Here is a 115,343-nt window from a genome sequence, read left to right as displayed (position 1 = left end):
CGTCCCTACATTCAGAAGTCCCACACGCGGCTTAGCAATACCATGAACCTTGCTCCGGTAAATGCTGCCCATCAGCGCATATTGTACCAGATGTTCAGGCTTCGCATCCATGTTAGCACCAAGATCAAGAGCCAGTACGCCAACATCGTCAAGCGTTGGAATCATAGGCGCCAGTGCAGGACGTTCAATTCCCTGCATCCGGCCAACTACGAGGAGTCCTGTGGTCATTAGCGCACCCGTGTTACCCGACGAAATCATAGCATCTGCTTCACCTTCACGCACCATTCGTCCAGCTACAACCATGGATGAATCTTTTTTACGACGAACTGCCTTAACCGGCTCTTCATCAGAACCAATGACGTCTCCTGCATGACGTATTGTCAGATTAGATGGCTTGTCTTTGAGTAGTGGCTCTAATCTGGCTTCGTCACCAACGAGCACAATCTGCGTATCTTTCCATTCCGCGGCCGCGGACAACGCCCCCTCGACATTACATTCAGGAGCGTTGTCCCCGCCCATGGCATCAATGGCGATCAGCACTATGGTTACCCCCTTCACTGTGTTCATCATTTGCGGACCGATACACTATAAAATGGCCCTGAAACACTAGTTCTTCTCCGACATAGGTGAATACGTCCACCTCTGCTTTGCCACCCCTACCGGCGAGTGACCGCACCTGTGCTTTGGCAATACACTTCTCACCTAGCTGAACTGTGCGTACAAAACGTATATCGGCTGAAGCGGTCAGAGCAATTTCATCGTTGATAACGGCAACCGCAAGCGAGTTCGCTTGAGCAAACACATAGTGACCACGAGCGATCCCATTTCTAGAGAACACATGGTCTTCGCGAATCTCAAATATCGAAATCCCACTCTTGTCCAATTGTAAATCCACAATATCTCCGATGACTTCATCCGCAGGCAAAGAGCGCACCTGATCATAGGAGTGCTCTGCCATTTGCTTCATTCGTTCACGCAGTTCCGGTATCCCCAGCTCCATTCGGTCTAACCGAATCGTCTGAATGCTAACTTTTAGCTGACGAGTCAACTCCCGATCCGTTACAAAAGGATTACCTGCGATTATATGTAGCAGCTGTTGCTGACGTTCTTTCTTGGACATCCGCTCGATTGCGGCTCACCTCCTGGCACGTGCCAAGCATAAACGCCTTCGGTGTCCTTATGGACGATAAGCGTTTAAGCGAGAAATATAAGACATCAAGTATAGGTGCATAACTTATACTTTCTTATATTTTAAAGAAAGCATTCGGCCGCTTGAATGGCCGCTGTTATATTAGGTCAAATAACCTTAAACATTATTTAGAACCAGGTACTAATATGTAGTATAAAGCATGCCGCACCAAAAATAAAGCATTGACTTCTGGGCGGCTTATGTTTGGATAAGCATAAACGCCTCAGCGTCCCTAATAGACGGTAAGCGTTTGTGCAAAAAATATAAGGATAATGTATAGCGTGAAACTTATATATTCTTATATTTCAAAAAAAATAGTACTTCACCGATAGTGAAGTACTATTTATTCCGAAACTATTGTTTGATGATTTCTCTTGCTTTGTAAGTTCCGCAAACTTTACATACGTGGTGAGCCAATTTCAACTCTCCGCATTGTTCGCATTTCACCATGCCCGGCACAACCAACTTAAAGTGGGTGCGACGTTTGTCACGGCGTGTTTTAGACGTTCTACGTTGTGGTACTGCCATGTGTTCCACCTCCTTGTGATATTTCTGTCAGCCTGCTCCTCAGAGCAGAATGTGTTTTGTTGTAATGTTTCATTTGAAAAAGTCTTTCAACCCAGCGAGTCGAGGATCGATCACTGTGTTGTCGCAACTGCAGGTGCCTTCGTTCAAGTTCTGTCCGCATTTCTGACAAAGACCAAGACAGTCTGCCTTGCACAATACCGAATCCGGTAAGTGCAGTACGAAATTTTCTTCCACATAAGGAATAAGATCCACAACCTCATCCTTGACGTAAATGAGTTCCTCATCTTCGTCATCATCTGGAAGAACTGGCTGCTTAAGCCACTTGAAAGTCTCAGCAAAAGGAATGTTCAAATCACTTTTGACCTCCGTGAGACAACGTGAACATAACATGTCCACATCTCCACTCAGTTTTCCCACCACGTTCACACAATCGGTTCCCGCGGGCAGCGCTTTAAGGTCCACTGAGAGCGGAGCAACAGCTAGAATATCCTTGCGCCCTTTGACTACCTCGCTGACATCCACAACATCGTGAATATGTAACGGTTCGTCGGCATTCGCTAATTTGCGAAAGTGAATCTGCATAACTTATCACTCCCAAACAAACAAAATTTATTATACCTAGTATTATATACCTTTGTCAACCATTTTCCCTTTATATTGTTTCAGGAATTGGAGAGAATTATGATATAACTATTAGTGTAAATCAAAATGACAGCATATGCGAACTGAGTTTCTAAATATTAATCTTACTAATCTCTACTTATATTTTAAATAATGGTTACATACGGAGGGAAGCAGCAGTGACAACAGTTGGAATAATAGCAGAATACAATCCATTACATAACGGACATGTCCATCACTTCACCGAAGCCAAAAGACTATCTGGCGCTGAGCGCGCCATTGTCGTCATGAGCGGTCCCTTCACTCAGCGCGGCGAGCCGGCGGCAGTGAGCAAGCAGGCCCGGACAGAGATGGCGCTACGAATGGGCGCCGACCTCGTCATTGAGCTGCCGGTGGCCTATGCTGTACAGCCGGCAGAATGGTTCGCCTTCGGAGCAGTTGCACTGCTGGAAGCGACCGGGGTCGTGGACAGCTTGTGCTTCGGCTCCGAAGCCGGTACTTTGGGTTCGCTGCTTCCTCTGGCCAAGTATCTAGCAGAGGAAAGCAGCGAACTTCAGAGCGAGATCCGCCGCCGCATGGCGCTCGGAGCGAGCTTCCCCGCCGCATACAGCGCAGCGGCGGCGGTGGCCTTTGAAGGGACTCTCCATGAAGAGGAGAGTCCCGGCGATGCTGGCGAGCTGCTGCGCCAGCCGAATAACAGCCTTGGCTTGCATTATCTCATCGCCTTGCAGCGGCTAAATAGCAAGATTGAGCCGCTAACCGTTCCGCGAACGGCAGCCGGATTCCATGATCCTTTGCAAGTTGGCTCATCGATCGCAAGCGCCACTGCTATTCGCAAGCTGCTGCAAGAAGGCGGCTCTCCAGCAGCATACATGCCGGAATATAGCGTGTCCATATTAGAAAGAGAGCATGCAGCAGGTAGAGGTCCTCTGGCATTGGAGCATTTCCGAGGTCCCCTCCGTCACCTGCTCTCTACACGTACCACTGCCGAGCTACGAACCATCCAAGACATGAATGAAGGCTTGGAGAATAGAATCCTTCGTCTTATGCCCGATCTTGAGCAATTCTCTATCTCGGGTTTGCTTCAAGCCCTTAAGAGCAAGCGTTATACGCATACACGACTGCAACGTCTACTGCTACACATTTTGCTGAATCATACAAAGGAAGAAATGACCCCTTCTGTACTAGCGGAGGGGCCCGGGTATATTCGAATCCTTGGTTTTAGAGAAAGTGGACGAGCTCTCCTTAAAGAGATGAAACAAAAAGCAACCTTACCCATCGTCATGCGGCCTTCACTGTGCTCCCATCCACAACTTGAACGAGACCTTCAAGCCGCGTCTGCTTTCGCAGGAGCTTTTCGAGAACCTTACAGAACCGATATGTATCGCGATTATTTGGAACCTCCGGTCATGGTTTGACCGGTAGTTCCTCCATATACTTCAGTGCTTCATCCAGTGTCGATACGGGTACCAGCTTCATAGATGTGCCGATTTTATCAGCTTTCGTTTTGGCTTCGTCGTAATTCTTAACAGGAACGAAAAAAATCTCCGCCCCTTCTCGATCTGCAGCAACAATCTTATGCTTCACTCCACCGATAGCACCAACCACACCCTCAGCGTCGATCGTGCCCGTTCCTGCAACCCTATGACCTTTGGTTAAATCACCAGGCGTAAGCCGGTTGTAAATCTCCATAGTGAACATCAGTCCTGCAGAAGGTCCGCCAACATTCGTATCCACAAAGCTGACCGCTTTGCCTTGTTCTTTAGGTTTTACCTTTTGAACTGCGGCTATAGTGACTCCAAAACCAGGTCGAACTGCAGTAACATCTTTATCTTTGATCTCGACAAGTGTCACTTGTTCCTTTACTTCCTTACCGTTTCTTTGTAAAACAACAGCGACCTGATCACCGATTTTTTTTGTTGAAAGTAAAGCAGAAAGTGCTTCTGGATCGGGTACCTTCTGGCCTTCTACACTTATGATTCTGTCACCCGGCTGGAATTGTCCTTTATTACTGGCAACCGGAACTGAAAAAACATACAAATAATCCACAACATCCTCATACGGAATTCCTGCAGCATGATAGGCCGCCTGAACGGAGTAAGATTGCGAGCTGTTCATATAAAAAACCTGCTCCGCAGCATACTCATCTTCAGACTTATCTCCTAACCGTGTTTCTTTCCGCACAACCTCTGAATTGGAGTTAAAAACAGAGGCGACCAGCAACGCCACATTAGCGTAACTAGCAGATACTGTAGTCATCATGAAGGTTCCTTCTTCAGCTGGATCAGCATTTTCCACTTTAATCATAGGGGCAACTTCAGATGCACTACCCGGTTGATATACAATGTACGGGGTGTTCATAAATACAAATACATACACGATAACTACAAACGTAAAGAGGTAAGCTGTGGCACGGAATCCCGGCCGATGCTTCAACTGCTTCACTACTCTTCCCTTCTTTCCCACGGCACATTTAGGATATGAATGTTTGAACTTCATTACCGCTTCGACTAGTGGTTTGGCATGATGGTTGTCTACTCTGCATAAATTGATAACACATCCGCTATGCCTTAAGTTATGAAGAGGTGATTCTAGAAATGAACAATATTAAAATACGCCGGCTAGCTAGTCGCTCCACACCTTTTTTATCTGGGGTGATCGCAATCCTGTTAGCCATTGCCATCATCATCTCACCAGAAAGCTCTTTCGAGGCTTCTCTCCAAGGGTTAAAGCTCTGGTGGACACTCGTATTCCCTGCACTTCTACCCTTCTTGATGCTGTCTGAGATGCTAACCGCTTCGGGCTTCGTGCATGGTTTCGGAGTTCTCCTGGAACCATTGATGAAAAAGGTCTTTCGACTGCCTGGCGCGAGTGGTTGGACTTTGGCGCTTGGAATCACCGCTGGATTCCCCGGCGGGGCTGGAGGTGTAATGCAGCTTCATAAGCAGGGCAGCATTTCGGACAAGGAAGCCGCTCGTCTTGCTTCACTTACGCATTTCGCCAGTCCAGTAACCCTGCTCATTGTGATTGGTGTAGCTTTCCTACATAGTCCTACAGCAGGTTACTTTCTACTTGCTATCCACTGGGTTTCAGGACTTTTGGCCAGTTATACAGACGCTCTTTTAAATGGCCGGCTAGACAATCTGCAGCCTTCTTTAAAAGAAAGCACGAATATCAAACGACCTTCTTTATATAGTCGTGTCCAACTTGCAGCCACTGAAGCCAGATCAAGAGATGGCCGAAGCTTCGGTAGACTTCTTGGGGAGTCAGTAGCTACAGCGGTACAAAATTTGATGGTTGTGGGCGGTTACATGATTATGTTCGCCGTGGTCATCAATATCATTACTACGGTACTTCCTGCATTGCCAGCCGCTCTGCCAGCGAGCTTGCTCGAGATTCATTTAGGAGCCGACGCTATAAGCAAAGGACTCTCGAGCATCGGAGCCGGAGCATCAGGTGTACTAGGCTTGGCCATGCTCTCTGCTGCGCTAGGCTGGAGCGGGCTCTGCGCACAGCTACAGGTATTGACGTTGCTTAAACAAGCAAATGTCCGATTCCTCCCCTATGCTGTCGTTCGCCTGATGCATGGCGTTTATGCTTTTTTATTAACACTGCTACTATGGAAACCACTTTTAGTAATAAGTGAGGCTGCTTTGCCTGCGCTCGCTGATTCACAATCCATACCAAACAGAACCATTAATGTAACTGCCATATGGAGCTCTTTTCCACAGTTGCTTAGTTTGCAATCGCTTCTGCTAATCATCCTCCTGGCATTATCCGCAACGATATATCTCGTTAGCGCTTTTCGCCATCGGCTCGATTAAATTTAAGCTTCATCGCCTGTTCCACCTCAGGCGTCACGAAGTCAGACACATTCCCACCAAAATGGGCAATTTCTTTTACAACGCTGGAGCTTAAATAGGAATATTTCGGATTAGTCATCATAAAGATCGTTTCCGCATCCGGATCCAGACTATGGTTGATGGATGCGTTTTGCAGTTCATATTCAAAGTCAGTTACGGTACGAATACCACGTACAATGACTTGAGCATCTTTTTGACGAACATAATTGACTAATAGATCCCTAAAGCTGTCGATTTCCACATTGGGAATATCAGCTGTCGCCTGTCTTAAAAGCTCTGTCCGCTCTTCTACAGTAAACAGCGGGTTCTTACTCAAATTATTAAGCACCGTTACGATTAAACGGTCGAATTGCTTGGATGCGCGCCGAATAATATCCATATGTCCCATAGTCACGGGATCAAAGGTGCCTGGATAGATGGCAACACGTTCTTTTCTAATTTGCTGACTCATTCTCTACCTCCTCACCAGTCTCGCTTTCCACAGAAGGATTAGCTTCATACTGATAAATAGAAATTGTCGTTTCTCCGTATACGGCCTGACGCAGCCTATAAAATCCTGGGATATCCTCAGGATAGGCATAACTTGATTCATGCTCCAGAACAATGATTGCGTCCTCTTGCAGCATTCCTTTTTCTACCATAGATAGCATCAGCTCATCTCCGTGCTTCAATCGGTAGGGAGGATCTAGAAAGACTAAATCAAAAACACGTCCCCGCTTCTCTAATGCACTGAGTGCTCTTCCTGCTTCATTTCGGTACACTTGCGCACTCGCTTCAAGATTAGTCGCCTTCAAATTGGCACGAATGGTGTCAATACTCTTGGGATCCATATCTACAAATACGGCACTTTCCATCCCTCTGCTTAAAGCTTCGATACCCAAACCACCTGTACCTGCGAACAAGTCCAGTACCGCTCCACCTTCAAAATATGGACCGATCATACTGAATACAGCTTCCTTCACCTTATCGGTTGTAGGCCTTGTTCCACTTCCCGGCACACTTTTTAGTGGTCTTCCTTTTGCACTTCCCGATACCACTCTCACCGTCAATCACCCGCTCTATGTCTCTGTTTGTTATACCCAAAAGGGCATAAGTCCACGCCTATCGTAACACATTTGCGCAATGAAATAAAAAATTTGTCTAGATATGAAAAATGGAAAGATCAAGACTATTCCGATAAATAAGTCTTCCTTATGTATAAGACTGGGCTTCCAGGGACATCATGTAATTATCGACACCACAAATGTCGTAGACAACCGCGGAGCAGGCTTACGTTTCCCCATAAGCTCTTCGTCCGGTTTCTCCTCTCCCATGAAAGGAGCCCTAGAGATAGGGCTCCGAATTTATGTTTAAAGACATTAAAAGTTATTATTATATATGTAATAATCAATACAAAATTACTAGTTTCGGACAATGAGAAAGAAGAACTCACACAGTGGCTTGCGAATGCTGCCGCCTTAGGAATACCCAAATTTCTGCAATTGCCTCTTGGCTCAAAGATCACGGTCATAGGGAAATATGGGCTCTCGTGCTCATCCTTTCGGAGATCTGCGACGTGCCATATTTTCAGCAGCGTATTCAACTCCCTCTGATAAAATTAAAGCTCATTCATATTGAATTGGATATGGAAAACGACCTACGTTTATATGAGCGTGGCAAGATAGATGAGGATGAAACATCCGCGCATTTCATTCAACTGTATCATCACTACCTAATTCATCATCGATTTGCTGTTGTCTTTTTTTATTTATATTCCGTAACACTAGCTGTGTAAGAAAATAAACAATTATAAAAGATACAAAGATTAAAATAATGCTCCAAACATTTCTTTCTCCCGCCAAAACTATAAGCAACGAAACACAAATTCCGCCTGAAATAATGCTGTTTATGAGCAGCTTTTTGTTTGTGTGTCTTTGGGAATCCCAAATATCAACACCAACAGACAAGTGCCGGATCGTTATATATATTCCACTACCAATCAAACAGAAAAACTCGACTGCAAATTGCTCAAACGGAGCATTCATTATGAATTGTTGAATCAGTACTGAAATCAGCAAACAATATACTAATATTTGATAAGCATCACTTTGAATCTTTCTTCTTTGAGATACAACTCGTTCATCATTCATTTTACTTTTTTTCATTATTATCCCTCCCTATAACCAGAATTATAATATATTTATTACATAATGCAATTTATATATTGCATTTAAATGTGAATAAAAAGCAAACTCACACAATAAATTCGCTAAAGAGTATATACATCACAAAAGGACCACCTTTCGGCAGCCCTTTGTTAGACAGTCACGGTAGGGGTTACATGATAGAAATAAAAGCTTCCCACCGTTACGACAATGATTAATAGTACAATAATGGAAGAAATCCCGATCAGCATTTTTTATGTACTTCAATACGAGAGTAGAATCCTAACGACTTTTGCTTAGCATCGCATAAATTGAAATAGTACCATAAAGAAAGTCTGCTTCCAGCACGTATGCCAGAAGCAGACTTTTTTATATCTTTAGAATATGCATGCGCTCGTAATAATAACTAACAAGATGAACAACACTAAGATTGCGCCTGTATTAGTAAAAGCACCACCAACATGACCAAATTCTGCACCCATGAGAAGACCTCCTCCGTATTTTAGAATACATCATAAGATATGTAATCATCTTCTTAGAAGATTGGGCGAACGGTTAAAAATAAAACCCCGCCAACTGCGCGAGGTTAGTGTAAAAATGTTTAATCAGAAACTAAAATACCGTCAAAGCTTTCTGGACCCACACGTACTGTTCCAAGAAGACTAGAAGAAACAAATGCTGTATAAGTGAGTTGAGGTGTGATTGCAGGTAAGAAGTCTGCTGCCGAGAAGGTTATCACTTGCGGTGCCAGTATACTAAGGCCAAAAGTTGAAGTAGCAGAATACACTTTCGGATCCGTAGGCAAAGTTCCTCTTACAATCGTAACTGTAATACCCACCAATGACAGCGGTAGAGTAACAGATATCGTCCCTTTTAGCAGCACACGCGGGTTCGTAGTCACTCCTGCAGTTATCAAACCAATTTGTCCAAACAACTGTGGCGTGTTAATTGCTGTAATCGGGATAGCTATCGAATTGGCGAGACTGGCATTTTGTGATGTTCTAGCGTCAAGATAGGTTCCCATAGTTACACCTCCTTTTTCTTTTCATACCATAATATATTAGTCATCTTGATAGAATGCGTAGTCATTTTACCAGTGAGAAAGGATTGATTTTAAAAAAATGAATACGACAGAATCATTTATCGTCTGTTTTAGTTCCATCCCTTTTGTTAAAAGCAAGCTCGAATAACCCCGTCGCCGAAAGTCCTGCTAGCCCTCCAGCCCATAGCCGCAGGATCAGATTCATATCAGTGAACGGATAGGCCACTGCTCCAACCAGCAAGCCAATAGCTAATCCAACAACCGGTACAATATTCCGCGGAAGTTGCACGCTATTCTTCACAAGTTGTACAAGCGCCATTACAAAAACAGCCAGCACGGAAGCAAAGGCAAGCACACTGTTGAGAGCATCATTATACATGGTGTTTAATCCTCCTTATTTCATTTTCCACTACCAGGAGCAAATAAGCCTGCACGGTTCAGCACTGTTATTATGCGATAGAAGTCATAACTGCCACCTGACGGTGTATCCAGCAGCCCTGCAGCACTCGCGGCTTTTACTGCCGCTTCAGCCCATGGGGGTACATTCATCACTGCTCGGCCTTCGATTAATGTCACACGATCTGAAAGCTTAGTAATCGACTGGCCTTGTTCCTGCATACCTGTTTTTAGCGTATCCTTGCTATCCGTAAGGCTCACAATAACAGCACGCAATTCCTTTATTTCCATTTCCAGACTAGCCAGCCTTTGTTTATCCTCTGCCGACATTTCGTCATCACCTTCCTTGGCTTCATCATCATATTTATACAGATTGTAGGTATTCATGATTTGGATTAGCTTTGCTGCATAGTTTGGGTCGGTAGCATAACCAGCGGCAGCAATCTCTTGTGCAGCTACCTTGCCACTAGCACCAAGCACCTTGCTGTAAAGATTACGATTCCACGAAACACCATTCACAATCAACGCGGAATGATCCGCAACAGATTCTCCCCAGTTGTTATAGGCCCGAAAAAGAGCTTCTACTTTAACAGCTTTACCATTAACATATTCAGTAGTTTGCACAGTAATACTACCGGCTGGTCCGCTACCTTTAATCCCAAACAAATTGTTGGCCTTAACAGTCAATCCGCTGCTACCAAAGCCCGATTCCAGCGCCGCTTGAGCTATCGTTAGCGATGCCGGAACCTTGCTGATCTGCATGTCCTTCACAGCAAAATTTGCGATCTTCGCAATAAACTCAGTCTCCGTCATTTCATCACTTCCTCTCCTTTTATTAAATGCTGAGCATAATGAAATGCTTGTGCATATCCCTACTAATAGAGCGTCATTGCTAGATTCCATTCAAAATAAACGTCAAAACACGCGCCCAAAGAGCGCGTGTTAGTATTTGATAATACAGATGTGACATAAGTAGCTGAAAAGAATTAAATGAAGCATGCAACTAACATAGGGCTATTGGTCCTGCTCACATGAGCAATTTACTTCTCGTAGATTCATAATATGTAATTATAAGTAAAATTGTCTTGAAGTTTCATTAAAACTAGCGTAACATATAGTATTAATTGACTATATAGGAGGGTCTAATAGACTATGCCTTCATATTACTTTAGAGAACTATGGACACCCTTACGCTGGGTAGGTATTAAATTTTTCCGTGATGACGAAGGTTTTCTTTGGATTAAATGGTGGGCCAAACCCAGAAAAAGACTGCGTTAACCGTTAAGCAAGCAAATATACATAAGAAGTTTCATACAATGTGCATATGTATTTCTTGATAACAATCTAAAGGGGCATCAACCGCTAAACATTAGCAGCTGATGCCCCTTTTCCTAGTTTCCTACCTTAGCCCCAAAAGAGCGCGCTAACAGTACAGCCTGATCTATATCCATACGAACACCTTGCAGATCCAAACTTTTCAAATCAATTCCTTCAACTATAGCATCCCGTAGGTCAGCCCCCTTAAGCTTGCATTGAGACAGCTGTACACGGCTCAGATCAGCCCCTCGAAGATCACTTTTTTGCAAATTACAACCCATGAGATCGGCCTCAGTAAATCGAATCCCACGCAGATCCTGTCTGCTAAGATTGGTATGTCTCAGGTTCGTGTAAGACCAGTCCCCGCCGATAAGTGTGATCCCGTCCAAATAAGCATTTGAGAAATCAGAGCCTACCATTTTACAATCTTCAAATTTCGATACGAACAGATTCGCACCCGTGAACTTACAGTTAGTAAAAGCCGTGCCTTTATGATGTGATGCATTGAGCATGGCTCCAGTAAAATCGCAATCTATAAATCGGCAGCCGATGGAAGTCATCTCTTCCATAGAGCTTCCCTTGAAGGAACACTGCTCAAATGTACAGTTATTTAGTTCCCCGTCCTGTAGACTTCCTTGGTCAAAATTGTGTTTTTGGAACGTTTCATTAAGGTATTGGTACATGTTAAGTCTCATCACCTTCATTAGGATTAAATAAATTTATTCTTATTAAAAATAGCACTTTAGTAGATTGTTCTCAACAATCTCTTTCGATATAATTGCAAATAAACGATATGGAGGGAAATTATGGATGTGTCCAGCAGGAAAGAACCATTTCGCTATGTAATGAACCAGCCGCTTGAATGCTGGATTGAAGTTCCAATAAGTAGTAGCGGTCCGGGTGCCGGAAAGCTAACAGAAGCTGTGTTGCTCGATCTTAGCCGATCTGGCTGCAAAGTGCGTACCCCCCTGAATCTTCGATTCACGGCGGGCGATACAAAGCTAGTGATTCATCTTCAATTAAACGAAGAAAAGCTTCAACTCGTGGGCAGCGTCCGCTGGGGCTGGATGTTCGGACTCGGCCAATACCAATATGGAGTTAAACTTAAATTGAACGAGGACGAAGAAGAACAGCTACATAGAGAACTCGATATATGGACAGCCTCTCTAAATGTAGAGGGCCTGTAGAATTCTACATAACAGATGCCCTTCTCATGGAAAGGCGTCTTTTTTTTGCATAAAAACGAAGACAAAGCTAATCGCTCTGCCTCCGTTCTAAAAATCGTTATTTCAGGTGTACCTAGGACTCCACTCTTTTTTTAACGAGCTTAACAATAGCAAATACTAGAATCGCAATAATCACAGCTTCGAACAGGGTAGGAAGTAAGCCAAGAACATACTGAGAGATCTCAATATCATTTAATTTAGCGGCCTCATCCGTCACTTCAAATCGAAAAGCTCTTTCCAAAGTGATATTTTCATGATCGAACATCGATGTTTCTAATGAAGAAATTATATACTGTATTACAAAAAAAACGGCTATCCCAATCCATACTCTTCCTTTCACTCTCACACTCATTGCAACGGTCATGGAGAACATCACGAGCAACATAGAGTAGGCGGAAGCCCAAAAGACTATTAGTACTGTATATGCGGAGATCAGCCAAAATTTTTCCGGTAAAAACAAAGTTGAATACATCATAATATCTACTGCTAAATGAATATAAGCAACTAGAAATAAACCGAGTAACGACCCTAAAAACAGCATTACCGGTGAGAGAACGGTATGCAGGACTGGTACTGGCACAAGCCTCCGATTGAATAATCTCAGGTTCTGACCGAAGGTGCGCAGACTAAAAAAGAGAAGCACTACACCTGCTACGGCATAGGAAGTGATGTTCATCATGAACATATCTTGATCTGATTGAACAGTAAATCCTATCACAAACTGCACAAGAATGGTGATTACAAAAACAGCAAGAAACTTATCCCTATCTCGTCTAAAATCATACTTCACTAGCTTTAGCATTCTGCGTACACCTCTCTGAACAGTTCGTCTATGCTTTTACCTTGGCGCAGCCGGATATCTTCTACCGCCGTATGCATCACAATTTCTCCCTCTTTTATAAAAATCACATCATCAAAGATCCGCTCGATATCCGATACTAAATGAGTAGAAAGGAGAATGGTGCTGTCCTCTTCATAAAACTCTACTAACGCGTTAAGAATTTTAGTTCTAGCTACTGGATCTACACCACCGATTGGCTCATCCAGTAAATACAGGCTAGCTCGACGTGATAAAGCAAGTGTAAGCTGTAGACGCTCATTCATCCCTTTGGACAAATCCTTCACCTTATCTTGAGCACTTAGCTTCATAAACTCCAACATTCGAGAAGCCTTAGTCTGATCAAAATCCGGATAGAAATCACTTTGGAACTTTAGAGCATCCTTAACATTCATCCAGGATTCTGTAAGCGGCTTATCGGGCATAAATGACACTACTGCTTTACTATCTATGCCTACAGCCCCTCCAATAATGGATACACGACCGGAAGTAGGCTGTGTCAGCCCGGCGATGATTTTCATAAGTGTACTTTTACCGCTGCCGTTACTGCCCAGCAGTCCCGTGATTTTACCCGCACTCAGATTAAAGGATACTCCGCGGAGGGCGTGCTTGGATCTATATTTTTTTGTAACGTCATGAACCTCAAGTATATTTTCCAACTTGCTTATCCCCCTATTCTCCATCCTTGTTTCGGATACTCTCTGCTACTGCCGCTAAAATATCTTCACCTTGAAAACCAAGGTCCTGCATGCCACGAATGAAACGATCCAGTACATCCTTTGCCATTTCTTTTTTGATGGTCAAAATAGTACCTTCATTACTAGTGACGTATCTTCCCATTCCACGCCGGGTCTCCACGATTTCTTCACGCTCCAGTTCCTGAAAGGTTCTTTGTACTGTATTCGGATTAATCTGCAGTTCATTGGCAAGCTCTCGTACCGAGAGAATTTTATCTCCTGGTTTTAACTTACCTGTGACGATTTCTCCTTTGATATAATTCATGATCTGAATATAAATCGGCAGGTTGTTATCGAATTCGATTGTCATGATTAAGCAACATCCCTTCGTCTAAAGACGGAGAAGCCTATGAGTAGAAAGACAGCTGTGTATAAAACTAGCATTACTATGGAAAAGGTCAGCGTCATTCCAGGCATAGGTGCTCCTCCACCTTCATAAGCAGCTAAATTTAGGTTGGGGAATAATACATATTTATAAAATTCACGAAAAATAACCAATTTGTCTATCATCAGCATAAACATTGTAGCACCAATTGTAACACCCGTAGATGTTGTCAAAATACCGATCATTAAAGCAAGTGTTGTATATACAACTGTACTAACTGAGTTATACATTAAACTGGTTAACATCTCACGAATACCAGCCTCACCACCACTCAAGCCAAACCATAAAGCTCCTGATGCAAAAACCGCCAACATGCCGACAACTGCCACTGAGAACGCGTAAATCAACACAACAGCATATTTGGACGCAAGTATTGCTGTACGACTTCTCGCACGGATTAGAAGGAATTTGATGGTGCCCTGACTATATTCTTTTGAGACAATACCCGCTGTTCCGATGATTGCGAGAATGGTAATCACTTGCCCAATCCCTTGTGAAAGCAGCATCATTGCTGAAAAGTCATAAGCTGATCCAAACATATCAGGTGAGGCAGAATGAACAATATAACCTAATAGCAGGGATAATAGAATTAATATCAGGTAAGGTACAAAAAACGTACGTTTCTTCGAGAGCTTGAGCCATTCATTAACAACCAAATTATTAAAGCTACGCAATTCGGTTCCCTCCTGTCCATTTCAAGAAATCTTCCTCTAAGCTTTGTTTATTCTCTGCAATCCGGTAAATACCTACCCCTTTATTACTAAAAGTCGACACTAGTTCCGGCACTTTACTGTCATGCAGATTTATTGTCACCTCAGAACGAGCACTATCCATAGACAATAACTCTGCGTATTCTAGCCCTTCCAAGATGTTAATTGCTGATTCTACTGAGCCTACACGAATGGTTAGTTTCACATCTGAAGCTGTCTCCTGCTCCCCACCAATCGCTGTAACGGTCACCAATTTTCCGTTCTGAATCACGATGGCCCGGTGACAAATTTGTTCAATTTCAGTTAGTAAGTGACTGGATATTAGAATAGAAATCCCTTCAACCTCAGCAATCCTACGCATATAATCACGCATTTCTCGTATGCCTGCTGGGTCAAGGCCGTTCGTAGGTTCATCTAGAATCAATAACTTTGGTCGGTTCAGTAATGCCTGAGCAATCCCAAGACGTTGACGCATACCCAGCGAATAGGCCTTCACTTTCTTATTCATCGCTTCCTGAAGTCCTACCAATTCAACAACCTCATCAATTCTGCCAGCCTCAATATTATCTGTCATTCTCTGGTATTGCTTTAGATTATCAAGCCCTGTCATATACGGATAGAACTCTGGATTTTCAATAATCGCTCCAATATGTCCAATAGCTTTATTAAAATCACTCTTAACACTGTGACCTTGAACGATCACATCGCCTTCACTCATCCGTATAAGACCCGTCATCATCCGGATCGTTGTTGTCTTCCCTGCACCATTGGGTCCCAATAACCCAACAATTTCTCCCTTACGGATATCAAATGTCAGCTTATCCACAATGGATTTCCCTTTAATGATCTTGCTTACCCCATTCATTTGCAGCACGATTGAATCCTGCATGCGTTCATCACTTCCCTGCTTCATGGTAATCCTCCCTGCCATCTTTTTATTATTGATGAGTTTGTTTTAACGTGTCGGTGTTATAGTTGAATAGTACACTAATGCATTGTTTATGTAAAGCCCGAATAATTGAATGACGTAAAATAAGGGCTTTCTATTAGACTATCTGCCAAACCAAAAAATGAAATGAACATAGATTAGATTACAAAGGAGGAATGACAAATGAAAAAAGAAGTTCATGTATCACAGACTTATCCACGCTTAACTGTTTACGATGAAGAAAACTTTAGGGGTAACAGTAGAATCTATACTGGCAACCTAGGCATTCGTAATACGGACAACATCCTCGATGGTATTGAGAGTCTTCGTTTCTTCTCTACCAGCAGCAACGCAACACTGGTACTGTTCACAAGAACTAGGTTTAGAGGGAACTTCCGCGTACTCCGTGGTAACCGCAGCATCCGTGATTTGGACGATTTCATTTCCGGCAATGATGTGGAATCCATTATTTCAACCAATCAGAGATTAACTCTCGAACAGATTCGCAATATCCGCAGCAGCGGCACTTTGCCTGCGGGATATCGCCTGATATAACATTTCCATTCAACAAGAAAGGAGCAATCTGGTGCTAGAGCCCAGGTTACTCCTTTTTCCCAAGTGATCTTCTAAGGTCAAATAGTTATTAGATTTACCTGCTAAGTCAATCCAACAAGGAGAGATGAAATATGGTAACCATAAAAGCAGCGTCCGTAATCTATCCCAGATTAAGAGTATATAGTGAGGAGAACTTTCGTGGGCTCCGCAGAACCTATCGCGGCAACCTAGGCATTGCAGATATTGATGCAGTCCTTACTGGAATAGAAAGCTTACGATTTTTCTCCACGAATCCGAACGCTACGCTTGTGTTGTTCGATCGTTCTCGCTTCCGTGACAATTTCGTAATTCTGCGTGGTAACCGCAGCATTCGCGAACTAGATGACTTTCTCCGTAGAGGAGATGTCGAATCGCTCATTTCAAGCAATCAGCGTCTGACTCCGGCGCAGGTTCGCGCCATACAGCGTACTGGTAGCTTGCCTTCAGGATATCGTTTGATCTAATCACCTGAGGACGCAGTTTAAGCTATAAGCTTAAGGTGCGTCCTCATTTATTTTCCGCTATAATGACTCCATACATATTAATAGAAAGAAGGTATCTTTATGGAACCAATCGTTTCTACCCGATGGCTGCTTGCTCGGTTATACGAACCTGAACTGGTTATAGTCGATTGCCGTTTTTTACTCACCGATCCGGAAGCTGGACGTAAAGCCTATACAGAAGATCATATTCCCGGCGCAATCTATTTTCATCTAGAAGAACAACTCTCCGCTCCAGTAAGCGCACACGGTGGACGCCACCCACTGCCTGAGATCTCGAAGCTAACCACCGTTCTTAGCAAGGTTGGTATTAACAGAGATAGTATTGTCGTTGCTTATGATGATCAAGGTGGTGCCTACGCTTCCCGTCTGTGGTGGATGCTTAAATATTTGGGACATGAACGTGTGTTTGTAATGGATGAAGGCTACTCTGCTTGGAAAAAAGCATCCTTCCCCGTCAGTGATCATCAAGCGGTTAGGATTCCTAGCCAGTATGAAGCAGATGTTCAGAAGAAGATGCTTGCTAGCATGGAAGATGTGCAAAATGTAGTTAACGACGGTCGCGCACTATTGATTGATTCCCGCGAGTCCCGTCGCTATGAAGGGCTGGAAGAACCGATTGATCCGAAGGCAGGTCATATTCCTGGGGCGATCAATAAGTTCTGGAAAGAAGTGCTGGATGAGCAAGGACGCTGGAAATCAACTGAGGTGCTGAAAGAGCATTATGAGGGAATTGATCCTGAGCAAGAAATTATCGTGTACTGTGGTTCAGGTGTAAGTGCCTGCCCGAATGTGCTCGCGCTCGGAAAAGCTGGGTATAGGAATGTGAAATTGTATGCGGGTAGTTGGAGTGATTGGATTTCTTATGAGGAGAATCCGGTGGCGATAGGAGAAGAATAGAATAAAGAACCTGCGGCGCGGATTCTTATGATTCCCTGGAAATCAGAGGCCTGATTTACCCGACTGGAAAAATATCGTATTCGATTTTTCGTGTATATTTGGCTCGTTCATGGTTCGGTGGCACATGTATGCGATTTTTCGCATACATTTGGCTCGTTTACCTACTGTCGGCACATTGTGTTCGGTTTTTCGCATACACATGCCTCCTTCAACTTGCCGACGGCACATTGTATTCGATTTTTTCACGTTTCTTTGGCTCGTTCAGCTTGCCGGCGGCACATTGTATTCACTTTTCCGCATACATTTGGCTCGTTTACCTACCGTCGGCACATTGTGTTCGGTTTTTCGCATACATTGGCTCGTTCAGCTTGCCGGTGGCACATTGTATTCGATTTTTCGCATAAATTTGCTCAATTACGTTACCGACGGCACATTGTATTCGATTTTTCGCATATATTTGGCTCGTTCAGCTTGCCGGTGGCACAATGTATTCACTTTTTCGCATACATTTGGCTCATTTATGTTACCTTTGGCACTTAGTGTTCGGTTTTTCGCATACATTTGGCTCATTTACGTAACCGGCGGCACATTGTATTCACTTTTTCGCATACATTTGGCTCGTTTACCTACCGTCGGCACATTGTGTTCGGTTTTTCGCATACATTTGGCTCGTTCAACTTGCCGGCGGCACATTGTATTCGGTTTTTCGCATACACATGCCTCCTTCAACTTGCCGACGGCACATTGTATTCGATTTTTCGCATACATTTGGATCGTTTACCTACCGTCGGCACATTGTGTTCGGTTTTTCGCATACATTTGGCTCGTTCAGCTTGCCGGTGGCAAATTGTATTCGATTTTCCGCATACATTTGGCTCGTTTACCTACCGTCGGCACATTGTGTTCGGTTTTTCGCATACATTTGGCTCGTTCTACTTGCAGGCGGCACATTGTATTCGGTTTTTCGCATACATTTGACTCGTTCAACTTGCCGGAGGCACATTGTATTCGATTTTTCATTCACATTCTCACGACGGACTTCATCTTCAAACCAAATCTGGACTTTGTAGCGTACCAATATATTCATAGTAAATGATCCGCTGAGATGAACCTCTTGCCACCGGGCGAAATTTTCCTTTATCCACCAGCTGACGGCAGTATTTAATGATCGTCATCGTGTGCAATTCCAGTTCTCTCGCGGCATCAGCCGGGCGAAGGACTCGATGGTGCCGGATGGCTGCCCGCATCAGATCGCGCTCGATTCTGGAATAGGCTCTCTCAACGGTTGTCTTCGCAGACTTTTCTGCTAACAAATAAGAAAAGAGAATGTTCCGCAGCGCGGAGAGAATGAAGGATGGATTTTCTTTTAGCTCATCCAGCGAGATATAGAGCACCGTGCAGTCTTGAGACTGTAGAAAAAGCCCGCGGTTCAAGTCCATGCGGTATTTGCTACGATCCGTTCCATGTGAGCCATAGTCCATGATCTCAAATGCAATACGCGAGGCTCCGATCTCCCACAAAATATCCACAAAATAGGATCTGCCGCGCCAGTCCTTAACTTCATATTCTGGGTGTAATCCGTGAAAATGTCCGGCTAGAGGCCACCACACCCGCTCGACAAACAAGCGATTTCCGTAATCATGACCGCGTTTAAGTGCATCGAGCCGCTCTCCCTTCCTTTGTTTAAGATGATTACATAACCATTCATTATGCTCCCTCTCGAAACCCATTACCTATCCCCTCGCTCTGCAACGAAATATGTTTTTAATCATACAAAACCCCGCCTCTATTCCAAAAGGAAAGGAGACGGGGCATTCTTTGCCTCGTTTGGTTTTATCTATACATAGTGTGCCACATTATCATTAGAATGCACAATAGGAAATCGGCAGGATCATTCAAAATAAATAAGCCCAGTAAAATCCCCCAAAAATTCTATCACCCTCTATTCCATTTATTTTTATATTTATATCCTCTTTTCTTTTAATATTTTCACTAATAATACATTTTCACATGGCATATTTTTTCTTTTCTATTTTTGGGTTTACTTTCCATTTCAATCAACTGCCCGCCCGGGGTAATATCGCTGGAGAAGGCCGGATATACGAATATACAACGGTATGTAGTAAGTTAGAGTGATTGGGTTTTGTATGGGGATTACGATCGTTCTTGAGGAAGATTAAAGTTAAAAGCGCGTGCTTGATATCTGGTTAAACGATTATATGAAAGAGAAGCAACTGTCAGCATACCGGAGTATCCGGCCGCACTTCTGCGAAACGGTCCGCTGAGGACTCCCGTTCCATTCTGAGTAGTGCTCACCCTATCTGAGGACGGTTGGTCCGCGTTGGGTTCGACCAGGATTTTCTGTATAATGGTAAACGTTACGTCGGATGTGATGTTAAACGCACGAAATGACAAGTAAACAAAGTCCATCCGGCGTTTGAAACCACGAACCGGAAAGGATGAAGTAAATTGAGTTATACGGAACTGCTGGAACGGAAGAGCGAAATCTTGAAGAAAACGGTCGAGAACTGGGTTTTGAAAGAAAATCGCGACGGACTGAACCTTCAAGAGGCTCATATTTACCAGAATATACTCAAGGAATTTCATCAGAACGAACATGAATTGAATGGGGTACGAGACGAGAAAGCAGTTAAGCGTCAGGACAACTGATCCACGGAAAAAGAAGACACTGTAACAGCTCGCAAACATGCGTCGCAAACGGCTTGATCTCAGAAGACGTACGCGTAAGAATATGAGAGGCTGCCCGGGAAGTTTGGGCAGCTTTTTACGTACAATCATTTCGCTGCCCGCCTCCGAAGCAAACGCTCTAAAATCCAGACGTTCGGATAATCCAGCAACCTGAGGATATCGCTCTATGACGTTAACCTTTTCTGTGCCAAGTATAAATTAGAGTACAGAGCTAGCTCCTGTGCGTCACGACTGCCAGTATGTGCTGGCGGTGCTGGAGGTGGCCCGTATACCTCACACTGGAGTTTCTCAGATGTATTCGATATCAACGTTTTATATTTGTAAATATTTTCATGATAGATGGAAGACCAATACAGAAGTTTGTACTGTTAAGGTAACAGTTCAGCACATAATTTTCTATCCTATTAGGTATTAACGCCTGATGAAACTATCAACCTTCTGGACAATCCTTCCTCTAGTTGTATATAGTGTATAACGAAAGTGGCACTTAGTGAGCAAGGTACCAGGAGGAGAAATACAAAATGGCAAATATATTAGTAGTAGAAGATGAACGAGCGATTAATGATTTAATTACAATGAATCTCAAGCTGGTTGGACATACATATAGCAAGGCATACCGTGGACCGGAGGTTTTCGAAATTCTGGAGCGTGAAAAGACTGATTTGATTCTGCTGGATGTTATGCTTCCGGAATTGGATGGTTTTGAGGTGATGCAGCGGATTGCACATTTGCAGGTTCCAGTGATTTTGATCACCGCCAAGAATTCTTTGGCTGACCGCATTAAAGGCTTCGAGCTGGGCGCGGATGATTATATCATTAAACCCTTTGAAATTCTTGAATTACTGGCAAGAATCAATGTAGTCCTGCGCAGGGGTGAAAAAGGCTCTTCCAGCTTCATTTGCGATAATGTTGAGGTGCGTTACCTGGAACGGCAAGTTTTAGTAGATCAGACACCGGTTGATTTGACCGTTAGAGAATTCGAGCTGCTTGAGGTGTTAATTCGTAACCGGAATATTGCATTGTCGAGGGAAAAGCTGCTGGAATTGGCGTGGGGCTATGATTTTGAGGGCGACACCCGCACCGTGGATGTTCACATCCGGCAGCTACGTAAAAAGCTGGGCTGGGAAGAACGGATCAAAACCATTTTCAAGCTAGGCTACCGCCTGGAAGTTCAGAGCTAATCATGAGATTCTGGCATAAGATTCTGCTGTCGGTACTTGCTCTCTTTATTGCTGCTCTGGATGTAAGTGTCATTATGGTGATGAAAAAAAGCTGGCAGCTAAACATGGACAGTGAAATGCAGAGAGCATCCAGTGAGCAATTGTTAATCGCCAACAATATTTATGAGAACCTTAATTCTATTCAAGCACGTGGAACGGCATTGACCCCTATTCTACTGGCCAGCGTCTCTGAGTCCTATGGAGATTACTACCGTAAGCAGGGAATCTATTTACAGCTATGGGAGAACGACCGAATGATTTACCCTCCCCAAAAAGGACAATTCGGGAAATCTAATTTAGGAAAAGGCGATCAGCCTGTATCCTCAGACGAACGCTCTATTCAGCTCTCCACTCAGCTTCCTGCTCCTTACCAGCATTTGCTGCTTGTCTATCAGCGTGATATCAGTGAGCTCTTCAACAAGCAACAGGAACTGAACCGCTTTTTTGTAATGATTAACTGGATCGTGGGACCCGTTCTGCTGTTACTTCTTTATCTTCTAATCCGGCATCTAAGCAAGCCGCTAAAGCTCCTGTCAGAGACCAGCAAAACGATCGCCGAAGGCGACTATACGAAACGGGTGCAGCTGCGCAGCAAAGATGAATTTGGCGAACTGGCCTTGAACTTCAACCGGATGGCGGAGGCCGTGGAACAGAGGGTTACCGAACTCTCGGACATGGCTGAAGAGAAACAAAGGATGGTGGATAATTTGGCCCACGAGTTGCGCACGCCTTTGACCAGCATGCAGGGGTTCGCCGAGTTTCTGACCACGGCCAATATTGGACAGGAAGAACAGCAAACTGCAGGTGGCTATATTCTTAGTGAAACCCTTCGTCTCAAGAATCTGGCCTTTAAGCTGCTGGATTTGTCTGTCCTCCGGCATCAGCCGTTGGCACTTCAACAGGTGGATATTTCGGAACTATTTCAAGCTATCCAACAGACGGAGCGCCCAAAATTGACGGATGCTGGCATAAGATTTCATGTCCAACATAAGATTTCAAATGTCTGGGGAGATCCCGATTTACTAGCTTCATTATTGGTAAATCTGGTTGAGAATGCGATTCATGCCTCCAAGCAAGGCAGCGAAATCCACATGCTGGCCTATGAGCTGGATGGAGAAGCTGTGCTAGAAATCCGTGATACAGGAACCGGAATCACCACAGAGATGGCTAAACGTGTGTTTGAACCGTTCTATCGGGGAGACCAAGCTCGTTCACGTGAATATGGCGGCGCTGGCCTAGGATTATCATTATGTCGGCAAATTGCTGAAGCGCATAAGGCCAGACTATCCTTAAACTCTGTCCTCGGCGAGGGAACTAGCATCAGACTCTTTTTACAACTCTATAACAACTGCCCTCCTACTCTATAACATCTTTGGATTAAGGTTAGGAAGATTCATCATCATCCGATCCCAATGGAGGTTAAGTTAAATGAAGAACAACAAGATTTCCGCTACACTCGCTGTACTCTTGTTCTCTGGAAGCGTGCTGGCGGTGAGCGCAATGATTGTCCCAGGATTTGTGAACACCACCGCCGCCAAGAGCATTTCTGCAGTACAAGACTCGGGCAATCTAACCTTGAACAGCAGCAAGGCACCCGTACTAAAAGTAGAAGCAGAAGCTCCGGTGTCTACTGTGAACAGAGATCTAGAGCAGCTGATGACCCAAGAAGAAATGCAGCAAATTTATGATTTTGCGGACAAGCCCAATAACGAAATTATCACCATCGGAAGGGAGATGACCGAGGATGAAATAAACCGGAGGCTGATATTTGAAGACCAGTATGTGTATGACGGCCTTCGTCCCAAGCAGCTGTTCCCGTTAAAATCGGGACAAGCGGAGTTTTATTTTGACTTGGAGAAAAACACGCTCAAGTATCCGAATCGGACATTGACTGACGAGGAACTGTTACAATATATTGACTGGTTCTACCGGGAGGCCTATGCCTTGTCCAAACGGAATATTGTAACCCCTCCAGAAACAGGAAATTTGAGCCAGACCGACGCCGTTGCCATGGCCGCTTCAAGTGTGCGAAAAATATTCGGAGCTGACGTCTCCAAGCTTGAAGTAAAAGCAAGCCAAGGAGAATCCATGCTATCAAAGAAAAAGACCTGGATGGTAATATTCACCCCTTATAAAACCAACACCTTAAGAGGACAAGGTAAGGAATTTTGGCAATATACCGTAATTATTGATCCCTCCACCCGCACGGTAGTAGATACGACCGCAGCTAATTTTTCACTCACAAGAACCCCAATCAATGCTGAAGCTGCCATCGCTATCCAAAAGGATGCAACCTGGATTAACGAGGCTACAAAAATAGTTACAGACAGACAAGGAGAAACCCGGAGAATCGCCACGGCTTCCCTTACAGACACTGACGTAAATAATAAGCGCGGTATGGTAGCGGTCAAAATGTTGCTCGAAGACGGCAGCAGTTATACAGCAGAGTTACGCTACCCAGATCAGACTCTTCGGTGCCTCATCTATGAAGAAGCAGAAGCTGCTAAATAGGGATACTAAGGATGAACAAAGGGGAAATTGTTTTTCAAATCGGTATAACCAGTTCTTGAAAAAGTTAAGGAGGCTACTGAATAAGAGTAAGAATTGCGAGGCATTTGGATAAGTGGTTTGTGGACTGAACTAGGTGATGAGTAAGATCCCTGTTCAGTCCTTTTTGGGTTCTTTTGCAAACAATCTGTAAACAAGAAGTCGAAGATGATAGTTGTAGTGTACCTAGAAGCATCCACGCTTTAATAGTCTCTATCCTTTGTCCAAATTGCATTTAATAGAATATTTTGGTAGATTGAATCCAGGAACTTGTTAACCGACTGATCAGCGCAAATATTGTTCAAAACTAAGCGTATTTCTACCGAGGGGAGATCAGATTTCTATGAATATAGCCGTCAAATTGATGCAAAAATTCAAAGACCGCGATACCCAGAATAAGCTGAAAGTTTATCAGGACAAAGTGGAGCTCATCAGAAAACGGAATTTGGAAGCATGGGAAGATGGGCAGCTTCAAGCGGAATCCCTCCGGCTACAAAAGGAAGCAAAATCAGGTACACCTTTGGATGAGCTGCTTATCGCTGCTTATGCGTTAGTATGCGAGGCAGCGAAGAGAAAGCTTGGATTAAATCCTTACGATGTCCAGATCATGGCTGCCATCGCTCTGCACGAGAGATTCTTGATCGAGCAGCATACCGGTGAAGGAAAAACACTTTCTGCTGTTATGCCTGCATATCTAAATGCACTGACTGGCAAAGGCATTCATGTGCTGACTTTTAACGATTATTTAGCCAAACGGGATGCGGAATGGATGGGCCCGATCTATCGTTTTCTCGGATTAACGGTAAACTCGGTTCAAGCGGGCATGAGCCTGTCCGAGAAACAGGAAGCATACGCCAAGGATATAACCTATGTTACGGCCAAAGAAGCGGGATTCGATTACTTGCGCGATACAATTGCACTAAACGAAGCCGATACCGTGCATCGTCCTTTCCACTACGTCATCGTCGACGAAGCGGATTCGCTGCTTCTCGACGAAGCTCGGGTGCCGCTAGTCATAAGCGGTGATTCTCCCTCTTCCAGGAGCGACGGCTTTCGTTTCGCAGAAGTAGCTCGGCAGCTCAAGCGAGATGAGCATTACGACTTCGACGAGTTCCAGCGGAACGTTTACTTAAATGAAACAGGCGCTGCGCAAGCGGAATCACTGCTGGGATGCGGCAATTTGTACGATAGCCATAACAGTCACTTGCTGACATCATTAAATTGCGCGCTGCATGCAGAATCGTTATTAAAGAAAGACGTCGATTACATCGTCCGGGACGGAAAAATCGAGCTGATCGAAGAATATACCGGCCGAGTGGCGGAGAACAGGTATTTGCCGGACGGGCTTCAAGCCGCGCTTACGGCAAAAGAAGGGCTGTACTCTATAGCCGGCGGGAAAATCCTCGGGACGATCACCATTCAACACTTCATCAGCCTGTACCCGCAGATTTGCGGAATGACGGCTACCGCTCATGCATCCGCAATGGACTTCGAAGATATTTATGCGCTGCAGGTGCTGCAAATTCCGCCGAACCGGCCAAACATCCGAATCGACCATCTGCACCGGATTTATACCCATAAAGAAGCCAAACTTAAGGCACTCGTACAAGAAATCTCATCCGTCCATAGGACGGGACGTCCAATTCTCATTGGTACGTCAAGCGTCGAAGAGTCTGCCATGCTGGCAGAGGCGCTAGCGGTTGCCGGCGTACCTTGCCATGTTTTAAATGCGAAAAACGATGCGGAAGAGGCAAACATCGTCGCCAAAGCGGGAGAAACCGGTGCAGTGACGGTGTCTACAAATATGGCGGGACGCGGGGTCGACATCCGGCTCGGCGGCGTCGACCCCGCGCAAGCGGAGGTAATCGCAAAGCTAGGCGGGTTGTACGTAATTGCCACCCATGTGAACGAAAGCGTGCGGATCGACGACCAGTTGCGCGGGCGATCCGGTCGCCAAGGCGACCCGGGAGCTTCCGTTTTTTATGTAAGCTTGGAGGACGAGTTACTGCTTCGCTTCGGCATCCATAAAGCAGTTCGCGCTCCCAGGCAGGAAGATGCTCTTGAAGAGACGGGGCTCAGCAGCAAGATCACAAGTATTCAGCGGATTGTTATGGGCCAAAACTTTGATATCCACAAGGAACTGAACTGTTATTCGGATATGGTGGAGGATCAGAGGCGAATTCTATACGCGGAGCGGCTGCGAATTTTGAAAGGCGTGCAGCCGTTGAGCCCAGCGGAGCAGCGGGTACGGCTTTTTTATATCGACGAATTCTGGGCTGACCATCTTGCATACGTTTCTTACCTTCGTGAAGGCATTCACTTAGAGAGCCTTGCCAGCCGCAATCCAATCGACGAATTTCATGCGCAAATCACTGAAGCCTACGAGCAAATTCCTTCTAAAATAAATATCGCGTCACAAAATATGCTTGAAAAGCTCGGAGGTTCAAATGATCCGGCCGAGTGGGAAAAGTTCGGTCTGAAAAGTCCTGCTTCCACCCGGACTTATATTATCAACGATCAATACCTACAGAGTAAGCGAACCTCATGGACCGGAACGACCGTATTTGCTTATTGGCTTCGCACGGTTGCGAGGCCGATATTCAAGCTGTCAAAATATTGATGCAACGATGGGGCGGTTAGCCCCTACTCCTCTAGCTCATCCAGCTTCGCTTCCAATTCAGTCAACTTGCGATTCGCTTGATCCAATATCTCCTGTTGTTCTGCGGTTTTTGCTCGTTTTATTTCTTTTTTGATGGCCATAATCTGCTGTTCCAAATAGAGAATTTCAGCTTCATTTCCTGCGTTGTTCCACATCTGTGAATAAGTCATTGTCGGTCTCCTATTTTCTAATTAAGAAAAGCCTTCCATAAAGTTCAATCGAACTTTAGGAGAGCTTCTTTTTTTATCTACACAAGGGTTTCAAGTTCTCGCTTCTCGCAAAATTCTACTCTTGTGATGCTTCCTGTATTAAAGGCATCCCAGCTTCAACTAAACGTTTGTTTCGAATGAAGATAATGGACAGTATTACAGTTAACACCCCTGTTCCAACAAGGAGCCATTCAATCTCAATTACATCCGCGAGCGGACCGAATATCAGCATTCCGATTGGCATCATGGAAGTCGATATCATACCAAAGACTCCGAATATGCGTCCCAAGTAATCCGGATCTACCTTCTCTTGTAGCATTACGGTTGTCGGTGTATTAAAGACGGGCATAGCTACGCCGAAAATAGCCATCATAACTAAGTAGATCCAAAAAACAGGTACAATACCCAAAGCGAACGTACATACACCCATAATTAAGCTAGCAAAAGTCATTGTATATACTTTGTTTCGAAAGCCGCCCCATGAAGCAATAATTGCTCCGCCAGCCATCATACCGATAGAAAAAGCAATTTCAATAGCTGTTAATCGCCAATAATCATCTCCGAAGCTGCGTGTCACTTGTAGCGGTGTTAAAAATGCAGCCGGTGCCATCAATACGAAGAAAAAGGCGAAAAAAATGAAAAAAGTTTTGAGAAAGCTGTGGTTTTTAATATAGCTTAAACCCTGTTTAAAATCGTCCAAATAGCTTGTCGTTTGTTTATCAGTCGCTTTTTTATGCAACGGTATTTTCAAAAAGAAAGATAATGTAAAGATCGCTATCGCCGCTGTGATAACATCGATAAAGAAAATGACCTCAATTGTTGCCAATGAAAGCAATGACGCGCTAACGATAGGTGCAACAAACATCATTAGTGCTTGAAGACTTCCGTTAATCCCATTTACTTTCGTCAGCTTATCCTCTGGTACAATTTGAGGTAATATTGCCCCAACCGCAGGTGATTGAACCCCAGCTCCGAGCGCACGAACTGCAGCAATGGCGAACAACAACCATATCTCATCATAACCAAGCAAAAATGTAATGGCTAAAATCAGTGTAACAAAGGCAATCAGGGCATCTGCTATCATAATAAGATATTTCCGGTTGAAACGGTCCGCCCATACACCTGCAAACGGTGATAATAAAAAGGTAGGAATGAATCCACAAATAATAAATAATGTCATCATCATACCTGATTTTGTTGTAAGCGTAACGTACCACATAATAGCATATTGAACTAAAGCAGAACCGAATAACGAAAATGTTTGACTGCTTAGAAAGATAATTATATCCCGTTTCCAATGTTTTTTGTTTTGTGCTTCGTTTGGTATCACTATAACTTACTCCCCCATTTTTAAAAAATATCATTCATTCCCCATTCGCCTATTAAAATTAATTACCAAATCCGGTACTTCTAATTCTATGTACAAAAATTTTATATAAATCACATTTCTAGAATAGCACAGAAATATTCACCCCACCATTCAGCCAGCATCTTAAAATTAGCCTGTGCACACAAAGAGCCGGTATCCCCCTCTTTCGAGAAGCCACCGGCTCTTTTTTACGTCTATTTCATTCTCCGTTTATACACTCGCATTGCGGAAGCCCAGAAAAACGCAAGTATTGCTAAACTCCATAATACCGCCACAAGCGTAGTTTTATCTGCCGTTCCTCCGAGTAAAAGAGAACGAATACTCTCGATAAGCGGTGTCATGGGCTGATATTCTGCGAATACGCGTATAGCCGAAGGCATGCTGTCGGTCGGCGCAAAGGCAGAACTAACGAATAAAAGTAACATCAAAATGTAAGAAAATACTCCTGCTCCTTCGAATGATTTAGCAAGTAAGCCGAAGGTGACGGCAATCCAAGTAAACGCAAGTACGCTAAGCAACAAAATACCAATGGCTAATACCCAACCGAGCACATCCGCTTTCGGCCGAAATCCCATTCCGAAGGCAACAAGGAAAATGGCAAGCAATGAAATGACGTTAAAAACTAATGAAGCAACCACATGACCGCCTAGAATAGAGGCTTTTGCGATCGGCATGGAGTGGAAACGCTCGAATATGCCTTTCGTGAGATCGTTATTGATACGAAGAGAAGAATAAGCCACGCCACTAGCAATGCAAAAGAGCAATATTCCGGGCACAATATAATTGATATAGCTTACATCACCGGTGTTCATCGCTCCGCCAAAGATGTAAACAAAGAGCAGCATGATCATGATCGGCATGGCGATGACGGTAATAATCGTGTCGATGCTACGTGTGGAATGGCGAATGACACGCCCACTCATGACGGCGGTATCGCCTAGAAAATGAATGAATTTCATCGGGAGTCCTCCTTTTTGCTAGTGACGATCGCGAGAAAAACATCCTCAAGCGAGGGCAGTTTCTGCGCAAACTCGGCAATTTCTATGTCAGCTTCCGCTGCTTTCGTTAGCAGTCGCATCATCTGTCTCGTACTTCCGTCTGTAATGACGGAGAGCGTGAGATTGTTCGAATCTGCAGTCGCGTTAAATTCCTTCAACAGATCTTGTGCTTGATTTAGCGTTGTTTCATTGTCGAATCGAAGCTCGATATGACCCTTAGGCAATCTATTTTTTAGCTCCGCGGGACTGCCGCTTGCCACGATATGACCTTCATGTAAGATCGCGATTTGATCAGCTAGATGGTCAGCTTCCTCTAAATACTGCGTAGTTAAAAAAACAGTGACACCTGATCTCGCTAAATCCTTGATCATATCCCACATAGCAAGACGCGCTTGCGGGTCAAGTCCGGTGGTCGGCTCATCGAGAAAAATGACCGAAGGGTTACCCAATAAGCTCATGGCCAAATCCAAGCGCCGACACATCCCTCCGGAATACGTGGAGATTCGGCGATCGGCGGCATCGAGCAAGTCAAAACGACGTAATAACTCCTCGGCTTGTTTGTCAGGATCGGGCAAATGGCGGAGTTTGGCCATCATTCGCAGATTCTCGCGTCCGGTCAGGATATAGTCAGCGGTGACGCTTTGTCCTGTCAGGCTGATCTCCTTACGTACTTGCTCTGGTTGCTTAGTTACGTCGGCTCCATTAATCTTTGCGCTTCCGTTGTCGGGCTGGAGCAGGGTGGCAAGAATTTTGATCATAGTGGTTTTACCCGCGCCGTTGGACCCTAGAAGAGCAAAAGTTGAACCCTTCTGAACAGTGAAGTCCACCCCCCGCAACACTTCCACGTTCTTATAGGATTTTTTGAGGCCTATTACTTCAATCGCCCAATTGTTCGATGTCATCCTAATCCCCCCTATCTTCCAAGTTTTTTGTGAATGGACTCGTTCATTTTGGCTCGCATTTTCCCTGTCCAAGTCTGAGCGGAAACGTCCTCGAGCAGCCCGTCACAGAACGCCATTACGTCATTCCCTACGATCTCCAGAACATCTCGACCTTCAGCAGCTCCCATCTCAAACATGTCAAGCATTTCGGGAAACAGGTTGATGACGCTAGAATCGTTTGTTGAGAAATTCAGCATGTAGCGCGATGCGATATTGTAAACTTCTCGGTAATCGTTCGGAAGCGCTTTTGAACGTTTTACGCACTCTTTATAAGCCTTTTTTTGTTCACGTAAATCTTTAAATTTATCGAGCATGTTCTTATACACGGCTATCCTCCTTCAGTTGGGTAAGTCTTGACGAAACATATCCCCATTTCTCCCAAAACATGGATAGTTCCCGTAATCCCTCTTCATTTAAACTATAAAATTTCCTTGGTGGTCCTATTTCGGACGGTTTTTTCTCGATATCGACGAGTTTATTTTTTTCTAACCGTATCAAGATGGTGTAGACCGTTCCTTCAACAACATCTTCGAAACCGAGCGCATTTAGCGTTTTTACGATTTCATACCCATAGGTTTCTTTCCGGCTGATGATTTCAAGTACACAGCCTTCCAAAACTCCTTTCAGCATTTCTGTTAGGTTATCCATTTAAATCCTCCAATGCTACTCTGTATTGCTTAGTACCACTATATAGTAACACCGAGTAGTGGAATTGTAAATAGGAGGAAAAGCGGATTGCTGAAAATAAATACGACAGTAGTAGGGACTGGATTTGGTATGAGTGGAAAGCATTTGCTTTAAGTCAGTAACAATAAAGAAAGCCCGCGCTGGGCACGGGCTTTCTTTATTGTTACGAGGTACTTCGACATCGACATAACTATTTATACGGGTCAGCAATTTCTTCCCATTGACCGGTGAAGACATCCACTTTTATCGTCAACTCCCTGCCGCCTTGCCTAACATTACTGAACAAATAACCATCTCCAATAAAGCCGGAAATCCAATCCTCATCTATTGGCTCGAAGCCTTCTGTATCAAAGATTGGCTGAAGTAACTTATACAGCTCCTTCTTGTATTCTGTACCGTTAGATATGTCCCACAGATCTATCGCTTCTCGATTCACAAGGCTTCTCACTGGACTGCCAGAAGTTGTATCATGAACCGTACCGGTAAGCGGATTAATTTTATAGCTAAGGCCTTCCCCTACGCCATTCGGTGGATCCATAAAATCAATCGTGTATTGATCGCCTTTTTTACCAAAGGTCCAGCCGCTAGCTGGAAGCTTTTTTTCCAGCAAGGACTTAATATCCCGTTCACTGAGCGGAGGAGAAATAAACGAGCCATAGTACATCTGTACACTCTCAATGGTCAATTCCTTGCCGTAAACGACAATAACTTCAAGCGGAAACTCAGAGATGGATGCTGCACCTGCCAAACGAGCTACAATACGGTCCCCATCAAGCTCATACGAAACTACGGCGCCAAATCCAATCTTCTCGCCCCAATCCCCCTCAGTGTAATCATACACTTTAGTCAAATGCTTTCCGTCTAGTTCAGCGGATACGTAAGTGTGGTTATTCCGGTGTGAAATGGAGGATTTCAGCCTCCGATTTAGCGTCTCGACCGGTTCCTCTACCACAAGCTCTTCCAGAGTGACAGGCTGGAGCACATGAATCTCACTCATTGAGAGCCCTGTTCCAGTGCCGGTAGTAATACGAATAAAGATTTCTTTAGTACCATCCCCGTTAAGATCGGCTTCTTCAATGGAAGGTGGCCGCGTTTCATCTTCACCGGCATTCCACAAAAACGTTCTGTTAACCTCACCGCGCACATCTACCGTGACTTCATGCAAAAGTGCATGCTCAGCCGTGGGCTTTGCAGTTACAGTAATTCCGTTCTTCTCCACTAATAGGGTTCCTTTGGGATCGATTGCAGTTGAATCTTTAGTCTGAGAAGCTGACGGGATAACAACACTCTTCTCCGGGGCTGACGTAGAACTCAGCTTTGCCCCAGTCAAGGTACAGCCACTTAAGACCATAATTACTGTTAACCCCAACACCGTATTTTGTGCTGTGATTTTTTTATGCCTGGTGATCATGGTTATCCTTCTTTTCATTTCCTTCTTGTTGCTTGAAATGCCGGCTGCACCAGCCACTCGGATTGGATCGGTCAATGTTTCCAATAGTTTAAGAAGAGTCCGTGCGTAGTCTTTGTGGTGCTCCGATGCAAGATGCTTTAAAGCCAGCGCATCACATGCGACCTCTTGATCCCTTTTCATTTGGCTAACGGCATACCAAAGCAACGGATTGAACCAATGCAGGGCCAGCAGCAGTCCTGTCAGCAGATTCAGCGAAATATCACGACGTTTCACATGCGCCAGCTCATGCAGAAATATATGACGCAGTTCGTTTGCCTCCAGCGTGTGCAACATGGATGTCGGCAGCAGCAGCTTGGGGCGCATCACACCAAGCAGTGTGAGCACGGCAGTCTGCTTCGTCTCAACCAGCTTCACTGGGCGCCTTACCTTCATCTCTCGTTGACACGTTTCGAACAACCACAGGATATCTGCGGAACGGATCTCCGGTTCCCGTCGAACCCGTGCCGTGAATCGCAGCTGCTCACGAACCGACAGACTTATCATTACCACTGCTCCGCTAAGCCAGATCAGAACCAGCAAATGCATCGGCGTCCAGCCTGTATTGAATGTCTCATAAGGATCGTAGATTTCCGGAGTCACCAGTGTCATACTATCTGGTCTCTCGGCTTGCTTTGAAGTTCCTGTTCCTGTTATTTCAGCGACCTTGGTCGAGTCCACCTCTTGAATGTTCATCCCGGACACAGGCAAATCACCTACATCCGGCTGCGCAGAAGGAATATTGAAAGTCAGAGCTGATTCTGTCTCCAGCGGAAACAAATTAAAAATGCTGAACGCACTTTCCGGTGTCCAAGGGACGGCTAACCTCACGATCAGCGGTATCCACAGAAGATACGTCCAGGTCGGTTTTAATCTATTCTTGATCAAGAAACGGGTTGCCAGGATCAGCAAAGCCAGCACGCTCGCCATAGCGGATAGTGACAATATCTTAACGAACAGATTGTATGCAGCTTCCAGCAAGCGACTCAGTCCTTTCGCTCATCCAAAATTCTCTTCAATTCTTCAATATCTTCTCGGGACAGCTTCTCATTCTGTAAAAAGTTGACTAACATCGGGCGCAGCGTTCCACCGTAGATCCGCTTCAGAAAAGATTGTGTCTCCGATTGGATGCATTCCTCTTCCCGCACCAGTGGGTAATACGAATACACCCTTCCTGTCTGGTTGTAACCGATAGCCCCTTTCTCCGTCAGACGCTTAATCAGCGTCCGCACCGTTTTTGGGTTCCAGTCCCGGCTGCCCTCCAGAGCTTCAACAATCTCTCCTGCCGTGCGCGGGGCTCCAGTCCACAGCACCTTCATTACTTCCCACTCGGCATCCGAGATTTTTGGAATTTCCGTAGACATAATCCTATCCGCCTTTCTTTCTACTGAATGACTACACTTGTAATCCAATGTAAAAAATATACAAGTAAGTCTCGTTTATGTCAACCTTAAGTAACAATACGAATCACTATTAACAATGAATGCAGATGTGGGGTTAGTGCAGAACACTATATTTGGGGAGATAATTGTGAATATCCTCTTTTTATAGTTTAAATTAAGGTTGGCCCCTTCACTGACCCGGTGTATGGACAATGTACAAGAAGAATTATGATTACGTACATTAAAAATATTAATACAACTCTCCAAAGAGGTGGAACGTGTGCCTATTAAAAATGGTAATCAATACATCGAACGAATCGACCGGCAAAATATCAATATTTGGTACAACGGGACGCGTATCGAAGGACCATTATCCAAACATCCTGCATTTCAAGGCCTCATACAAACACAAGCCGAAATGTACAACATGCAGTGTGACGAACGTTATTTAGCGCAGATGACCTACCCTTCGCCTGATACTGGAGAGCTTGTTGGTCTATCTTTTCTCCCACCCAAAAGTGTTGAAGATTTAGAAAGTCGAAGAAAAATGATTGAACTCTGGTCAAACAGACATCACGGTTTTTTAGGACGCTCCCCAGATTATATGAATACGGCAATCATGTCTCTGTTTACAGCTGCCGATATCCTTGAGGACCTTCATCCGAAATATGCTGAGAACCTCAGGAAATACTATGCCTACTGCCGAGATCATGACATTACTTTATCCCATGCATTCATCCAGCCTCAAGCAAGTAAAATATCCGGTCAGGTTGATGCCACAGAGGATTCTATCGCTGCTAAAGTCGTAGAAATCAAGGACGAAGGGATGGTTGTGACCGGTGCTTTTATGATGGCAACACAAGGGGCTACATGCGATGAAATGCTAGTATTCCCTACGCCTTCACCATCCCTTGTAGATGATGATAATCCCTTCGCATTTGCCTTTGCAGTACCTAATGATCTGCCTGGGATGACTTTTTTTTGCCGTGAAAGTTACTCAGCCCCATCTGCTTACGACCATCCCTTAAGTTCTAGATATGAAGAAATGGATACGCTTATTATATTTGACCGCGTACTCATCCCACATGATCGAATATTTTATTACGGAGATGAGATCTACTGTGCCCGATTGTTCGGTGAGAGTCACTTTCATACCCATATGGGTCACCAAATCATCACCCGCTATATTGCTAAGACTGAGTTCTTTCTCGGTGTGCTAGAATCTTTGGCAGAAGAACAAAATGTTGAGCTCGAGCCCTTCACCATTCTACCGATTTCAAGAATACTGACGTTTCTAGAAACATTCAAAGCGTTAAGACTCGCTTCTGAAGTAGGAGCATCCCACGATAAATTTGGATTTCTTGTTCCTGATAAAGGCCCCCTTCTAGCATCAACCATTCACTTTTCAGAGTTTTATCCGAAGATGGTTGAAATGGTTCAAAATCTCAGTTCAAGCGGGCTTATCATGATCATCTCTGAATCGGACTTCAGTTCAAGTGCCGGTTCATACCTCCATCAGTATTTGAAGGGTAATGTCTCGGATGCTTGGTACCGAAATGCCTTATTCCGGGTCGCATGGGAACTGGGAGCGGGTGCATTCGGTGGCCGCCAAACCCAATTTGAGCGGTTATTTTTTGGGAATTCAGAAACAATGGCCTGGCGTATGTACAATAGCTATGATAATCACGAATACTTCCGTCAAATCATTCACGAATTTATTTCACCTGAAGACCCCCTCCCTAATTTAACAACAGATGTAGTTTCTAATTGAGATTTTTGTTTATTTTCCATGTTGAATTGAACTTTTCGAATTGCTCCCACGGCCAGGTGACATGAAAAACTATAGCCCTGGCTGGAGCGTTAAGACTTAGAAATCGCACCTAATTATACGAGATAAGTGCAGTTACTCCTTTGTTAATAACCAAAAAAGAAGAGCCAGAGCACTCACAATTGCACCTAACAAACTCACTCCGTTCCAGCCAAAGTAAACATAGACACTGGTAGATGCGATCGACCCAGTGGCGCTGCCAATGGAATAAAAAATCATGTAACCGGCAGTAAGCCTACTGCGTGCCTCAGGTCGCAAAGTAAGGATCATGCTCTGATTGGTGACATGTACGGCTTGTACTGCAAGATCAAGAAGGATAATACCAACGATTAATGCAATAAGCGAATGTTGAACATAACTTATTGGCAACCATGATATGAGCAAAAGAATCAAGGCTACACCTGTGGTCTTCTGACCTAAACCTCGATCGGCGAGGCGACCTGCTCGCGCTGCTGCTAACGCGCCTGCAACACCTGCGAGACCAAATGCTCCAATCGCTGTATGTGAAAGAGAAAACGGTGGGGCGCTGAGAGGTAATACTAGAGACGTCCATAATATACTGAAAGCGGTAAAAATCATCATGCCTAGTGAAGCACGGATTCTAAGAGTTCGTTCCTGAGCAAACAACGTGAACATTGAACGAATCAACTGTAGGTAAGATAATGATTCTCTTTTGTGCTCATAATGTGGCAACACCCGAAACAATACACATGCCATGATTAGTGTTAATACCGCGGAAACAAGGTAAACAGAACGCCAACCTGCTAGATCCATTAATACGCCAGCGAAAGTTCGCGCCAGTAGAATACCAATTACAATTCCACTTGTCACAACACCAACGACACGCCCACGTTCGGCTGGAGCAGCCAAAGTTGCCGCGAATGCAACGAGCGTCTGTGTCACTACGGCAAGAAACCCAACCGCTGCTATACCTACGAATAACACTATACTGCTGGTGGCAGTACCAACGACAATTAAAGCCAAAACGGATAGGAGCATCTGTCCAGCGATCAGCCAACGCCGATTTAATAGATCGCCCAGAGGCACTAGTAATAACAGTCCAAGTGCATAAAAAATTTGAGTGATTGTAATAACAAGTCCAACGAATGAATGAGAAATACCAAACTCGTTCGAAATAGCGTCCAGTAAAGGTTGCGCATAATATATGTTAGCAACAACTATTCCGCAGGCGACGGAAAATAAAAGTGCCACATTACGAGATATTATTGATACAGGCACTGGTTCCGACGCTCTAAACCCTCCTTGTACTTTTTCAGCTTTTTTGACTGTTTGATCCGCTATAATAGCTTTCGATTCCTCAACAGATCCCCCCAAAAATAACGCCTCCTGATTAACTTTTATCAAATTCATAAATTACATACCGATCAGTACGTAAATACGTTTGACAAATATAACTCTAAAAAAAGATAACTGTCAAGAGATTAACTTATAGAACAAGCAAAAATTAGAATCCAACTATTTATACGTTCATTTCTTATTGACATAATAATATTCAAACCATAAAATAATATCATACCGTTCGATATGAAAAGAGGGAGTTACTATGGCTCGACCACGTGAATTTGATGAGGAAAAAGCATTGGATGCAGCTATGCAAGTATTTTGGGAAAAAGGGTTCGAGGCTACCTCTTTAAGCGACCTGACATCAAGAATGGGTATTCAGCGGCCTAGCATCTACTCTACCTTCGGAGATAAAAAAGGACTATTTGAAGCTGCGTTGCGGAAATATACGAGTTCTCATGCTGCCTATGTTCGTAACAAGCTTCAAAACAATTCTTCTGTTAAAGAGGCATTCCGTGACTTTTTCGAAAATATAGTGGCAAAAGAATATGGACAACATCCGAACTGGGGATGCTTTTGCATTAATTCGATGGTTGAACTTTCACCCCACGATGAGAAATTTGAGCTCCTGACAAGAGAACACCAGATGTATCTCTCGGTAATATTTCAAGAAACGATTGATCGGGGTTTGCGCTCAGGTGAGCTTGATCCCGCTATTAACGCAAAAAGTTTAGCGCAGACACTAGTCATAGCATTAATTGGACTTACTGTGATCATGAAATCCCGTCCTGAAAGATCATTTGTAGATAATTCTGTAAAAGAAATACTTACATTGTTACGATAGAATCAAAAATTAGGTATGCAGCTTTTGTAATTTCGAAACTTTAATATGTTTAATAACTCTTCACTAATCCTGTTTTCCTGTCGATAATTTATAGTAGATGGAAAAGTATGGAGGAGCATATGAACACTAATCGCAGAACTGAACCTTTTCGATATACCCTTAAAGAACCTGTAACCCTTGATCTTCATATTCTTAGTATTAACGGAATCCAGGTTCCTTCTAAGCCTGTAAGAGCTGTACTGTTCAACATCAGTCGAACAGGCTGCCACTTATCGTTACCCCTCAACATCAATCCAGAAAATAACCTAGTACGGATTGGTATGGAAATGAATCTTACGGATGAATCTATTTACTTAGAAGGAATTCTAAAATGGAATAGAGAACAGCAGGACTGTTTCCATTACGGTATTCAATTAGACATTCCTGAAGCAGACATTGAGTGTCTTCCGAGGGTGCTACGCAGGCTCGCTGGAGAAGGTAAAATATTGGTTCGTTGAGATGTTAACAAAAGAATAGTACTCCATTAATAAAAAACAAACCCGCGTGTAGACGCGGGTTTGTTACAGTTTTTGCTGCTGTTATTGAAAATCAAGATAATTCCTAACACTTCTACCTTTGTTCTTGAGGTATATCTCGTTCAGGGGTTACTGGTATAACTTGCTCTTTCTCCAGCACCTCTTTTAAATCATCCTGAATTCTTCGATCCCAATGAGGAACACCGGAGCGATATGCCGCCCTACCTGTTAGGTGGGCGGATAAAGGTGCAGTTATAAATACAAAGACAATTCCTAGTAATAGCTTTGCACTAATATGATTCTGAAAAAATGCAAAATATAGAAATGCCCCAACTAAGACACATAACACACCGAGAGTGGCACTCTTCGCGGCAGCATGTGATCTTAGATAAACATCAGGTAGCCGTATCAAACCAATAGCACTAACGGCGCTAAGCAATGCCCCTATAAGAATTAACAAGGCAAACAGCAACTCACCTGTAGTCTTGATCATTTCCATTTTCTAGCACCACTCCCTTTTCGATATATCTGGCAAAGGCTGTCGTTCCAATAAAGGAAAGAATTCCAATCAATAAAATAATTTCTATAAAAGCCTGCGTTTGGAGAAAGACAGATAACACGGCCACCATTGCTAGCAGATTAATTCCAATCGTATCTAGTGCAGCGACTCGGTCAGGTAAAGAAGGTCCTTTCACCAAACGCCAAGCACATACGCCTATAGCTAAAGCCATGATCGTAATGGATAGCATAAGAATAAAATGAATCATTAGCGGGTCACCTCCAGTATCGCTCGCTCAAAGGTATCACGGATATTTGCTCTGAACTGTGCAGGGTCATCAACATCCATAGCGTGAATATACAATGTCCGATTATCATCCGACACTTCAAGCACCACCGATCCAGGAGTGAGGCAGAGCATCGTGATTAACGTTGCCACTTCCCAATCTGATTTCAGCTCTGTAGTATATTTGAGGATAGCTGGACGTATATTAAGCTCCGGTCTTAGAACGGCTTTTACCACTACATAACTAGAAACGACCAGCTCCCGCAGCAGCAACAGGATTAGCTTAAGGATCGCCCACACTTTTCCAAGATATAATCTGGGCCAAAAGCGTCGCATTCCGAGCAGAATGAGTATACCGAGCAGGAAACCAATGACGAAACGTGGCCCAGTCCAATCATTGTGCAGAAACATCCACAGGAATGCTATCATGAAATTCAATAATAGTTGAAAAGCCATAGTATCTACTCCTTCATGACAGCGTTAATGTATAATGCTGGATCGGCCAGTACGGCTCCGGCTTGGCTGACATATCCGTTTACCGTCTCAGCACCTACACCCATCAGAATTACAATCGCGAACAGAACAGCTGCCGGTGCCATCATAGCTTTATAATGAAGCGGTTTGACTTGTTCTTCCCTTTTCTCGCCACCCCAGAATACCTGCTGGAATACCTTGATCAAGGAATATAACACTATGAAGCTTGATGCAAGTGCAATTAGAGCCAGAGCCACATGATTCTGTCCAAATCCGCTACGCACCATCATCACTTTTCCAGCGAAACCACTAAGTGGTGGAACACCAACCAACGCCAAAGTCAGTACGAAGAACATCCAGCCGGTCCACGGATAGCGTCGAATTAAACCACCCATTTCTTTTAAGCGGTCGGTGCCCGATGCTGAGATAATCATCCCGCCCAGGAAAAATAATAATGCTTTGGCAACCATGTCATGCATTAAATAAAACACTACACCATTTAACGAATCCTGAGTCGCGACAGAAATCCCAAAAGCAATAAATCCAACACTGATGATGATATTATAATTAAAAATCCGCCCCAGATCGTTGTAAGCCAGTGCACCGATTGCACCAAGGATCATCGTCGCTCCCGCCATCCAGGCAATCAGTGAATGGGTGAGTCCCGGTTCTTGAATAAAAATCAATGTAAAGGTACGTGTAATGGCATACAATCCCACTTTCGTTAACAATGCTCCAAACAGTGCTCTAACAGCCACAGGTGGCGCACTATAAGAATCCGGAAGCCAGAAAAAGAGCAACAAACCTGCCTTTATCGAAAATACGATCAGCAGCAGGACCGCAATGACGTTCATTACACCGCCTTGTCCCGCCTCTGCTACACGCATAGATAGATGTGCCATATTCAGTGTTCCTGTCGCGGCATATAAATAAGCAAGCGTTGCTACAAACAAGGAAGAGGAAATCACGTTAACTAATACATATTTTAACGTCTCTCTCAGTTGACCTTTGGAGCCACCAAGTACAATTAAAGCGTACGAGGCAACTAACAGGACCTCAAAGCAGACGAACAAATTAAACAAATCTCCGGTGAGAAAGGAGCCAAATACCCCAGTTAATAGAAAATGGAAAAACGGATAGTAATAAAACCTTTCTCTTTCTTCCCCAATGCTGGCGAAGGAAAAAAATAGACATGCCGCACCAACAATAGCACCGACTAGCACAAGTAAGGCCGCAAACATATCGGCAACAAACACAATGCCATAAGGTGGAAGCCATCCACCCATATATAGGGTCTGGATGCCCTTTGTACTTACCTGGTACACAATGATTCCAGAAACCAAGATATTTAAAAACACACTGACGGCACTGATAATACGTTGCAGATCCACTCGTTCTTTTAGAAAAATCAGTATAACTGCCGTAAAGGCCGGAATCAGCAGAGGCAGCACTAGCAAGTTGTTCATTGTTGTCTCTCCTCCTTGGTTCCTTCCACATCATCCGTGCCCGTCGAACGGTAAGTCCGGTATGCCAAAACAATGAAGAATGCTGTTACTCCAAAACTAATTACAATAGAGGTCAAAATGAGCGCCTGCGGTAACGGATCTACATACGCCTCCGCTTTTTCACCTAGCAAAGGTGGAGCACCTGTCTTGAGACCCGACATTGTCAGTAGCAGTAAATGAACACCATGGGTAATTAAATTAGTACCCAGCAGGATGCGTAGCAAGCTTTTGGAAAGGACTAGATAAACACCTACGGTAAACAATACGCCGATCGCCAAGGCAACAACAAGCTCCATTAGCTATCCCTCCCGATCGTAAGTATGATATTCATAGTGACACCAATAACAGCTAGATAAACACCAAGATCAAAGAACATTGCAGTGGTTAATTCTGTTTTGCCCATCAGCGGCAATTGGAAATACCCAAAATTTTGGCTCAGGAAGGGTACGTCGAATATAAATGAGCCAACCCCGGTAAGAAAAGCAATCGAAATCCCGATCGCAATTAACTTACGATAATTAATAGGCAGCACTTTCTCAACCATATCCATCCCAAAAGTAATAGCAAGTAGCACCAAACCTGCAGAAGCCATCAAAGCCCCAATAAATCCGCCTCCCGGATTATTATGACCGGCAAAAAACAAAAACAACGAAAATATCAGAATGATAACGAATGCTACTTTAGCTACCGCTTGCAGTAACACATCATCACTTCGGGAATAACGAGGCTTATTATAGGGAACAACCCTCTTCAGTTGGTCTGCTGTACCCTCTCCATCCAACTGCAGCTTGATCATGGAATAAATAGCAAGTGAGGCAAGGCCTAGTACTGTTATTTCAAACATGGTATCAAAGCCGCGGAAATCAACGAGCAGAACATTGACAATATTTTTACCGCCACCCAAAGTATAGCTATTCTCCACATAATATTTCGAGATGGATTCGAACGGACTACTGCCTAGAGCAGCAAGTGCAACCAATGTCATCGTTACGCCCATCCCGATGGAAATAGTTAGTTTCAGGAAATGCGCACGAGGTTTGAGCTTCTCTTTTTCCAGCCTAGGCAAATGCCTGAAACATAATAGGAACAATGTAACAGATACCACTTCAACAATCATTTGCGTAAGCGCCAGATCAGGAGCTCTGAACAGAACAAAGAGCAAAGTAACCATATAACCAACCATTCCTGTTAACAAAATGGCTGTTATTCTGGAACGCACAAACGGAATAGCTAAAGCACCTAGAAGCAAAACCATTACAGCAATAACCTCAAACAAAGAAAAAGGAGTATACTCAGTCGTACCAAGTGTAATTCCATCTGAATACCAGACGACACCGCAAATCGTTACGATCAAGAAGGAAAAAATATACATTAAATAATGTCTCATGGAACCAGTCATATAAGAACTAGTCACCCATCTAGACAATTTCTCAACCAGCCGGATTACTCCGTCATAGACTTGATTTAAAGTGTAGCCACTGCCCCATTCTTTATCGACCAGACTTAAGCGGCCATAGATTCGGTATACAGTAATACCAAGAATCACAACACCAAGTGTCATCCATACTTCTGGTGTAAAGCCGTGCCAGAAATGGATATTCACAACAAAAGGTTCCCCGGTCTGCAAGATAGGGTGAATAGCATTCATTGCAGGGATAATAAGTGTATTAGATAATATATTCGGGAAAAAACCGATAAATATAGACAGCACTGCTAGCAGGCACGGGGCAAGCAGAAGTCCAAATGGGGCTTCATGCGGTTTTTTGTCCAGCTTCTCAGGCTGATATTTTCCGAAAAAGGTGTGGAATACCAAAATCATACTGTATGCAAAAGTAAACACGCTGGCAATCCAGGCCAAAACCGGGAAGAGCGTAAACAACGAGGGAATAGAGAATATATCCAAGTTTCGGATATTCAGGACAGCTGTAAAAAACATCTCTTTACTTAAAAATCCTGAAAATGGCGGCAAACCAGCCATGGAGAAACTGCCGATCATCGCTACCGTAAAGGTAACCGGCATAATGGAAATCAGTCCGCCCAGCTTTCGCAGATCGCGGGTACCCGTCTCATGGTCAACTATACCGACCATCATAAACAAAGAGCCTTTAAAGATGGCATGGTTAATAAGGTGAAAGATAGCCGCTGTTGTTGCAGCAGTGTAAAAGACTGAATCTTCCCCTGCATAAAATGCCGCTGCCGATCCCATTCCTAGCAATCCCATAATCAGTCCAAGTTGACTAATCGTTGAATAGGCTAATAGAGCCTTCAGGTCCGTCTGCTTCATCGCCTGGATAGAGCCATAAATCAAGGTGATCAAACCGACGCCTGACACAACCCAGAACCACTCATATTGCCCCGCAAAAATAGGGCTGAAACGGGCGACAAGATACAATCCAGCTTTAACCATCGTCGCCGAGTGAAGATATGCGCTGACGGGTGTCGGTGCCTCCATGGCATCCGGCAGCCAGATATGAAACGGGAACTGAGCTGATTTGGTGAAGGCGCCTAAGAGAATTAGTAGCATCGCCGGAATAAATAAAGCATGCCCGCTAATATCGCCAACCTCACTCCAAATTTCCCTGATACTAAAGGTGCCTGTCATTACATAAAGCATTAAAAAGCCGGCAAACATCGCTAAACCACCAAATACGGTAATCAACATAGATTTAAGAGCACCATACCGCGATTTTTGCCGCCGATGCCAGAAAGCAATCAACAGAAATGACGAGACACTTGTTAATTCCCAAAAACCGTATAGCACCATCAAGTTATCCGAGAGTACAACGCCAAGCATCGCTCCCATAAACAACATTAAATAAATATAAAAAGGGGTCAACGCTTCTTTTCGCTTGTCTAGATAATAAATCGAATAGATAATTACAAGACTACCCATTCCAGTGATTAACAAAGCGAACAGTAAACTTAATCCATCCAGATGGAAAACCAAATCAATGCCTAGGGAAGGAATCCATGAAACGGTTTCATATCCCAAATCCCCTCCCTTAATAACGGGAATCCGGGTTAAAAAATATACAAACAAAGCGAGTGAACCGGGGAAAACAAGCCATCCTCTATGAAGGTTGGATGCTCTCTTGGTCAAAAGTGCGATTACTAAGGCCATTAGAAACGGAACAAGTATGATTACATGCAGCAAAGGCAGTCCTCCTTTTCCACTTGAGCTTATCAAGTTGTGAACTTTAGTACTTACTTTTTTACCAAAAGCCAAAGATCATATGATTGGAAGGGCCCTTAATAATAGGCCCTCATGAAGATAAGGGCACGCCGATTATAAAGAATCGGTCAATGTGCCATCACAAATATGCAAATATCTAGCCTTTCCATCTTCTTGCTCAATTCTGAATAAACCGTTCTCAAATTCTGTGTGTAATTCGTGAAAGAACTTTCCTTTAAGTGAATACTCACCCTTAGGTTCATCACTGAGCTGATACTCATCCCCGATTTTGATCAGGTAGGCGATTACGCCTTCCTCATGGGTTTCTTCCAGCCCGGCGCGCATCCGTTGAACGGCAACTACATGCAGATCCATCATTTTCATTTTACCAATGAGTTCATTGATGAAATTGCGTTTGGTAAGCTCCTGCCATCGAGTCTGAGCAGATTGTCCAATTACGATCTGTGTAACCTCATTCTTTTCAGCTACTTCTACAATAATATCAGTTGTTTTTCGGCCTTCACGTTTCCGAATGATAAATTCTGCGCCAGCTTCATCGGCAAGACGTTTCCAAACCGTCATATACATTTCTTTGCTCTGATTATATTCATCATTGTCCGAACTATCGACATTTAATACAAACAATGGGGCCCCTATTATTTCAGATAGTTGCACACCACGCCGGATTAAACGCTCCCCATGCGGACCATAATGAACACAAACCATAATCTTTTCATTGTGTATGACCTTCACCCTCCTGTAACATGGCCAAGAAATACAAAAGGAGCCTACTGGCGTTAGGCCCCTTGCGTAAATCTAAAACCGATAAGTTATACTTAATTATATCTATTCCTATGTTTTTTGTAAAGTTTAATGGTTATCATGGAACATATTTCTACGTAATGATTGTACTATGCCCTTCTTTTGAAGTTATCATACAATGAAAATTTTAAATATCCCTTTACAGGAATATTCACTTAATGGTATATTGTAAATGCAAACAGGAAATACAAGGAAGTAGGCCTGTTGAGTCGCTCCATCATGGCCCGTCATATGAAATCCGAATCAAATCAATGAATCGAAGTGATGATTGTTTATGAATACTAACGTAATGAGTGCTTTAGCAGAGCCTAATCGTATGCAGATCGTTGAATTATTACGCGAGAATCCCCTAACCGTTGGAGAGATCGCAGAAAGTCTTCAGTTGCGTCAGCCTCAAGCGTCCAAGCATTTGCGTGTTCTCAGTGAAGCAGGCCTTATTGAAGTTCAAGCTGTTGCTAATCGGCGCATTTGCAAGCTCCGCCCTGACCCTTTTAAGGAATTAGACACTTGGTTAGAATCCTACCGTCATATGTGGGAGGAACGCTACGATCGACTGGATGATTATTTGCAGAAGCTTCAAAACAAGGAATTAGATAATGAAAAGTAAACGAGGAGGATTTATCCAATGACAAATTCTAACCAAACCAACCAACTAGTATCCAAAGTTGAAGGCAGCACTCTAATATTAGAGCGTATTTTTAAAGCTCCACGTGAGCTAGTTTTTAAAGCTTTTTCTGAGGCTGAGCATTTGAAGCATTGGTGGGGGCCAAAAGGCTGGACACTTCCCGTATGCCATGTCGATTTTCGGCCAGGAGGTACTTGGCATTATTGCATGAAGTGCGAGGATAAGAGTCAGGGAGATTTCTACGGTATGGAGTCTTGGGGTAAGGCGATTTATCGGGAAATTTCGATTCCAGAGCAAATTATTTACACGGACGGGTTCTCAGATGCAGAAGGTAATATTTCAAAAGATCTGCCCGAGACACTAGTCCAACTAGATTTTATCGAGCTGGATGGTCAAACGAAGCTGGTTAACACCGGTAAATACGCTTCTCCAGAAGCGTTACAACAAGTGATTGATATGGGGATGCTACCGGGTATTTCACAAACCTTTGATAATTTGGACGTACATCTTGAGAATATACAGAAGCATAGCTAAGAGAAGATAAGATAAAAAGGACGATGCAAGGATACTCTCTCCTGCTCGTCCTTTTATTCATTTTGCGGGAAATAAGAACCTGAGGCTACTCGGAAAATATTGCAGAAAAAACGTGTCATTATGCGTGCCTAATGGATCTGTCTCAAACATCACCCGCTGATCAGCTCCATCTACCTTCTCTTTTAAAATATCAAAAGCACGTTTACTATTAGGCACCATGTCCTTCTGTGCATTAGTCTTCTGGATACCTTCCTGTTCACCTACATACATATAGACTTTGCATTCCCTATCTAACTTTGAAGTCTCCATATAATGTATAAAATCTTCAAACCACACAGACGCGGATATGAAAATAAAATTATCAAAAACAGACTCCGTCTTGTACATCGCATACAGACTTATTAACCCACCTAGTGATACACCGCCTAATGCCAATTTGTCCGGCTCATGAGAGATGCGAAAAGAACGAATTATATGCGGGACCAGTTTCTTATATACGTAATCCAAATATTCATCACCCTTGCCCCCAAAGGACCAATCCTTAAAAAGAGCAGGCATTTCCCAAGGTGTATATTCATCATTGCGTCGCTGAGAATCAATCCCGATAAAAATAACCGGTTCTGTAATCCCCGCCTCCACATCCCTTTCTATATCAGCAATCGACTCTTTGAACAAGAAATCGCCATCCTGTAAGAAAACCGCCGGGAAGCTTCGCTCAGTAAACAAATGATATGCTTTAGGGAGATACACGATAATTTGTCGCCCCATATGTTCAAAAGTAGTAAGTTCTCCTAACATCATCCTGCATCATATCCCCTTCCTTAACAATTCAACATACGGAACGCTCTGCTCATGATGGTCGGTACTACTGACGCGTGGTTTTCATCTGGCGCTATGTAATGCTCAACCTGCAAATCAGGCAAAGAATACTCACACAATTTTGAAAATAATCCTTTAGCATCATCGACCATAAACGCCTCTTCACTGCCCACTGTGATCAATAGCTTTCGTTTCTCGGATCTTATCGTTTGACCCTTCTTATAAAACTCCTCCGCATACGCCAAGATTTCATGATCATTCCACCAAATCGAGGGGCTAGAGGCCAAATAATACTGGAATAGCTCGGCACGAGTAAACAGCGTCCAGAGGACAAACAACCCGCTTAATGAGTGACCAAACAAAACTTGCTTATGCTGATCGATATTATATTTTTCAGAGATCAGGGGCATTAATTCCAACTCTAAAAAAGATAGGAACTTTTCAGCACCACCATGTGGTCCTATGTCAGCATTTTTCAATCGATCCGGATATACATACTGCTTCGCAGGAGGCGTGAAATCATAAAATCTTCTTTTGGACACCTCATCATCTGAACCATAATGCCCAATGCCAATCACGATAGCTGGTGCAATCAAAGTTTTCGGCGCATTTCTTGACTGCAATTTCACGACATCCCGGCCCAATTGAAAATATGAATTACCATCGAGCATGTAATAGACGGGAAATCCATTCTCAGGGGCCTCTTCTCTCGGAATTGAGACCTTTATATCATACGTGTAGCCCATATACTGAGATTCTAGCTTCCATGATTCTGTGCGTTCGAGTTCAACTTGTGTTGACATATGTGCTGCTCACTCTCCCCTACACTCTTGACTTGGCTAATAAATATAAGAAATAGGGAATGCCAATAATCGAAACGACTATTCCCACTGGCAACTCTGCTGGCTGAAATAATGTTTTGGCAAAATAATCCGAGATCACCAGCAAGAACATCCCAACCACTGCACTGGATAACATAATATAGCGGTGATTAATCCCTACTAATCTTCTGGCGATGTGAGGAGCCATCAATCCTATAAAACCTATAGAACCGGATACAGATACACAGACACTTACAATCCCCACACTGCATAACAGAAAGATCAGCTTTTCTTTTTCTACGGAGATCCCCAAGCTTTTTGTGCTGGAATCCTCCAATTGAAAATAATTGAGCAAATAGCTTTTTCGATACATCACAAATCCTAAAATCAGTACCCAAGGTGTGATCATTATGATATAAGTCCAATTCGCGCTGTAAATACTTCCGACACTCCATACCGCAGCCATTTCATAATCACTTGCATTCATTTTTAGAGATAGATACAACGACAACGCCCCAAAACCACTGCTTATCGCGATCCCTGTCAATATCAAACGTTGCATATCAAGTGCACCATTCCGCCAAGAGAAAATAAAGATAACCACAACTGCGGCAAGCCCCCCCACAAAACCAAAGAGTGGCATGGCTAGTATCGAAAACCAGCTTTCTTTAAAAAAAGTAACCCCTGACATCTGAAAGAAAAACATAAATGCAACGATGGCAGCTCCGGCACCGGCATTAATCCCAAGGATACCTGGATCAGCCAGCCCGTTTCGGGTAATGCCTTGAATGACCGTTCCAGCCATCCCCAGACCTATGCCTACTAATGACGCAATAATGATCCGTGGTAGTCGAAATTGAAAAATAACCAGGTCAAATTTAGGATTGGGATCTATTCGCAGCAGCGTTTTTATCACATCCATGACAGACATATCAAAAGCGCCATTCGTTAGATGAAAATACCCCGCCACAAGTGTTAGCAGGATAAAAGCTAGTAGCGTCAATATATAGCGACTAAACTGTATTCTGCCTCTATCCACGTTGCTCTCCCCCTTTAACCCGAATTAAATAAAGGAAGAACGGGATTCCAATAAAGGCTGTCACAACGCCAATTGGCGTCTCAAACGGAAAGTTAATATACCGGCTTAAGACATCACAAAATGCTAAAAAAACAGCCCCAATGACTGCTGAGCAAGGAATGATGAAACGATAGTCGATACCAACGATAAAACGTGTAATATGAGGAATGATTAGACCTACAAAGGCAATCTTACCTACTAAGGCCACTGCTGTCCCGGTCAGACACACAACAGATAAAATACTGATGATTTTCACCCATTTTGTCCGTTGACCCAAGCTAATTGCCGTTTCATCCCCTAGAGAGGCAACCATTACAGATTTAGAAATACTAACTGCCAAGAGCAGACCAACGATTATAAAAGGAATGGACAATATTAGCATATTTGGATTTACAGTATGTATTTTAGAGCTATACCAAACGCTAACATTTTGTGAGACTTGAAAAAACATCGCTACTGCTGAGGCAATACTACTTAAAAATGTACCAATTACAGTACCAATAATGGCTAGTCTGACTGGAGATAAGCCGTTTTTGACCAATGAGCCAAATCCGAAAACCAAACCCGCTCCGATAGCAGAACCCACCATGGATAAAAGAATCATATGAACATTCGATAATCCAGGATAAAACACCATAGCCAACGTAATAACAAATGCCGATCCGTCATTTACTCCCATAATCGATGGTGATGCAAGATAATTCCGTGTAACTCCTTGCATTAAGGCCCCTGAAACAGCCAGTGCCGCTCCAACTAATAAAGCGGCGATTACACGCGGTAATCTAGATGTCATAATAATGTTGTGGTCCACATTATTTGCATCGAAGTGTGTAATCGCCTGCCAGATTGTTACTATTCCAATATCCTTAACACCATATAAGACGGATACAACCATTGCTAATACGATGAATAATGGAGAAGTTGATAGGATCAATATAACTTTCCAATTTTTTGTATTCATCTTATTCATCGCACCTTCGGTTTTACTTCAAGAGATTTTCAATTGCAGCTTCCAGGAATCTTACTTTAGACCAAGCTGTACCACCTTGCGCCAACGGATCAATTGCATTTACAAAGACATGATTGTTTTTGACTGCATTTACGCTTTTGAAGATCGGATTCTTAAGTAAATCATCAAGTGCCGTTGCATTATCCGTATTCTCGCTGGTCTCAAACTGTAAGAAAATATAGTCCGGATTAATTTCCGCTAAAGCTTCTAGTGAAAGCTCAGCTTGAGCTTTAGTAGTTGTTATTACTTCGGGAATGGTAGCACCTAAATCTTCGTAAATAACCGGATTCAGGTAAACACCCGCTGGATACACACACATACTACCCTCACGAATACGAATAACTAGAATTGATTTATCTTTCAACTTTTCTCCAACGTCAGCCTTTGCACTAGCAGCTTTTGATTCATAATCGCTAATAATCTTTTCTGCTTCTGAGGTCTTTCCGGATAATTGACCTAGTAAAAGCAGATTATCTTTCCAATTCGTTGAGATATGTGAATAAGGAATCATCGTTTGAATTTTATTAAGCGCACCCGACACATCTTCACCAAACTTGGAAGACCCTAAAATAACATCTGGATCTAGCTGCAAGATCGCCTCATTACTTGGAGCAAATTTATCCCCCACTAAAGATGCACCAGCTAATTCCGTTGACAGATAACCTGGAATGGCATTTGCTATAGCAAGTACGCCTACAGGCTTCACTCCTAGGATTGCAGCATCTTCCATAGATTCAAGACTTGCAGCTACGATATTGTGAATCTCTGCAGGTACTACATAATCCTTGCCTAGATATGTAATGGTTTGTTCAGTGGCTACCGCCTCCTGAGCCGTATTTCCTTTGTTGTTTGCATTTCCCTCTGCTGCTACGGCGGAATTATTTGCACTTTTTGAAGCTGCGTTATCCTTTTCATTGTTACCGCAAGCCGCCAAACTCAAAGCTAAAACCGCTGATACCCCTGCTAATAAAACTTTTTTCTGATTCATTATCTATCTCCCCATCTATATTTTTTTATCATTCCTTAAAATAAAGTAATGATAATGAGAATCGTTATCATATTAAATCATATGAGAATAATTATCAATAGATTTCTTTAAATATATGAAATTTTGTAAATTGTCAGATCATTATAAAGGGAGAAATTTCCGCAGATGACGTAATTGTTAAAAAAGGAAATGGAGCTGGCGGTGCATCCGTGTCACATGTACTGCATCTAATGCAGGTTGGTCTTCAAGAGGCGTACGCTCTGGCAGAGCTTGTCGAGCTAGATGCACTCTCTGTCGTAGTTCGGAATAAGTTTCGTAAACAATTGGGTCTGCCAATGGCCTAGACTCTACCGTCCTATTAAGAACACCGAAGGCGTTTATGCTTGCTATAATAGAATTTTTAAAACTTCTAGATTGCGGAGAAATGTGAAATGAACTCAAGGGATGGGCCTATATTCAACTGTTGGCCATGGGGAGCCCTGTTTTTAATTAAGCACACGCCTCTTTAGGATGACGGACCGAGCGGACCTTAAATCCTTAGAATACATGTTTTAGTCGAGCTTACGGACAACTGTATGCGAAAAACCGAATACAATGTGCCGAAGGTAACCTAAACGAGCCAGCGCCGATACACATGCTGAAGAACATGCAGAAGAACCCGCACCAATTGCGGGTTCTTCTGCGCTTAAATATAAATTCAACTTTTTCATCAACGTATAAATTACGGCATATATTTCTCAGCAATGCTGGTGACATATCCGTCTTTTTTAGTAATCACACACGGGGGCACAAAATCAGTATATCGCTTGAAATATTCAATAAACTCCTGCTTGCTTACTTCTTTTAGAGCACCCGCATTAGCATCAACTATAGAATATCTCGTATCCTCTGTAACCTCTAATGGATCGGTATACGTATATTTGTTGAGGATATAAAATCCATTGGGCATATCCTCATCTGGATTAATATTCAACCCTTTAAAGCGAGCGGAATCCTCCATTGTTAGCCATTCAATGTTATCAAAATCAAAGGAATGATTCTCCAGGCTAAGATTAAAAACATAGCCCATTAATATACTCTCGGGCGTGATCGCAAAATCATCAGCTGTAGCCTCATTGTCCACCACAAGCTGATCCAGCTTAACATGCTGACCCATTCCAATATCATTGCTTATATAATTCATGGCGACCTGCAAAGGATCAAGTAGTGCTGGCTCCTCACCCTGATCAGCTAATGTCTGCAGACGGGCATAATATTCAGCTATCGTAACATCGGTTTGAGGTATTGTAATATTCATTTCCATTCGAATCCTTCCAGCGTTCTACGCTCCAAATTCCTGAATCTCCTTGAATAACAGGTTGGGATAACAACAGTTGGCTTGTTTCGCCTGTCGTTAAGGGGAATTTCACTAGAATATGCTTCCCACTATAAGTTTCATGCGGAAGGTGATGGTTTGCTTCTAGAAACACACGCACTGCCATTTCCTGACCGGCTGGTGTGGATATGTCATTCTCTCCACTCCTGATTACGCCCAAATATTGTGGTGTTGAATTCATAATGGAAAAAATAAGTATCGGTTTTCCCATGCTTCCTTCTTCGGTGATAAATCCATCAACCACATTTTCCGTCATCTTCAGCTTAGCTGGATCATCCGGTTTCAAGCGATATTCTAAACTCCAAATTTCCAAGGGTGTTGCAAACAGATCGTCGAATGACGCTATTTTTTCAAGCTTAGTAATTTTACTGTCAACCATCTTAACATTTGTACTATTCTCATAGCTCGTGATGTTCTGCTCCATAAATTGCTCGGCATAATCCTTTACGGTTAATGGATCATTTTTCGGATTACTTATGAGTCCGACACACAGCGCAGCCACGACTAAGATTGCGACTAAAACAACCCAAAAGGCTGGTTTTTTGTAATTCAGAATATTTTTGATTCGTCCTTTTGTATTGCTCTCGCCAAAGGCAAGCGGTGAACCACCCATAAATCGTCTTCCAGTAGATAAGGACAAGAGTGAGGTCGAGTATTCCTTTTTGATTCCACTGCCCATCTGTCTTATGACGCTTTCGTCACAGGACTGCTCCATATCATCACTCATCAAATAAAAAGCAAGCCAAACCACTGGATTAAACCAATGTATACACAGAACAACGAACGCGAGAAGTTTTATGATGTGGTCGCATCTGTGTATGTGCACTTGCTCGTGTTTGATGATATAAGCTTTTTCATGATCGGAAAGACCGTTTGGAAGGTATATTCTAGGCTTAAGGAAGCCGAATACAAAAGGTGTGGAGATGCCGTTATGTTCATATACATTTTCGAAAAGAGGGGTTGCGGCTCTTAAGTCTCGTGAAAGTCGAACAGTGGCAACAATGCTGTAGATGAGCAGCAGCCCAATCCCGATCAACCATATATATTGGCCTATGTTAATCCACGCGTCTGAAGGATTTGAAGGGATTATACCACTTGGTGCAGCAGGTGTAGAGGGGATAGGTACGGGTGATATATTATTTACAGCTTGCTCGGATGTGTTGATTACATTTTGGATTTGAGGCGTTTGTGTGTATAGCTTATTTAGAGGTGAGTTCTGTACTTCAGATGGGATAACACTAAATATACTCTCAATCGAGAACGGACACAGGAGTCGGATCAAAACCACAGACCATAAGGCATAGGAGAATATTTTGGGAACTTTTCTTAAGAACAGCCGTGCCACGATGATAAACACAATCACATAACTTCCCGTAATGCTCATGTTTAAAAGTTGTTCAAACAGCTGATCCACCGTTACTCCTCCTTATGCTCATGGATTAGTCTTAGAACATCATCAATTTCGCTGTCACTTAATTTCCGGCTCTTTGTAAAAGCAGCCAAAAATTTGGGTAACGAACCGCCGAAGGTTTCCTTCACAAACGCCTTGCTCTGCTCCGCATAAAAGTCATCCTTTTTGATAAGAGAACCTACCACACCATTATCATTGATAAAAATCTCTTTAGCTTCAAGTCGTTTTAACATCGTATACGTCGTAGATTTCTTCCAGTTGAGCTCGGATTCACATAACTTCACCAGATTCCCTGACGGAATCGGTTCATGATCCCATATTAATTCCGCAAATCTCCCTTCCATTTCGGTCAGTCTGAGATCCTTCAACCTTGCGCCTCCCGTTGGTCTACAATTCCTAGACCTTCCATTTGAATTAGAGTTTACAACTTGTAGACCATTTTGTCTACAAAAATTTCCAGTACAAAAAAAGAGACTATGTCTTTGCAAACATCGCCTCATTGTTATCTTTATTAAGGATAAAACACAGATAAGTCACGAAACAATAGTCCGCTCTCTTCTAGTCTGTTAAGCTCCTCTTCTACATCAGTTACAATATGGCTTTCTCGCTCATGAGCTGTATTGATTAACCACGGTCGCCCCTGTCTTAAAAAACAAAGATCATCGGGCACTCTAGTCTGCATCCATGAGTACAAGCTCGTAGAATAGGATAGTAGGATATCGACCGCATCCGGTGAACATCTAAAATAATAAACATCTGCATAATGCCCCATAAGCCGAGTCCCCGGCCAATAATCATCTTTGACGATCTCTTTGAGAAAAGGCTGTAACCGTTCCAATAGTTCATATCCTTCTGGCTCTAACTCCATCTGATCCCGTTTGACCAAAATAAATTCATCACACACTTCCATAGCTACCTGTATCAGCATCTTATAGGCCTGACCCGTTGGGTCCTGCAAAATAGTATTTATAATAATGTCCGCCCCTTACTTATTTGTATTATTTAAATACTCCTGATGCATCCTTCCCCAGCCACACATGCTATCCAAAACAGTAATTAGTGATTTGCCATGTTCTGAAATACTATATTCCACCCTCAATGGAAGCTCATGAAAAATCACACGATCGATAAGTTGATCCTCTTCAAGCTCCCGTAGTTGCTTAGTTAATGTCCCTTGAGAGACATCTGGAATAATCCGTCGAAGTTCGCCAAATCGTTTGGTACCATCTATCAATAAAATAAATAAAATGAGCGGCTTCCACTTTCCACCGATCTTATCAAGCGTTGTAAGCACTCCGGCCAATCTCGGCTCCAGTAAATCCATGTGATCATCTCTTTCGAAAGTTATTCTATTTCACAGCTAGTATGAACAATCGTACCTAGTACGAAAAAAGTGCGTACTGTGCAGAATTTCTTTTATACCTAATAATAAAAAACAGAACTTAAAAGTCCATTTAACTATGAACGGAGTAGATAAAAATGTCCAGTATTTCATTAAAAAACCAGCGAATCGTCATTATCGGAGGAAGCTCCGGAATAGGGCTCGCGACTGCCAAACAAGCGGTTGAACAAGGCGCATATGTCATAATCGCTGGGCGTTCACAAGATAAATTAGAAAAAGCTCAACAAATTCTAGGGTCCGAATCTACCGAAACTCATTCGCTTGATAATCAAAATGAAGAAGACTTAAAGTCTTTTTTTGAAAAAATCGGCAACTTCGATCATTTGTTCACTCCCGGCGCCTCTTATGTTAGAGGACCGATTACTTCAAGCTTAGAGATTGCTCATAGCTGCTTTAATGCAAAGTTCTGGCCTCAATATAATGCTGTGAAATGCGCGATCCCATATATAAGTCCAACTGGCTCTATTGTTCTGATGTCTGGCGCATTCGGCCAACGACCTCTTGCAGACGGTGCCTCCTATGCAGCTTGTAACGGCGCGATTGAGAGTCTAGGAAAAGCATTGGCTGTTGAGTTAGCTCCGATTCGAGTAAATGTCATCTCCCCAGGCACCATTCATACCAACTTTAATTGGGTAGGAGCAGAACAAGAAACTAGAGACAAGTCTTACGATGAATATACGAATATGAATATCCTTGGCAGAGTAGGACATGCCGATGAAGCAGCACATACAACCATTTATTTGATGACTAATAACTATACTACGGGAAGCACCCTATTTCCTGATGGGGGTTATATTTTGCGATGAAAAATAAAAAAGCCCATATATTTGTGGGCTTTTTTTAATCAACTTACTTCTTATTAAAGACTATAAGTATTGAATCCTCCTGAACTTCCTTAATTTTATAGATACCCATATTTTCTGCGGATTCTAGCAGTTGTGTGAAATACTTCGTTGTTGTTTTCAATTTTTCAGCGGAAGACTTCAGGTGGATTAGGATCCCATCCCCTTGCTCCTCTGTTACCATAGATTTCAGATAGTATTTCAACAATTTTACATAATACTCATAGTTTACTTGATGCTCTACAGTGACACCTTCAAAGATAACATTTACATTCAATGATTCCGGCTTTATGAAGCTCACCCTACCGGTCTTATCTACCTGCCCCACTTCAGCATTAAGCACTTGATATTCAACACCTTCAAAAACTGTATAATCCATACCATTATCCATCGTTATTACTGAATTCAGACGAATATTGGCAGCATCTGGACTGAATAAGTTCAGATAGTCACTTATTTCAAGCTTTGTCGGTTGTCCTGCCTCTTTCCCTGCGAACATGAGTAACGGACTATGTACGCGTCTGTTCCAGGATTTCTCATCATGTGTACCTAGAGGATCCATCTGAAAAAATAAGTCTTTCCCAAGTACAAATCCCTTCGATTGCAATATATCCAGAAGTGGATCGATAGGCATACCTTCGGCAACACCCATGTCGATCCAGATTTTCATTACAGGTTTTCCGGTCACGCTTACCAAAGTTCTAAATAGAAGACCATTTCCTACTATCGTGGTAGGAGATAAAACCCCAATTGATGAAAATACCTCAGGATGCTTATATCCCATCCATAACGCTTGTATTGCACCATATGATGATCCCATGATCATACGATGATCTCGATCAGGAATGGTCCGGTATGTACTATCAGCATAGGGAATAACCGTATTAATAAAATAATGAATAAATTCCTCTGCAGTCGAACCATCCGTAGGAATGGACTCTTCCGGAAATGGAACATACTCCTTTCCTCGTTCTGAGCCGTTACTTGATGCGACAGCCACTACAATAACCTTCTCCATTTTCTTATCCGCAACTAGCTGGTCAATATTCTCCTCTACTAACCATTCTTTGCCGAAGGAGCTGGTATTTGTATTGAAAACATTCTGCCCGTCATGCATGTACACTACTGAATAACGTTCATCGTCGGTTTCATACCCTGCAGGCAAATAAACAAATATTCTCCGCTCACCTAGTTTATCTATGTGCACAGTACCTTTTGCCACAACCCCAATGTTTGGGCTATCCGATGCCTGAGGTGTATTGCTTATCGTTGGATTAGGGGTTGATGAAGCAACAATTTCATTTACATTTCCTTTCTTGCTGCATCCCGAAAGCGCTAACAATATTAATGCAACAATTCCCCAAAATCTCCATTTAAATATTCCACTTGAATGCATAGAACCCCTCCTGACCTATGGTTCAAATTTCAAAAGTGAACTTCAAATTAGGAATAGTATACTTTTTCCACTTTATATAATGTATGCTCGATAGTTGGGCAGAGATCGGCATCTACTTTATAAAATTTAACTCGAAAGTATAAACTTTTCAGAAAGTTCTTTATATTATTTTTTTGCCTGAAGGCAGGAAGAAACTCTGAATTTTTCTCCACATCACCAAAACTTTGAATCCATTGCTCTACATAAGTCTGACTAAGTATTTTTCTATTTAAAACACTAATTATGGGTCTTACCATTCTCTCATCTTCCCCATCGGAGTAAATTCGATCTGTTATGATCATCTTTTCATAAACCAAATGGAGAATCGTTATGAGGTCATTGTTATCCAGTTCGGAACATTGAGCTAAATCGTCTAAAGCATCTGCTGCATGGGCTATGGCATGAGCCCAGCCTTTTTCTTCATCATACCCGCGGTAATCTCGCTCTTCTTGTACATTGTAAAATACTTTCTCTTTTATCTGATGAATTTGCTCTCTTGAGAGAAATGGTGATTCTCTATGTCTCTCTAAAACGAGTGGTATGACTAGCATTGAGAAAGATCGAGTAAAGACAGCGTCTGTATTAGTTTCACCAAGCTTAAAATGCAAATGGTTATGATCCAAAATAACTGTAAGAAGTTGTTCTAGTTCATTTGCAGTTAGAGAATTACCAGGAATCCAATGTGATAAGATTGTATAAATCAGGTCATCACGCAGCTCGGCATCCACAGAACCGATGTTATGTATCATTTCTTGTATCAACTGGTATGTATCGGGAGGTGCTTGGTAGCCATTATCTTTTATTACTATCAACTTTTCTTTTAAATTCATTTTACACACTCCTACTAGAATTTTTCCGTATACAGCGCAATAACGCGACAATTAACAGAGGTATTAGTTTGGAAAATGTCACACTATCCTTTCGGGTTGTCGGCATTTATCATGGTACTATATATAGTATTAAGGGCAAACTTTTATGGTTAAGCGACACCCTTTCTACATTCTAGAATAGCCTATTCAATAACCAACCAAAGGTGGTACGAAAATGAACCAGAAACTAGAAACAACAGATTCTAAGCGTCGTGTTCTCCCCTTTAAAGGGGTCCTCAATTTCCGAGATATGGGCGGATACACCACCGCAGATGGCCGTAGAGTCAAATACGGTTTGTTTTTTCGATCAGCCGAATTAACAGGAATGACCGATCAAGATATAAAGCTCTTTAAATCACTTGGAATTAAGACCATATTTGATTATCGGGGAATAGAAGAAATTCGTTTAAAACCAGATCCAGTCATTCCAGGAGTTAATAACATTTGTGTACCTGCGCTAAAGCAAGAGGTGCCTGGAGACATGAGAGATGTGGTTCGTTCTGGATTCCTTGAACATTTTACGACAGACTTCTTGGTTAATATGTATTTGGATATGGCCTTTAATAACCCTTCCTTTAAGCGACTTATGGCAACCATTATGCTTCCAGATGAATTCAGTATCCTGCATCATTGTGCCGGCGGAAGAGACCGCACTGGCGTAGGATCAGCATTCATCTTCCTAGCACTTGGGGTTCCAAGAGAGACGATTATAGAAGACTATTTGCTCTCCAATCAGACACTTGGTCCTTTGAATGAGCAAATAAAAAAGCAAGCCTCACAGCATCTGTCACCGAAGGAAGTCGATACTGTTATGGCTGCGCTTATATTACGCAGAGAATTCATGGAAGCCATTTTCTCTGCCATTGACGCGCGTTATAAAAGTGTAGAGATTTTCCTCGAACAGGAATTCGGCATGACTGCTGATAAGCGCAAGCAGCTACAAGCCTACTGTTTAGAAGCTTAACAACTTATTGAGCTATGGACTAATTCATTAAGATAGCGATAAAAGTATAAGAAGCGTAGCTCTTTAAGAGCTACGCTTCTTTCCATTTAATACTGACGTTCTTCCTCGTAGGATACAAACAACATTCTACGCTGTACATCCATCAACGACTTAATCACCCAAGTTGCGATCACGGCAACGACGAGTCCCGCTACAACATAAGAAATGTATTGCTGAGATAATGTCCAGTCGATATTAAATAAAGCAAACACACTATTCTCCAAAATGTTCAAATCCATCGTTTGCAGGAAAATCTGATGAAGTACGGGTAGTGTAATCAGACCTAACGCAGCTGCTACCACAGTTATCGTTAGTGAAAAGAAGATAATACTGGATACGAATCGTCCCATAATCAGCATGATGTTACGTGCAAACTTTGCACCATCAAAACCTAACTTCATTCGTTGCAGGAAGCCTGCTCCCTCTTGCTTCATATCTGTTCTACGCTCTTCACTCGGTCTAGGGATATCCAGCAGTGATCTCACTAGGTCTTGCTCAAATTTCACAATGTAATCTAACCCTTTAGCTACTGCGAAAAATAAGGGTATACCGATGAAAATTGGTGTTAAAGCAATCGATAATGCTAATCCTGTCACCATAAACACGAAATATATAATCGTAATCGGCAAAGAGATTATAAAATACAACATACTCCGATAGGTCTTGGGACTTGATCGACGTTTGCCTGGTTTAGATTGTGATTTCGATTCTACGGGAATCTGCATGGAATCTACCGCTCCGATCGGCATTGTATACAACTTATCGTTCATTTCTTATGTCCTTCCTCTCACGTTATCAATTAATCTCATTATACGTGAGAAAGAGAAGGCTCAAAACAGTCTTAGGACCGGAGTCTTACCAGACTAAAGGCTAGGATGGGTTTAGACTGGAAATAGCTATAAGCCCAGCTTATTCCCCTTCTCGAGCCGCACGATCTGCTGTTCTCCGCTATCTGCCAGCTCTCTAAACTGGTTAATGGTTTCACGCATTTTAGGAAGAGCTTCCTGCTTATACGTACTTATCGAATCTAAAGCGGATAGCACATCTGTAAATGCCTGTTTTAATGTATCGACTGAAATGCTAGATTCTAGGGATTGCTTATGGATCGCCGCCCCCTGATCTTTCAACATTTTTGAGGTGCCGCTTATTAGCGTGTTGGTTGTTTGATTTAGGAGTTCAATCTTTTTCAAAACAATTCGTTGATTATAGAGTGCACTGGCCACCGTAACGGAGATTTTCAGGGCAGAAACCGTAACATTTCTAGCTCTGTCCACCCCTCTAATTAGCTCTTTATTATTTCGTATAACCACTTCAATCGCCATAATTCCCTGCTGATTTACTACCAGCATCTGTTGCAGATCCATCACACGCTGCCGCAGAGGAAACAACACCTCCTCCGTTATGAACTTTACTCTTTCTTCAGACTCATTACGTAGCTTGGCTGCATCTAGCTGAGCCTCAATCTCCTGATCCATCAGCATTCCTAGCTGAATTTCTTTCTGCAGTTTTTTAGTGAGCTCTCTAAGCGATTGCTGCTCAAACTCTAATGTAGTGTTATCATTTTTCAATACGGTTTTGCCTTTATCTAAAGAAATGATAATATCTGAGATTACAGCATCTGCTTTTTGATACTTCGCAAAATAACTCCGCAATGGGTTAAAGAACTTCCCTAGAAGACCACTTTTGGCAAAATCCACTGCGCTTGGGTCTAAATCTTTCAACTGGAGGTTTAGTTCCGTTAATCCTTTAGCTACTTGCCCGCCTTCATCCCCCGTTTTTGATAAATTCCCTACAGAAACTTGCAAAAGAGAGTTCTTGTCTGAAGACGATCTCATGGTGCTCATCCCGAAGCTGTCTATGGATTGCAGCACTTCTTTTCGCTTATCCAAAGATTCTAAATCCAGCTCCAAAATCGTCGAGACATTGGTTATCGCCATTTCCTTCAGTTGCGTTACTTCCTGTGGCTCAGGTTTAACCTGTTCTTCAATCGCTGATTTCAATTTTTCCGGACTTACCACTTCCATCGTAAAAGACATAGAACCCCTCCTAAAAGTTGTAACTTACATTTGGACATTGAGCAGGTTTCCGATTTTATAGACTACGTCATCTGTATCCGCGTTGATGTTAGCCGCTTCATTAATACTTGAAATGCTCTCCAGTGCTTTAATATTTGCGTTGTAGCCAATGGTGTAAATCGGAATTTTGTAGGTTTCAATTAAGCCCCTGATATCATTCAGTGAATGTCCTTCATTCGTCTCTCCATCACTTAATACAAAGATTAAAGGTTTGATTTCCGGGTTTATCTTCATTTCGTCTTGAAGCATTTTGAGTGCCACCACAATTCCATCAAAAGTCGCTGTCCCCCCATTCGCCTGAAGACTATCTATTGCCCCAACAAACATCGACTGCTGATTCGTGTCATATTTGCCAATTGGAAGATTTATCGTAACGTTATCGGAGTAGGAAACAAAACCAATACTATTATCTTTGCCTAAGTATTTCTGTCCTGTTAATAATGATTGCTTTAAACGATTTAAAGGCTCACCGTTCATGCTACCTGAGACATCAGCTACAAATACTGCCGCAATGGGTTTATTGCCGTTTTTCTTCTCCTTCCACAGCTTTTGAGCCGAGGATAAAAGACTGCCATCCACTGGATTCACCTCCGAATGATAGTCATTCAGTCCATTAAAACCTTTTTCCTCACCCAAACGCTGATACTTATCCTGTTCAACAAACTCCGCGAATTTCTTAATAATGTCCAGCTTCTCTTGTGGAAGATCACCTAATGCGTAAAGAGGGCTGTCATGCCTTACACCAAAAGGAGTAAATACATAACTACCCTTTAGTTCGGGGGCATTTGCGTATATTTGGTACTCTAATACAAAAGCATCCAGCTTCCCAGTTTTAGCCGCATCACGCATTTGTAAAGTAGTCGATGCGATAAAAGGTACATTCGCTTGGAATTTCTCAAAGCCCTGAACCGCTTGCGCTCCAAGCAAATCAGAGCTGTCAAACGTCCCAAGTGCAGTCACAAGAAAGTTCAAACCTGTTGAGCTGGCAAAAGGATCTGTGTAACCCATAGATAATTCATTATTCGCTATAGCATCAGTAATCGTCTTAACGTTTAAAGAACCATACTTTTCTACTAACTCATCATATTTCGTTTTATTCGTGACAATACCGGCTACATTACCAATAAGACGATTGGTTATAAGCTGCGTATTCATTCCGTTCGCTTTTACCATCTCACCCCATAACTCATTGGATGGTGTAAACGCATCTGGTATATATTTACCAGACCTTATGTAATCCGTCGCTGTTCCTGAAGCAATATTGCGAATTTTTACTGAAACAGGTAATCCGTTCACTTCTATATTGGAACTATTAAAGTCTGTCGCCACTTCATTAAGCCATCCATCATTACCCGTTCCTGATTTCTCTGTGGATGAAAAGATTTCGACAAAGCTATCCGTTGTATTGGTTACTGATATAGGAAATTTAGAAATATCCGGCAAGGAATCACCAATCGCTACAGGATCAAGGTCGATTTGTCCTTTAACTTGCTCCGCGATATTTACGTTAATTTTTTTATAAAGTTTTTCCAGCCGCTTTCCTGCATCTTCTGACGAAACCTCAGTAGTGGTTTTACCTAAATTAGATGTTAAGGTGATCCCAAAATACACAAGAGCAAAAACTACCACTGTTATAATCCCGAGGACTAAAAATGTTCTCCCTTTCCTAGCCATTCGCATCTTCCTTTCATTGCTTATAGAATTTCGTCTGTTTGATCAATTCATCGATCTCCTTCATACAAGGCATATCTTCAACATCTTTAAAATTCGTACTGTCTAAAAGCGATATTTCGAGAAGTAATTGATCTAACTTCAGCAAAATCTCTTCGTTTGCACCGAGATAACCTGTTACATAAGCCAAGTATTCATTGTATAGCGCTGTTTTTTTCTGCACCAATTTATCCGAGAACTGCGCAGGTCTCTGCTGACTGGCAAAAAGGGAGAATTCCGAAGCGTCAAAAACACTTAACTTATTAAGTATCCCTCGGATATTCAGATAGAAAAGCTTCTCTACTTCATAACTGACCGCACCAAACTTCTTGAAGCTTAGCTCCGACTGCTCAAATCTCTGACCAAGGACAACCATTAATGTGTTTTTCTTCTTTTCCATTCGAGTGACCTGATCCAAAGCCAGCGTAATGTCCTTCTTCAGCACCTTTACATTTTTGTATTGCGTGAGCGCTGCTATATAATCCTCATGCGTCTTTATCTCTTTTACAGGTGGAACCACCGAAGCTTTAAACAGTAAATTATAACTTCCAAAAAGGACAACAAGAAGACTAATCACTACTAATGTCACGCCAAAGGAAGTCTCTAGAACGCTTACTCCCCCAATTTCGACCCCTAATAACCCTGGTGACAAAACGATAATATTCAGTAACACCACGCCAACTATAAGTCCTAATAGCTTTACGGATCTCGCACCGTTCAACATAAACACCTCCCTAACCGATCCGGTAACTTTTTCCATCATTTGCTTTATTTTATCAGAAACTAACTCACCATACTCCTTTTATTTACAAAAAAACTAATTTTCCGCAGATGATCTCTGCCCCTCGTTGATTCACTTCTATATATATGGAATTATTTCTGTGATTACATCCCTAATCACAAAAAAACCTTAACAGGCCCAAAGCCCATTAAGGTTAAGTAAACTCATTTATACCCAAGCGTCATTCGAATAGCCTCGTTGCTCCCAGTATCCTGTATGCTCTCCCTCGATCAGTTCAATCCGGTTCAGCCACTTCACTGACTTGTAAGCGAACATTTTGGGGACAATTAGCCGAACCGGTCCACCGAGATCGCTCGGAATCGGTTTCCCATCATGCATCACCGCGACCATAACATCGTCCATATCCGCCTGCTCCAGCGTAAGGGTATCTGTATATACTCCATCCCCAGAGTAGAACTTCACCGTTTTTGCTGTGGACTTCACACCAGCCTGTTGTAGAAGATCCTTCAGCTTGATGCCTTCCCAGGTATTCTTGTAGACAGACCAACCTGTCACGCAGTGAAAATCACTCACTTGAACCTCCCGTTGTAATTGAACGAATTGCTCCCAATTCCACGTAAAGCTCTGGTCAACAAGTCCATCTACCTTAAAGGACCAATTATCGTTTGTGAACTCTGGAATAGGGGTTACTGTATAGACACGGAACTGACCCTGTGACCCACCTCCAAGTGGCGGTGATGATGCCGCCAGTGGCTGCGGTGCAGGCAACAGCTGATTGCGGTCATTCTTGATTAATTTATCGATCGTTTCGCTGCCGCCGATGTTTCCAATCGAGTTGCCTAACCATTTTACAAATGAGGGTCCGATTGTAAGGGCAAGCCCTACACCGATCGTCCCTCGAATAAAGGCTCTACGTGTATAGACTGGTTGCGGAGTATTCTGAGATGTTGTAATGGCACTTCCCTCGCTCTTGATGGTCCGACGATTCGGCTCCTTCAACCACTTCACACGAGTCAATGAGTGATAGATAATGTAAGGCAGTCCAATCCATGTCAGGACATCATGAACGACCAATGCAAGATTAGATACTTGCGGTCCTACCGTACGAAACTGCCATAACAATACACCAGAAACGAACCACCCAAGCAACAGGAAGAGCACAACAAGTACATTGAACCGCTGCCAAGGTTTTTCCTTTAGCTGTTTCCAATGTTTACTGGCCAGCAGAAGATAATAGATCACTGGAAGGATAGATGCGATTCCTACCACAATATGCAAGCCTTTAATCCATACCCTGCCTTCACCAAGGAACCCTCGCCAGAAGCCACCTACTAGCACTAGCCCCGTCAAGGCCAATATCACGACAATCCAGCCGTTCCAGGTATGTAGTATCCGCAGTTTTTTCCCGTATCCCTTTCGTAGCCGACCAAGCATACCGCTCATAGCCTAGCCTCCTCCTTATGTGAATGATCCTTCACCCGATTTAATTTAGTCCAATAAGCTTAGAAAGGACTTTGAAGCAGCAGAGAGTGGAACTCCTCGAAGAGTCGAAATTCCAATATTGCGCTCTGGAAACGGCGGATCTAAAGGGATTTCTACAAGTTCTCCACTCTTTAATTCTTCCGTAACATAATCACGAATAACAAAAGCAAGACCAAAGCCACGTAAAGCGAACTGAACAAGAAGATCTACACTGCCTAATTCAAACTCTGGTGTTATCGTCACATGATTGGAGGCAAGAAACCCATCGATATACTTTCTTGTGCTGCCTCCTGGCTCCAGGAACAATAATGGGTACTGCTTAATGTTTGAAAGCGGCATCGTATTATCCGCTAAATGACGGAAGCCCTTGCCTCCTACAAGACAATCTTGGAGCCGTGTACTCTTACGAAATTCAATCTGCTTGTCAGATGCCGGTAAGCTTACGATGCCGAAATCAATTTTGCCTTCTTTTAAAAGCGTGAGGGTTTCCGGTGTTGTTCGATTCGTAATATGAATACGTACGTTAGGATATTGTTCATGATATTGCTCGAGATAAGATAACAAGTAATATTTGCAGAGGGTATCACTTGCACCGATATGAATCTCCCCACTATTTAAATTGTTCATTTCAGCAATCGCTCGCTCACCCATCTCCACATTCTGAAAGGCTTGCTCAATGAATCGCAGCAGTACTTTTCCTTCTGTTGTTAGATCCACCCCTCTAGAGGTACGGAAAAATAAGGGGCCGCCCATCTTTTCTTCCAATTGCTTAATCGTGTGACTCACCGCGGGTTGTGTGATATTCAGCCGTTCTGCTGCCGCAGTTAAGCTGCCTGTTTGTGCTACCCAATAAAAAGAGCGATACCATTCCAAGTTGATGTCCATTCCCAAGTCATTACCTCACCTTATAATAGATATTACATATATCAATTATTCTAATGTTATATCTAGCATTATACTTAGAGCTGTAGCCAATCACAAGCTTGGGAGGTAATCACGTGACCGTAATCGCAATTGTAGGAGCTAACTGGGGAGATGAAGGCAAAGGAAAAATGACAGATGTACTAGCCGCTCAATCATCCTATGTAGTTCGTTTTCAAGGTGGAAGTAATGCTGGGCATACTATCATTAACCAGTATGGAAAATTTTCGCTTCATATGCTGCCTTCTGGTGTATTTTACCCTTCAGTTACAAACATTATTGGACCAGGAACAGCTCTTGATACAGAAGTATTAGTAAAGGAATTACAAGCATTAGCAGATAGAGGGGTTCCACAGCCGAAGTTGTACGTGTCTGAGCGTGCTCAAATCGTACTTTCGATCCATCGTTTGTTTGATGAGCTGGAAGAGGAACGACTTGGGTCACAAGGGTTCGGTTCAACCAAACGAGGAATAGCGCCATTCTACGCGGATAAATATGCGAAGCTCGGGATACAAGTTGCAGATTTGTTTGATCCCGCCCGACTTGAGAAACGTCTCGAACAATTACTTGCTTCAAAAAATGTATTGCTGGAGCATTTATATAAGAAAGCCCCTTTCCAAGTCTCGGAATTAATGACTCAGTTACAAAAGGAAGCTGCGCAATTGGCACCATATGTTGCCAATACAACAGAAATACTACAAGAAGCTTATGCAAAGGGAGAAACGATTCTACTTGAAGGGCAATTAGGCGCTCTGCGCGATCCTGATCACGGTATATATCCTTACTCTACCTCTTCATCGACACTTGCCGGATACGCACCTGTCGGCGCGGGTCTACCTGCGGCTGCCATCACGAATGTTATCGCTGTAACGAAGGCATATTCAAGCTGTGTTGGTGCCGGACCTTTTGTATCTGAATTAGAAGGCCCTGTAGCGGATGAACTTCGCACACGAGGTGGCGATGCTGGGGAATTTGGAGCAACAACGGGTCGTCCTAGACGTATGGGTTGGTTTGATGCAGTAGCTACACGCTATGGTTGCCTGATGCAAGGTGCAACGGAGGTTGTGCTGACCAATCTGGATGTTCTTGGTTATTTAAATGAGATTCCGGTTTGCGTTGCCTATGAACTTGAAAATGGGGAAATCACCGACAAGTTTCCAGCAACAAATAAGTTAAACACAGCAAAACCGATAATAACGTATTTATCTGGCTGGAACTGCGATATTTCCCATATCACAAACTTCGACGAGCTGCCAGAGCAAGCTAAAAGTTACGTAGACTTTATTGAAACGTCTATTGGAATACGTATTTCTACTGTTTCTGTGGGACCTAGACGTGATCAGGTCATTCATCGTACGCTGAAATAATTTCATATCAAGCATAGTGTGAAATTTATACTTTCTTATATTTCAAAATAAGGATGCCTAGTTGTACCTACATGCAAAATGCATATAGCTGCAACTAGGCATCCTTGCGTTACTCTTTTACACCAACACTGCATCCACTTTCGTCTGAGGCGCCTTGTCACAACGCTTACAAACCTTAACGACTGATCCGTCCGTTTTTCTTTTTGGATAAAGCAGTTTGATCCGTGTGCTCTGACAGACCGGACAAGTACCCCGACCCCTGGATGGTAAACTCCACAGTGCATGTCCACGTTTTGACTTTGCCATGAATAAACCCCTCATTTCGGTCAATAAATAGTCAACATTTCATTCTGAAAGTGCTTCTTTCAAAAGATATGCTTCAGAGACAGGCTCTATGACTAAATCAATGATGAGGCGTTCGAATATATGAAAAGGACGCCCGGTGATGAACCTGAAGGCGTCCTTTGATTTAAAATGAAGTTATAGTTCCCTTACATTAATTTGTGTAAATCATAGAGACAACACCATTTGTAAAGGTTACGTAATTATAATTTCTATATTGCCAAGTCTCAACTGTAATTCCACTGCCGGATAGACTTGATTTATCAATTGGAGTGCCCCAGCTTAATTCTACTTGCTGCTTCGTCATCCCTGTCGAAATTGTACCCGCCTTGATTTTGGCCCAAATCGCATTAGACCATTTATAGATTTTGGTAGGATCAGACGTAAAGAAATACTCTTTGTTTGCCAGATCGCGAGTGACCTGATCGTATTCCATATCATAAGAATTCACAATTTTACCTGATGCCAATTGAAAAGAAATCGAAAACTCATTATCGTCGTTCACAAGAATATCAACAATCGTTGCTTTTTGGAATTTATAGTCGGAATCATACTGGTTGAACCAATAAGTCTTTCCGATTAGCTTGGCGAGGTCACCTTGAGATTCTCTTTTGGCTATTTTTAACGTATTTTTTGTGTACGCAAATAACTCAGCTTTACCGAAATTGATGTTCAAAGACTCATAATGAGCACCAAAGTCCAATACTGCTCCCAATGCTGTTTTTAAGAGGGTAGCAGGGAATACTGCTCCTCCATCCACGGTTTGCACTTTACCACTCATTTTCACCTTATTCCCATTCACCATAGCAATATCGCTGCCCAGTTGAAGCTGAATAGGCAAATCCCCTACACGAATACTAAAAGTCTTAGTGGCTGTATTCGTCTGAATAGTTGCACCTAAACTCTTAAAGGTAGTTTGTACAGGCAAATACATCGTGCCATTGATTAATACACCTGTTTCGATGTCCTTATCAGCACTGATAGATAACTTTAACGTTTTGGAATTAGCTCCTGAACGTACGGTTACATTTGTTTCGCCAACGGCTAATGCTTTTATTGAACCATCAGGCAGCTTTTGCAATAAGTAAGGCTTCTCAATAACCATATCTGCTTGAGACAGTGGAACACGTTCGGATGAGCCATCTGGACCTTTTGCAAAAATCTGCACTGGAACCTTGTCACCAACGGTCATCTCCGTATAGTCCATCTTAAAGATTAGATCATCGTTGTTTTGAGTCGTAGTCTCTGCTTGTACACTTGTATCTGCTGCCTTCGCTGTATGAATTGGACCAAACATAGATACTGCCAGCGCTGCAGTGATGCCCCATTTAATCATTTTCATTTCCAAAATCCCCCTCTAGTAAATAAACCAATATTACTTTATCACAATTCCACTATTTTTGTAGATAAAAATGGAAGGTTGTTAAGCTTATATTTTTATAATGTGTAAATATTATGAAAAATAAAGGAAATTACATGGATCTACAAGAAGTTACAGAGTACGTATAACAGAGTCTTTGTAATCGTATTAGGCGGTAGCAACTGAAGAACAATTAAAACTTAAACTAGGAGTGCTATATTCATGGAAATAGTATCGAACCGATTAATTTTAAGAGATTATACAAGCAGTGATTCTTCTTTTTATGAAGAACTAGAACAAAATCCCCTATCCTACAAATATGAGAACACTGCACCTGATGCAAAACAAATTAAAGATGACTTCCTTTCGATCTTGTCTCAAGCAACAAGTGATCCACGGCAATATTATGATCTTGCAATATGTACAAAGCTGGATATGAAGCCCATCGGTAATGTCAGCATAAAGTTAAACTGGGAAGAAATCAGAGAATGGGAAATCGGTTGGGTCCTACTCCCGGACTATTGGAAAATGGGATATGCAACTGAAGCCGTGAAGTCTCTAATAGGTTATGCCTTTAGCTCTCTTAATGCACATAGGGTTGTTGCTTATGCCAACGCCGAGAATGTGCAATCTGAGAAAGTAATGATTAGAGCAGGAATGTTAAAAGATGGAGTTCTTAGGGAGACTAGATTCTGTAATCAGCAATGGTGCAACGAGATCGTCTATTCCTCTTTAGAGCAGGAGTGGGCTAATATTTGATGGTTTAAAACTGATTAGGGAAAAACTCCCTATAAAAAGTCGATATCCGCTAATAATGAATGAAATTAGGGAATTCCTCCCTATAAATCAGGATAATTCCTTTGATTCTCATCAAATCAGACGAATTTAGGGGAGGTTTTCCCTAATTATAAGTCTGGCAACCAATATTCTCAGAATTAGAGGGAGAAATTCCCTAATTGTTCTATTGAAACTTCACTTGGAACTTCACTCGGATCATCATTTGGAACGTCATTTACAGGATAACAAGAAGAGCCGCTCCCAAGTAGTACAAAAACTACTTTTGGAACGGCCTCTTTTCTTTACACTATCAACTCACGTATAACTTCAACCTCATCCCTGCTCATTTCAACGAATCCAAGGGATGTATATAAGTTCGAAGCACGTTCGTTCTCTATTCGATGTCCAATAACGATTTTGTCGCAGTGATATTCTGCTTTTATAGTGCGAATCAAGGCATCCATTCCGGTTCTACCGAATCCTCTATTCTGATATTTCTGATCAATCATAAAAGCCATAATCCAATAACTTCCGTCCTCAGGATCTACGGCATATACTGAGAATCCTACCAATTCTTCATCTGCGTATAAAGCCAGCGGAGTCATTCCGCAATAAGCCGATTCTGCTAACCAATAGACTACTGGTACAGGAAAAACCGTCTTTTGCTCATTGGACACCTCTAATTGCGTACAGGCATACCAGTTATTCTCAGTGATTGTCTTCAGCGCAATATGTGGATGAAAGCCATTCCGAATACGATCACAGATTGCTTCTAATTTAGCTTTAAGCTGTAGTGCCCATTCCGGACAAATAGAAACGTCCAAATTCTCTAAACTTCGAAGCAACCTAGCGAATCCATATAAGTCAGAGAATCTTTGGAATTCTGGCAATAGCTTGATATATTCATCGTCCAGCCGCTTTATTGATCTATATCCATTAATAAAAAGATCGATGTTCTTCTTGCTCTCATCATCATTCTGTTTGGATAGATCTCTTAATGCTGATGTGATATCCATCGCAAACCAGTGATACATAGAGTCATCAAAGTCGATCGCACTATATCGAGACGTCTCTTTCATATAAAAGATATTGTCTGTCTCAAAATCAAAATGGATCAGCCCCGTATGCCCTACGCCAAAAGAGAGCTCACTTAGCCACGCCTCAATTCGTTCATATTCCTTAAGCGCTTTATGCTCCTCGGGGTGTCTTCTTAATACGGATAAAATAAATTGAAGCGAATCGACCCAGCTTTTACGTGCGGGTGTGCTCGGAGCATAAGTCTCAGATAAATTATGCAATCTCGCGAGCGTTTGACCCCAATGTTGGAACTGCAGCTCCGACATCTCTTCAAGTGGAACGTACTCCCCTTGGGCTTGTTCAAAAACAACCCCGTGATATTTACCATTTCCAGTTGAAAGGGTCTCAATCCACTTCCCTTGCTTGGAGCGTACTGGCTCTACGGTCTCATAGCCCTGTTCCAATAAGTACATCATAAAATCTAGTTCAGCCTGAATATTCTCTGCGGTATTATCCTCTTCATGAGTAAACCTTAAATAATAGTGCTTATTATTCCATTGAAACATATAAATAAAATTGCTACTTGCTCTCACAAGCTTCAAAGTTCCAGGCTCATGATTCCAATACTTGATCATCTCTTTGGCAGGTAGATCGTTCTCTGTTCCCCTCACCATGTTCATTAAAGTCATCATTTCCGATAGTGCCTCCCGTGGTCATTGAGAGGTGTTCTTCCCTTACGAATACTGACCTCTCTCGGACTTCATTGTGGTGTTGTTCGTACTCAAACATCATCACTCCTTATAAACGGATTAGGGACCCCAGAAAGATTTGACCTTTACTCTCATCCCCTTTAACATTATCGGTAAATTATTCTATTTAATCAAGAGATTTAGATAAAGCCTTCATTACTAGATGAAAGGGATGGGACTCCGTACTCCCAGATCTGTAATGCCGCACCGATCATTCCACAGGAATTGCCACGATAGGCTGCTTCAATGCGGACGCCTTCCAGCATCGATGGCATCGTTCTCGTAGCCACTTCTCTTCTTATTCCTTCGAATAATAGATCACCTGCTTCAGCCACTCCACCACCAATAACAATAACCTTTGGGTTAAAAATATGAATAAACGAAGCGATAGCTGAACCAAGCGCAGCAATTGTTTCTTCCATTACTTCTGTAGCTAGACGGTCTCCTTCCCTCCATCTCTCGATCACTTCTCGTGAGTTTATGTTATCAAGTGGCAGGCTGTGTATAGTTAGTTTTTCCTGCATACGACGAGCAATGCTTGTGCCTGACGCATAGTGCTCTAAGCAGCCTTTCCCACCACAAACGCATGCCGGCCCTTTGAAATCTATAGACATATGCCCTAACTCTCCAGCCCCACCCCAAGAACCATGAACAAGGTGACCTTCTACAATAATCGCTCCGCCTACGCCCGTTCCAAGTGCAAGACAGATAAAATCTTCTACACCTATACAAGAACCTAAATATTTCTCTGTTAATGCCAGTACATTCACGTCATTATCTACGATTACTGGAAGCTGGAACTGAGTCTGAAGCAACGCTTTCAAAGCTGTCCCAGCATATCCAGGAATAAGCTCAGAGGCAAAGCGAATACTCCCCGCCTCCCAATCGATTTGTCCTGCCGTTCCTACACCAATCCCTTTAAATTGAATGCCTGCATGCATCGCTGTAACTTCATTCATTAGCTTTTGAATAGCCTGAATAGCTCGGTCCACGGTCTTCGTGAACCCAGCCTTTGTGCTCAGACTTACAGTATGTACTACGTCACCCTGTGGTGTAACGAGTCCAGCATTAATTTTCGTCCCCCCGATATCCACTCCGACAGCATATTCCATTAGAGGATCATAATCTTCTAACACGGACTCGCCTCCTTAAGTCTCAGCAATCGATCACGACTTTGACATATCGTGAAGTGATCAACTGTGGCCGTGTAATCGCACTTCCTACAACTACATAAGATGCCCCAGCCCTCTTAGCTCTCGCCGCATCTTCTGGTGTCCATATACGCCCTTCTGCAACTACGGGAATCTTCACGAACTCGCATAACTGCTGCAGCAAGACAAGATCTGGTCCTTCTTGTTGTGTGCTGTATGGTGTATAGCCCGAAAGTGTTGTACCAATAAAATCTACACCTAATTCTTCCGCTGCCAGTCCTTCCTCCAAAGTCGATATATCTGCCATTACAAGCACACCCATTTGATGGGCATATGCGATTAAAGGCTTAACCGACGCTAAGCGACCTTCCCGATTCGTAACATCTAATGCAACAATATCCGCTTTAGCGGACACGATTGCTTTCACCTCATCCAGAGTTGGCGTAATAAATATGGCTGATCCGGGAATATCCCGTTTAATAAGTCCAATAACCGGTACATTTACTTCTTCTTTAATCGCTAGAATATCTGGAACCCCATTCGTCCGAATTCCAATTGCCCCTGATTGAACCGCCGCTCTTGCCATTTTTGCCATTGTATCTCCACCATGAAGTGGCTCATACTCAAGTGCCTGACATGACACGATCAGACCTTTCATCGGAAAGATATCGCTCATTCGAGTCATCATAAACCCTATCCCTTCGCTTCAAGAATATAATCTAATATTCTATTGTTCAAAGCTTCCACCCGATCCTGATCCGAAGCCTTGATGGGTAGAAGTGGCATTCTCGGTTGGCCCGTTTCAAATCCACGCAAACTCAGAATTGCTTTACATGCACCATATAATGATGGAAAGGATAATAATTCTACAATGAGATCATTGATAATGAACTGCCATTTCTGCGCCTCAGCCATATCGCCTTGCCCATAACATTGTTCTACTTTTAAAAATAGCTCGGGCATGACCCCGTAAGTTCCACCAATCCCACCATCTGCCCCAATGCTGCGGCCAGCTAAGTACTGCTCATCCGGTCCATTCAATACAAGAAAATCATTTCCACCTGCTGCCTTAAACTGCTGAAGCTCAAATGTACTTTCTGCTGAAATCTTCACGCCAATCACTTTATCCTGCGCGGCCATCTTCACTAACAAGCTTTTAGATAATTGAAAGCCTGTCGTTTGCGGGATGTGGTAGATAATAAATGGAAGTGAAGTACTATCAATGATCGCCTGCCAATGACTTTCAACACTGTCTGGAGACAAACGATAATAGATAGCCGGAACAGCCGATACCGCATGTGCGCCAACTAATTCAGCATGTTCAGCTAGCTCAACACTATCTCTTGTAGATGGAGCACCTACATGAGCAATGATCGTAAGCTCATCTCCTACTTCCGCTATAACTGCTTCGAGCATTTGTTTACGCTCTTCTACCGATTGCAGCATGCCTTCGCCTGAGCTTCCGCCAACATAAAGTCCTTTCACACCTGTAGAAGCATAATGACGAGCTAATTTGCGTGCCGCTTCTTTATCTATATTCCCCTCGGCATCATAACTGGAGTACAAAGCGATAATAATGCCTTTAAAAGCTTCAAGATCATATGATGTCATAGATAATAGCCTCCATCGTTTAAATCACTATTGTTAATTTACGTTGTTATGAGAATTGTTAACCCTTAACAGCACCCATCGTAATCCCTTGTGTGAATGCCTTTTGAAACATTAGGAAAATCGCAATCATAGGAATTGAAGCTAACGCAGCTCCTGCCATAAGCAGTCCATAGTTCGTTGTGAATTCGCCTCGAAGTGTCGCAACCCCAAGTGGCAAGGTCATCATCGAAGTAGATCGCGTCATGATTAGCTGGCTGAAATAATCGTTCCATGAAGTAATAAAGGTGAATATGGCCAGTGCACCAACTGCTGGTTTCAATAACGGTAAAATGATCGTTCCGAACAATCGAATTTCCGAGCTGCCGTCAATTTTTGCCGCTTCAATCAACTCTCCCGGAATCGTCTGCGCGAACTGTTTCATCAAAAAGACTCCAAATGGCCATCCAATCGCCGGTAAAATAAGCCCTTTATACGTATTGACCCAACCAAAGTCTGCTAACATCGTAAAAAGCGGAACGAGAATAACTTGCTTAGGCAATGCCATAGCGGCAACAAACATCGTGAAGATAATTCCTCGTCCTGGAAATGATTTCTTTGCGAGAACATATCCGGCACAGGAGGAGACAATACAGATCGCAGCCATTTCTGCAAAAGCAATAATAAAGCTATTAAACATCCAGCGTTCTACTGGATTCTTAAATAATTCTGTCCAGTTCTGTAACGTCGGCTTTAACGGAAACCATTCCGGTGGGATGGTCGTTGCCACAGTTTGAAGTTTAAAGGCCCCCGACACTACCCAGTAAAAGGGAAAGATAAAAAATAATGTAGCCAAAATCAATAGGATTGTAGCGATTATTTTCGGAATCGTTAATTCTTTTTTCCATGCGCTTACTTTCTTAGACTGGATAATAGGTGCTTTCAGTTCTAATGGATTCGTAGAATTCATGATGTCCCCTCCTTAATACTCAACATCGCTGCCAAAGTATTTGAATTGAATGATTGAAATGATCCCAATTACAATTGCGAGTATGACGCCCATTGCAGAGGCATATCCGAAATGACCTAGCATAAAGGCTTGTTCATATACACCATACATAACAGTTGAAGTGCTATATACAGGTCCACCTGAGGTAAGGAGTTGAATCAGTGCAAAACACTGAAAGGTATTAATCGTGGTAATCACGATAATATATAAGTTCGTTGGCATCAGCATCGGCCATAATATTTTCCGGAAAATTTGCCAAGGGGTTGCTCGATCTATCTCTGCGGCTTCAATATAAGAAGTAGGAATGTTACCAATGGAGGCCACATACAAGATGATCGGTTGCCCTACAGAAGTCGTTATTAAGACCACGATAATTGCAAGTAATGCGGTTCTTGCATCCCCAAGCCATGAAACAGGCTCCATTCCAAATAAACCCGTCAAATAATTCAGAATTCCGTAGTTGGGATGGTAAATCCAGCCCCAAACGACTGTAATACTTACGACCGAAGATACGGCTGGCAAGTAGAACACACCGCGGAAAAACGATCTAGCAAACTCTTTTTTCTTATAAATATTCATGGAGACAAACAGTGAAAAGATAATCACGATCGGTACGGTGATCACTACGAGTAATAAAGTATTTCCCATGGACTTCATGAAATTATCATCTTTAAATAATGAAATATAATTATCGAGACCGATAAAACTAAAATCTCTCAGCGAGTAATCAAAGAAACTAATATAAACCCCTTTTATCATTGGGTAGGCTACAAACAGAAGAAAAAATCCAAACGCTGGTAATAAGAAAAGATAACTCATCATCCAGTCACGTATCACATAACCTTTAATTTTGCGTACCGTTGTCCCCACAACCTTCTCCCCATTTCTCTGATGAAAAGTAATGATATTTATAGGTGCGTAGCTTTAAAATTTTCATTTTTTTAAAAAGAATAGAGTGCTTCCCGCACTCTATTCTTTTGAACACCATTCACTATTTATTTCATAGCTGCTTTTGCTTTAGTAATAGCTTCGTTAGCCTTTGTAGCAAAACTATCCAAAGCTTCCTTGCCGGTTGCGCCTCCAGTTAAAGCACGTTGTAATTCAGGGAACCAGAACGTACGAATATCTGCATATCCATCAGCAATCGTTGGTGCATCTGTCGTAAATTTACGTGCATATTCAGCGTATTTATACTCTGGATCGTCATAAAGACCAGTAATCGAATTACGAACCGAGAGACCACCTGTTTGAATCAAGTTTTTCTTACCCCATACAGGATCATTAGCAATAAAATCAATCAGCTTTTTGGAAGCTGCAATCTTAGCTTCATCCCCATTGTTAAATACAGCCATACCGCCCAGATATGGTTCAAGCTTTGGTTCCGAACCATCTAGTGTAGGGAATGGAAGGAGAATATCTTCGAACTGTACCATTTTTTTAGATACGTTCTGTGCTTTTAGTACAGCGGAATAGTTAAGTGTAAAGGCCAATTTACCTTGCAGGAACAAATCGTTCACGTCAGCAGCAGCAAGTGAAGCTGCACCGGAGACACTGAGTTTATCTTTCGTAGCTTGGACAATCCAATCTAACGCTTTAGCAGCATTATCAGTATTGATAGCGACTGCTGAGTTATCTTCATTTAAGAATCGGGATACACCTAAGTTAGCGAGATAAGCGCGAGTGCCTTGGTCTCCAGCTTGGCTCTTCGCGAAGAATCCTGTAGGAATAACGTCCGGTGCCTTTTCTTTTACAGCTTCCAATGCCTTTTTATATTCTTCAAACGTCCAAGTTCTATCTTCCTTATCCAAAGGTAGTAAATCTAGAGCGCCAATCTTTTCAAAAATAGACTTATTAACAGCCATCATAAAAGGCGCTGTGTTGATCGGGTACATAAAGATGTTGTCGCCTACACTTGACTGCTTCCAAAAAGCTTCTGAAATATCATTCTTCACTTCATCAGTCACCATGTCGTTAAGCGGTGCAAGCAAATCCTTTTTACCCCAATCGATAATCCGTCCAGGTGCATCATAGATCACATCAGGTGCGGTATTCGAAGCAATTGCGACATTCAGTTTTTCAGGGCCGCCTTCAAAGGTGATCATCTCAAGGTTTACTTTAATTTCAGGATTCTTCTCATTAAAAGCTGCAATGATTTCCTTCTCATACTTGCCTACTTCACCATCTAAAGCTTGAAAGCTCGGAAAATTCCACCAAGTAATTTCTACTGGTTTAGCAGCAGCCTCAGTTGCTGCGGGCTCTGTCTTGTCAGCATTATTACTTGGTGTAACCGCTGAATTCGCTGTGTTCGTATTTCCACATGCAACTAACTGTGTACCTAAAAGTGCGACACCAACAATACTCATTAGCCCTTTTTTCATTGCTTTCATGTGCTACCCCCAATTATTTTTTGTGGAATAAAGTACTGCTCTCATTCCTTGCGCTAATCATAAATCAATTGTAAATTCAGGAGAATCCCACTCCTTTTACTTTTAGGGTTCATTTCTGACATATCCCTTCAATCCACCCCTCTTCAATGTTATAATACATTACATATTCCACCTATTAACAATTGAATTTATATTTTTTCACTTTTTCGCCTTAATGTAACCCTTTTAATCTTACATCCAATGGTATTCTCTTACGAGTGATCCACTATAATTCTAGTCTTCCGGAGGGATTTCATGTATAAATTGATGATTGTAGAGGATGAGCCATTAATACGAACGGGCTTAAAACATTACTTTGCTTGGGAGGAGCTTGGGGTCCACAGCATTATTGAAGCAGAGAATGGCAGAGAAGGAATGACCACCGCGCTACGCGAGAAGCCCGATTTGGTGATCACCGATATCCGGATGCCCGAAATGAATGGTCTTCAAATGATTGAGCAGATTCGCAATCTGCTTCCTGATACATTATTTATCATTTTGACAGGATTCAACGATTTCGAATACGCGCAGAAGGCTATTAAACTAGGGAATGTACATGCTTTTTTGCTCAAACCTTTGGAATACGAGGAAAGCCTCTTAGTGATACAAGAGTGTATGAACAAGCTCCAACTAAAGCGACAGGATAGATTAAAACGTTCTAATCTGGAAGGGGCACAACTTGTAAAGCTGTTGCTAGAGGAAGAACATTCAGTAATAGATGATGCTATTATCCATGAACTATGTAATTTCAACAGTAACTACTATCTTTATCTCCCCTTTGTTTTGACTGGCATTCCTATGAGAGAAACGCGCACGCAATCCACCCTATGGATGAGAGAATATGCGGAAAAGTTCATTCATTACGCAGTCGATGAGTATCTCCATGCCTCTACACCGCACTCTATTTTTACATATTCATCTAAAACAAAGCTCTATGGTCTTATTGTATTGGGATCTCCGTCTTCTACTGACAACTTCCCTCTTCAAACTCAAGTACAGATACGAATCGATCAATATCTGAAGGCGCTTACGCTAGAACATCATTTAGGCCTCTATTTAGTTATAGGTAAGACGACGGAGAACCCTGCACAAATACATACTTTGCTGCACGATTCCGATCGAATGTTATATCAACGCTTTTACATGAGAGATTGCAGGTTATTCTATGTGCCACAATGGATAGAAAACTCAAATTCTCAGAAACCATCCTTAATTCAACTAGATGAGAATGATAAGAAACGGATGATCTCCTGTATCGAAAGTTCTAACGAAATAGAGACGCTCCAGCTGATGCACCGCCTGGCTCAAGATACTTTGAGTAAAACCGATGTCTCATCTCCTGATTACTGGCTCGCATTTCTTCAGGAAATCATAAGTGTTATAATCCGCTTCGCCAATAAAAACCACATCCATATCGAAGGTGTGTACAGCGAAAAGCTCCTGAACCTTACCTTTGTGGATGATTTTGATTCGCTTGAGACGCTTTTTGACTGGCTTGGCAGGTGGATGATTCATTTAGGGATTGTTTATACCGAAGGACTGACACACAACCACCAACAGGATGTGATCATATTCGAGCATATTAAATCCTTCATTAAAGAAAATATTGATCAAGAAGTGACTCTGCAGATGGTAGCAGATCGATTCTTCTATAATCCGTCTTATTTAAGTCGCCTGTTCAAACGAAAACTCGATAAGAACTACATGCGATTTGTAACCGAGATTCGGATGGAATATGCGCAGGAATGCTTAAAAAAACCGGAGATTCTAGTGACCGATGTCTGTACGATGTGTGGTTACAAAAGCTATAAGCATTTCGTTAAAACCTTCCGAAGCATCACCAACATGACCCCATCAGACTATAGAAAACAATCAGGCTGGTGACCTAAAATGATGCAGATTGAGCAACCAAAGCGACGCTACCGGATGCGACATGTCAATCGTCAAATTTTCATGCTGATGATCCTGACCATTACCATTCCACTCCTGATCATATCCGCAATCATCTATATCTTTTCAAACCAAGCTGTCAAAAATGAATACCAGAGCAGCTCAAATCTGATCCTTAATAACCTCTCGTTCAACATTGACCAATATCTTCAAAGTATTGATAAAGGTACACTGAACGCACAGGTAGATAGCCAGCTCCAAACCGCACTTGAGCACTGGACGATCCATAAAGACGACGTCGGAAATGACCTGAATATTCAGTATGGAAACACGATTGAGCATTTCATCAGCGGGATTGAGATGACGATTAAAAATGTTGATAGTGTGCAGATTTTTTCGGGATCACGTGTGTTCTACTCTGCCAATTTCAATCGTGCGGATTATGATGTGAAGGATTATACCCAGGAGAATTGGTATTTACAGACCCAGCAGAAAAAAGGCGGAGTGATTCTATTTGGCAGCCATGTCCCCTTCTATCGCACCAATTCCAAACAATCCGTCATTTCTATTGCCCGAGTCATTAATAAAAAAGGAAGCAAGCAGCCCATTGGCGTTATGTTAATCGATATCCGATTGGATTCATTACGTGAAATCTTAAAGCTCTCGGAGAATAGCAAACGAAAATTCATTATTTTAGACGATAAGGGCGGTAGTGTTTACAGCTCTGACATCTTGGAGACCTCACCCTTACAACCTATCCCTATAGAACCTCAGGCGCTTAATACTTTCATGAACAATGATACGGGAAGCTTTTATGGTACTTTTGATGATAAAGACTCGTACATTAACTTTGTTACGTCTCCCTATTCCAACTGGAAGGTCATACAGTATATAGATGAAAAAGAGATGACTAGGCAAGCCACTTTCCTCGGAAAAATCATTTTAACATTAGCGCTCTTGTCGCTTGTCACTGCGATCTTATTCATGTATATCCTATCGGAGCGTGTCACTAAGCCTATTATTCTTTTAAGCCGAAAGGTTAAGCTGGTGGGGATGGGGAACTTTGATGTGGATTTGTATAGTAATCGTCAAGATGAGTTTGGTGTTCTATACAATGGAATCCGTAAAATGGTGAAAGACCTGCAAAATTATATCGAGCGGTCATCTATGGCCAAAGCACAGCAAAAAGTAGCTCAATACGGCGCCCTTAAAAGCCAAATCAATCCACACTTCCTTGCAAATGTACTTGAATCTATTCAAATGAAAGCCATCATTAATGGACAAAGAGAGATTGGCGAAATGGTGGGGATTGTAGGTAGATTGTTTCGGATTCATATCCAGACCGGAAAGATAACCGTAAGCCTGCGAGAAGAACTTGAACACGTCCGGCTGTATGTAAAAATCCAACAATTACGTTTCGGGGACAAAATTCAATATATTGAACAGCTAGAACCTAATAGCGAAATAATTAAAGTCATGCACTTTTCCCTTCAACCCATCGTTGAGAATGCTATCGTCCATGGACTGGAGTGTCGAAGTGAACCGGGTCTCCTTGAAGTCTCCTCGATGATTTCCGGGGATGACATGCTGATTATCGTTAAAGATAACGGAATTGGTATCGATGAAGAGAAACTTAAACAGTTACGTCTTCGTCTCTCTCAACCATCAGACACCCTAGATGAAGATCATATTGGTATAAAAAATGTTCATGATCGTATTCAATTTCATTTTGGTGAACCCTATGGGATCGAAATCACCAGTCAAGTAGGTAAAGGGACGACCGTGATCATCCGACTGCCAGCATAATCCTAAACATTCTGCTCAGTGATTCCTGCTTCAGGATCGAAGGTAAGCATTTTCGTTGCAATTTTATCGATGAAGAAGCGGTCATGACTGACGGTAACTACGGCTCCAGGGAAATGAATGAGTGCCTGCTCCATCACCTGAATACTCGTCAAATCTAAATGATTCGTTGGCTCATCCAAAATAATGACAGCCGCGCCAGAGAGAAGGCATTTCGCTAACGCTACTCTGGCCTGCTGTCCACCTGACAGACTGCCGATCGTTTTGCTCAGATCCATTTCCGAGAATTGTAGCATCGATAGAAATTTATTCACTTTTTTCCGCGGAGCATCGAGTCCCAGCCCATACACATTTACGGCATGACTGACTGTATCTTTAACATCGAGTTCGTCCCACATCTGATTGAAGTACGCGTAGCTGACCCCACGTTCCCAAGTCACACCACCCCTTTCAGGCTCTTCTTGCCCAGTCAATACCTTTATGAGTGTCGACTTCCCGCTTCCGTTAGGCCCCACAATAGCTATCCGATCTTCCTTTTGAATATCGAAGCTAACGTTCTGGAATATCGTCCGACCATCATAGCTTTGTCCAATTCCCTTCACTTCACCAAGCTTATCCGGAAACCGTAAATTGCTGTAGATATCGGTGATCAGTACGTTCACTGGATGAGGCTCCACACGCTTTTTCATATCTGTCAGTTTACGTGATAGACGATCCTTCGGGGACTTTTTGTTCCCGCGGGTTTCAATGGCTTCCGACTCCATAAGTAGAAGCTCTTCTTCCCACTCGAATTGACGATCAAGCACCTTTTTGCGCATCTTCTTTTTACGAACATAGTCGGTGTAATTGCCTTCATATTCCTGAAAATGATAATTCTCGATTTCAATCGTCCGCGTGACTACTCTGTCAATAAATTGCCGGTCATGGGAGATGAGAATCATCGCCCCATTAAAACGGTGAAGCCACTGCTCCAACCATACGATCCCTTCGATATCCAAAAAGTTAGTAGGCTCATCGAGCAATACGACATCGGGCATTTCAATTAAGACTTTAGCCAGTGCTGCACGGTTCCTCCAGCCTCCCGATAACTCATCTACAGGTTGATGCCGTGATCTTTCATTGAAGCCCAACTTCGTCAGAACAGTGTTGATTTCTACAGATACATTCCAGCCATCCAAATGATCCATTTGTTCAAAAAGCGCTGCTTGCCGCTCTAAAAGTGTATTCATCTGGTCATCATCCGTCACTTGTCCAAGCTGTTCCCCGATTTGGTTAAGCTCCTGTTCGATAAGCGCTACCTGCTCAAAGCACAATTCTAACTCTTGCTGTACAGACAAGGAGCCGGAAAGCTCCGAGAATTGAGAGAAATAACTGATCTTCACATTGGGATCTAACTCTACTTTCCCTGCTGTTGGCTCCTCTTTTCCCATCATCAGTTTAAAAACAGTAGACTTCCCCGCACCATTTCGTCCGATTAACCCAATCCGTTCACCCTTGCTAACTCGAAAATATATATCTCGAAAAATCAAAGTATTCTCATATTTCTTAGTTACGTTCTCCATACGGATTACGCTCAAATCCATCACCCCTAGTTCATATAAATAAAAATACAGCTCAGAACACTCAAAGAGCTATTATAGCACTATTTAAAAAAAGGACTTTATAATCATATTTAATCTTCTAGAAAACAAAAAAAGGTCGCTGTCAGCGGACCTTTTTCTGCATTACGAATCCCATCACATTCTCACTCTCATCACTTGCTGCTTATTTTTTCAAGATATCAATATACTCCTCTTTCTCGCGATCAGGCCCCCCATCAAGCTTCAAACGAATGAATTTTGGATGATCCAATACGTTGCTGCTAAAGTAGCTTGTGAATCCATCCTCACTACCCCTTCCACCAATAGAATTATTTTTCAATTCGCGCTTCCCAACCCGCGATGTCAACTCACTGGGGGTCTTTCCAAATAACTCATTCCTGATCTCCCAATTAGTTTTTAAATCCTCACTTAGCGTATATTTGACTACTATACTTAATGGAGAAAGCTCCACTTGTGCAAGATTCACTTCATGCCCGTCAATCATAAAAGGCTGATTTATAACTACCGTCTCGGTCTTCTGTTCCCAGAATTTTGGATCAATAGCGAAGCTCACCTTTAAACGATCAGAATAGCGCATGTCAGCTAGATTAGTTCCCGTTTTCGGTTTTATTAGCATTCCTGGATCCACTGACGCAATCTGAAAATTAGCAACCACCTCTCTTGGAAATGCTTTATTCTTATCTAGTGGATAGATAGTTTTTCCGAGCCATGTATAAATACTATCCTCAGCATGTGACCCCATTCCATTTCTATAACCATTTTCATCTATTATGCTCTGCCCTGTTTCAGCATCTGTCAGCCACACACTATTCACGCTGTAAATTTCCTGCCCATCGCTTGTAGTCCCTGTATACAGCATTATAATTTTATTTTCATCAGCGATCACAGCATTCAGAGTGATTTTATACCCATTTTTCTCAGTACTTTTATTCACGATCTGCACGTAATCATTACGGATCGCTGACTCTAAAGTAAGAGCATCAATATCAGACGAAGCTACTTTCTTAAAAGATTCTAGCTCGCCCCAGTCACTGAATTCAATACTTGTAGAGGCTTGCTGTGGCATCAATTGGGTTGGATTGAAGAAAAGTAAACCTGCAATCAAAACAGATGCAGTCAGTACAGCCATAGCGCTTCTAGCGAACATTAGCTTTTTTCCGCGCTTTTTACCTAGTTCGAGTCCTGCTTGAATGGCATAGATTTGTGCGGCTGCACTCTCCATTTTTTGCTCCTGTGGGATCCGTTCAGCATCGATTAACATGGCAAGCTCCTCCTGACTACTCATGGTTCCAATCACCCCGATTCTTAATGATCGTTCTTAACTGCTTGAGTCCTTTATGCTGCCATGTCTTGACCGTTCCTTCAGGTTTATCCAGTATGTTAGCAATCTCATGTAAGGTCATATCGTTGTAGTATTTAAGCAGCAGCACATGGCGATACTTGGGTTTAACCTGTTCGAGTGCCCACAGCATTTCCATCCGATGATGGCCAATGTGCGTAATCCGCTCTCCTATTCTCTCGTCTACAAGCGGCATAGAACGCTTTCTACGTCTTTGTTCATCTATACAGACATAAATCAGGATCCGAATGATCCATGATTTAAATGCTTTTGGATCCTTTAATGTTTTTCTTTTGATCCAGGCCCGGCAAGTCATTTCCTGCATCGCTTCAAGCGTATCGTTCCGGTTACGCAAGTAGCTATAGGCAATACTGTATAGTTGTTCTCTATGTACCAATATAGAATCGTAGAAATCCGTCTCGCTCCTAGAATCAAGAATCGTTACCTTCTTCATTTCTGCATTAGTCATCGTCATATCCTTCCTTAGCCCCCTCTCCTACACCTCTCATAGATTAAGACGGGGAGGGTATAGAAACGGTTTTTATTTATATTAACTTTTTTGGGACTGAGCACTTAAAATTATAACATTCTATAAAAAAAGAACGATAAATGTTATGATTAGTAAAATCGGACATAATCAATAGTACGCACTTAAAAGTACCATAGGTACTAAAAAGTACCCATACATTGGAGGATATCATGACAACTATCAAGAAAAAATACAATATTTCTGTTGAGGCCACACTCGAAGTGATTGGAGGAAAATGGAAATGTGTAATTCTGTGTCATTTAACTCATGGCAAAAAACGAACATCGGAACTAAAACAGTTAATGCCCGGAATTACTCAAAAAATGTTAACCCAGCAACTACGCGAACTTGAGGCCGATGGAATTATCAACCGGATCGTATACAATCAGGTTCCACCCAAAGTAGAATATGAACTTAGTGAGTATGGTGATAGTTTAAGCGACATTTTGACTTCTCTATGTAATTGGGGAGAACAACATATCATTAAGCAATATGGCGATAAATATGCTGTTTTAGAGGACAACATTTTAAATAAATAAATTTTACCCCATGAAAAAAAGGACAGTTAAATCGGATTGATTTAACTGTCCATAACTTAAATTACTCCGTCTCCTCCAATCGCAGTTGCTGTGAATGATATGGGTCCAAATAGATTTATAGGTAAGTTGCTATCATTTTGAATTACCAATTCATAATTGTGGACTCCAATATAAGGACCATCAACCCACTGAGCATTTAATTGAATATCAGTAGTTGAAGTAAAACTATAAAAGGATTTATAAATATCGACTCCAGCACGTCGGATTAAAACAAGAAATTGACTATCAGCAAGTGCAGTAAGACTAAAACTACCATTTAACTCGACTCTGCTGGAGAAAGAGGCTGGGTTAGCCGGGCTAATATTTACTTGCGCTGTGGCTAGACCCGCTCCAGCTCCAGGAATCCCTGCAACCGTTGTAACAGTAGTAAACGGGTCTAAGGGGGTTTTTGCCTGTGAACCATAACTTATATTTGTCGCCATTTATCATCACTCCATTCCAGTTACAAGGTTATACATTATTATATTGTGAATCAACAATGATAGATTGGACTTAATTGCTGATGATAATATACATTTAAGTGATACTTTGCTAGATCATATAAACCTAGATGCTCTGTCTATCATCATCATCTAATTTCCAACCATTGACAAAATCACTCATCAGAATTACAATTACCCAAATATCATGAACAACGCTGACAAAGGGTAAGTAGACAAACGAACATGGACTTCAGAGAGCCGGTGGTTGCTGCGAACCGGTGTCCAGCGCTTGATCGAATGGCCTTTAGAGTTGCTCTTCCGAACCATCTCTCTAGGATGCTGTAGGGATAGCCGGGGTTCCCACCGTTATCAAGGGACCTGTATCCGAGATTATCTTTAACCCTCTTTCGTACAGGTAAGAGAAGATCGTAAAGCCAACGAAACGTATGGTAACACGATCAATTAAGGTGGTACCACGACAACTTCGTCCTTATTGGATGAGGTTTTTTTGTCATTTAAAGGAGGTGATGGCCATGGATGATGGCTGGTGGTGGCGACTCAATGTTACTCAGAAGCAACAAAACAGGAGGAATTCAAATGATAAAAAAACGTGTATTAACTGGAGATCGAGTGACTGGAAAGCTGCACCTTGGCCATTACGTGGGCAGTTTACAGAACCGAGTGGCTCTACAGGAGCAATATGATACTTTTGTGTTTTTAGCAGATATTCAAGCCCTAACGACTCACTTTGATCGCCCTCAACTACTAGGTCAAAACTTGAATGAAATCACACTGGACTATTTATCGGCGGGTATAAATCCAGATAAAGCAACCCTATTTATTCAATCTATGGTTCCTGAGATCGCTGAGCTGACCGTCCTATTCTCCATGTTTGTTACTGTGAATTCTTTACGGCATAATCCCACGATTAAAGCCGAATCGAAAAATTCCAGCTTAGATGAATTGTATTATGGTTTTCTAGGTTATCCAGTTAGCCAGGCTGCGGATATAACCTTTTGTAAAGCGACGATTATTCCTGTAGGAGAAGACCAGCTTCCCCATCTGGAGTTGACCCGCAAAATCGTACGTAGATTCAACGAGCTGTACAGCCCTATCCTTGTGGAGCCCAGAGCGCTTATCAGCGAGACGCCAAGACTAGTAGGAACAGACGGCAACGCTAAAATGAGTAAAAGCCTAGGCAATGCTATCGAACTGGACTCTACGAAAGAAGAGATCACCTTCAAGATCCGTAAAGCCACAACCGATCCAGCCCGTGTTCATAAAAATGATCCTGGGCATCCAGATATTTGTCCCATTTATGCTTATCATCGTGCTGTTCGTTCGTATGGCGCCCCAGAAATTCACGATAGCTGCGAAAGTGGCAGTATAAGCTGTTCTGCCTGTAAGCAGCTTATCACTACAGCTCTAGACCAGCTAATTGAACCAATGCGTGAGCGTCGCTCCTATTATGCTGCCAGACCCAAGGTTGTTGAGGATATCTTATTATCCGGAACTAAGCGTGCCCGCGATATTGCTCAAGAAACGATGTCCGAAGTACGCGAGGCTATGGGCCTTAATTATTTTTCAAATAAAACTGATCTCTAAGAGCAATAAAAAAACGCCGGACTCTCTATTGAAGAGAGCGCCGGCTGTTTTTATAAGAAAATATTATTTAATATGGATATCTCCGCTTCTAAATAAAAACACTTTCTATAACATACATCTTTTTAGCAAAGGGAAAGGCCGTAATCTCCTAAAGCGAGGTTACGACCTTAAATGTATTCCTTACAGCACCCAATTCCCTTTACGGAATACCGGTTCAATCGTGCCATCCGCAAGTTCTCCATCAATATCCAGTTCTGCCGAACCAATCATGAAATCAACATGCGTTAAACTTACATTAGCACCTCGTGCGACAAGCTCTTCATTCGTAAGCTTTGTGCCGCCTTCAATATTGACAGGATAGGCACTTCCCAACGCGAAATGGCAGGAGGCATTCTCATCAATCCCTGTATTGTAGAAAATTCGGTTCAAGCGAGAGATTGGAGAATCATGCTGCACTAAAGCCACTTCTCCTAAATAGGATGCACCTTCATCCGTTGCCAGCAGCGAAGTCAGATGCTCACGTCCGGATTCAGCTTCATATGCTACTACTTTTCCATCTTTAAAAGTGAATGAAAGGCCTTCTACCAGACGTCCATTCAGATTAAGTGGGAGCGTGCTTCTTACTGTACCGTTCACGCCAGTACGATGGGGCATGGAATAGATCTCTTCCGTTGGCATATTTGCCACGAAATAAACACCTTTATCATTCTCACCGCCACCGCCACGCCATAGATGACCTTCCGGAAGCTCCACATGCAGATCCGTTCCCGGAGCGCGGTAATGCAGGCTTTTATAACGCTTAGCGTTCATTCTATCCTGACTTTCTTTCAATTGACCGATATGTTCTCTCCACGCGGCAACTGGATCCTCGCTACCTACACGATTCATCTGGAATACCGCTTCCCACATAGCCTCTACTCGCTCTTCCTCTGGAAGATCAGCAAACACCTTGTTCGCCCAAGCACGCGTTGGAGCCTTGACGAGAGACCAGCTAATTATGCTATTACGAGTATATTTAGAGTAGTTTTTGCGAGCAACAGCTGCCGCCTTAACTGCTCTTGATACTTTGGAAGAATCAATACCATTGAACAATTCCGGATCTGGTACTTTAATATGTAAGATGGCGCCGTTCTCTTCCGCAAACTTCTCCATCATTTCTGCTTGCCACTGTGGATAGTAATCGAAGGAATCTTCTGGGGCTTTTTCGTAACGAATACGTGTAGTCGCCTCATCGTCCCAATCAACAATTACATATTTAGCACCTGCTTCATAGGCTTTACCTACAATCAAGCGAGTAAGCTCTGCCGTTTCAATAGGTGCATGCACCATTAAAACTTGTCCAGGTTGTACATTTACCCCTACTTTTACAACCAGGTTCGCATATTTCTCTAACATGACATCAAAATCTTTCATGAATTCTCTTCCTCCATCTCTATGGTTGCTTTACTGTCGCACCAAAGCACCGGAGCTCCTTAACAGCAGACGGTCAGCTTCACTTCTTATTTTAACGCAAAATGCTAAGAGTTGCGATTCGATATAATAAAGCGGCCCCCATGAAAGGAACCGCTCACGTAAATCCTTATTTTTTATCCACTTGCAGTAACGTTACCGTCTTTAAAGAATAGGTATGCATTATCTTGTCCTCAGAGATTACGTTAAGCTTGGTCAAACTTGCTATCTTCGCGGGATCTGATTTGGAAAGCATACGCCACACTTCAGGGTCTGATAAGGTTTCATATAACTTGAGATCATCATATTCTTTGCGATTTTGCATCACTAGCTTCACTTTGTAGCTTCCAATCTCAGTCTCGGTGGCCCCCTGCTCACTACAATAGCTAAGAATATCCTGCCGAAGCTCTGCCAATTCTTTTTCAATTTCCTTTTGCTTTTGCTTCAGTCGATAATACTGCTGTACCTTTTTCTCCATCACTTCACGCTCCTCTATAGACATATGTATGCCGGAAGCGCTAAATAAATAAGTTGAGTTCCCTATCATAAAATTTTATAATGAGCCGGGAACGCTAGTTTGCAGCAGACTACTTATTCCTCAAAAAACAATGATTCGGCAGGTGACTTATGTTTCATTCTTACTTTTTCCCAATTTCTTATGCCTTTATGATGTTTCCTATAGCGGCATTGATCTTCACACTCCCTTTTCTAATCGTTCAATACCGTAGACACGGCTACATCCATAAGCTTAGAGCTTTAATCCTATACTTACTGCTGCTTTATCTGATGAACGCTTATTTTCTCGTTTTGCTTCCGATGCCATCCTCAAGACATAATTTGGCGCCTTCGGGAAGTATCATGCAGCTCGTCCCTCTTCAATTCATACAAGATATTATAGATGGCTCTAAGATCATACCTGATCAGATTTCAACGTATTGGTCGTTACTGCGTGAGCCTGCTTTTTTACAGGTGATATTTAACATCGCTCTGACAGTGCCGTTTGGATTGTTTCTGGGCTACTATTTTCGAACGCGCTGGGGAATGTGTATTCTCTTGTCTTTCATACTTTCGTTATCTTTTGAGGTCACTCAGGTTACAGGCATCTACGGCTTTTTTGACCATCCCTACCGTCTACTTGATGTCGATGATCTGATTACCAACACAGTGGGAGGGATCTTTGGATTCCGTATTTCCATTTGGATTAACGGTTTGCTGCCACGTATAGAGCAACTGGATACGAATATCGATCGATCTGCAAAAAGAGTCTCCTATACCCGCAGAGGGATTGCCTTTTTCATCGATAGTATGGTGTGGATCATTGGGTTTGGTGTACTTTATGGATTCGATGTAAAAAGTGCATTCTGGATTGTGACAGGAATTTACTTCATCCTGATTCCAGCCTTCACTGGTGGACGGACCTTAGGCAAATGGATTGTCCGTATTCGGGTAACGAGCAAGGGTAATCGGGCTTCTTTCTGGGCACTTATGATCCGTTATGGTCTGTTATATTGGGTAATTCTTGGACTTCACGCTATTGTTATCGATTCTGATGTGACAGGGCTTCTATCTTCACCATTGAGAACGGTCGCTTACCTCTTTGTTCTACTGGTCGATTTAGTTTTCTTTATCCATTTAATCATTAAGGTATTCAAAAAAGATGACCAGCTAATCTATGAGAAATTAAGCCGAACCTCGCATGTTATTTCATGGCCTGAGAAAAGATTGCATACCGATGCCTCCAACAGCAGCTCTTTAGAGGATTAAAAATCTTCATTTTATATAGTATTTATACAATGGAATTTATTATAAAATAGGAAGGCAAGGATTCTCAAAATTTAGGAGATGAATGAATGGAAACTACAAGTAGCTTGCAGTTGTCTAGAAGTCTTCCAGAAGAGCAGGGCATATCATCAGCCGCAATATCCAGCTTTATTGATGCAGTAGAGACACAAAGCTTAGGTCTGCATAGCTTCATGCTCCTTAGGCATGGGTATGTGGTCTCTGAAGGCTGGTGGTCTCCTTATAAGTCCGATCTTCCACATATGCTATTTTCCCTTAGCAAAAGCTTCACCTCAACGGCAATCGGGATTGCGGTCACAGAAAAGCTAATCACACTCGACAATTCAGTCATCTCCTTCTTCCCTGAAGAGGCTCCTGCGACTATCACTGACAATCTATCCAACATGACAATCAGACATCTATTGATGATGGGTACCGGGCATGTCGTGGATACTATGGAAACACTTCATAAAAGTGCAGACGGGAATTGGGTTAAAGCTTTCTTCTCAGTCCCAGTGGAGAAACAACCAGGTACACATTTCCTATATAATACCGGCGCCACTTACATGCTGTCCGCGATCCTTCAACGAGTTACTGGCCAAACACTGCTAGAATATCTAGAACCGCGTCTGTTCGCTCCGCTCGGTATTCACGGAGCAACTTGGCAGTCTTGTCCACGTGGAATTAACACGGGGGGATTTGGCTTAAGCATTACCACAGAGGATATCGCTAAATTCGGCCAGCTTTACTTACAAAAAGGGATCTGGAATAATCAACGAATCCTGCCTGAACAGTGGATTAATGAAGCAACTTCCAAACACATTTCCAATGGCGAAGGCGATCATGACTGGGCGCTCGGATATGGTTATCAATTCTGGAGATGCCAACACGGAGCCTACCGCGCCGATGGCGCATTCGGACAACTCTGCGTTGTTCTTCCTGATCAGGATGCGGTAATTGCTATTACTGCCGCTTCAAATAGTATTCAAGGTATTTTGAATGCAGTGTGGGAGCATTTATTACCCAATATGAAAGATGTCCCTCTTCTGGAAGAACAAGCATTAGTAGCCAAATTGGCAGACCAATTAAAAAACTTATCGATAGACCCTCCACAATTGCAGCGGTCATCTTTTCAAGAAGATCAATTGAATGGTATAACCTATACACTAGATGACAACCAATTTTCACTAGCTACAATCTCTATCACTTTCAACAATGATGAAGCTGAAGTTACTTTAATAACAAAACTTGGTGAAAAGAATGTCATTCGATTAGGCCGAGGACAATGGCTCGAAAGCTTTGCACTCATCCTGGAGCCTTTCATGAACCGGATTATGTCCAGCTTTACTTGGACTGCAGAAGATCAACTTCAGTTGTCCTTGCTATTTGTTGAAATGCCTTTCTTGATTACACTTGATATTAATATTCTAGAGAACACGCTTATCCTTAAGCAACGGATTAATGTGAATATGGGACCGCTTGAATTCGATGATATAATCGGAAGAATACAATAGGTATAGTTAATAAAAGAAAGGCCGCTTCGTCCTATGCAGGAACTTAGCGGCCTTATATCACTTTTTTTTATTCCGAAAAATCAGCTAGCTTCAACATGACTGGGCAATGATCACTACCCATGATCTGACAATCAATTTGAGCATCAATTACATTAGGTGCAAGTCTAGAAGAAGCTAAGAAATAATCAATTCGCCAGCCCACATTCCGCTCTCTCACCTTCGGCATATAAGACCACCATGAATACACTCCCTCTAGCTCCGGGTGAAGATATCTGAACGTATCTATGAAGCCCGACTCTAGCAGTGTGCTCATTTTCCCTCTCTCTTCATCCGTAAAACCGGAGTTCCCACGGTTAGCCTTTGCATTCTTGATATCAATATCTTCATGGGCAACGTTTAGGTCTCCACAGACAACAACCGGTTTACGCTTGTCCAGTTCTAAGAGATAATTACGGAAACGGTCCTCCCATTCCATTCTATATTCCAATCGAGACAGATCTCGTTTGGCATTAGGCGTATAGACGTTGACCAGATAAAAATGTTCGAACTCTAATGTAATGATCCGGCCTTCTGCTTCTTCATCTTCTTCCATCCCATATCTCGCAGAGATCGGCTTGATTTTAGTGAATATTGCCGTACCAGAATAGCCCTTCTTCACTGCGTAATTCCAATATTGATCGTATTCTTCGCCATGCTCCAGTGTAATTTGCCCTTCCTGAAGCTTTGTTTCTTGAACACAGAAGATATCCGCATCTACTTCTTTAAAATAGTCATTAAACCCTTTTTTGACACAGGCCCGAAGGCCATTAACATTCCATGATACCAGCTTTATCATCGGCTTTTCTCCTTGCATTTTGCTTTAGTTATACTATTACTGCGGTTATTATATCACTATAGTGAGCTGACGGGATATGTATAGCAGCAAAAGCTGCACCTCTCTCCATTGCGGAGAATTGGTGCAGCTTTTGGTTAATTCATACGCTAGCTAACTTATAGACCAATTGCTGTAGCTGTGAATGTAATTGGGCCTTTTATTTGAATTACACTTCCAGCATTATTACTATTAGCAAATAGAACACCCAGTGTATAAATTTGGGTTCCCGGCAGTCCACCATCCACAGCAAGCACGTTTACAATCTGAAGGTTGTTACCAGGTTCGAAGAATCGATTGAGCGGGCTACTGTATACTTTTGTAGCACCTCTGTAAATATCTACGCGAATATCATCTGTAAATGAAAAACTATCAACACCGAAACTCGCTTTTAGCTCAACTCTCGAACGATAAGTTGCAGGATTAGCCGGATCAAGAAATACAGAGGTAGTAGTTATTCCTTGACCAACACCAACCGCCAATACTGGACCATCAACAGTTAAAAACGTAGAACCATAATCAATAATTGACGCCATTCTTAACACTTCCTTTCAAGGTTATACAACATTCTATGAAAATGAACTGAACCTTGAATGGATATATCATATGGGAGAATAGTATATTTTTATCATAGATTTATATCCTAATCATTCAACATCCGTGATACAATAACCAAATTGACACTATACAAATATCATTAAATACGTGAGGTAAAGAGACTTATGAATGCACCAACACTATTACGAGGGTTTAACTTTTTGTATTTTGCGTTGCTGGCTATGTTTATTCCTTTTCTGCCAGTCTATTTAGGGGAGCAGGGTCTTAACCCGGCGCAAATTGGATTCATTATTGGTACTGGAGGGTTTGTTACCATTATTGCTCAACCCTTATGGGGGATGATCAGTGACAAAACAAGAACGATCCGCAAAGTGCTGTTAATTCTGTTGTTATGCTCTGCGGTGACGGGATACTTTTTATTCGATTCTAGCAGCTACGTGCGACTTATTCTTTTTGCGATGCTGCTCTATTTCTTCTTAATGCCTATCGATCCGCTAGCTGAAAGCCTGAATTTCCGGATCTCTGAGGCAGCTGGAATTAGTTATGGTTCGATACGTACATACGGTGCGTTAGGGTACGGTGTTATGGCCTTACTCACAGGTTATGTGATGAGTTATTTCGGTTCACAAGGGATGGCCTTGCTGTTCGTCGCGATTAGTCTTACAAGCTTCGTAGTCAGCTGGTTCATGCCAGATGCTCCTGTGACCGGTAAACCGGTCACACTTGACAGCCTGAAGCATTTTCTTAGCAACAAAGAAACACTGCTATTTCTAGTGCTCATCTTTATTAGCTCCGTTCCCGCACGAATGAACGATACCTTCCTTGGAGTTTATATTCGCGAGCTTGGTGGCAGTCCTGAATTAGTTGGTCAATCGTTCTTTATCGCCGCAATGAGTGAAATTATTGTGTTCGCCTTAAGCTTTTGGTGGCTGCGCAAAGGAAAAGAGCTAATCATTATTTCGATTTCTGGAGCCTTTTATTTTCTTCGATTCTTTATTTCGGCCTGGATTTTGGATCCGCATTTATTAGCTTATCTACAGATTCTACAAATCCTTACCTTCCCGGTATTCTACTCTGCAGCTATTCAGTATCTATATAGTATTGTACCTGTGGAATGGCGTGCTACGGGTCAAACTGTGTTGGCGCTACTGTTCTTCGGTGTATCAGGAATTCTCGCCTCTTATGCAGGTGGAGCATTATATGAAGCCTTTGGAGGTAAGGTCCTTTATTTAACAATTTCCGTGATGTCATTTATCGGTATGCTGTTCGGATTGATATTGTACAGAATCTATGGAAGTAAACACGCTAATAAAAAGAATATAGCCACTCATTAATCTTCCAGCATTCAATAGTCTTACACTTCAAATTCATGCACTGTTGTTCGCAGCACTCTAGTTGATAATTCAGCTAGAGATGCTTTTCTATGAACTTCTACCTAAGTCATTCTTTATGCTGCTCCATAAGCTGCTTCAGTTTGATTTCAGTATTTGAATCCGCGGCAGGCGTATAAATACTACAACGTAAATCTGTGCTGCCTTGAACCTGTAGTGAGGTTAAATGAAATAACATTTTCCCTGCTTTGGCATGTCTGAATTCCAATAGCACATCTGGAGCAGAGCTTACACGACTTTGTTCCCACATTTCATTAAACGCTGGATGCAGTCCCTTTAATTCCTCAATAAATTCATCGTACCAACGATCCTCTACATATTGTCCGTAATAAGCTCTGAAGATGGATAGATAACCACTTACGAATTGTTCCCAATTTACAGCTAAACGTCTGAACTCCTTACGAACAAATAACAAACGAATCATGTTTCTCTCCTCGATGGGCAACTTAGAGAAATCTAGAAACACATGCGCTGCAGCCTCATTCCAACCTACAATCCCGCAACGTCGGTCTGAAATAATCGTAGGACAAGTCTTAAGCTCCTGTAAGATTTTCTGTAGAGAAGGACTAATTACTGAGGATTCCTCTTGCTGAAATAGAACGTTCCCTGTTCCAGTCTCTAGTGCTAGTGCAAAAAGATATTTCCGCTCATCATTAGTTAGCTTTAGGGCAGTCGCAATACAGTCCAGAACAGACGAAGATACTTTAATATCCCTGCCCTGTTCTAGCCACGTATACCAGGTACTGCTTACCCCCGCTAACTGTGCAACTTCTTCCCTGCGAAGTCCAGGCGTTCTCCTGCGTGTGCCTTCTGGCAGTCCAACAGAGCTGGGTGAGATCGCAGCACGGCGTGCTTTTAAGAAATCTGATAATGCCTGCAACCTCGTCTGATTAGCCATATGCTTCCTCTCCTCTCTGTTACATTCTTTAGTATAGTACAAATTATACTATGATAAACGATAACTTGTAATAGGATAAAATAAGTGGAAAAATACCTATATACACTTCTTGAGGAGGTTCATTATGGAACGCGTAGTTATTACAGGTATGGGCTTAATCTCGCCCCTTGGAAATACAATAGAACAATTCTGGGATCGTCTAGTTTCTGGTGAGTCGGGTATTTCCCCAATCACTTCATTTGATACCTCTAACTTTAAGACAAAGATCGCGGGAGTCGTGCATGATTTCGATGCGGAGGCCAGATTTGGCCGTAAAGAAGCACGCAGAATGGATAGATTTAGTCAGTTCGCCCTGGCAGCCGCTGAAGATGCCTGGACACATTCCGGTCTACAGCTTGATAAGATTGACAAGGAACGTCTCGGGGTTTATGTAGGATCAGGCGTTGGTGGAATTCAAACCTTGATGGAACAAGGGAATGTGCTAAAGGGCCGCGGACCAGATCGGGTCAGCCCCACTTTAATTCCCATGATGATCTCTAATATGGCTGCGGCGATGATCAGCATTAAATTAGGAGCTTTAGGTCCTACAATGTCTCCAGTAACTGCCTGCTCTATTGGAAATACGGCAATCGGTGAAGCCTTCCGGTTGATCCGTTATGGAGGTGCCGACATCGTAATTGCTGGTGGATCAGAAGCAGCCATTACTGAAATCTCTTTAGCCAGTTTCGGCAATGCCACCTCCTTATCCACTCGAAATGAGGAGCCGATTAAGGCGAGTCGGCCTTTTGACGGGGAACGTGACGGATTTGTTATCGGTGAAGGTGGCGGAATAGTTATTCTGGAATCACTTTCTCATGCGCAGCGTAGAAACGCCAAGATTCATGGAGAGGTTATCGGTTATGGTGCCAGCTCTGATGCCTATCATATGGTCGCCACCCATCCAGAAGGAATTGGTGCTTATCAAGCGATGAAGCTGGCACTGAATGAAGCTAATCTCCAGCCCGAAGAGGTGGATGTAATTAGTGCTCATGCCACGAGTACAGTAGTAGGTGACCGCTCCGAGACCCTTGCGATAAAGAAGTTATTCGGTGATCAAGCCTACCAGATTCCCGTAACCGCTAATAAGTCCATGACTGGACACGCCTTAGGGGCGGCCGGTGGCCTAGAAGCCATTGCCCTAATTAAGAGCATTCAAGAAGGTATCATCCCCCCTACCATTAATCAGGAGGTCAAAGATTCCATCTGTGATTTAGATTATGTCCCGAACATTGCGCGAAAATCTGATCTTACTATAGGCATGTCTAATTCCTTTGGTTTCGGTGGGCATAATGCTGTCATTGTGATTCGAAAGTTTGAAGATTGACCACTCATCCATAAAACGGGGTTCCAGCTTAGTCATTTTCAGGACTAATTGGAACCCAGTTTCTACTGCCAATTTCAAAAAAATCTATTATTCCATCTTTGATACGTGGCTCCCCCAGATAGAGATACCTTCCTTGGAAACCGCAGTAAACGTCATAACGTTTCTAGCTGTTGCTTCATTCCACTCTTTCAGGAACACCCCATTATAAGTAGAACCGTCAATGGTAAGCTCAGCAGTATGATCATCAATAAGCTTCCATTTCCCTTTTACTGCTCCTTTAATCTTACCGCTTTTAGTGAATTCAATCAGCTCCGACTGCACGATATCAGCCGTAATGTCTTTGTTATGGTTAACATATTTATATTCGCCTGAAATTTGCTCTTTTGTGTATTTCTCTATGCTCTCTCCGCTATAGCGGTGCGGGGCTACAACCGGCCAACCCTCACTGTTCATAAACATCTGATGAACTCTTACCTCATGCTTTTCTCCACGATTCGGGAACCGTGTATGGAAGATCAGATAATACTTGCCATTCTCTTCATCATAAAACGCTGAGTTATGACCTGGTGATACATATCCTTCTCCACTCACTGGCAGCTCGTCATCTGTATTCAAGAATTCGAAATTCCCCATTAGCTTCACTCCATAAGGAGCATATGCTGGATCATCGAACAATATGGATGGCGATCCTTGTGCATTAATCATATCTTGACCCTCAGAATCTTCGAAAGGTCCATCAGGCGCCTTTGAACGAGCTACACGGATGTTATATCCACCGTCTGCAGCCAAACCACCGTAGGATAGGAACAGATAGTAGTAATCCGTTTCCGGACTGTACAGCATATATGGAGCTTCTATCCGAGCATGGTTCGCACCCAGAAGCTTTTTGCCATAACCTTGATCTGGCAGCGGGAAGCCTGTATTAGCATCTAGTTCCATAATAAAAATACCACCGGAGTAAGAGCCATAGACCATCCACAGCTTCCCTTCTTTATCAAAGAACACATCCGGATCTACTACATTCGGCTTTTGAGTGGCATCATATATTTCTCCATCATCACCCTTGCCCATCATACCTGACTTCAGAATGATTCCTTTATTCTTATAAGGTCCCTCAATATTGTCCGACACAGCTATGCCGAGTGCAGACAACGGGGAATCCCCTTTACAAGCATTGTAATACATATAGTATTTGCCATCCGCCAATTGGATAACATCGGGTGCCCATAAGGTATCCGTCTGTGCCCATTTTAATGCTTCAGCAAACTCCTCTTTGACATTAGGAATGAGAACGTTTCCTTCCACCACCCCAGAGGACAGCTGAGTCCAAGACATCAGATTATTTGATTTAGCAGATGCTAAATGAGAGCCGAACACATAGTATTTGTTATCTGTCATAATGATCGACGGATCATGTACAGATACATTTTTGAAGACAGGCTGCGCAGAGTCAGCTACGTTATTTGTGTTGCTGGAACTAGCTGAATTGGCATTGCACGCGGTTACTGCTAATAATGAAACGCTGATCATTGTAGTCATAATTGCTTTTCTCATCGTTATACCCCCTATGTATGCCTTTTCATTTTGAAACGAAAACGAACAATAGTCAATCCTTTTATTTAATTAAGTTCGTATTAATTCATATTTATTTAAATAATAGTGAACATTCATACACATAAAAAAAACGCCAAGCCATCGAAATGGCCTGACGTTTCCTTTTATATTTTTCGTAAAATAATCTGTTTAATTAGCGCCTTCTTGTACCAAAACTGGCTCTGGATAAGCATTCTTAAGCACACGTTGTCTGTTCTTAACAACTGCCGGCGGTTCCACCTGAGGAGCCATCGGATGCATTAGCCAAGACTTCACCATATGGGTATCCGAAACCTTATACATTGGAGGCTCTTTCTCCATATCGATTTGCATAGCGTAAGTGGAACGTAGTGCGAAAGCATCGCCCTTAGGCGGTTTGATCAAATCTGGAGGAGTACCAGGAATGGCTGTTAGCAAAGATCCTTTGCTCTCTAGACTTGGCATGGAAGCTAGCAAGCCCCAAGTGTATGGGTGTCTTGGATCGTAGAAGATCTCTTCCGCTGTTCCCATTTCAACAATTTGTCCAGCATACATTACAGCTACACGATCTGCCATTCTTGCTACAACCCCGAGATCATGGGTGATAAAAATAATAGCCGTATCAATCTTCTTCTGCAATTCCTTCATCAAATCAAGGATTTGTGCTTGGATGGTTACGTCGAGCGCAGTAGTCGGCTCATCCGCAATCAGAAGCTTAGGGTTCGCAGCAAGTGCCATTGCAATAACAACACGTTGACGCATACCACCACTGAATTCATGTGGATATTGATTGAAGCGACGTTCTGGAGAAGGAATACCTACAAGATTGAGAAGCTCAATCCCACGTTTATTCGCATCAGCCTTAGAGATGTTCTCATGTTTAAGCAGCACTTCAGTAATTTGTCTGCCGACCTTCATCATTGGGTTCAGAGAGGTCATCGGATCTTGGAAGATCATACCGATCTCTTTACCGCGGATCTTCTGCATCTGCTTCTCTGTCTTGCCAATCAAATCTTGTCCATCGAATAGAATCTGTCCGCGTTTATATTCTCCTGGTGGTGTAGGAACTAGCTTCATAACCGCTTGTGAGGTTACACTTTTACCCGAACCTGACTCCCCAACAATCGCTAGAGTTTCACCTTTATCTACATGGAAGCTAACACCACGGATCGCTTGTACCTCTCCGCCGTGTGTTTTGAATGATATCGCTAAGTCTTTTACCTCTAAAAGGCGCTCCATCTTGTCACCCTCTCATTTCCTCGTCAATTATGATAATGATTCTCAGCATGTTGTAAGCAATAAGTATTATTTTATCTAGTTTTAAGGGTTCTAGTCAAGATTTTTCTGAAAAAAATACGGCTAACCTCACACTTTAGTACTAGATCTAATTATTGCGTGCTCAATAGTTGCGATAGCTCCTCTTTAAAATACGCAAATAGAGAATAAGGAAGAACTACTAGGTACTGCTAAATACAATAAATGGTATGGAAGGAATACTGCCATGATTCTAAAGCCCACTATCAAAATATACACGAATAATACAACCAAAGCAAAAGTTACATGGTCATGTACATCAGTAAGCAATGCTATTTGTGCATAAATGATCATGAAACAAACGTAGTATCGACAGCGGCTACAGCAAACTTACGGTATCAATATGTACACTCAGCCGTTCAAATATAAGAATTCTCCCCTACTGTTGCTCAGTCTCCCTATCTTTCATGTTGTAGTTGTGTCAAAAATGTGTTAATTCATGAACCGCTTCCAGCCCTCAAGCAGATTATCATGCGCCCACTCAAGGTGACCTTGGCTATCGTACTTACGCGAATAACACTCGATGAAGTAAATTAAGTCGATATATAAGTCGTAGAGTTTTTTACGGGCATGTTCGTTTGGGCTGTCGAAGCTATTCCCGTAACCTCTGCAGAAATGCTCTGAATTCTCAATATAGCGGAAATAATATTCCATAAGTGGATCGCCCCAAAGTGCCCGTTCCCAATCAATCAATGCAACAATGCGGCCCTCTCGCACAAACACATTGCCATCCCATAAATCCCAATGTATTAGACGAGGCTCAACGACTGCGTCCATAACATGTAAGTGACTTTTGATCTCTGCCTCAACAGTTTCTAACGGAATGGGCATTTCTACCTTTAAACGACGTGCATCTTCAAGCAGATTCATTATCAAATGCTTAAAAGTTTCCCGCCATGAAGTTCCTTTTACTGGTGTGGACGCACTAAATAATCCGAAACGCTCACCAGGAATTTCATTAATTAAACGGGAATAACGACCTAACTCTTCCTCAATACTAATTCTCTGCTGCGAGCTTAGCGCTTCCTTAATTTCATTATAGGGCTGGCCAACTATTTTCTCCATGAAAAAAAACTCACTTGAAATCATTTCTTTACTGTTATCATAAGCGTATACCTCAGGCACAGGTACTGTCCCTTTTGACTTCATCAGTCGCATCGCCGCAACCTCTACAGACATAATATCATGCTCGTAACTAAGGGTATCTGCTTCAGGTGACGGTGCTATCTTAAGAATCATGTCTCTTCCATCTGATAATAAAAGGTCATATGCTGCGTTAAAATAACCACCTGTCAGTTCAGTACTTCGCTGAATGCTCACATGGCTTCCAAAAGTAGCACCTACCAAATCATTCTGTTGCTCTGTCGTTAATTTTGTTTTAGTAAAGCTCTCCAATATCTCACCACCATAATGAAATAAGTATCAAAGGATAAACAATCCTTCTCCATTTGATTGAAAATTGTTAAAATTAGAACAAACGAGTCTCAATAGCCTGCTTTTCATGAAAGAGAGGAAACGATTAACATGATTATTAAACCTAGAACACGCGGCTTTATCTGTACTACCGCACACCCGCAAGGTTGCGCTCGTCAAGTAGAGCGGCAAATCGAATATATCCAGACACAACCCGAGATCAAAGGACCACGCAAGGTGCTTGTCGTTGGCGCCTCTACAGGATATGGCCTCGCCTCACGGATTACAGCCGCCTTTGGGGCTGGAGCCAGCACAGTAGGCGTCTACCGCCAGAGTAGCAGCAATGGAGCCCGTACAGCCTCTGCTGGATGGTACAATTCAGCAGCCTTTGAGGAACTTGCAGAGAAAGCTGGACTTCAATCCTACAGCGTAACCGGTGATGCCTTCTCCAAAGAAACTAAGGATAGAACCATACAGCTGATTCGCAGTGAATTGGGACAAGTTGATCTAGTCATCTACAGCGTTGCTTCTGCCCGTCGAACAGATCCTGTGACGGGTGAAGTTTATAACTCCGTAATTAAACCTATAGGAGATACCTACACTAATAAAACCGTAAACTTTCATACGGGTGAAGTTAGTCAAATTTCTATTGAGCCTGCTACAGACAAAGAAATCGATGATACCATTCGAGTGATGGGTGGTGACGATTGGCAGCTTTGGATTGAAGCTCTCCATCAAGCCGGAGCTTTGGCCGATCATGCCACCACCATCGCATTTTCATATATCGGGCCGGAGATTACCCAGTCTGTATATCGTAAGGGAACGATTGGACGCGCAAAAGATCATCTAGAATTAACAGCACACACTCTTAACGATGAACTATCTAGTATAGACGGTCGAGCTTATGTAGCAGTTACGAAAGGACTGGTCACACAGTCTAGCTCAGCAATTCCTGTCGTCCCCCTGTACACTTCTGCGCTATACAAAGTCATGAAAGAGAAAGGACTTCATGAGGGTTGTATTGAGCAAACCTATCGGTTGTTTGCAGAACGTCTTTATGCGATCGAAGGGACTTCTGTGGACGAAGAAGGGCGTATCCGAATCGATGACTGGGAGATGTCCCCGGATGTACAGGATCAAGTAACTCAAATCTGGGATAAACTCACGACAGACAATATCTATGAATTGACAGATCTAGAAAGCTACAAACAGGAGTTTTTCCAGTTATTCGGATTTGAGACTGAGGGTGTAGATTATGAAGCTGAGACTGATCCAGACGTAACGATTACCAATCAGCGGTAAACAATACATTATGTTGCGGACTATCTTCTAGCAGATGTTAGTGGTTGCTCAAGTGCATACAAATCTTCTTCAATGGAAATCATCTTTTGCTCAATCACTTTACGGGCATCTGCCAGTGCCTGATTATAAATATAAGGTGAGAGTTCTTTGAGCATAAAATCAAGAAGATTCTCACTTGCTAATTGGCCAATTTCGCTAGACAGCTCCGTTTCAAAATAATCCTGAATGCTGGATGTAATTTGTAGTTTGTGTTCTCTCTGTATTTTTATCGGCTGCATGATCGTCCTCCAATTTGTATGGTTTAAAATTCAGATTATTAATACAGGAAAAATGACGTGCTTGCGCACGTCATTTCTTATATCTATACCCTTTAATCTAAACCCACCACATTTCTGCTAGTGGCTCCTCAATCAATACTTGTTGAAGATTACTTACAGCTTTGGAGAGGCCTTCTTCCACAGACATCAATCCATCTTCATGCTCAATACTGACCACATAATCATATCCTACCAAACGAAGAGCGCTCATAATATCAGCCCAAGTCTTAAGATCATGTCCAAAGCCAACCGAACGGAACTGCCATGCACGGTCAAGCATTTTGGTATAGGATTGCATATCAGTTAAGCCATGCATATTGACATTGACTGGATCAATAACTGTATCTTTAGCGTGGAAGTGATGGATTGCGCCTTGACGGCCTAAAATATGAATTGCCTGCACCGGATCAATTCCTTGCCACCACATATGGCTCGGATCAAGGTTAGCTCCGATTACTTCACCCGCAGCTTCTCTCAACCGCAGTAGAGTAGCAGGTGTGTGAACGGAGAATCCGCCGTGCAGCTCAAGACCAACCTTCACATCATGCTCTGCGGCAAAGGCTCCCCATTCAGTCCAGTAAGGAATCACTTTATTTTCCCATTGCCAATCCAGAATTTCTTGATAATCATTTGGCCATGGAGCTACCGGCCAGTTCGGATACTTGGCACCCTCATGATCACCTGGACAGCCAGAGAACGTATTAACGACTGGAACTCCTAGCTTCTGCGCCAATTTGACCGAGTTCACAAAGTCCTCATGATCCTTCTGGGCAAGCTCTTTTTGTGGGTGTAGGGGATTTCCGTGACAGCTCAATGCACTGATCGTCAATCCACGGGATTCCACAGCATGTTTGAATTCTTTCAATGCTGTCTCATTCTCGAGAAGCATCTTAGGATCACAATGGCTGTTACCAGGATTCCCTCCTGTACCAATCTCTACCGCCTTTAGTCCTTTGGACGCTACATAATCAAGAGCATCCTCCAGCTTGCGACCCCCAAACAAGACCATAAATACTCCAAGTTTCATTGTAAGTCACCTCTTTTGCAAATAGTTTACTTACCTTCACCATACATATCGAAGTCTTTTACTACTTGATTCTTCTCAGCAGATTCAAAAATAGCTTCAATCAAATTCTGAACACGCATTACTTCGGCATTCTTAACGATTGGCTCAGCTGTTCCCTCAATAACGGCTGCGAAATTGTCATAGAAGCTAGAGCCTAGCTCCGCAGGTTGAGGTAAAGCTTCTGTAATCGTAGCCCCTTCTGAAGGAGGCGCCATAGTTTTAGTTAATCCAACACCAGCACGTATAGGCTTAGGCTCGATCTTTTCACCTTCATTGTTTCTGGTTACTAAACGTCCAGTTAAAGACCAATCTTCGATAATACCCGTTCCTTCAATACCCTTCACATACCATCTAGGCAGCGTAATAAAGTTAGTTGTCCCAACCTCAACGATAGCTTTAATTCCATTCTCAAATTGCAGGATGGCCTCAAAGCCATCATCTACATCATTGCCTAGAATAAAGCTCAGACTGCTGCTCACACTGATGACTTTGCTATCGATCATAAATAAGAGCTGATCTAATAAATGAACGCCCCAATCTAGCAGCATTCCTCCACCTTGTGCCTTGACATGGCGCCAGTCTCCTGGAATACCATTCGCTCCGTGTACGCGAGATTCAAGCTGGAACAAAGAACCGATGGTCTCTTGATCATACATTTTTTTGATGGTTAAGAAATCCTCATCCCAACGTCTGTTCTGATGTACCATGAATACACGTCCTGCTGCATCCGCAGCATCCAGCATATCTTGAAGCTCTTCCTTGGACATAGCGACTGGCTTCTCACAAATAACATGTTTGCCAGCTTGTAGCGCACGTATAGCGATTTCTTTGTGTACATCGTTTGGTGTCGCAATAAGAACAATCTCAACTGCAGGATCTGCTAATACTTCTTCATAACTTTCATATACCTTGTAACCAGCATTGATGGAGTCCGCACGACGTGCTTCAAGCAAGTCGTATGTCCCTACCACTTCTAGGGAGTTAGTCTCCTTAATTAATTTCGCGTGATAACTTCCCATTCCACCAAAGCCAACGATGACTACGGAATGTATCTTTGAGCTCATGACTTCCACTCCTACTTCCCTATTAATTATCTGATGTGCCGTCAAAATACACAGCGCGACCTGTACGTGAAGATTCATAAATAGCTTCCAAGATTTGAGTAACAACGAAGGCCTGCTCAGGTTTAACTACAGGTTCCTTGTCTTCTCTAACCGCCTCAAGCCACAAGCGAGCTTCACGATCAGATTCATTTTCCTGTCCACCATCAAAGAACGCTACTCCACCAGCAGACAAGTCTACTTTGGTCTCATACAGACGTCCACCACGGTCACCGTTTAGGCGCAGACCATCCTTCATATCTGCACCACCTTCTGTACCTGCAAGAAGCGTCTGAGCTTCTCGATACTCAGATACATTTAGTGCCCAGCTAGATTCAAGTACAATTGTAGCACCATTTTCCATGGTAATAAATCCAAAAGCTGAATCTTCTACCTTAAATTGCTCAGGATCCCAAGGACCAAAGGCATTTCCAGCGTTCTTTCGGTTACTCAGCTTATGGAAAGACGAGCCCATAACACTGCGTGGTTTATAATTATCCATCATCCATAAAGTAAGATCAAGTGCATGCGTACCGATATCGATCAGTGGGCCGCCGCCTTGCTTTTCTTCATCCAGGAACACGCCCCAAGTAGGAACCGCACGACGACGAAGGGCAATTGCTTTTGCATAATAGATATCACCTAGTTCGCCGTTTTCGCAGAGTGCTTTAAGGTATTCACTATCCGAACGATAACGGTTCTGGTAAGCGACAGACAACTTCATCCCCGTACGCTTCGCAGCATCCAACATTTCTTGTGCTTGGGCAGTGGTTTTAGCCATTGGTTTCTCGCACATTACATGGTTACCTGCTTCCAATGCAGCAATAGTAATCACGGAGTGACTGTCATTTGGTGTACATACATGAACAATATCAAATCCGCCAGCTTTCAAAAGCTCAGTGTAATCTGTATAAACAGCAGCGCCTTCAGCGCCATAAGTCTGAGCGGCTTTCTGTGCACGCTCTTCTATGATATCGCAGAAAGCTACCATTTCAGCATCCTTCTGACGTGACAAACTTGGCATATGTTTCCCATTTGCGATACCACCGCAACCTACAATAGCAATTCTCAACTTATTAGACATTAACTTTTCCTCCTTGATTTGCGTATGCTTTTACCCATTTCAAACTATCTTCTACACTTTCTAATGGTGAACGACTACAGAAATCCTGCTCTACTACCGCCCACTCCACATTTGCCTGTACAGCTGCATTTAAAATTGCATTAAGGTTCACTTCACCTTCACCTAGTACAACAGTTTCCGGAGAGCCGTCTTCTTTTTTCTTCAAATCCTTTAGATGGATGATCGGCAGTCGACCTGCGTATTTATTGATATATTCAACTGGATCATAGCCTGCATGATGTACCCAGCAAGTATCCATTTCCACTTGCAACAGGTCAGCCGGCACCTCTTCAAACAATCCATCAAAAGCAGTACGGTCACTATCACCATATTTATCTGTTAACTCGAAATCATGATTGTGATACAGAAGAACTGCTCCGCCCGCTTTGCACTTTTCTCCAATTACCTTCAGATTCGCGGCAACCTCTTCATAGTTACGTTGTTCTTCTGACAAATAAGGAACAATCAAATTTGGATTTCCAATCTCAAGATTGTAAGAGATCTCTGCTTCTGTATCATTCAACAATGCGTCATATGGACGATGTGCGCCGAGCGCAACCAGTCCAAGCTCATTTAGCAATTGTTTAACTTCTGCTGCAGTGCGGCCGAAATAGTGAAAAAACTCTACGCCTTTATATCCAAGGGCTGCTACCTTACGCAGTGTTCCTTCAAAATCCTGTTCCAATTCTTCTCTAAGCGTGTACAATTGCAGACCTATCTTCAGCATTTTCTAATCACTCCAATGGGTTTAGGGTTAGCTTACTAATTCATTTAAACTTCTTTCTGCTGCTCGTCCCCAAAGAGATCAACAGCAGCAATCACTTGAACAATAATGCTGTTGCAGAATTGACTAATCTGATTCCCATTAGTTTCCTTCAACTGCCATCCTTGTTTGCATAGCTAATATCGACTCCGTATAGCATGGATGGTCGATTTCTTTCTTTATTGCTTAGGTACATAGTAATATGAAAGCGTATATAATAAAATGAATAATATGATTAAAACATGAACAATCTGATTATCATTTCTAGACATCAAGGAGGACACATGAATCAATCAACTACCTGTCACGTTTTATCTGCTGGATTTTCCTTTCACCGCAAACCTTTTCATATGTCACATAGCCATGGAAATCAGAACTATTTAATTCGTCTGCAAACAGAGGGCCGAAGCCGAGCAATGATCGACGGTGTGATGACTCCAGTGGAGAGCGGCGATATCATGCTGTTTGCTCCTAATGATCCTTACTATTTAATCATTGATAAGGAAGAGTATCCTGTAGGTAAGCCGCGGATTGAAAGCGGAGATTATCATATTTTTTGTGAAGGAACTTGGATTGTTGAATGGTGGGAACGTGCTCAGAGACCCTCACTCTTAAGTGTGCCACTGAGTGAGAATTTCCTCGGCTTATTTCGTCAGCTGATTCTTGAGCACAGACGTCTTTCCGATTTCTCACCAGCGATATCTGCCTGTTATCTGCAAATCCTGTGTATGGAAATCGACAGACTCATTACAGATCAGCCAGCGATTACGCCTAAAGGCTATCTAGCTTACCGAATGAAGCAATATGTTGAGGAGCATGCAACCTTACCTTTTCTGTTGGAGGATGTTGCCGCACATGTAGATATTTCCGTCTCCCGTGCCGTTCATTTATTTAAGGAGGCCTTCGGGACCAGTATTATCAAATATGTAAATGATGTCAGGCTAGAGATGGCAAGAGAACGAATAACCTTCAGCCCGATGCCGCTGGAGCAAGTAGCAGAAACCTGCGGTTTCGCGAACTATACTTATTTTCACCGTGTATTCCGAAGTCGTTTCGGCATGTCCCCTAGACAGTACCGTGTACACAGCAGAACTCAAGTATAATATAGAGGTGAATTGCATCAACAAAAATAGGGCTATCCCTATAGTAGATAAACTACTACGAGGATAACCCTCGCTTCTATATTCAAACAATAGTCATGTTAATGAGATGATTATTCTTTTTCAGCTGAAATAATCAGGAACATCGGTCTGCGATCCTCGTCCTTCATCCACGGATCATCGCTCATTTCATCAGAAGGCTTAGGCTCCTTAACTGCTTTGATAGCAAACCCGGCTCCAATCAAGTCATTGAAGTAGGTTGAAATTGTACGATGATATTTAATCACATTTTCTGTTAAGAAGGTCGTTTCACGCAATCCCTCAGACTGATAATGATCTACAGGCCAATGAAGACGATTGCCTTGGTCATCCACATACCAATCCTGTTCATTTCGAGAAGTAAAGATGGGATGCTCCACTGAAAATATAAAGCTGCCGCCTGGCTTAAGGTAAGTATGAACCTTGCGACAGATAGCTTCAAAAGACTTTACATAATGCAAGGCCAATGAACTGATGACCACATCAAATTGTTCGCTCGCAAATTCAATATCCTCAATCGGCATCTGGATATAAGAAATAGCTGGATCGTCTGTTTTTTCACGCGCTTCTTGAAGCATTTTTTCAGAGATATCTACGCCAACGACTGAGCTTGCCTGCTGCTCGCGTGCATATAGACAATGCCAGCCAAATCCGCAGCCTAAATCAAGAACACTTTTATTATGTAAGTCTGGGATCAGAGGTTGTAATACATGCCATTCTCCAGCTGCTTCAAGCCCACCAATGGAACGAGGCATTTGTTTATAGGCTGAGAAGAAATTCGTATCGTCGTATTTATTTTGTTTCATCAGTTATATATCTCCTATCCATAATGTCTTCCATCAGTATATTCTTAGCCATGATAACAAAAAATCTTATTTTCAGTATACTCATTGAAATGATCCCCGTACTTAGGGTATTAATTTTCTCTCTTACCTGTAAATTATGATCATGAATCTTGGCCCCATCACTTATTTTTTTTACACCAAAACGGTGACGAAATGGTAACGATCCAAACCGAAATATTCTTGTTTAAATAGTCCTATTGCTGATAGCCCCCGCCCATAATCGAAACACTAAGCCTAACTCTGTGAAAGGAGAATCAGCTGCAATGATCAGCAATCCTATAGTCAGCCCTGCAAACGAAATGTGATTTAGAGAACCCAACATAGCAAGAATCAATCACCAGTAAGAGATATATTGACCGATTCGAACCCTCGTTTCCAACCCACAAAAAAATCCTCGCCTCGCAGCAGCGAAAGGAGTACCTGTGGCGTAAGCCGACGGGAATCGGATAATGTTCTTGTCAAATCGGAACAAGTTCTTGTCTTCAGAAATTGACAAAAACTTGTTCCGATAACTAAAATTTTCGGGAAGATTGTTGTATTTGTACAAAGATAATTAGCAGCCATTCGGAAATATACAACTATTAAGATTGTCTTGCTTCTTATGCTTCGCCAAGTTGTTCAGAAGCTACTAAGCGATGCGCTGATACAAGCTGTCCATCTGCATCCTTACCCCAAACCGAAATTTGAACTTGTTGTTCTGCTAAACCGCTCGTTGTAAAGACAAATTCGAAAGCATCAAAGTCTGCATAATAATTTTTTGTTAGAACTTGATATGGATCTATAGAAATTAACTCAAGTACATATAACGTTCTGGTCCCGATTAAGTAATATCCCTGAATCAAGATACTCGAGGTATCGACTAAGTCACGATTATCAATTTTGATAGTCAACTGTTGCGTCGGCCTTACATTACTGACCGGATTATTTTCTATTGGTCCGGTGGATAAAATCATTCTCTTTTTCCCCCATTCTATTATTTGTAGAATATGATTACAACCCGTGGGTTTTACCAACTCTCAGCTACTCTAAATACCACATCAACTGTATTCGAACCTCCCCCGCCAATATTTGCCACAGCTAATGTTACGGTTTGATTCTCAGGAAGCGTGAAGTCCAACAGTTCTGAAGAAGCTAGTATCCTGGTATCGCCTTTCCCGCCTCCTGTAACACCTTGAAACACCACTTCTCCCCCGGTAATCGTTGTGGACGTATTATTTACTAACAGAGCCGTCTCACTATCGGGAATGATCGTTGTAGCTGTGGGATAATTAACAAATGATCCATTTAGCGTTCCTCCCACAAGTACTTGATAGCTAAGATCTACGGATGAAATAATATTAATTTCTTCTAGATCCACCTGCACAGAATTGGTTCTAGCTGATCCCGATGGGAAAACTGCTTTTCTTGTAAATGATAGGACGGGTGTTAGTGTTGATGTGACGTTTGTAATTCTCCTCCTTTCCGAAGTCACTCTAAAGGTAGGATCATATTTTCCGATAATGCTATATTGTCTTCCTCCAACAAAAAGGCTGTAGGCTGCGGCGGTTCCGTTATTATCGATTTGTGCTCTTAATGGGAGATTGGGATCAATAAAACTCGTTTGACCTGTTGAGGAGAACCGATTTACGGTAATCACCTCTTGCGCTAAAGTGGACGGATTAGGGATGACCACTCTAAATTCGATCACTCCATACCCATACCAGGTAAAGACGATTTGAAATACATTGCCTTTAGATAGATTAAGCGTCGCTCCACTTGGACCAGTTCCATCTAATCGGTCTACATTCCATGAACTTTGAGGAATTGTTGTATCCGTTCCCCCTCTGCGTATGACCACGAATACATTTGTACTATTGACTCCAAAAAATGCTCCATTCTGAGCGTCGAACAACCCCCATCGTCCAACCTGATTACCTGTTGGTAGCAATGGTATACGAACACCCATTCCAGCTTCCCCTGCAAAGCCTGGCTCGTACCTGCCTCTCAGTACACTTTCTAAAATGGCCGAATCTATTCCGATAGCGGTATTGCTTAAATTATATTCCGTAGCATTATTGGTAACCGTCCCACTCCCGGCAGTCGTAACAGCATCCCTTAGAGAGGATAGACCGTATACAGAAGTTAACTCCACGATTGGAGTTTTTTGTGATACCGTTAGCTCATCGAATTGTGAACTTACATTTGGGCCAATATTCGAGATGATAATATCTGACATCACACTTCCTCCTTTGTAGAAAGGGGGAGAAAATGAATCCCCCATGACTGTTGCTTTTTACCATTCTTCAGTAAGACTGAAGGTTGCCGTAACGGAATTCGTACCGCCGCTTAAATTCGCAACAGCTAAAGTAACAAATTCAGTATCTGGCAATTGAAAATCCAATAATGAAGCAGAAGCTAATATTCTGGCACTTCCCTCAACTCCGGCTGCTAAGCCTTGCAATAGTACTTGACCACCCGAAATTGTTGTTAGCGTGCTGTTAATTAGTAGAGCTGTCTCCGAAGTTGGGATATTAGTCGTCGCAGTTGGAAAGTTTGCAAAGGCTCCATTAACCGTTCCGCCTAATACGATCTGATAGTAAATGTCATCTGAAGTGACAAGGTCAATCCCTTCTAGTTTGATACTTACTGAATTAGCCCTACCCGAACCTGGCGGGAAGGTTGTCTTTCTTTGGAAAGACAACATCGGTGTAAGCGTTCCTGTTGCAGTTATGGTTCTTCTTTCGGAAGTAACTCTGAAAACGGGACTATATTTGCCCAATATGCTATATTGTCTTCCTCCAACAAATAAATTGAGTCCAGATGCCGTGCCATTATTAAAGATTTCTGCACGAAGAGGAAGATTAGGATCGGCCAGACTCGTTTGCCCATTCGGAGAGAATCGATGAACGATAATTACTTCTTGTGCTAAAGTCGTTGGATCAGGGATGACGACTCTAAATTCGACTACACCATACCCATACCAAGTAAACACGATTTGAAATATATTCCCTTTAGATAAAGTAAGTGTCGCACCACTTGGTCCTGTTCCATCTAATTTATCCACGTTCCAAGCTGCTTGAGGAATAATAGTGTCAACGCTTGCTCTTCTGATCGCTACAAATATTCCATTCGCTACGCTCTGGCCAAAGAATAAGCCGTTCTGATCGTCAAAAACGCCCCATCTCACCACTTGGGCTCCTGTCGGAGCAACCGGCAAACGGATACCTATTCCCGCTTCTGCGGCAAAACCTGATTCATACCTTCCTCTCTCCGAGCTTTGAAGGATAGCAATATCAGCTCCGGATGCGGTTGTAGTTAATTGAAACTCCGTATTATTACTTCCTACTGTAGCTCCTCCCAATGTGGAAACAATGTCTCTTAGGTTGGATAAGCCATATACCGAAGTCAACTCAATGAGCGGCGTTTTTTCATTTGTTCTTAATTCGCTAAATTGGGAGCTAACATTTGGTCCTATTCCAACGATGGTAGCAGTAGGATCAATCGTACCAGTGGCTCCGGTAACTCCAGTTGATCCAGTAACACCCGTTGCACCTGTTACTCCAGTGGCTCCAGTGGCTCCTGTAACTCCTGTAGCTCCAGTAGCTCCGGTAACTCCTGTAACCCCTGTAGCCCCTGTAACTCCTGTAACCCCTGTAGCTCCTGTGGCTCCTGTAACTCCTGTGGCTCCTGTAACTCCTGTAACCCCTGTAACTCCTGTAACTCCTGTAACTCCTGTAACTCCTGTATCTCCTGTAGCTCCAGTGTCTCCCGTAACTCCTGTATCTCCAGTGGCTCCAGTGGCTCCTGTAACTCCTGTAACTCCTGTAACCCCTGTAACTCCTGTAACCCCTGTAACTCCTGTAACCCCTGTAACTCCTGTAACTCCCGTAACTCCTGTGGAGCCTGTAACTCCAGTGGCTCCTGTAACTCCTGTAGCTCCTGTAGCTCCTGTATCTCCTGTAGCTCCTGTAGCTCCTGTGGAGCCTGTAACTCCAGTCGAGCCTGTAACTCCAGTGGCTCCTGTAGCTCCAGTAACACCGGCCTCACCGGTAACTCCAGTGGCACCGGTTGCTCCAATGACACCATTTGTACCTAACAATTCTGAAGATATGATACGGTGGGGAGTTACAAGTTGCCCATCATCATTTTTTCCCCAAACCGAGATTTCCATTTGATCTTCTGCTACACCGCTCGTTGTAAATACAAATTCAAAAGCATTAAAGTCTGCATAATAATTCTTCGTTATTATTTCATTTGGATTTACATTAATGAGTTCGCTTACGTATAACGTTCGGGTCCCGTCTAGGTAATATCCTTGAATCAAGATATTCGCACTATTCACTAAGTCACGATTATCAATTTTAATAGTCAGTTGATGCGTTGGCCTAACACCACTGACCTGATTATTTTCTATTGGTCCGGTTGATAAAATAGCCATAAATTTTGATTCTCCTTTTTATTTCCGTATTATTAAAGGCGGAAAATCACAATTCCATTCATTATTTAGTATTTAATAGTCGATCTGTATTTGCTCCTCCCCACTAATAAATAGGATTATTAAAATCAAAATAGCTACAACTTAAAAACAAAAAATGTCGATTTCATTTAGATTACTAACTGATCCTCTGAATGACTTCTTTAACACTCCGTAAGTAAATCCTTACGAAGCAATGAATTTACACTTTCATTCCCCATTCGTTTACTGAACCTGAATAATCGAAACAGAACCATCCGTAAATGTGGTTGTTGCCGATCCATTATAAAGAAAATCGATTGTGATCGCAGTTGAGGTGGCATCAGCTAAGAACGTACCCGATACACTAACATTTGCATCTAGAGTTCCAGTAACTGATCTACCTGAAAATCGACTCTGAAATACGGTATTAAATCTTGGTGTCACCGTTACGTTTCCAACTACAGAACTAGTTGCTCTGAACGTATACGAAACCAAATAAATGTGTCCTGATGCTAGAACAAAGGTTGTACTCGATGGATGCAAAATGTTAGTGCCATTAATGAATGAAGTTGTATAAGAAATTGCTGTCCCATTTACTACTGATACTACGCTGACATTAAATAATCCATTTTGTATTGTGGCATTTGAACCGGTTGCTCCGGTTACGCCAGTTGCTCCTGTTGCACCGGTAACGCCAGTTGTCCCTGTAGCTCCGGTTACACCTGTTACACCTGTTACCCCGGTAACGCCAGTTGCACCCGTTACTCCAGTAACTCCTGTTGCTCCGGTTACGCCAGTTGCCCCAGTTACGCCAGTTGCCCCTGTAGCTCCAGTTACGCCAGTTGCTCCTGTTTCTCCGGTTGCTCCGGTTACGCCAGTTGCTCCTGCAGCTCCGGTTACGCCAGTTGCCCCTGTTGCTCCAGTCGCTCCGGTTACGCCAGTTGCTCCTGTTTCTCCTGTTTCTCCGGTAACGCCAGTTGCTCCTGTAGCTCCAGTTGCCCCTGTTACGCCAGTTGCTCCTGTTGCTCCAGTTGCCCCTGTTTCTCCTGTTGCTCCGGTTACGCCAGTTGCTCCTGTTGCTCCGG

General features: G+C 42.7%; 116 protein-coding genes and 1 other annotated feature (2 of these 117 only partly in view). Of the genes, 31 read left to right on the top strand and 85 right to left on the bottom strand.

All coding sequences use genetic code 11. The annotated features are described in order from the left end of the window. The 4 genes from plsX to NST34_RS13580 all read right to left on the bottom strand — a co-directional run. Positions 1-540 carry the 5' portion of a phosphate acyltransferase PlsX gene (gene plsX / locus NST34_RS13595; RefSeq protein WP_042187701.1) on the bottom strand. It extends 450 nt beyond the left edge of the window, so only the first 540 of its 990 coding nucleotides appear in the window; the start codon lies at positions 538-540; the stop codon falls past the left edge of the window. After that, a complete protein-coding gene (gene fapR / locus NST34_RS13590) occupies positions 524-1,120 on the bottom strand; it encodes a transcription factor FapR (RefSeq protein ID WP_042127208.1) in 597 nt (198 codons plus the stop codon). Before fapR ends, plsX begins: the two co-directional genes overlap by 17 nt. Positions 1,121-1,543: 423 nt before the next feature. Further along, positions 1,544-1,717 carry a 50S ribosomal protein L32 gene (gene rpmF, locus NST34_RS13585; protein ID WP_019911234.1) on the bottom strand — a complete coding sequence of 58 codons (174 nt, stop codon included), beginning with the start codon at positions 1,715-1,717 and terminating at the stop codon, positions 1,544-1,546. Positions 1,718-1,786: 69 nt separating this feature from the next. Beyond that, positions 1,787-2,299, bottom strand: coding sequence for a YceD family protein (locus NST34_RS13580; RefSeq protein ID WP_042187699.1), 513 nt, complete (start codon positions 2,297-2,299; stop codon positions 1,787-1,789). Positions 2,300-2,517: 218 nt separating this feature from the next. On the opposite strand from NST34_RS13580, the gene NST34_RS13575 reads away from it, so the two are divergent. Then, entirely contained in the window at positions 2,518-3,756 is a 1,239-nt protein-coding gene (locus NST34_RS13575; RefSeq protein ID WP_341127995.1) for a nucleotidyltransferase, read from the top strand. Here the strand turns inward: NST34_RS13575 and NST34_RS13570 are convergent. Beyond that, a complete protein-coding gene (locus tag NST34_RS13570; RefSeq protein ID WP_076282779.1) occupies positions 3,746-4,783 on the bottom strand; it encodes a SepM family pheromone-processing serine protease in 1,038 nt (345 codons plus the stop codon). The two genes, NST34_RS13575 and NST34_RS13570, sit on opposite strands and share 11 nt — an antisense overlap. A gap of 152 nt (positions 4,784-4,935) precedes the next feature. Between NST34_RS13570 and NST34_RS13565 the strand changes: the two genes are divergently transcribed. Continuing rightward, positions 4,936-6,162 (top strand): nucleoside recognition domain-containing protein, encoded by a 1,227-nt coding sequence (locus NST34_RS13565; protein WP_341127994.1) that lies wholly within the window; start codon positions 4,936-4,938, stop codon positions 6,160-6,162. On the opposite strand, the gene coaD is transcribed toward NST34_RS13565, so the two are convergent. The 8 genes from coaD to NST34_RS13525 form a co-directional block, all read right to left on the bottom strand. Continuing rightward, complete coding sequence (gene coaD / locus NST34_RS13560; protein WP_076282781.1) at positions 6,134-6,652, bottom strand: pantetheine-phosphate adenylyltransferase; 519 nt, start codon at positions 6,650-6,652, stop codon at positions 6,134-6,136. The two genes, NST34_RS13565 and coaD, sit on opposite strands and share 29 nt — an antisense overlap. Next, positions 6,636-7,244, bottom strand: coding sequence for a 16S rRNA (guanine(966)-N(2))-methyltransferase RsmD (gene rsmD, locus NST34_RS13555; RefSeq protein WP_060624086.1), 609 nt, complete (start codon positions 7,242-7,244; stop codon positions 6,636-6,638). The genes coaD and rsmD overlap by 17 nt, the downstream gene beginning before the upstream one ends. A gap of 645 nt (positions 7,245-7,889) precedes the next feature. Continuing rightward, a complete protein-coding gene (locus NST34_RS13550; RefSeq protein WP_341127993.1) occupies positions 7,890-8,345 on the bottom strand; it encodes a DUF6773 family protein in 456 nt (151 codons plus the stop codon). Positions 8,346-8,722: 377 nt separating this feature from the next. After that, positions 8,723-8,827 carry a sporulation protein YjcZ gene (locus NST34_RS13545; RefSeq protein ID WP_081382793.1) on the bottom strand — a complete coding sequence of 35 codons (105 nt, stop codon included), beginning with the start codon at positions 8,825-8,827 and terminating at the stop codon, positions 8,723-8,725. Positions 8,828-8,946: 119 nt separating this feature from the next. Continuing rightward, on the bottom strand, positions 8,947-9,369 hold the full coding sequence (locus NST34_RS13540) for a hypothetical protein (protein ID WP_076282783.1): 423 nt from the start codon (positions 9,367-9,369) through the stop codon (positions 8,947-8,949). 112 nt (positions 9,370-9,481) lie between these two features. Beyond that, complete coding sequence (locus NST34_RS13535) at positions 9,482-9,766, bottom strand: holin (protein ID WP_076282784.1); 285 nt, start codon at positions 9,764-9,766, stop codon at positions 9,482-9,484. 20 nt (positions 9,767-9,786) lie between these two features. Then, entirely contained in the window at positions 9,787-10,596 is an 810-nt protein-coding gene (locus NST34_RS13530) for a glycoside hydrolase family 73 protein (protein ID WP_076282785.1), read from the bottom strand. A gap of 578 nt (positions 10,597-11,174) precedes the next feature. Next, complete coding sequence (locus tag NST34_RS13525) at positions 11,175-11,783, bottom strand: pentapeptide repeat-containing protein (protein WP_042187679.1); 609 nt, start codon at positions 11,781-11,783, stop codon at positions 11,175-11,177. Positions 11,784-11,906: 123 nt separating this feature from the next. Between NST34_RS13525 and NST34_RS13520 the strand changes: the two genes are divergently transcribed. Beyond that, on the top strand, positions 11,907-12,287 hold the full coding sequence (locus NST34_RS13520; protein WP_042187677.1) for a PilZ domain-containing protein: 381 nt from the start codon (positions 11,907-11,909) through the stop codon (positions 12,285-12,287). Between the two features lie 112 nt (positions 12,288-12,399). Here NST34_RS13520 and NST34_RS13515 read toward each other — a convergent pair whose 3' ends face one another. Genes NST34_RS13515 through NST34_RS13495 form a run of 5 tightly spaced genes read right to left on the bottom strand, consistent with a single transcriptional unit; the run spans position 12,400 to position 15,909 of the window. Beyond that, complete coding sequence (locus NST34_RS13515; RefSeq protein WP_076282786.1) at positions 12,400-13,128, bottom strand: hypothetical protein; 729 nt, start codon at positions 13,126-13,128, stop codon at positions 12,400-12,402. Then, complete coding sequence (locus tag NST34_RS13510) at positions 13,122-13,823, bottom strand: ABC transporter ATP-binding protein (RefSeq protein ID WP_179085701.1); 702 nt, start codon at positions 13,821-13,823, stop codon at positions 13,122-13,124. Before NST34_RS13510 ends, NST34_RS13515 begins: the two co-directional genes overlap by 7 nt. A 13-nt stretch (positions 13,824-13,836) precedes the next feature. Continuing rightward, complete coding sequence (locus NST34_RS13505) at positions 13,837-14,211, bottom strand: GntR family transcriptional regulator (protein ID WP_042187671.1); 375 nt, start codon at positions 14,209-14,211, stop codon at positions 13,837-13,839. 2 nt (positions 14,212-14,213) lie between these two features. Further along, the gene (locus tag NST34_RS13500; RefSeq protein WP_076282788.1) at positions 14,214-14,960 is read right to left on the bottom strand and encodes an ABC transporter permease; all 747 of its coding nucleotides are present in this window, start codon (positions 14,958-14,960) and stop codon (positions 14,214-14,216) included. After that, entirely contained in the window at positions 14,953-15,909 is a 957-nt protein-coding gene (locus NST34_RS13495) for an ABC transporter ATP-binding protein (RefSeq protein ID WP_256721552.1), read from the bottom strand. Before NST34_RS13495 ends, NST34_RS13500 begins: the two co-directional genes overlap by 8 nt. Positions 15,910-16,107: 198 nt before the next feature. Here NST34_RS13495 and NST34_RS13490 point away from each other — a divergent pair, with 198 nt between their 5' ends. The 3 genes from NST34_RS13490 (at position 16,108) to NST34_RS13480 (ending at position 17,918) form a co-directional block, all read left to right on the top strand. Next, positions 16,108-16,479 carry a hypothetical protein gene (locus NST34_RS13490; RefSeq protein WP_076282789.1) on the top strand — a complete coding sequence of 124 codons (372 nt, stop codon included), beginning with the start codon at positions 16,108-16,110 and terminating at the stop codon, positions 16,477-16,479. Positions 16,480-16,610: 131 nt separating this feature from the next. Beyond that, a complete protein-coding gene (locus NST34_RS13485; protein ID WP_076282790.1) occupies positions 16,611-16,982 on the top strand; it encodes a hypothetical protein in 372 nt (123 codons plus the stop codon). Between the two features lie 99 nt (positions 16,983-17,081). Continuing rightward, positions 17,082-17,918, top strand: a complete 837-nt coding sequence (locus tag NST34_RS13480) for a sulfurtransferase (protein WP_341127992.1) — start codon at positions 17,082-17,084, stop codon at positions 17,916-17,918. A gap of 42 nt (positions 17,919-17,960) precedes the next feature. On the opposite strand, the gene NST34_RS13475 is transcribed toward NST34_RS13480, so the two are convergent. Further along, complete coding sequence (locus NST34_RS13475; protein WP_341127991.1) at positions 17,961-18,113, bottom strand: hypothetical protein; 153 nt, start codon at positions 18,111-18,113, stop codon at positions 17,961-17,963. A gap of 851 nt (positions 18,114-18,964) precedes the next feature. Continuing rightward, on the bottom strand, positions 18,965-19,648 hold the full coding sequence (locus NST34_RS13470; RefSeq protein WP_341127990.1) for a hypothetical protein: 684 nt from the start codon (positions 19,646-19,648) through the stop codon (positions 18,965-18,967). A gap of 739 nt (positions 19,649-20,387) precedes the next feature. Between NST34_RS13470 and NST34_RS13465 the strand changes: the two genes are divergently transcribed. From NST34_RS13465 to NST34_RS13445, 5 genes are all read left to right on the top strand, one after another. After that, on the top strand, positions 20,388-20,588 hold the full coding sequence (locus NST34_RS13465) for a hypothetical protein (protein ID WP_341060617.1): 201 nt from the start codon (positions 20,388-20,390) through the stop codon (positions 20,586-20,588). 560 nt (positions 20,589-21,148) lie between these two features. Further along, positions 21,149-21,808 (top strand): response regulator transcription factor, encoded by a 660-nt coding sequence (locus NST34_RS13460; RefSeq protein WP_076282794.1) that lies wholly within the window; start codon positions 21,149-21,151, stop codon positions 21,806-21,808. A gap of 2 nt (positions 21,809-21,810) precedes the next feature. Then, positions 21,811-23,214: a sensor histidine kinase gene (locus NST34_RS13455; RefSeq protein ID WP_341127989.1), complete on the top strand. Its 1,404-nt coding sequence runs from the start codon at positions 21,811-21,813 to the stop codon at positions 23,212-23,214. A 61-nt stretch (positions 23,215-23,275) separates the two neighbouring features. After that, positions 23,276-24,358, top strand: a complete 1,083-nt coding sequence (locus tag NST34_RS13450) for a hypothetical protein (protein ID WP_341127988.1) — start codon at positions 23,276-23,278, stop codon at positions 24,356-24,358. Between the two features lie 379 nt (positions 24,359-24,737). Beyond that, on the top strand, positions 24,738-27,014 hold the full coding sequence (locus NST34_RS13445; RefSeq protein WP_341127987.1) for a preprotein translocase subunit SecA: 2,277 nt from the start codon (positions 24,738-24,740) through the stop codon (positions 27,012-27,014). A 23-nt stretch (positions 27,015-27,037) separates the two neighbouring features. Here NST34_RS13445 and NST34_RS13440 read toward each other — a convergent pair whose 3' ends face one another. The 8 genes from NST34_RS13440 to NST34_RS13405 form a co-directional block, all read right to left on the bottom strand. Next, complete coding sequence (locus NST34_RS13440) at positions 27,038-27,223, bottom strand: hypothetical protein (RefSeq protein ID WP_341127986.1); 186 nt, start codon at positions 27,221-27,223, stop codon at positions 27,038-27,040. Between the two features lie 115 nt (positions 27,224-27,338). Beyond that, positions 27,339-28,592 carry an MFS transporter gene (locus tag NST34_RS13435; protein ID WP_341127985.1) on the bottom strand — a complete coding sequence of 418 codons (1,254 nt, stop codon included), beginning with the start codon at positions 28,590-28,592 and terminating at the stop codon, positions 27,339-27,341. 233 nt (positions 28,593-28,825) lie between these two features. After that, complete coding sequence (locus NST34_RS13430) at positions 28,826-29,590, bottom strand: ABC transporter permease (RefSeq protein WP_042187644.1); 765 nt, start codon at positions 29,588-29,590, stop codon at positions 28,826-28,828. Further along, complete coding sequence (locus NST34_RS13425; RefSeq protein WP_042187642.1) at positions 29,587-30,531, bottom strand: daunorubicin resistance protein DrrA family ABC transporter ATP-binding protein; 945 nt, start codon at positions 30,529-30,531, stop codon at positions 29,587-29,589. Before NST34_RS13425 ends, NST34_RS13430 begins: the two co-directional genes overlap by 4 nt. Before the next feature lie 11 nt (positions 30,532-30,542). After that, positions 30,543-30,896, bottom strand: a complete 354-nt coding sequence (locus NST34_RS13420) for a DUF1048 domain-containing protein (RefSeq protein ID WP_081382854.1) — start codon at positions 30,894-30,896, stop codon at positions 30,543-30,545. Beyond that, positions 30,889-31,218: a PadR family transcriptional regulator gene (locus tag NST34_RS13415; RefSeq protein WP_076299375.1), complete on the bottom strand. Its 330-nt coding sequence runs from the start codon at positions 31,216-31,218 to the stop codon at positions 30,889-30,891. The genes NST34_RS13420 and NST34_RS13415 overlap by 8 nt, the downstream gene beginning before the upstream one ends. A 229-nt stretch (positions 31,219-31,447) precedes the next feature. After that, on the bottom strand, positions 31,448-33,685 hold the full coding sequence (locus NST34_RS13410; RefSeq protein WP_341127984.1) for a M56 family metallopeptidase: 2,238 nt from the start codon (positions 33,683-33,685) through the stop codon (positions 31,448-31,450). 5 nt (positions 33,686-33,690) lie between these two features. Further along, positions 33,691-34,068 carry a BlaI/MecI/CopY family transcriptional regulator gene (locus NST34_RS13405; RefSeq protein WP_076299377.1) on the bottom strand — a complete coding sequence of 126 codons (378 nt, stop codon included), beginning with the start codon at positions 34,066-34,068 and terminating at the stop codon, positions 33,691-33,693. A 298-nt stretch (positions 34,069-34,366) separates the two neighbouring features. On the opposite strand from NST34_RS13405, the gene NST34_RS13400 reads away from it, so the two are divergent. After that, complete coding sequence (locus NST34_RS13400) at positions 34,367-35,857, top strand: 4-hydroxyphenylacetate 3-hydroxylase family protein (protein ID WP_341127983.1); 1,491 nt, start codon at positions 34,367-34,369, stop codon at positions 35,855-35,857. A 132-nt stretch (positions 35,858-35,989) separates the two neighbouring features. Here NST34_RS13400 and NST34_RS13395 read toward each other — a convergent pair whose 3' ends face one another. After that, positions 35,990-37,285 carry an MFS transporter gene (locus NST34_RS13395; protein WP_445667662.1) on the bottom strand — a complete coding sequence of 432 codons (1,296 nt, stop codon included), beginning with the start codon at positions 37,283-37,285 and terminating at the stop codon, positions 35,990-35,992. A gap of 193 nt (positions 37,286-37,478) precedes the next feature. Here NST34_RS13395 and NST34_RS13390 point away from each other — a divergent pair, with 193 nt between their 5' ends. Together NST34_RS13390 and NST34_RS13385 are read left to right on the top strand one after the other, a co-directional pair. Continuing rightward, complete coding sequence (locus tag NST34_RS13390) at positions 37,479-38,060, top strand: TetR/AcrR family transcriptional regulator (RefSeq protein ID WP_076299379.1); 582 nt, start codon at positions 37,479-37,481, stop codon at positions 38,058-38,060. 119 nt (positions 38,061-38,179) lie between these two features. After that, entirely contained in the window at positions 38,180-38,557 is a 378-nt protein-coding gene (locus NST34_RS13385; protein WP_042187629.1) for a PilZ domain-containing protein, read from the top strand. Positions 38,558-38,669: 112 nt separating this feature from the next. On the opposite strand, the gene mnhG is transcribed toward NST34_RS13385, so the two are convergent. The 7 genes from mnhG to NST34_RS13350 form a co-directional block, all read right to left on the bottom strand. After that, positions 38,670-39,074 (bottom strand): monovalent cation/H(+) antiporter subunit G, encoded by a 405-nt coding sequence (mnhG, locus tag NST34_RS13380; protein ID WP_076282804.1) that lies wholly within the window; start codon positions 39,072-39,074, stop codon positions 38,670-38,672. Next, complete coding sequence (locus tag NST34_RS13375; protein ID WP_042187626.1) at positions 39,049-39,342, bottom strand: Na(+)/H(+) antiporter subunit F1; 294 nt, start codon at positions 39,340-39,342, stop codon at positions 39,049-39,051. Before NST34_RS13375 ends, mnhG begins: the two co-directional genes overlap by 26 nt. After that, positions 39,342-39,815 carry a Na+/H+ antiporter subunit E gene (locus NST34_RS13370; RefSeq protein ID WP_076282805.1) on the bottom strand — a complete coding sequence of 158 codons (474 nt, stop codon included), beginning with the start codon at positions 39,813-39,815 and terminating at the stop codon, positions 39,342-39,344. The genes NST34_RS13375 and NST34_RS13370 overlap by 1 nt, the downstream gene beginning before the upstream one ends. 5 nt (positions 39,816-39,820) lie before the next feature. Beyond that, on the bottom strand, positions 39,821-41,299 hold the full coding sequence (locus tag NST34_RS13365; protein ID WP_076282806.1) for a Na+/H+ antiporter subunit D: 1,479 nt from the start codon (positions 41,297-41,299) through the stop codon (positions 39,821-39,823). Next, positions 41,296-41,634, bottom strand: coding sequence for a Na(+)/H(+) antiporter subunit C (locus NST34_RS13360; RefSeq protein ID WP_076282807.1), 339 nt, complete (start codon positions 41,632-41,634; stop codon positions 41,296-41,298). The genes NST34_RS13365 and NST34_RS13360 overlap by 4 nt, the downstream gene beginning before the upstream one ends. Next, positions 41,634-44,498, bottom strand: coding sequence for a Na+/H+ antiporter subunit A (locus NST34_RS13355; RefSeq protein ID WP_076299497.1), 2,865 nt, complete (start codon positions 44,496-44,498; stop codon positions 41,634-41,636). Before NST34_RS13355 ends, NST34_RS13360 begins: the two co-directional genes overlap by 1 nt. A 126-nt stretch (positions 44,499-44,624) precedes the next feature. Continuing rightward, entirely contained in the window at positions 44,625-45,263 is a 639-nt protein-coding gene (locus NST34_RS13350) for a universal stress protein (RefSeq protein ID WP_341127981.1), read from the bottom strand. A gap of 343 nt (positions 45,264-45,606) precedes the next feature. On the opposite strand from NST34_RS13350, the gene NST34_RS13345 reads away from it, so the two are divergent. After that, positions 45,607-45,939 carry an ArsR/SmtB family transcription factor gene (locus tag NST34_RS13345; RefSeq protein ID WP_341127980.1) on the top strand — a complete coding sequence of 111 codons (333 nt, stop codon included), beginning with the start codon at positions 45,607-45,609 and terminating at the stop codon, positions 45,937-45,939. 18 nt (positions 45,940-45,957) lie between these two features. Continuing rightward, positions 45,958-46,491 carry an SRPBCC domain-containing protein gene (locus NST34_RS13340; protein WP_042187617.1) on the top strand — a complete coding sequence of 178 codons (534 nt, stop codon included), beginning with the start codon at positions 45,958-45,960 and terminating at the stop codon, positions 46,489-46,491. Positions 46,492-46,548: 57 nt separating this feature from the next. On the opposite strand, the gene NST34_RS13335 is transcribed toward NST34_RS13340, so the two are convergent. The 5 genes from NST34_RS13335 to NST34_RS13315 are packed head-to-tail and all read right to left on the bottom strand — an operon-like array spanning position 46,549 to position 51,206. Continuing rightward, a complete protein-coding gene (locus NST34_RS13335; protein ID WP_341127979.1) occupies positions 46,549-47,292 on the bottom strand; it encodes an alpha/beta hydrolase in 744 nt (247 codons plus the stop codon). Positions 47,293-47,312: 20 nt separating this feature from the next. Further along, the gene (locus NST34_RS13330) at positions 47,313-48,113 is read right to left on the bottom strand and encodes an alpha/beta hydrolase (RefSeq protein WP_341127978.1); all 801 of its coding nucleotides are present in this window, start codon (positions 48,111-48,113) and stop codon (positions 47,313-47,315) included. Between the two features lie 19 nt (positions 48,114-48,132). Then, positions 48,133-49,170: a FecCD family ABC transporter permease gene (locus NST34_RS13325; protein WP_231573437.1), complete on the bottom strand. Its 1,038-nt coding sequence runs from the start codon at positions 49,168-49,170 to the stop codon at positions 48,133-48,135. Continuing rightward, positions 49,163-50,170, bottom strand: a complete 1,008-nt coding sequence (locus tag NST34_RS13320) for a FecCD family ABC transporter permease (protein WP_445667691.1) — start codon at positions 50,168-50,170, stop codon at positions 49,163-49,165. The genes NST34_RS13325 and NST34_RS13320 overlap by 8 nt, the downstream gene beginning before the upstream one ends. A gap of 22 nt (positions 50,171-50,192) precedes the next feature. Beyond that, complete coding sequence (locus NST34_RS13315; protein WP_341127976.1) at positions 50,193-51,206, bottom strand: ABC transporter substrate-binding protein; 1,014 nt, start codon at positions 51,204-51,206, stop codon at positions 50,193-50,195. 209 nt (positions 51,207-51,415) lie between these two features. Between NST34_RS13315 and NST34_RS13310 the strand changes: the two genes are divergently transcribed. Further along, positions 51,416-51,550 carry a hypothetical protein gene (locus NST34_RS13310; RefSeq protein ID WP_256721554.1) on the top strand — a complete coding sequence of 45 codons (135 nt, stop codon included), beginning with the start codon at positions 51,416-51,418 and terminating at the stop codon, positions 51,548-51,550. A gap of 377 nt (positions 51,551-51,927) precedes the next feature. On the opposite strand, the gene NST34_RS13305 is transcribed toward NST34_RS13310, so the two are convergent. The 5 genes from NST34_RS13305 to NST34_RS13285 all read right to left on the bottom strand — a co-directional run bounded on the left by NST34_RS13305 (position 51,928) and on the right by NST34_RS13285 (position 55,316). Beyond that, positions 51,928-52,503, bottom strand: coding sequence for a hypothetical protein (locus NST34_RS13305; RefSeq protein WP_341127975.1), 576 nt, complete (start codon positions 52,501-52,503; stop codon positions 51,928-51,930). Further along, the gene (locus tag NST34_RS13300; RefSeq protein WP_341127974.1) at positions 52,463-53,995 is read right to left on the bottom strand and encodes a M56 family metallopeptidase; all 1,533 of its coding nucleotides are present in this window, start codon (positions 53,993-53,995) and stop codon (positions 52,463-52,465) included. Before NST34_RS13300 ends, NST34_RS13305 begins: the two co-directional genes overlap by 41 nt. A 2-nt stretch (positions 53,996-53,997) precedes the next feature. Further along, on the bottom strand, positions 53,998-54,360 hold the full coding sequence (locus NST34_RS13295) for a BlaI/MecI/CopY family transcriptional regulator (protein WP_076282816.1): 363 nt from the start codon (positions 54,358-54,360) through the stop codon (positions 53,998-54,000). A gap of 143 nt (positions 54,361-54,503) precedes the next feature. After that, positions 54,504-54,950, bottom strand: coding sequence for a hypothetical protein (locus NST34_RS13290; protein WP_341127973.1), 447 nt, complete (start codon positions 54,948-54,950; stop codon positions 54,504-54,506). Between the two features lie 27 nt (positions 54,951-54,977). Beyond that, a complete protein-coding gene (locus tag NST34_RS13285) occupies positions 54,978-55,316 on the bottom strand; it encodes a winged helix-turn-helix transcriptional regulator (RefSeq protein WP_042187604.1) in 339 nt (112 codons plus the stop codon). Positions 55,317-55,471: 155 nt separating this feature from the next. On the opposite strand from NST34_RS13285, the gene NST34_RS13280 reads away from it, so the two are divergent. Continuing rightward, on the top strand, positions 55,472-56,200 hold the full coding sequence (locus NST34_RS13280; RefSeq protein ID WP_341060599.1) for an SDR family oxidoreductase: 729 nt from the start codon (positions 55,472-55,474) through the stop codon (positions 56,198-56,200). Between the two features lie 43 nt (positions 56,201-56,243). Here NST34_RS13280 and NST34_RS13275 read toward each other — a convergent pair whose 3' ends face one another. Both NST34_RS13275 and NST34_RS13270 read right to left on the bottom strand, forming a co-directional pair. Continuing rightward, positions 56,244-57,632: an alpha/beta hydrolase gene (locus tag NST34_RS13275; protein WP_341127972.1), complete on the bottom strand. Its 1,389-nt coding sequence runs from the start codon at positions 57,630-57,632 to the stop codon at positions 56,244-56,246. A 47-nt stretch (positions 57,633-57,679) separates the two neighbouring features. Next, positions 57,680-58,501 carry a DUF2785 domain-containing protein gene (locus tag NST34_RS13270; protein WP_341127971.1) on the bottom strand — a complete coding sequence of 274 codons (822 nt, stop codon included), beginning with the start codon at positions 58,499-58,501 and terminating at the stop codon, positions 57,680-57,682. Between the two features lie 214 nt (positions 58,502-58,715). Here NST34_RS13270 and NST34_RS13265 point away from each other — a divergent pair, with 214 nt between their 5' ends. Beyond that, complete coding sequence (locus NST34_RS13265) at positions 58,716-59,504, top strand: tyrosine-protein phosphatase (protein WP_076282822.1); 789 nt, start codon at positions 58,716-58,718, stop codon at positions 59,502-59,504. An 86-nt stretch (positions 59,505-59,590) separates the two neighbouring features. Here the strand turns inward: NST34_RS13265 and NST34_RS13260 are convergent, their stop codons facing one another. From NST34_RS13260 to NST34_RS13235, 6 genes are all read right to left on the bottom strand, one after another. Further along, positions 59,591-60,313, bottom strand: coding sequence for a sensor domain-containing protein (locus tag NST34_RS13260; protein ID WP_341127970.1), 723 nt, complete (start codon positions 60,311-60,313; stop codon positions 59,591-59,593). Between the two features lie 126 nt (positions 60,314-60,439). Next, positions 60,440-61,579 carry a toxic anion resistance protein gene (locus NST34_RS13255; protein ID WP_076282825.1) on the bottom strand — a complete coding sequence of 380 codons (1,140 nt, stop codon included), beginning with the start codon at positions 61,577-61,579 and terminating at the stop codon, positions 60,440-60,442. A gap of 24 nt (positions 61,580-61,603) precedes the next feature. Then, positions 61,604-63,292 carry a vWA domain-containing protein gene (locus NST34_RS13250; protein WP_339270803.1) on the bottom strand — a complete coding sequence of 563 codons (1,689 nt, stop codon included), beginning with the start codon at positions 63,290-63,292 and terminating at the stop codon, positions 61,604-61,606. 13 nt (positions 63,293-63,305) lie between these two features. After that, entirely contained in the window at positions 63,306-64,091 is a 786-nt protein-coding gene (locus NST34_RS13245; protein ID WP_341127969.1) for a hypothetical protein, read from the bottom strand. A 186-nt stretch (positions 64,092-64,277) separates the two neighbouring features. Continuing rightward, positions 64,278-65,513 carry a molybdopterin-dependent oxidoreductase gene (locus tag NST34_RS13240; RefSeq protein WP_341127968.1) on the bottom strand — a complete coding sequence of 412 codons (1,236 nt, stop codon included), beginning with the start codon at positions 65,511-65,513 and terminating at the stop codon, positions 64,278-64,280. A gap of 45 nt (positions 65,514-65,558) precedes the next feature. Continuing rightward, a complete protein-coding gene (locus tag NST34_RS13235; protein WP_341127967.1) occupies positions 65,559-66,437 on the bottom strand; it encodes a LysR family transcriptional regulator in 879 nt (292 codons plus the stop codon). A 113-nt stretch (positions 66,438-66,550) separates the two neighbouring features. Here NST34_RS13235 and NST34_RS13230 point away from each other — a divergent pair, with 113 nt between their 5' ends. Then, on the top strand, positions 66,551-67,840 hold the full coding sequence (locus NST34_RS13230) for an adenylosuccinate synthase (protein WP_341060595.1): 1,290 nt from the start codon (positions 66,551-66,553) through the stop codon (positions 67,838-67,840). 117 nt (positions 67,841-67,957) lie between these two features. Here NST34_RS13230 and NST34_RS13225 read toward each other — a convergent pair whose 3' ends face one another. Both NST34_RS13225 and NST34_RS13220 read right to left on the bottom strand, forming a co-directional pair. Next, complete coding sequence (locus NST34_RS13225; RefSeq protein WP_076121390.1) at positions 67,958-68,146, bottom strand: hypothetical protein; 189 nt, start codon at positions 68,144-68,146, stop codon at positions 67,958-67,960. 190 nt (positions 68,147-68,336) lie between these two features. Beyond that, positions 68,337-69,524, bottom strand: a complete 1,188-nt coding sequence (locus tag NST34_RS13220; protein WP_076282829.1) for a stalk domain-containing protein — start codon at positions 69,522-69,524, stop codon at positions 68,337-68,339. A 240-nt stretch (positions 69,525-69,764) separates the two neighbouring features. Here NST34_RS13220 and NST34_RS13215 point away from each other — a divergent pair, with 240 nt between their 5' ends. Continuing rightward, positions 69,765-70,301, top strand: a complete 537-nt coding sequence (locus tag NST34_RS13215; RefSeq protein WP_339270791.1) for a GNAT family N-acetyltransferase — start codon at positions 69,765-69,767, stop codon at positions 70,299-70,301. 320 nt (positions 70,302-70,621) lie between these two features. On the opposite strand, the gene NST34_RS13210 is transcribed toward NST34_RS13215, so the two are convergent. From NST34_RS13210 to NST34_RS13180, 7 genes are all read right to left on the bottom strand, one after another. Next, positions 70,622-72,028: a GNAT family N-acetyltransferase gene (locus NST34_RS13210; protein ID WP_341127966.1), complete on the bottom strand. Its 1,407-nt coding sequence runs from the start codon at positions 72,026-72,028 to the stop codon at positions 70,622-70,624. Positions 72,029-72,225: 197 nt separating this feature from the next. Continuing rightward, positions 72,226-73,221 carry an ROK family protein gene (locus tag NST34_RS13205; protein WP_341127965.1) on the bottom strand — a complete coding sequence of 332 codons (996 nt, stop codon included), beginning with the start codon at positions 73,219-73,221 and terminating at the stop codon, positions 72,226-72,228. Positions 73,222-73,240: 19 nt separating this feature from the next. Beyond that, positions 73,241-73,912, bottom strand: coding sequence for an N-acetylmannosamine-6-phosphate 2-epimerase (locus NST34_RS13200; protein ID WP_341127964.1), 672 nt, complete (start codon positions 73,910-73,912; stop codon positions 73,241-73,243). Between the two features lie 17 nt (positions 73,913-73,929). Beyond that, positions 73,930-74,847: a dihydrodipicolinate synthase family protein gene (locus tag NST34_RS13195; RefSeq protein ID WP_341127963.1), complete on the bottom strand. Its 918-nt coding sequence runs from the start codon at positions 74,845-74,847 to the stop codon at positions 73,930-73,932. A gap of 58 nt (positions 74,848-74,905) precedes the next feature. Next, complete coding sequence (locus NST34_RS13190; protein WP_081382857.1) at positions 74,906-75,793, bottom strand: carbohydrate ABC transporter permease; 888 nt, start codon at positions 75,791-75,793, stop codon at positions 74,906-74,908. A gap of 12 nt (positions 75,794-75,805) precedes the next feature. Further along, positions 75,806-76,702 carry a carbohydrate ABC transporter permease gene (locus tag NST34_RS13185; protein ID WP_445667661.1) on the bottom strand — a complete coding sequence of 299 codons (897 nt, stop codon included), beginning with the start codon at positions 76,700-76,702 and terminating at the stop codon, positions 75,806-75,808. Positions 76,703-76,827: 125 nt separating this feature from the next. Beyond that, positions 76,828-78,219, bottom strand: coding sequence for an ABC transporter substrate-binding protein (locus tag NST34_RS13180; protein WP_042187580.1), 1,392 nt, complete (start codon positions 78,217-78,219; stop codon positions 76,828-76,830). A 294-nt stretch (positions 78,220-78,513) separates the two neighbouring features. On the opposite strand from NST34_RS13180, the gene NST34_RS13175 reads away from it, so the two are divergent. Then, on the top strand, positions 78,514-80,142 hold the full coding sequence (locus NST34_RS13175; protein ID WP_341127962.1) for a response regulator: 1,629 nt from the start codon (positions 78,514-78,516) through the stop codon (positions 80,140-80,142). Positions 80,143-80,148: 6 nt separating this feature from the next. Beyond that, complete coding sequence (locus tag NST34_RS13170; protein WP_341127961.1) at positions 80,149-81,954, top strand: cache domain-containing sensor histidine kinase; 1,806 nt, start codon at positions 80,149-80,151, stop codon at positions 81,952-81,954. A gap of 2 nt (positions 81,955-81,956) precedes the next feature. On the opposite strand, the gene NST34_RS13165 is transcribed toward NST34_RS13170, so the two are convergent. From NST34_RS13165 to NST34_RS13155, 3 genes are all read right to left on the bottom strand, one after another. Next, complete coding sequence (locus tag NST34_RS13165; RefSeq protein WP_341127960.1) at positions 81,957-83,528, bottom strand: ABC-F family ATP-binding cassette domain-containing protein; 1,572 nt, start codon at positions 83,526-83,528, stop codon at positions 81,957-81,959. Positions 83,529-83,715: 187 nt separating this feature from the next. Next, positions 83,716-84,837 carry a DUF4179 domain-containing protein gene (locus tag NST34_RS13160; protein WP_341127959.1) on the bottom strand — a complete coding sequence of 374 codons (1,122 nt, stop codon included), beginning with the start codon at positions 84,835-84,837 and terminating at the stop codon, positions 83,716-83,718. Next, positions 84,830-85,366 carry a sigma-70 family RNA polymerase sigma factor gene (locus NST34_RS13155; protein WP_341127958.1) on the bottom strand — a complete coding sequence of 179 codons (537 nt, stop codon included), beginning with the start codon at positions 85,364-85,366 and terminating at the stop codon, positions 84,830-84,832. Before NST34_RS13155 ends, NST34_RS13160 begins: the two co-directional genes overlap by 8 nt. Before the next feature lie 224 nt (positions 85,367-85,590). Here NST34_RS13155 and NST34_RS13150 point away from each other — a divergent pair, with 224 nt between their 5' ends. After that, positions 85,591-85,959, top strand: coding sequence for a winged helix-turn-helix transcriptional regulator (locus NST34_RS13150; protein WP_042187569.1), 369 nt, complete (start codon positions 85,591-85,593; stop codon positions 85,957-85,959). Positions 85,960-86,015: 56 nt separating this feature from the next. On the opposite strand, the gene NST34_RS13145 is transcribed toward NST34_RS13150, so the two are convergent. Then, positions 86,016-86,441, bottom strand: coding sequence for a hypothetical protein (locus tag NST34_RS13145; protein ID WP_341127957.1), 426 nt, complete (start codon positions 86,439-86,441; stop codon positions 86,016-86,018). Positions 86,442-86,647: 206 nt separating this feature from the next. After that, positions 86,648-86,936, top strand: a binding site (T-box leader). A 102-nt stretch (positions 86,937-87,038) separates the two neighbouring features. Between NST34_RS13145 and trpS the strand changes: the two genes are divergently transcribed. Further along, positions 87,039-88,046, top strand: a complete 1,008-nt coding sequence (gene trpS, locus NST34_RS13140; RefSeq protein ID WP_341127956.1) for a tryptophan--tRNA ligase — start codon at positions 87,039-87,041, stop codon at positions 88,044-88,046. Positions 88,047-88,226: 180 nt separating this feature from the next. On the opposite strand, the gene NST34_RS13135 is transcribed toward trpS, so the two are convergent. Together NST34_RS13135 and NST34_RS13130 are read right to left on the bottom strand one after the other, a co-directional pair. Continuing rightward, on the bottom strand, positions 88,227-89,459 hold the full coding sequence (locus tag NST34_RS13135; RefSeq protein ID WP_341127955.1) for an aminopeptidase: 1,233 nt from the start codon (positions 89,457-89,459) through the stop codon (positions 88,227-88,229). A gap of 166 nt (positions 89,460-89,625) precedes the next feature. Further along, positions 89,626-89,997, bottom strand: coding sequence for a hypothetical protein (locus NST34_RS13130; RefSeq protein ID WP_379421797.1), 372 nt, complete (start codon positions 89,995-89,997; stop codon positions 89,626-89,628). Positions 89,998-90,122: 125 nt separating this feature from the next. Between NST34_RS13130 and NST34_RS13125 the strand changes: the two genes are divergently transcribed. Both NST34_RS13125 and NST34_RS13120 read left to right on the top strand, forming a co-directional pair. Continuing rightward, positions 90,123-91,259 (top strand): VanZ family protein, encoded by a 1,137-nt coding sequence (locus NST34_RS13125; protein ID WP_341127954.1) that lies wholly within the window; start codon positions 90,123-90,125, stop codon positions 91,257-91,259. 86 nt (positions 91,260-91,345) lie between these two features. Then, the gene (locus NST34_RS13120; protein WP_341127953.1) at positions 91,346-92,788 is read left to right on the top strand and encodes a serine hydrolase domain-containing protein; all 1,443 of its coding nucleotides are present in this window, start codon (positions 91,346-91,348) and stop codon (positions 92,786-92,788) included. A gap of 67 nt (positions 92,789-92,855) precedes the next feature. On the opposite strand, the gene NST34_RS13115 is transcribed toward NST34_RS13120, so the two are convergent. After that, complete coding sequence (locus tag NST34_RS13115; RefSeq protein WP_339271611.1) at positions 92,856-93,620, bottom strand: exodeoxyribonuclease III; 765 nt, start codon at positions 93,618-93,620, stop codon at positions 92,856-92,858. Between the two features lie 158 nt (positions 93,621-93,778). After that, on the bottom strand, positions 93,779-94,195 hold the full coding sequence (locus NST34_RS13110; protein ID WP_076282844.1) for a hypothetical protein: 417 nt from the start codon (positions 94,193-94,195) through the stop codon (positions 93,779-93,781). 186 nt (positions 94,196-94,381) lie between these two features. Between NST34_RS13110 and NST34_RS13105 the strand changes: the two genes are divergently transcribed. Continuing rightward, complete coding sequence (locus tag NST34_RS13105; protein WP_042187555.1) at positions 94,382-95,551, top strand: MFS transporter; 1,170 nt, start codon at positions 94,382-94,384, stop codon at positions 95,549-95,551. 106 nt (positions 95,552-95,657) lie between these two features. Here the strand turns inward: NST34_RS13105 and NST34_RS13100 are convergent, their stop codons facing one another. Continuing rightward, positions 95,658-96,506: a helix-turn-helix transcriptional regulator gene (locus tag NST34_RS13100; RefSeq protein WP_339803105.1), complete on the bottom strand. Its 849-nt coding sequence runs from the start codon at positions 96,504-96,506 to the stop codon at positions 95,658-95,660. Positions 96,507-96,630: 124 nt separating this feature from the next. On the opposite strand from NST34_RS13100, the gene fabF reads away from it, so the two are divergent. Then, the gene (gene fabF, locus NST34_RS13095) at positions 96,631-97,869 is read left to right on the top strand and encodes a beta-ketoacyl-ACP synthase II (protein ID WP_042187551.1); all 1,239 of its coding nucleotides are present in this window, start codon (positions 96,631-96,633) and stop codon (positions 97,867-97,869) included. A gap of 87 nt (positions 97,870-97,956) precedes the next feature. Here fabF and NST34_RS13090 read toward each other — a convergent pair whose 3' ends face one another. From NST34_RS13090 to NST34_RS13080, 3 genes are all read right to left on the bottom strand, one after another. Next, on the bottom strand, positions 97,957-99,423 hold the full coding sequence (locus NST34_RS13090) for a glycoside hydrolase family 43 protein (protein ID WP_341127952.1): 1,467 nt from the start codon (positions 99,421-99,423) through the stop codon (positions 97,957-97,959). Between the two features lie 189 nt (positions 99,424-99,612). Next, positions 99,613-100,680 (bottom strand): ABC transporter ATP-binding protein, encoded by a 1,068-nt coding sequence (locus tag NST34_RS13085; protein ID WP_076282847.1) that lies wholly within the window; start codon positions 100,678-100,680, stop codon positions 99,613-99,615. Between the two features lie 507 nt (positions 100,681-101,187). Then, positions 101,188-102,150: a phosphotransferase family protein gene (locus NST34_RS13080; RefSeq protein WP_341127951.1), complete on the bottom strand. Its 963-nt coding sequence runs from the start codon at positions 102,148-102,150 to the stop codon at positions 101,188-101,190. A 129-nt stretch (positions 102,151-102,279) separates the two neighbouring features. Between NST34_RS13080 and fabV the strand changes: the two genes are divergently transcribed. Continuing rightward, on the top strand, positions 102,280-103,470 hold the full coding sequence (gene fabV / locus NST34_RS13075) for an enoyl-ACP reductase FabV (RefSeq protein WP_341127950.1): 1,191 nt from the start codon (positions 102,280-102,282) through the stop codon (positions 103,468-103,470). A gap of 20 nt (positions 103,471-103,490) precedes the next feature. Here fabV and NST34_RS13070 read toward each other — a convergent pair whose 3' ends face one another. The 5 genes from NST34_RS13070 to NST34_RS13050 all read right to left on the bottom strand — a co-directional run bounded on the left by NST34_RS13070 (position 103,491) and on the right by NST34_RS13050 (position 107,803). Next, positions 103,491-103,748, bottom strand: a complete 258-nt coding sequence (locus tag NST34_RS13070) for a DUF2164 domain-containing protein (protein WP_341060583.1) — start codon at positions 103,746-103,748, stop codon at positions 103,491-103,493. A gap of 97 nt (positions 103,749-103,845) precedes the next feature. Next, entirely contained in the window at positions 103,846-104,814 is a 969-nt protein-coding gene (locus NST34_RS13065; RefSeq protein ID WP_341127949.1) for a sugar phosphate isomerase/epimerase family protein, read from the bottom strand. Positions 104,815-104,840: 26 nt separating this feature from the next. Further along, the gene (locus NST34_RS13060; protein ID WP_042187540.1) at positions 104,841-105,917 is read right to left on the bottom strand and encodes a Gfo/Idh/MocA family protein; all 1,077 of its coding nucleotides are present in this window, start codon (positions 105,915-105,917) and stop codon (positions 104,841-104,843) included. A 22-nt stretch (positions 105,918-105,939) separates the two neighbouring features. Beyond that, positions 105,940-107,037, bottom strand: a complete 1,098-nt coding sequence (locus tag NST34_RS13055; protein WP_341060581.1) for a Gfo/Idh/MocA family protein — start codon at positions 107,035-107,037, stop codon at positions 105,940-105,942. Further along, complete coding sequence (locus NST34_RS13050; RefSeq protein WP_341127948.1) at positions 107,030-107,803, bottom strand: sugar phosphate isomerase/epimerase family protein; 774 nt, start codon at positions 107,801-107,803, stop codon at positions 107,030-107,032. Before NST34_RS13050 ends, NST34_RS13055 begins: the two co-directional genes overlap by 8 nt. Positions 107,804-108,123: 320 nt before the next feature. On the opposite strand from NST34_RS13050, the gene NST34_RS13045 reads away from it, so the two are divergent. Further along, entirely contained in the window at positions 108,124-108,942 is an 819-nt protein-coding gene (locus tag NST34_RS13045; protein WP_042187534.1) for an AraC family transcriptional regulator, read from the top strand. A 110-nt stretch (positions 108,943-109,052) separates the two neighbouring features. Here the strand turns inward: NST34_RS13045 and NST34_RS13040 are convergent, their stop codons facing one another. From NST34_RS13040 to NST34_RS13020, 5 genes are all read right to left on the bottom strand, one after another. Further along, on the bottom strand, positions 109,053-109,784 hold the full coding sequence (locus NST34_RS13040) for a class I SAM-dependent methyltransferase (protein ID WP_076282853.1): 732 nt from the start codon (positions 109,782-109,784) through the stop codon (positions 109,053-109,055). 638 nt (positions 109,785-110,422) lie between these two features. Next, entirely contained in the window at positions 110,423-110,776 is a 354-nt protein-coding gene (locus NST34_RS13035) for a hypothetical protein (protein ID WP_076282854.1), read from the bottom strand. Between the two features lie 53 nt (positions 110,777-110,829). Then, positions 110,830-112,038, bottom strand: a complete 1,209-nt coding sequence (locus tag NST34_RS13030) for a hypothetical protein (RefSeq protein ID WP_341127947.1) — start codon at positions 112,036-112,038, stop codon at positions 110,830-110,832. 57 nt (positions 112,039-112,095) lie between these two features. Continuing rightward, positions 112,096-114,240 (bottom strand): collagen-like protein, encoded by a 2,145-nt coding sequence (locus tag NST34_RS13025; protein ID WP_341127946.1) that lies wholly within the window; start codon positions 114,238-114,240, stop codon positions 112,096-112,098. A gap of 261 nt (positions 114,241-114,501) precedes the next feature. Beyond that, on the bottom strand, positions 114,502-115,343 hold the 3' end of the coding sequence (locus NST34_RS13020) for a beta strand repeat-containing protein (protein WP_341127945.1). 1,822 nt of this gene lie beyond the right edge of the window; only the last 842 of its 2,664 coding nucleotides appear in the window; its start codon lies off the right edge, out of view — the gene reads right to left on this strand; its stop codon occupies positions 114,502-114,504.

This window comes from Paenibacillus sp. FSL H7-0714, assembly GCF_038003765.1.
In the GTDB taxonomy this organism is placed as follows: domain Bacteria; phylum Bacillota; class Bacilli; order Paenibacillales; family Paenibacillaceae; genus Paenibacillus_AQ.
Note: the sequence above shows the minus strand (reverse complement) of the source record. Positions and strands in the feature narration are given on the sequence as shown.

Excerpts from the sequence above, each read along its gene's own strand:
- NST34_RS13540 (WP_076282783.1), bottom strand. The coding sequence starts at position 9,369 with ATGGGAACCTATCTTGACGCTAGAACATCACAAAATGCCAGTCTCGCC.
- NST34_RS13365 (WP_076282806.1), bottom strand. The coding sequence starts at position 41,299 with ATGAACAACTTGCTAGTGCTGCCTCTGCTGATTCCGGCCTTTACGGCA.
- NST34_RS13160 (WP_341127959.1), bottom strand. The coding sequence starts at position 84,837 with ATGAGTAGTCAGGAGGAGCTTGCCATGTTAATCGATGCTGAACGGATC.
- NST34_RS13520 (WP_042187677.1), top strand. The coding sequence starts at position 11,907 with ATGGATGTGTCCAGCAGGAAAGAACCATTTCGCTATGTAATGAACCAG.
- NST34_RS13335 (WP_341127979.1), bottom strand. The coding sequence starts at position 47,292 with ATGATGTTAGGAGAACTTACTACTTTTGAACATATGGGGCGACAAATT.
- NST34_RS13385 (WP_042187629.1), top strand. The coding sequence starts at position 38,180 with ATGAACACTAATCGCAGAACTGAACCTTTTCGATATACCCTTAAAGAA.
- NST34_RS13545 (WP_081382793.1), bottom strand. The coding sequence starts at position 8,827 with ATGGGTGCAGAATTTGGTCATGTTGGTGGTGCTTTTACTAATACAGGC.
- NST34_RS13070 (WP_341060583.1), bottom strand. The coding sequence starts at position 103,748 with ATGCAGCCGATAAAAATACAGAGAGAACACAAACTACAAATTACATCC.
- NST34_RS13475 (WP_341127991.1), bottom strand. The coding sequence starts at position 18,113 with ATGCGAAAAACCGAACACAATGTGCCGACAGTAGGTAAACGAGCCAAA.
- NST34_RS13565 (WP_341127994.1), top strand. The coding sequence starts at position 4,936 with ATGAACAATATTAAAATACGCCGGCTAGCTAGTCGCTCCACACCTTTT.
- NST34_RS13055 (WP_341060581.1), bottom strand. The coding sequence starts at position 107,037 with ATGTCTAATAAGTTGAGAATTGCTATTGTAGGTTGCGGTGGTATCGCA.
- NST34_RS13060 (WP_042187540.1), bottom strand. The coding sequence starts at position 105,917 with ATGAGCTCAAAGATACATTCCGTAGTCATCGTTGGCTTTGGTGGAATG.
- NST34_RS13320 (WP_445667691.1), bottom strand. The coding sequence starts at position 50,170 with ATGAATACAAAAAATTGGAAAGTTATATTGATCCTATCAACTTCTCCA.
- NST34_RS13535 (WP_076282784.1), bottom strand. The coding sequence starts at position 9,766 with ATGTATAATGATGCTCTCAACAGTGTGCTTGCCTTTGCTTCCGTGCTG.
- NST34_RS13485 (WP_076282790.1), top strand. The coding sequence starts at position 16,611 with ATGGTAACCATAAAAGCAGCGTCCGTAATCTATCCCAGATTAAGAGTA.
- trpS (WP_341127956.1), top strand. The coding sequence starts at position 87,039 with ATGATAAAAAAACGTGTATTAACTGGAGATCGAGTGACTGGAAAGCTG.
- NST34_RS13260 (WP_341127970.1), bottom strand. The coding sequence starts at position 60,313 with ATGAACGATAAGTTGTATACAATGCCGATCGGAGCGGTAGATTCCATG.
- NST34_RS13215 (WP_339270791.1), top strand. The coding sequence starts at position 69,765 with ATGGAAATAGTATCGAACCGATTAATTTTAAGAGATTATACAAGCAGT.
- NST34_RS13030 (WP_341127947.1), bottom strand. The coding sequence starts at position 112,038 with ATGTCAGATATTATCATCTCGAATATTGGCCCAAATGTAAGTTCACAA.
- NST34_RS13040 (WP_076282853.1), bottom strand. The coding sequence starts at position 109,784 with ATGAAACAAAATAAATACGACGATACGAATTTCTTCTCAGCCTATAAA.
- NST34_RS13415 (WP_076299375.1), bottom strand. The coding sequence starts at position 31,218 with ATGGATAACCTAACAGAAATGCTGAAAGGAGTTTTGGAAGGCTGTGTA.
- NST34_RS13090 (WP_341127952.1), bottom strand. The coding sequence starts at position 99,423 with ATGAGAAAAGCAATTATGACTACAATGATCAGCGTTTCATTATTAGCA.
- NST34_RS13405 (WP_076299377.1), bottom strand. The coding sequence starts at position 34,068 with ATGTCTACGGAAATTCCAAAAATCTCGGATGCCGAGTGGGAAGTAATG.
- NST34_RS13110 (WP_076282844.1), bottom strand. The coding sequence starts at position 94,195 with ATGGCGTCAATTATTGATTATGGTTCTACGTTTTTAACTGTTGATGGT.
- NST34_RS13495 (WP_256721552.1), bottom strand. The coding sequence starts at position 15,909 with ATGAAGCAGGGAAGTGATGAACGCATGCAGGATTCAATCGTGCTGCAA.
- mnhG (WP_076282804.1), bottom strand. The coding sequence starts at position 39,074 with ATGGAAATGATCAAGACTACAGGTGAGTTGCTGTTTGCCTTGTTAATT.
- NST34_RS13130 (WP_379421797.1), bottom strand. The coding sequence starts at position 89,997 with ATGTCTATAGAGGAGCGTGAAGTGATGGAGAAAAAGGTACAGCAGTAT.
- coaD (WP_076282781.1), bottom strand. The coding sequence starts at position 6,652 with ATGAGTCAGCAAATTAGAAAAGAACGTGTTGCCATCTATCCAGGCACC.
- NST34_RS13255 (WP_076282825.1), bottom strand. The coding sequence starts at position 61,579 with ATGTCTTTTACGATGGAAGTGGTAAGTCCGGAAAAATTGAAATCAGCG.
- NST34_RS13440 (WP_341127986.1), bottom strand. The coding sequence starts at position 27,223 with ATGACTTATTCACAGATGTGGAACAACGCAGGAAATGAAGCTGAAATT.
- NST34_RS13315 (WP_341127976.1), bottom strand. The coding sequence starts at position 51,206 with ATGAATCAGAAAAAAGTTTTATTAGCAGGGGTATCAGCGGTTTTAGCT.
- NST34_RS13065 (WP_341127949.1), bottom strand. The coding sequence starts at position 104,814 with ATGAAACTTGGAGTATTTATGGTCTTGTTTGGGGGTCGCAAGCTGGAG.
- NST34_RS13505 (WP_042187671.1), bottom strand. The coding sequence starts at position 14,211 with ATGACAATCGAATTCGATAACAACCTGCCGATTTATATTCAGATCATG.
- NST34_RS13180 (WP_042187580.1), bottom strand. The coding sequence starts at position 78,219 with ATGAAAGCAATGAAAAAAGGGCTAATGAGTATTGTTGGTGTCGCACTT.
- NST34_RS13450 (WP_341127988.1), top strand. The coding sequence starts at position 23,276 with ATGAAGAACAACAAGATTTCCGCTACACTCGCTGTACTCTTGTTCTCT.
- NST34_RS13550 (WP_341127993.1), bottom strand. The coding sequence starts at position 8,345 with ATGAAAAAAAGTAAAATGAATGATGAACGAGTTGTATCTCAAAGAAGA.
- NST34_RS13425 (WP_042187642.1), bottom strand. The coding sequence starts at position 30,531 with ATGACATCGAACAATTGGGCGATTGAAGTAATAGGCCTCAAAAAATCC.
- NST34_RS13370 (WP_076282805.1), bottom strand. The coding sequence starts at position 39,815 with ATGGCTTTTCAACTATTATTGAATTTCATGATAGCATTCCTGTGGATG.
- NST34_RS13150 (WP_042187569.1), top strand. The coding sequence starts at position 85,591 with ATGACAACTATCAAGAAAAAATACAATATTTCTGTTGAGGCCACACTC.
- NST34_RS13375 (WP_042187626.1), bottom strand. The coding sequence starts at position 39,342 with ATGATTCATTTTATTCTTATGCTATCCATTACGATCATGGCTTTAGCT.
- NST34_RS13530 (WP_076282785.1), bottom strand. The coding sequence starts at position 10,596 with ATGACGGAGACTGAGTTTATTGCGAAGATCGCAAATTTTGCTGTGAAG.
- fabV (WP_341127950.1), top strand. The coding sequence starts at position 102,280 with ATGATTATTAAACCTAGAACACGCGGCTTTATCTGTACTACCGCACAC.
- NST34_RS13460 (WP_076282794.1), top strand. The coding sequence starts at position 21,149 with ATGGCAAATATATTAGTAGTAGAAGATGAACGAGCGATTAATGATTTA.
- NST34_RS13105 (WP_042187555.1), top strand. The coding sequence starts at position 94,382 with ATGAATGCACCAACACTATTACGAGGGTTTAACTTTTTGTATTTTGCG.
- NST34_RS13100 (WP_339803105.1), bottom strand. The coding sequence starts at position 96,506 with ATGGCTAATCAGACGAGGTTGCAGGCATTATCAGATTTCTTAAAAGCA.
- fabF (WP_042187551.1), top strand. The coding sequence starts at position 96,631 with ATGGAACGCGTAGTTATTACAGGTATGGGCTTAATCTCGCCCCTTGGA.
- NST34_RS13455 (WP_341127989.1), top strand. The coding sequence starts at position 21,811 with ATGAGATTCTGGCATAAGATTCTGCTGTCGGTACTTGCTCTCTTTATT.
- NST34_RS13120 (WP_341127953.1), top strand. The coding sequence starts at position 91,346 with ATGGAAACTACAAGTAGCTTGCAGTTGTCTAGAAGTCTTCCAGAAGAG.
- NST34_RS13225 (WP_076121390.1), bottom strand. The coding sequence starts at position 68,146 with ATGGCAAAGTCAAAACGTGGACATGCACTGTGGAGTTTACCATCCAGG.
- NST34_RS13245 (WP_341127969.1), bottom strand. The coding sequence starts at position 64,091 with ATGATGGAAAAAGTTACCGGATCGGTTAGGGAGGTGTTTATGTTGAAC.
- NST34_RS13265 (WP_076282822.1), top strand. The coding sequence starts at position 58,716 with ATGAACCAGAAACTAGAAACAACAGATTCTAAGCGTCGTGTTCTCCCC.
- NST34_RS13470 (WP_341127990.1), bottom strand. The coding sequence starts at position 19,648 with ATGGGTTTCGAGAGGGAGCATAATGAATGGTTATGTAATCATCTTAAA.
- NST34_RS13145 (WP_341127957.1), bottom strand. The coding sequence starts at position 86,441 with ATGGCGACAAATATAAGTTATGGTTCACAGGCAAAAACCCCCTTAGAC.
- NST34_RS13250 (WP_339270803.1), bottom strand. The coding sequence starts at position 63,292 with ATGGCTAGGAAAGGGAGAACATTTTTAGTCCTCGGGATTATAACAGTG.
- NST34_RS13515 (WP_076282786.1), bottom strand. The coding sequence starts at position 13,128 with ATGCTAAAGCTAGTGAAGTATGATTTTAGACGAGATAGGGATAAGTTT.
- fapR (WP_042127208.1), bottom strand. The coding sequence starts at position 1,120 with ATGTCCAAGAAAGAACGTCAGCAACAGCTGCTACATATAATCGCAGGT.
- NST34_RS13170 (WP_341127961.1), top strand. The coding sequence starts at position 80,149 with ATGATGCAGATTGAGCAACCAAAGCGACGCTACCGGATGCGACATGTC.
- NST34_RS13360 (WP_076282807.1), bottom strand. The coding sequence starts at position 41,634 with ATGGAGCTTGTTGTTGCCTTGGCGATCGGCGTATTGTTTACCGTAGGT.
- NST34_RS13240 (WP_341127968.1), bottom strand. The coding sequence starts at position 65,513 with ATGAGCGGTATGCTTGGTCGGCTACGAAAGGGATACGGGAAAAAACTG.
- NST34_RS13330 (WP_341127978.1), bottom strand. The coding sequence starts at position 48,113 with ATGTCAACACAAGTTGAACTCGAACGCACAGAATCATGGAAGCTAGAA.
- NST34_RS13395 (WP_445667662.1), bottom strand. The coding sequence starts at position 37,285 with ATGAATTTGATAAAAGTTAATCAGGAGGCGTTATTTTTGGGGGGATCT.
- NST34_RS13285 (WP_042187604.1), bottom strand. The coding sequence starts at position 55,316 with ATGGATTTACTGGAGCCGAGATTGGCCGGAGTGCTTACAACGCTTGAT.
- NST34_RS13525 (WP_042187679.1), bottom strand. The coding sequence starts at position 11,783 with ATGTACCAATACCTTAATGAAACGTTCCAAAAACACAATTTTGACCAA.
- NST34_RS13190 (WP_081382857.1), bottom strand. The coding sequence starts at position 75,793 with ATGAATTCTACGAATCCATTAGAACTGAAAGCACCTATTATCCAGTCT.
- NST34_RS13305 (WP_341127975.1), bottom strand. The coding sequence starts at position 52,503 with ATGAATATTACAATACCTCAAACCGATGTTACGATAGCTGAATATTAT.
- NST34_RS13035 (WP_076282854.1), bottom strand. The coding sequence starts at position 110,776 with ATGATTTTATCCACCGGACCAATAGAAAATAATCCGGTCAGTAATGTA.
- NST34_RS13340 (WP_042187617.1), top strand. The coding sequence starts at position 45,958 with ATGACAAATTCTAACCAAACCAACCAACTAGTATCCAAAGTTGAAGGC.
- NST34_RS13390 (WP_076299379.1), top strand. The coding sequence starts at position 37,479 with ATGGCTCGACCACGTGAATTTGATGAGGAAAAAGCATTGGATGCAGCT.
- NST34_RS13580 (WP_042187699.1), bottom strand. The coding sequence starts at position 2,299 with ATGCAGATTCACTTTCGCAAATTAGCGAATGCCGACGAACCGTTACAT.
- NST34_RS13430 (WP_042187644.1), bottom strand. The coding sequence starts at position 29,590 with ATGAAATTCATTCATTTTCTAGGCGATACCGCCGTCATGAGTGGGCGT.
- NST34_RS13195 (WP_341127963.1), bottom strand. The coding sequence starts at position 74,847 with ATGACATCATATGATCTTGAAGCTTTTAAAGGCATTATTATCGCTTTG.
- NST34_RS13050 (WP_341127948.1), bottom strand. The coding sequence starts at position 107,803 with ATGCTGAAGATAGGTCTGCAATTGTACACGCTTAGAGAAGAATTGGAA.
- NST34_RS13280 (WP_341060599.1), top strand. The coding sequence starts at position 55,472 with ATGTCCAGTATTTCATTAAAAAACCAGCGAATCGTCATTATCGGAGGA.
- NST34_RS13175 (WP_341127962.1), top strand. The coding sequence starts at position 78,514 with ATGTATAAATTGATGATTGTAGAGGATGAGCCATTAATACGAACGGGC.
- NST34_RS13445 (WP_341127987.1), top strand. The coding sequence starts at position 24,738 with ATGAATATAGCCGTCAAATTGATGCAAAAATTCAAAGACCGCGATACC.
- NST34_RS13210 (WP_341127966.1), bottom strand. The coding sequence starts at position 72,028 with ATGATGACTTTAATGAACATGGTGAGGGGAACAGAGAACGATCTACCT.
- NST34_RS13480 (WP_341127992.1), top strand. The coding sequence starts at position 17,082 with ATGGAACCAATCGTTTCTACCCGATGGCTGCTTGCTCGGTTATACGAA.
- NST34_RS13135 (WP_341127955.1), bottom strand. The coding sequence starts at position 89,459 with ATGAAAGATTTTGATGTCATGTTAGAGAAATATGCGAACCTGGTTGTA.
- NST34_RS13125 (WP_341127954.1), top strand. The coding sequence starts at position 90,123 with ATGTTTCATTCTTACTTTTTCCCAATTTCTTATGCCTTTATGATGTTT.
- NST34_RS13270 (WP_341127971.1), bottom strand. The coding sequence starts at position 58,501 with ATGAATTTAAAAGAAAAGTTGATAGTAATAAAAGATAATGGCTACCAA.
- NST34_RS13045 (WP_042187534.1), top strand. The coding sequence starts at position 108,124 with ATGAATCAATCAACTACCTGTCACGTTTTATCTGCTGGATTTTCCTTT.
- NST34_RS13085 (WP_076282847.1), bottom strand. The coding sequence starts at position 100,680 with ATGGAGCGCCTTTTAGAGGTAAAAGACTTAGCGATATCATTCAAAACA.
- NST34_RS13155 (WP_341127958.1), bottom strand. The coding sequence starts at position 85,366 with ATGACGATGACTAATGCAGAAATGAAGAAGGTAACGATTCTTGATTCT.
- NST34_RS13490 (WP_076282789.1), top strand. The coding sequence starts at position 16,108 with ATGAAAAAAGAAGTTCATGTATCACAGACTTATCCACGCTTAACTGTT.
- NST34_RS13025 (WP_341127946.1), bottom strand. The coding sequence starts at position 114,240 with ATGGCTATTTTATCAACCGGACCAATAGAAAATAATCAGGTCAGTGGT.
- NST34_RS13220 (WP_076282829.1), bottom strand. The coding sequence starts at position 69,524 with ATGAAAATGATTAAATGGGGCATCACTGCAGCGCTGGCAGTATCTATG.
- NST34_RS13235 (WP_341127967.1), bottom strand. The coding sequence starts at position 66,437 with ATGGACATCAACTTGGAATGGTATCGCTCTTTTTATTGGGTAGCACAA.
- NST34_RS13345 (WP_341127980.1), top strand. The coding sequence starts at position 45,607 with ATGAATACTAACGTAATGAGTGCTTTAGCAGAGCCTAATCGTATGCAG.
- NST34_RS13275 (WP_341127972.1), bottom strand. The coding sequence starts at position 57,632 with ATGCATTCAAGTGGAATATTTAAATGGAGATTTTGGGGAATTGTTGCA.
- rpmF (WP_019911234.1), bottom strand. The coding sequence starts at position 1,717 with ATGGCAGTACCACAACGTAGAACGTCTAAAACACGCCGTGACAAACGT.
- NST34_RS13200 (WP_341127964.1), bottom strand. The coding sequence starts at position 73,912 with ATGAGCGATATCTTTCCGATGAAAGGTCTGATCGTGTCATGTCAGGCA.